Here is a 115343-nt window from a genome sequence, read left to right as displayed (position 1 = left end):
GCGTTCGGTGACGGCCTTGTCGGGCAGGGGCCTGCCCTGTTCCGCCCGGTCGAGGTAGGTGCGGATCAGGGCGGTCTCGGCGCCGGGGTAGATGAACGGCTCGTCGCGCACCGCCGCCCGGCACGCCTCCACCAGGTCCCGGTCGGCCACGGACTTCAGGACGTAACCGCTCGCCCCGGCCTTGAGCGCCTCGAAGAAGTACTGCTCGTTGTCGTACATCGTGAGGATCAGGATCCTCAGCTCCGGCTGGAGGCGGCTGAGTTCGCGGGCCGCCTGGAGCCCCGTCCGGCGGGGCATGGAGATGTCGAGGACGGCCAGGTCGACCCGCTCGGAGCGGGCCAGGGCGACGGCCTCCGCCCCGTCCGCGGCCTCGGCGACGACCGTGAGGTCCGGCTCGGCGTCGAGGATCAGCCGCACCCCGTTGCGCACCAGGGCGTGGTCGTCCGCGAGCAGGATGCGGGTGGGGCGTTCCCCGGTCATGACGCCTTCTTTCCCGGGCGGGCGGCCGTGGCGGTTCTCGTCCTCGGGCCGGTGGTCGTGGCGGCCTCTTCTCCCGGGCCGCCGGTCATGCCGTCCCCCTTCGCAGTACCGCCGGTCACGACGTCCCCTCCTCCGTGCCGTCGGCCGTGCCGCTCTCCGTGTCGTCGTCACCGGCCCCCGTACCGCCGACCGTGTCCAGGCGGACCTCCGTCCCCCCGTCCCGGCCGTCCCGCACCGTCAGTTCCGCGCCGATCAGCAGGGCCCGCTCGCGCATGCCCCGCAGCCCGGCGCCCTCGGCCGCGTTCACGATGCCCCGCCCGTCGTCCCGCACGAGCAGCCCCACCCCGCCCCGGGGAAGGAGCCGCAGTCGCAGGTCGACGTGGCTCGCGCCCGAGTGGCGGGCCGTGTTGGTCAGACCCTCCTGCGCCACCCGGTAGAGCACGAGCTCCGTCTCGTGGTCGAGCTTCGGCAGACCCGCGTCGATGTGGGGTCGCACCGTCAGACCGCGCGTGGAGAACTCCGACGCCAGCGACCTGAGCGCGCTGTGCAGCCCCAGCTCCTCCAGGACGCCCGGCCGCAGCCGGCGCGCTATGCGCCGGATCTCGTCGAGGCTGCCCCGGGTGGTCTCCTGCGCCTGGAGCAGCTCGGCCCGCAGGCCGGCGGGGGCGTGGTCGGCGGAGTGCTTCAGCTGGAGCAGTACGGCGGTGAGGGTCTGCCCCACCTCGTCGTGCAGCTCCTGCGCGATCCGCCGCCGCTCGGCCTCCTGGGCGGACAGCACCCGGGCGCTGCTCGCGGCCCGTTCGGCCTCCAGCCGGTCGAGCATCGTGTTGAACGTACGGGTCAGGTCGGCGATCTCGCCGCGCCCCGCCACCTCCGCGCGCCGGCCGGGCCTCAGCAGGTCCGCCGTCCGCATCACCCGGGTGAGGCGCTGGAGCGGCGCGAGGCCGACCCGCAGCAGGAAGGCGTTGGCGACGAGCATCGCCACCAGGCCGGCCACGAGGACGAACGCCTCGCCGACGAGGACCGGGGTGGAGACCGTGACGGGGCCGAAGAGCAGCAGCACGGCGGCGACCAGGATCACGGCGTTCAGCAGGAAGAGGCGCCAGTACAGCGACACCGTCCCGCCTCTCCCCGGGCCCGACGTGTCGCCCGGCCGCTCGATGCCCACCGCGTGTTCGATGCCCGCCGCACATCGGTTACGCACCGTGCATCGGATATGTACCGCGCATCCGCCGCGTACCGCCGGGTGACGCGCGCCGCGCGCCCTCCGGCCCGCGGCGGGACCCGTGTCCCGCCTCATCCTGACCGGTTTGTCGGTGTTCTGTCCATCCGTGCTGACACCCATGTTCCGCGTCTCCACACGGATGGCACCATGACGGGGCCGCGGGGCGTGGGACGACGCCGTTCCCCCCGTGGCGCATCCCTTTCCACGAAAGGCCGGAACCGGCCCCGACCGGCTGCGGCCGGTCACGACGACAGGAGGCGACGGGCCAGTGCCTGCCCCGCGGACCAGAACGACACCCCTGCCCGGAATCGGAGTCCAGTACGACTTCACGACGCGCGAGCACCAGCACCTCTCGGTCATCGCGCACCGCGACGGAACGCGGACGGTGAACGTCTACCGGGCCGACGACCCCGACGCCTGCGCCCAGTCCCTCCACCTCACCGAGGGGGAGACGGCCTCCCTGATCGACGCGCTGATGCCCGCGCACCACAGCCCCAACGTCCTGCACACCACGGACCTGGGACTCGTCGCCGAGCGGATCGAGCTGTCCGCGCACGCGTACTGGAACGGGCGCGTGCTCGGCGACACCCGGATGCGCACCGAGGCGGGCGCCTCCGTCGTCGCCGTCCTGCGCCGCTCCGGAGCGATTCCGTCCCCGACGCCGGACTTCCGGCTCGCGGGCGGCGACACGCTCATCGTGATCGGCACCCGCGAGGGCGTCGACGCCGCGGCCGCGATTCTCGGACGGGAGTGAGGGGAGGGTGCATTCCGCTGTCTTTCTGATCGAGTTCGGCGCCATCATCCTCGGCCTGGGCCTGCTCGGCCGCTTCGCGGCCCGGTTCAGCTTCTCCCCGATCCCGCTCTACCTCCTCGCGGGCCTCGCCTTCGGCAACGGCGGTCTGCTGCCGCTCGGCGCCAGTGAGGAGTTCGTCGCCATCGGCGCCGAGATCGGTGTCATCCTCCTGCTCCTGATGCTCGGCCTGGAGTACACGGCGAGCGACCTCGTCTCCAACCTGAAGACCCAGTACCCGGCCGGACTCGTCGACTTCACCCTCAACGCCCTGCCCGGCGCCGTCGCCGCGCTGCTGCTCGGCTGGGGGCCGGTCGCCGCCGTCGTCCTGGCGGGCGTCACCTGGATCTCCTCGTCCGGGGTCATCGCCAAGGTCCTCGGCGACCTCGGCCGCCTGGGCAACCGCGAGACCCCGGTGATCCTCAGCATCCTGGTCCTCGAAGACCTGGCGATGGCCGTCTACCTGCCCATCATCACGGCCCTGCTCGCCGGCGTCGGCCTGGCCGCCGGCAGCGTGACGCTCGCGATCGCCCTGGGCGTGGCCGGACTCGTGCTCTTCCTCGCCCTCCGGTACGGGCGCCTGATCTCGCGGTTCGTCTCCAGCGACGACCCGGAGAAGCTGCTCCTGGTCGTCCTCGGCCTGACCCTGCTCGTCGCCGGTGTCGCCCAGCAGCTCCAGGTCTCCGCCGCCGTCGGCGCGTTCCTCGTCGGCATCGCCCTCTCCGGCGAGGTCGCGGAGGGCGCCCACACCCTGCTGAGCCCGCTGCGCGACCTGTTCGCCGCGGTGTTCTTCGTCTTCTTCGGCCTGCACACCGACCCCGCCAGCATCCCGCCGGTGATCCTGCCGGCGCTCGCGCTGGCGATCGTCACCGCGCTGACCAAGATAGCCACCGGCTACTGGGCCGCGCGCCGGGCCGGGATCGGGGTCAAGGGCCGCTGGCGGGCGGGCGGCGCGCTGGTCGCGCGCGGCGAGTTCTCCATCGTCATCGCCGGACTCGCCGTCAGCGCCGGCGTCCAGCCGCAGATGGGGCCCTTCGCCACCGCCTACGTCCTGGTCCTCGTCGTGATCGGGCCGCTCACCGCCCGCTTCACCGAGCCGATCGCCGCCCACGTCGCCCGTCGCCGGGGCACGCCGACGACTCCGGCCGCGGGAGACGGGGCGCTGCTCGGGGGGTCCACCCCGGACCTCTCGAAGGCCGACGGCGGTGACGTGGAGGCGGGAAGCGGGGCTTCCGGCCGCGTCTGACGCCGCGTCGTACGGACGAGAAGGCCCGGGGGCACGCCCCCGGGCCTTTTCTTCTTCCCTGGACCTCGGTCCCGGGCCTCTTCGCCGTCCTTGGGCCTCGGCCCGGGCCTTTTCGCCGCCCGCTCAGTACGATGGCCTGCCGACCGGGCGGGCGGCGGACGGCGCCGCCGGGCGCGGCAGGAGCGGAAGGGCGGCGGCATGGTGGACCGGAGCGAGGACGGGGCGGAGGGCCCCGCCCGCAGGCGCGGGCAGGGCGAGCTGGAGGCCCAGGTGCTCGCCGTCCTGCGCGAGGCGTCCGAGCCGGTGCCCGTGGCGTGGGTGCGGGAGCGGCTCGGCGGCGGCCTCGCCTACACCACCGTGATCACCATCCTGACCCGTCTGCGCGCGAAGGGCGCCGTCGAACGCGAGCGCGCCGGCCGGTCCTTCCGGTGGACGGCGGTCGCGGACGAGGCGGGGCTCGCCGCGCTGCGGATGCGGAAGGTCCTGGACGCCGAGGCGGACCGGCAGGCGGTCCTGGCCAGCTTCGTGACCGCCCTCTCGCCGAACGACGAGCGACTCCTCCGTGAACTCCTCGCCCCGGAGGCCGGGGAGGAGGAAGGCTGACCGCCATGGGAGTCTTCGTCTTCCTTCCCCTGGTCCTTCCGCTCACCGCGTGGCCGGTCGCCCGCCTCGCCGAACAGCGGCTCCACCCCCGCACCGCGACCCGGCTGCTCGCCGCCGTCGCCGGTGTCTCCGCCGTGTGCAGCACGCTCTGCCTCGGGCTGCTCATGATCGTGGGCACCGCGCAACTGCCCGGCAACCCGCTCCCCGACAGCTGGTCGGACCCCGACGTGCGCGCGGCCGTCCCGTACGACGAGATCGCGGGCCGGGCGGCCATCCCCGCGCTGCTCGCCGTCCTGGTCTCCTGCGCCGTCGCCGCGTGGCGGCAGGCGCGGGTGCGCCGCCGGACGGCGGGCGCGCTCGCCGGGCTGCCGCCGACGTCCGTCGCGGTGCTGCCGGACCGCACGCCGTACGCGTACGCGCTCCCCGGCGGTCGCGGCCGCGGGCACGGCCGCGGGCGGGTCGTGGTCAGCACCGGCATGCTCGCCGGGCTCGGGTCCGCCGAGCGCCGGGCCCTCTTCGCCCACGAGCGGGCCCATCTGAACGGGCGTCACCACCGGCACCTGCTCACGGTCCACCTGGCGGCCCGGGCCAACCCGTTCCTGCGCCCGCTGCGCACCGCCGTCGCGTACACCGCCGAGCGCTGGGCCGACGAGGAGGCGGCGGCCGAGGTCGGCAGCCGCCGCACCGTGGCGCGGGCGATCGGCAAGGCCGCGCTGCTCGCCCCCCGCGCCCCCGCCGCCACGCTCCCCGCCCTGGCGGCGGTGGGCCCGGTGCCCCGGCGGGTCGCCGCCCTGATGCGCCCGGCCCCGATGGGCCGCGCCTGGCCGCCGGTGTGCACGGCGGCCGGACTGGCCGCCTGGGGCGCCGCCTTCGGCACGACGGTCTCGGCCCTGTCCTCGGCGAACTCGGCCGTCACGCTGTACTTCGTGCTGCACGCGGCCACGACGTCGGTGTAGCCGGTACGGCGAGCGGTCGGTACGCCGGGCCCTCGCCTCCCGGCGTGCCGGCCGTACCGAAACCGCCGGACGCGCCCTAGAGATCGAACTCGTGGGGCGGCAGCTCCAGGGTGAAGCAGGCCTCGCGGACCACGGCCTGTTCCGTCTTGTCGAAGTCGCCGTCGGCGCCGCCGATGACGATGCCGATCTGGACGACGGCGCGGGCCTCGGCCGGCTTCTTCTTCGCCTTGGCGATCTCCTGGAGGACGCCGACCTTGCCGAAGTCGAAGTCGGCGGTGAGCTTGTCCAGGTTGGCGTCGAAGCGGCGCTGGAGGTCGAGCGCGTCGAAGTTCTGCAACACCTCGTTGGTCGCGATGAGCTGGGCGACCCGGCGGCGCTCCGAGGGGTCGATCGTGCCGTCGGCGGCGGCGACGAGGGCGCACATGGCCATGCTCGCGTCCCGGAACGCGCCGCTCTTCAGGTCGTTCTTCTTCGCCACCAGCTGGGTCTGCATCGTCGATGCGGATTCCTTGATGCGGTCCCACAGAGCCATGAGCACTCCAGACGTCGATCGCTTATTTCTACTTACGTGTAGAACTTAGCAGTACCGCCGGGAGTTCCCGGGCCCGCGGATCCCGGTCACCCGCCCAGGACCAGGAGCGAGAGCCACAGGGCCGCCGTCGAGGCGACGAGGGCCGCGGGGACGGTGAGCAGGCCGAGGCGGGTGAACTCCCCGAGGTCGACCGGATGGCGGTGGTGGTGGGCGATGCGGCGCCAGAGGAGGGTGGCGAGCGAGCCCGCGTACGTGAGGTTGGGGCCGATGTTCACGCCGATCAGGACGGCGAGCACCGCGCCGGGCCCGGACCCGGCCGCCAGCGGGACCAGGGCCAGGGTCGCGGGCAGGTTGTTGATGAGGTTGGCGAGGACGGCGGCGAGCGCGGCGGCGCCCAGCAGGGCCGGCAGCGAGGTGCCGTCCGGCAGGAGGTGGGCCAGGACGGTCCCGAGGCCGTTGTCGACGACGGCGCGGACGACGACGCCCAGGGCCAGGACGAACGCGAGGAAGGGCAGCGAGGCCGAGCGGACGAGCGCGCGCGGGGTGGTGCGGCGGCGCGCCAGGGCCCGTACGGCGAGGACGGCGGCGCCCGCCGCGGCCGCCCACGCCGGGTCCACGCCGACGGCCGAGGCGACGGCGAAGCCGACGAGGGTCGCGGCCACGGTGACCAGGGCGAAGAGCGGGAGTTCGACGGGCTCCGGCGGCTCGGTGGCGTCGGCCGGTGCGGCGAGGTCGCGGGCGAAGAAGCGGCGGAAGACCGCGTACTCGACCGCGACGGCGGTGAGCCAGGGAAGCAGCATCAGGAGCGCGAACCGGGTGAAGCCGAGGCCGGTGGCCGTGAAGGCGAGCAGGTTGGTCAGGTTCGAGACGGGCAGGAGCAGCGAGGCCGTGTTCGACAGGTGGGCGCTCGCGTAGACGTGGGGTTTGGGGCGGGCCCCCATCCGGGCGGCCGTCGCGAAGACCACCGGGGTCAGCAGGACGACCGTCGCGTCCAGGCTCAGCGCGGCGGTGATCAGCGAGGCGAGGCCGAAGACGGCGCCGAGCAGCCGCTGGGGCCGACGGCGCGACCAGCGGGCCATCCAGGCGCCGCAGGCGTGGAAGAGGCCCTCGTCGTCGCAGAGCTTGGCCAGGACGAGGACGGCCGCGAGGAAGCCGATCACCGGCCCGAGCCGTTCGGCCTCCTCACGCACGGCGTCGGGCGTGACCGCCCCCACCGCGAGGACGGCGCCGGCGGCGGGCAGCGCGAAGACCGCCTCGGGGAGGCGGAAGGGGCGGGCCACGGCGCAGAAGAGCACCACGGCCAGGGCGAGCACGGACACGGACGAGACGAGCATGCGTCCGATCATCCGGGGTGGCGGAGGGCGGGACGGCTCCGGGTGCCGGTGAGTCCTGGCTGGCCCGCTCCCGCCGTGCTTTTTCGGCCGGGTTCCCACCCACCCCTTGTCAGTGCAATTTCACATTACTATTGTACCGATCGTGCCGCAGCCGTGAGCGAGGTCGACTCGGCGCGCGTACGAGCGAGATGACCGTGAGACACCCCGCACCGCCCCGCCCGTCCCCGAGAGAATGCGACACACCGCCGCCGTGTCCAAGAGCCAGAGCCCGGACGCCGTGATCATCGGCGCGGGCGTCGTCGGAGCCGCCTGCGCGTACTTCGCCGGCCGCGCGGGACTCTCCGTCGCGGTCGTCGACCGGGGCCCGGTCGCGGGCGGCACCACCGGCGCCGGCGAGGGCAACCTCCTCGTCTCCGACAAGGAGCCCGGACCCGAACTCGACCTCGCCCTGCTCTCCGCGCGCCTCTGGCGCGACCTCTCCGCCCTGCTCCCGCCCGACATCGAGTACGAGGCCAAGGGCGGCCTCGTCGTGGCGCCCGACCCGACCGCCCTCAAGGCCCTGCGCGCCTTCGCGGAAGGGCAGCGGGCGGCCGGCGTCGAGACCGCCGAGGTCCCCGGCGACGGGCTGCGCGCCCTCGAACCCCACCTCGCCGACGGCCTCGCGGGCGGCTTCCACTACCCGCAGGACTCCCAGGTCCAGCCCGCCCGCGCGGCGGCCCGCCTCCTCGCCGCCTCCGGCGCCGCCGTCCACCTCGGAGAGGAGGTCACCGGCATCCTCCGCACCCCCTCCGGGGCCGTGCGCGGAGTCCGCACCGCCCGCCGCGAACTCGCCGCCCCCGCCGTCGTCAACGCGGCCGGGACCTGGGGCGGCGCGGTCGCCGCCCTCGCCGGTACGGAGCTTCCGGTACGGCCCCGGCGCGGCTTCGTGCTCGTGACCGAACCCCTGCCCAGGGTCGTGCGCCACAAGGTGTACGCCGCCGACTACATCGCGGACGTGGCCAGCGGTTCGGCCGCGCTCCAGTCCTCGGCCGTCGTCGAGGGCACCCCCGCCGGGCCCGTCCTCATCGGGGCCACCCGCGAACGCGTCGGCTTCGACCGCTCCCTGTCCACCGAGGCCCTGCGCCGGCTCGCCGTCCGGGCCGCCGCGCTCTTCCCGGTCCTCGCCGACGTGCGGGTGCTGCGCGCCTACCACGGCTTCCGCCCCTATCTGCCGGACCACCTCCCGGCGATCGGACCCGACCCGCGCGTCCCGGGGCTGCTGCACGCCTGCGGCCACGAGGGCGCGGGCATCGGCCTCGCCCCGGCCACGGGACTCCTGATCGCCGCCGCGCTCACGGGCGGCGCGGGGGAGGGGGCGGAGGGCGTGGACCCGGCGCCCTTCCGGCCCGAACGGTTCGACCACACCTCCGGCCCCGGACGACGGGAGAGCACCCGATGAGACGACGCCGTACCCCGCGCGACCTGGTCGGCGGCCGGGCCGGGGCCGCCTTCACCGTCACGTTCGACGGGCGCCCGCTCACCGCGCTCGACGGCCAGTCCGTCGCCGCCGTCCTGTGGGGCGCGGGCATCCTGACCTGGCGCACCACGCGGAACGCCGGGGCGCCGCGCGGGGTCTTCTGCGGCATGGGCAGCTGCTTCGACTGCCTCGTCACGGTCAACGGACGCCCCAACCAGCGCGCCTGCCTCACCCCGGCCCGCCCGGGCGACGCCGTCACGACACAGGAGGGGACGGGCCGTGCGGAACTCACCGTCTGAGCCGCCGAGACTGTCCACGCCCGGACCACCCGAGCCGTCTGAGCCCTCGAACGGGCCCTCGGAGAAGGGACCAGGAGCGTCGTACGACTCCGACCTCGCCGTCGTCGGCGCCGGTCCCGCCGGGCTCGCCGCCGCCGTGGAGGCGGCCCGGCGCGGGCTCCGGGTGGTCCTCGTCGACGCGGGGGACCGGCCCGGGGGCCAGTACCACCGGCATCCCGCGCCCGGCCTCGGCGCGCTGCGGCCCGGGGCGCTCCACCACGACTGGCGGGAGTTCACCCGGCGGACGGCGGCCCTGGACGGCTTCGTCCGGGCGGGCCGGGTCGTCCACCTGCCCGGCCACCACGTCTGGGCGGTGGTGGCCGAAGGTGCGGACCGGACGCTGCACGCCGTGGCCGAGGGCGACGGGAGCGCCGCGACCGTCCGGGCCCGCGCGGTGCTCCTGGCCACCGGCTCCCACGAGCGCCAACTGCCCTTCCCCGGCTGGACACTGCCGGGCGTGGTGGGCGCCGGGGGCGCGCAGGCGATGCTCAAGGGCGGGCTCGTCCTGCCCGGCCGCCGGGTCGTCGTGGCCGGCAGCGGACCCCTGCTCCTGGCGGTCGCCGACTCGCTGGCGGCGGCGGGCGCCCGCGTCCCCGCCGTCGTCGAGGCCGGTGCGTACCTGGGCTACTCCGGCTTCGTCCCGACGCTCCTCCGCAACCCCGCCAAGCTCGCCGAAGGAGCCCTGCACGGGGGCGCGTTGCTGCGGTACGGCACCAGGCTCCTCGCCCGTCACGCGGTCGTCGAGGCCCACGGCTCCGCGCGCGTCGAGGCGGTGACCGTGGCGCGGCTCGGCCCCGACTGGCGGCCCCTGCCGGGGACCGGCCGCCGGATCCCCTGCGACGCGCTCGCCGTCGGCCACGGCCTCGTACCGCAGCTCGAACTCGCCACGGCGCTCGGCTGCGCGACCCGCACGGCCGCCGACGGGACGGCCGCCCTCGTCCTCGACGCCGCGCAGGCGACCTCGGTCCCCGGCGTCTGGGCCGCCGGGGAAGCGGGCGGTATCGGCGGCGCCCGGCTCGCGGTCGTCGAAGGGACGCTGGCGGCCCTCTCCGTCGCCCGCGCCCTCCTCGGCGGCCGGGCGTCGGAGCCCCGCGAGGCCGGGCTCCGGCGCCGCCGCGACCGGCTGCGCGCCTTCGCGGAGGCGATGGGCGCCGTGCACCGGCCCGGGCCCGGCTGGACCGGGTGGCTGCGGCCGGACACCGAGGTCTGCCGCTGCGAGGAGGTGCCGGCGGCCCGCGTGGCGGAGGCCGTCGACCTCCTGGGCGCGCGGGACGCCCGTACGGTCAAGCTCTTCACCCGGGCCGGCATGGGCTGGTGCCAGGGCCGCGTGTGCGGCCCCGCCGTGGCCGCCCTCGCCGGAACGGCCTCCGGGGACGGGGCGGCCCCGGACCGGCGCCCGCTCTCCTGCCCCGTACCGCTCCGGCACCTGGCGGAGCTCCCGGAGCAGGGCCGTACCGATAGCTGATTGATCGTCAGAACCGAACGCGTGCGGGCCTCTTGTGGTCCGTCCGAGCTTCAGTAAAATGTCACACACCACACAAGGGAGCCTTTCATGGTCCACGAGCAAGCACCCGTGCACCGCGACCGACCCTGGCGCGGGATCATGGTCGCCACCGCCCTCCCCCTGCGCGACGACGGCTCCGTCGACCACGACGCCTACGCGCGCCACGTGGCCCGGCTGATCGCCGAGGGCTGCGACGGAGTCGTCCCGAACGGCTCCCTCGGCGAGTACCAGACGCTCACCGACGACGAGCGCGCCCGCGTCGTGCGGACCGCCGTCGAAGCCGCCGGGGACGGCGCCCGCGTCATGCCGGGCGTCTCCGCGTACGGCGGCGCCGAGGCCCGCCGCTGGGCCGAGCAGGCCGCCGAGGCCGGCGCCGGCTCCGTCCTGCTGCTGCCGCCCAACGCCTACCGGGCCGACGAGGCCGCCGTGCGCGACCACTTCGCCTCCGTCGCCGCCGTCGGCCTGCCCGTCGTCGCCTACAACAACCCCCTCGACACCAAGGTCGACCTCACCCCCGGCCTCCTCGCCCGGCTGTACGCCGACGGCAGCGTCGTCGCCGTCAAGGAGTTCAGCGGGGACGTCCGCCGCGCCTACGAGATCGCCGAACTCGCCCCCGGCCTCGACCTGCTGGCCGGCGCCGACGACGTCCTCCTCGAACTCGTCCTCGCCGGCGCGGTCGGCTGGGTCGCCGGCTACCCCAACGCCCTCCCGCGCACCTGCGCGACCCTCTACCGGGCCGCCGTCGCCGGGGACCTCGACACCGCCCTCCCGCTCTACCGGTCCCTCCACCCGCTCTTCCGCTGGGACTCGAAGACCGAGTTCGTCCAGGCGATCAAGCTCTCCATGGACCTCGCCGGACGCCACGGCGGCGCCTCCCGGCCGCCCCGGCTCCCGCTCGCCCCCGAGCAGGAGGCCGCCGTGCGGGCCGCCACGGAGAAGGTCCTCGCGGAGGGCCACGCGTAACCCCGTACACCCCCGGCCCCGAGGCCGCTTCCCACGACAGAAGGGGACCCATGCGCACCCGCCACGTCTACCACGCGGTGGACTCCCACACCGAAGGCATGCCCACCCGGGTGATCACCGGCGGCCTCGGGGTGATCCCCGGCGCCACGATGGCCGAGCGGCGGCTGCACTTCGCCGAGCACCTCGACCACGTCCGCACCCTCCTCATGTACGAGCCGCGCGGCCACGCGGCGATGAGCGGCGCGATCCTCCAGCCGCCCACCCGCCCCGACGCCGACTACGGCGTCCTCTACATCGAGGTCTCCGGCCTCCTCCCGATGTGCGGCCACGGCACCCTCGGGGTCGCCACCGTCCTCGTCGAGACGGGCATGGTGCCGGTCGTCGAACCGGTCACCACCGTCCGCCTCGACACCCCGGCGGGGCTCGTGAGCGTCGACGTGCGGGTGGAGGACGGCGCGGCGAAGGCGGTCACACTCACCAACGTGCCCTCCTACTGCGTCGGCCTCGACCTCAAGGCGGACGTGCCCGGGTACGGCACCGTCACCTACGACCTCGCCTACGGCGGCAACTTCTACGCCTTCGTGGACCTCGACTCCCTGGGGCTGCCCTTCGACCGCGCCCGCAAGGACGAACTCCTCGCCGCCGGACTCGCCGTCATGGCCGCGATCGAGGCCGGGCCCGACCGGCCCGTCCACCCGGAGAACCCCGCCATCGCCGGGGTCAAGCACGTCTACCTGGCCGCGCCCGGCTCCGACGCGACCCGCTCGCGCCACGCCATGGCCATCCACCCCGGCTGGTTCGACCGCTCCCCGTGCGGCACCGGCACCAGCGCCCGCATGGCCCAGCTGCACGCCCGGGGGCTGCTCGCCCCGGGCGCCGACTTCGTCAACGAGTCCTTCATCGGGACCGAGTTCACCGGCCGGATCGTCGGCGAGACCACCGTGGGCGGACTGCCCGCCGTCGTCCCGACCGTCACCGGCCGGGCCTGGATCACCGGCACGGCGCAGTACTTCCTCGACCCCGACGACCCGTTCCCGGCCGGCTTCCTCCTCTGAGACCGCCGGTTTCCCGCGCCGGGCCCGTGGGAGGCGGGCGGTCCGGCCGGACGGCGAAACGTGACATTGTACGATGCTCCTCCGTGACTTCTCGGAGGACGCACGATGGGTGACCTGAAGCAGTACGGCCTCGTCAGAGCGCAGGAGAGGCTCCGCGACCAGGTCGCGCACGCCCTCCGCGCGGCCCTGATCGCCGGGGAACTGCGCCCCGGCCAGGTCTACTCGGCCCCCGGCCTCGCGGCCGACCTCGGCGTCTCCGCGACCCCGGTCCGCGAGGCCATGCTCGACCTGGCCCGGGAGGGCCTGGTCGAGCCCGTCCGCAACAAGGGCTTCCGCATCACCGAGGTCAGCGAGCGCGACCTCGACCAGTACACCGAACTGCGCACCCTCATCGAGGTCCCCACCGTCGGCCGGGTCACCAGGTCGGCCACGCGGGAGCAGCTGGAGGAACTCCGCCCGGTCGCCGAGGAGATCGTCGCCCGCGCCCGCGAGCACGACCTCATCGGCTACCTGGAGGCGGACCGCCGCTTCCACCTCGCCCTGCTCGGCCTCTCCGGCAACGAGCGGCTCGTCGAGACCGTCGGGGAGCTGCGCAAGCGCTCCCGCCTCTACGGCCTGACGGGCCTGGACGAGGCCGGTCTGCTCGTCTCCTCCGCCGAGGAGCACGTCGAACTCCTCGACCTCATGATCGCCGGGGACGCGCGCGGCGCCGAGGCCTGCATGCGCCGCCACCTCGGCCACGTCCGCTCCCTGTGGGCCGAGGGCCGCGACGAGCCGGCGGGACGCCGGTAGGAAGACCTCCCCGGGGAGGTCTTCCGCGAGGGCTCCCGAGCCCTCCGGAGACGGCCCCGAAGCGCGCCAACTCGGCTTTCTCCGGCGGGAATCCCACGACCTGGACACCCTCCGGGGCATCTATATGCTGACACCATGCTTTCCGCCGCCACGCCCGCGCACGCCGATTCCGCCGCCTCCACCCCCTCCGCGCCCGTCCCGGCCGTCGCCTCCCGGCTGGCCGGCGTCGGCTCGTCGCCGGTACGGGACATCCTGGCGCTCACGGCGCGCCCCGAGATGATCTCCTTCGCGGGCGGGCTGCCCGCACCCGAGCTGTTCGACGTGGCCGGGATCCGGGCCGCGTACGACGGGGTCCTCACGGACCTCCCGCGGCAGGCGCTCCAGTACTCGACGACCGAGGGCGACCCGGAGCTGCGGGCCGCCGTCGCCGGCCGGCTCACCGCGCGCGGACTGCCCACGGACGCCGACGACCTGCTCGTCACCACCGGCTCGCAGCAGGCCCTCACGCTCCTCGCCACCGCCCTCCTCGAACCGGGCGGCGTGGTCCTCGTCGAGGACCCCTGCTACCTGGCCGCCCTCCAGACCTTCGCCTTCGCCGGGGCCCGCGTCGTCCCCGTGCCCACCGACGACCAGGGCATCGTCCCGGAGGCCCTTGAGGAGATCGCGGCCCGCGAGAACCCGACCCTCCTCTACGTCGTCCCCACCTTCCAGAACCCCACGGGCCGCACCCTCCCCGCCGGGCGCCGCACCGCCGTCGCCGAGGCCGCGGCCCGCCACGGCTTCTGGATCGTCGAGGACGACCCGTACGGCGAACTGCGCTACGACGGCGAGCCCGTCCCCTGGATCGCCGCCGACCCCGCGGCGGCCGACCGCACCGTCCTGCTCGGCTCCTTCTCCAAGGTGATGGCCCCCGGCCTGCGGCTCGGGCACCTGCGCGCCCCCGCCGGGCTCCGCCGCTCCTGCGTCATCGCCAAGCAGGCCGCCGACCTGCACACCTCGACCGTCGACCAGGCCGCGGCCGCGCGCTACCTGCGCGACAGCGACCTCGACGCGCACGTCGCGGTGATGCGCGCCGCCTACCGGGAGCGCAGGGACGCCATGCTCGACGGACTGCCGGCCGCGCTGCCCGGGGGCAGCCGGTGGAACAGGCCGGAGGGCGGCATGTTCGTCTGGGCGACCCTGCCCGAGGGGTACGACGCCACCGCGCTCCTGAGGACCGCCGTCGGACACGAGGTGGCGTACGTGCCGGGGGCTCCGTTCTTCTGCGGAGAACCGGACCCGGGCGCCATGCGTCTGTCGTTCACGACGCACTCGGCCGAGGAGATCGGCGAAGGCCTCCGCAGGCTCGCCAAGAGCTTCGTCTGACATGCGGGGCGAGGTACGGGGAACGGGAGCGGGTGACAGCGGCCCGGCACCGGGACGGAATGGGCCGACCGGGTGACCTTCCGGTCCGTCCGCCCGCCACGCCGTCATCACGTCGTGTCGTTGTTGGGCCGAACGGGTGAGGAGCGGGAGGATGGACCCATGAGTAGGTACGAGAGGTACGACGTCACCGACGAGCAGTGGGAGGGCCTCGCGCAGGTCGTGCCCCTGCGCGGCCGTGACGAATGGCCGTCCAGGGTCGACCACCGCACGGTCCCCGAGCAGTACGAATCCGCCGAGCAGCGCCGCATGGTCGTGCTCCGCGTGCAGGTCTTCGCCGACGCCCGCGAGGTCGCCGAGTACCTCGTCGCCCAGATCCCGGTGCTCCTCGATCTGACCGGCGCCGACACCGAAGTCGCCAAGCGGATCCTCGACTTCAGCAGCGGCGTCGTCTTCGGGCTCGGCAGCGGGATGCACCGCGTCGACCGCAACGTCTTCCTCCTCGCCCCGGCGGGCACGGAGGTCGAGGGAGCGGAGGGCGCGGACGAGGAGGAGGCCGTGGGCGGCCGGGCCGCCGGCGTCCCCCGATCGTAGGAAGGTCCGCCCGACGTAACGGTTCGCCGGGGAAAGGCCTGCGTACGGTCCGGACATGGACCTCACCGGCGGCCCCGCGCTCGCCCGCACGTCGAAGAACCACCCCTCCGACCCCGCTTCCGCTCCCGTTCCTGATCCCGCTTCCGCTTCCGCTTCCGTCCCGGGCTCCGCCTCCGTACCCGGCGCCGCTTCCCCCTCCGACGCCGCTCCCCCTGCCGGACCGCGCGTCCCGGAGGCCCGCTACCCCGCCGCGTCCGCCCCCGCCCGCAGGACGGGCGTCCCCTCCCGGACGGCCGCCCCCGCCGGTGCGGGCACCTCCCCTCCGCGCGCCTCCCGGCCCCGTGCCTCCGTCCCCGAGGCGCGGGGCCCGGTCGCGCCGGAGGCGCGGGAGGAGCGGCCCGACGCCCGGCCCACCGTCACCGAGCTGCGCCTCTCCGCGTTCGCCGGCCACCGCTCCGCCGCGCACGCGCTCGGCCCCGTGACCCTCTTCACCGGGCCCAGCGGCAGCGGCAAGACCACCACCCTGCGGGCGTACGAGGCGCTGGCCCGGCTCTGCGCGGGCGACCCGCTCGACGAGGTGTTCCCGGACGCCGCCGACCTCGTCCCCGAGCGCGCCCGGCCCGACGCCCAGGGCAGGCGCGGATTCCGCATCGGCTGCACCGTCGACGGGCCGTGCGGCCCCGTCCTCCTGGACCTCGCCGTGCAGGCCGAGCCCCGGCTCCGGATCGTCGGCGAACGGCTCACCGCCCGGGGCCGCACCCTGCTCGCCACCGCCCTCCGCGATCCCGGCCGCAGCACCGTCCAGGCCGAGTGGCACACGGCGGGCACCACCCCCGTGACCAGGGCCCCGTTCCCCGACGACCTCCTCGGCACGGCCCTGCTGCCGCTGCGGGTCGCCGGCCGGACCCCCGGACAGCTGGAGGTCCTGGCCGCCGCCGAACAGGTGGTCGTCGGACTGCGGTCCGCCTTCGCCTGCGACCCCCGGCCCGAGCGGATGCGGGCCCCCGTGCCGCCCGGCGAGGGACGGCTGCGGCGCGACTGCGCCAACCTCGCCGAGGTCCTGCACCGCACCCACAACGACTGCCCGCGCCGCCACCACCGCCTCGCGACGGTGGCGGGAGCCGGCTGCGCGGGGACCGTCACGGGGCTCGGGGTGCGGGAACTCCGGGAGGGCACCGTCCGGGCGGTGCTCGAACGGGGCGGGCGGCCCGAGACCCCGCTCGGCCGCCTCGGCGACGGGGAACTGCGCTACCTGGCGCTCGCGCTCACCCTGCTCACGGGCCCGGGGGTCCTGGAGATGGACCGCATCGCCGAGGTGCCCGACGCCATGCAGAGCCTGACGCTGCTCGCCGACGGCCTCGACCGGGGCCTCGACCGGCGCCAGTCGGGCGAACTGCTCCGCCTCGCCGTGGAGATCGCCGGGGACGGGCACATCCGGCTGGCGGGCGCGGTGGGCGACCGGACGGCGGCGGAGGCGCGCCGGACGCCCGGGGTGACGGTGGTAGACCTGAGCGCGTGACGTACGAAGACGCGACGGACGACAGCGTGGTGGGGCTCCGGCGCAGGCTGGTCGAGTTCGCGGCAGCCCGCGACTGGCAGCCCTACCACACGCCCAAGAACCTGGCGGCGGCCCTCAGCGTGGAGGCGGCCGAACTCCTGGAGATCTTCCAGTGGTTGACCCCCGAGCAGGCCGAGCGGGTGATGGAGGACCCGGAGTCGGCCCACCGGGTCGCCGACGAGGTGGCGGACGTGCTCGCCTACCTCCTCCAGTTCTGCGAGGCGCTCGGGATCGATCCGCTGGCGGCGCTCGCGGCCAAGATCGACCGCAACGAGCTCCGGTTCCCCGCCAAGCGGCGGGGCGGGGAGGACGAGAGGCGGGACCGAGAGGGGGAGAGGGAGGACGGAGAGGACGAGAGGCGCGGCGAAGAGGGCGAGAGGGAGGAGACGGGTGGGGAGCGGGGTGAGGAAGCGATGAGAGAGGGCCCGTGAGCGAAGATCGTCACTCTTCGGAGTGATCGACTTCTCCCCGTCAGGCCTCCTGTCCACAGATTTCCGAATTCCCCTGGTGTTTGGGCTCAGGCCGCCTCACTCTGGGTAATGACTGAGTGGGTGGCAAGTAGCGGGAACGGGGGCGGTGTTGATGGAAGCGGAGCGATTGATCGCGCTCGGCCGGCACGCGCTGGCGGAGAGCGGGACGGCGCAGGACATCGTGGCGGAGGCCTGGCAGGCCCAGGCCCTCGCCCAGGCGATGGGGAGCAGGCTCGCGCTCTGCGGGCCGCAGGAGTTGCGCGGTGAGGCGCGGGGTCTGGGCGAGACCGGGGAGTATCCGGCGGTGTGGGGCGCCGGAGGGCCGCGCGCGGCCCGGCTGACCGAGGTCGCGGACCCCCACCGGGCGCTGACCGCGCTTGGGGAGCTGCTCGGCGAGGTGGGGATCGCGCTGGTGGGCGTGGCCTGCGCCACCGACGAGGAGGGGCTCTACTGGCAGTGCATCGAGGCGATCGACGCCACCGACGAGTCGGGCGACCGGGTGCGCGGGATGTTACGGCGCCTCGCCGTCCGCGACGGCGAGCGCGCCCGCCCGCCCGACCCCGCCCGGGGCCGTGCTACCCCACGACGGGAGCCCTCGTGCTGACGCCTCTGGTCCGACCGGCCTTCCCGGCTCGAACGGGCTCGCCGGGTTGCCGGGCGCGGGTCCGGCGGGTGCGGTCGGGGCGGGCGGCCCGGGTCCGGCGGATGCGGTCGGGGCGGGCGGTCCGGGTGCCGGCCGGGAGGTTGACGCGCGGCCGACGGTGCAGGATGGAGGCATGGATCTCCGCATCTTCACCGAACCCCAGCAGGGGGCCGACTACGACACCCTCCTCACCGTGGCCCGCGCCACCGAGGAGCTCGGTTTCGACGCCTTCTTCCGCTCCGACCACTACCTCAGCATGGGGTCCGCCGACGGTCTGCCCGGCCCGACGGACGCCTGGATCACCCTGGCCGGACTGGCCCGGGAGACGAAGAGGATCCGGCTCGGCACGCTGATGACGGCCGGCACCTTCCGGCTCCCCGGCGTCCTCGCCATCCAGGTCGCCCAGGTCGACCGGATGTCCGGCGGCCGGGTCGAACTGGGCCTGGGAGCGGGCTGGTTCGAGGAGGAGCACAAGGCCTACGGCATTCCCTTCCCGAAGGAGAAGTTCGGCCGCCTCGAAGAGCAGCTCGCGATCGTCACCGGTCTGTGGGAGACCGAGGTCGGCAAGACGTTCACCCACGAGGGGGAGTTCTACCGGCTCACCGACTCCCCGGCGCTGCCCAAGCCCCTCCAGGAGAAGATCCCGGTCCTGATCGGCGGGCACGGCGCGACCCGCACCCCGCGGCTCGCCGCCCGTTACGCGGACGAGTTCAACATCCCCTTCGCCTCCCTGGAGGACAGCGAGAAGCAGTTCGGCCGGGTGCGGGCCGCCGCCGAGGCGGCCGGCCGTCCGGCCGACGACCTGGTGTACTCCAACGCGCTGGTCGTCTGCGTCGGCCGGGACGACGCCGAGGTGGCCCGCCGGGCCGCCGCCATCGGGCGGGACGTGGACGAGCTCAGGGCGAACGGCCTGGCCGGCTCGCCCGCCGAGGTCGTCGACAAGCTCGGCCGGTACGCGGCCATCGGCTCCTCCCGGGTCTACCTCCAGGTCCTGGACCTGGACGACCTGGACCACCTGGAGCTGATCTCCGCCCAGGTCCAGTCGCAGCTGGGCTGAGCGGGAGGAGCGCCCCGATGCGACCGGCCCGTACGCTCGCCGAAGCCCTCCGGGCGGAGGTCCTCGTCCTCGACGGCGGACTCTCCGACCAGTTGGAGACGCAGGGCTGCGACCTCTCGGACGCGCTCTGGTCCGCGCGGCTCCTCGCCGACGGACCCGAGCGGATCGAAGAGGCGCACACGGCGTACGTACGGGCCGGGGCACGGGTCCTCATCACCTCCGGGTACCAGGCCACCTTCGAGGGCTTCGCCCGGCGGGGCCTGGGCCGGGAGGAGGCGGCGCGGCTGCTCGCCCGGAGCGTGGAGCTCGCGCGGTCGGCGGCGGACGCCGGGGAGCGGGAGGTCTGGGTCGCCGCGTCCGTCGGACCGTACGGCGCGATGCTGGCGGACGGCAGCGAGTACCGGGGCCGGTACGGGCTCTCCGTACGGGACCTTGAGGCGTTCCACCGGCCCAGGATCGAGGTGTTCGCGGCGGCCGGGCCCGACGTCCTCGCCCTGGAGACGGTGCCGGACGCGGAGGAGGCGGAGGCGCTGCTGCGGGCGGCCGAGGGGTGCGGGGTGCCCGTCTGGCTGTCGTACACGGTCGAGGGCGGGCGGACCCGGGCCGGGCAGGACCTGGCGGAGGCGTTCGCGGTCGCCGCGGGGAACGACCGGGTGGTGGCGGTCGGGGTCAACTGCTGCGACCCGGCCGACGCGGGCCCCGCCGTGGAGACGGCCGTCGCCGTGACCGGGAAGCCGGCCGTGGTCTACCCCAACAGCGGGGAGCGCTGGGACGCCCGGGCGCGCGACTGGCGCGGCGGCTCCGCCTTCGATCCGGGGCGGGCCGCCGCCTGGGTGCGCTCCGGGGCCCGGCTCGTCGGCGGCTGCTGCCGGGTCGGCCCGTCCGGGATCGCCGCCCTCGCCGGGGCCCTGGCCGCCGACGGCACCGACGTCGCCGACGGCACCGGCTGAGCCGGGAGCCTCCCGCGCGACCGGCCCGCACGTCCGGGCCGCGCGGAAAATGCCTGGTGGGGCAGGGGAGGACCGCACCATACTCGAAGACGTGTTCCTGACGATCAGTACGACCGGCAACCCGGAGCGACCCGCGACCGACCTCGGCTTCCTGCTGCACAAGCATCCCGAGCGGGCGCAGTCGTTCTCGACCTCCCACGGCACCGCGCACGTCTTCTACCCCGAGGCGGGCGCCGAGCGGTGCACGGCGGCGCTCCTCCTGGAGGTGGACCCCGTGGCGCTCGTGCGCCGCGGCAAGGGCAAGGGCCGGGGCGGCGCCCCGGACTCCGCGCTCGCGCAGTACGTGAACGACCGGCCCTACGCCGCGTCCTCACTGCTCGCCGTCGCGCTCGCCAAGGTCTTCAAGACCGCGCTGCACGGCGACTGCAAGGCGATGCCCGAGCGGGCCGCCGCGCCGCTGCCGCTGCGGATCGAGGTCCCCGCGGTGCCCGCCCGGGGCGGCGCCGGGCTGGTGAGCGCGCTGTTCGGCCCGCTGGGCTGGTCCGTCGTGGAGGCCGAACCGGTCGCTCTGGACGCCGAGTTCCCCGAGTGGGGCGACTCGCGGTACGTGCGGCTCGTCCTGGAGGGCGAGCTGCGGCTCGCGGACGCCCTCAACCACCTGTACGTCCTGCTGCCCGTCCTCGACGACGCCAAGCACTACTGGGTCGCGCCCGACGAGGTCGACAAGCTGCTGCGCGCCGGTGACGGCTGGCTCGCCGGACACCCCGAGCGGAAGCTGATCACGGAGCGCTACCTCTCCCGCCGCCGGGGCCTGGCCCGGGAGGCGACGGAGCGGCTCGAACTGGTCCGGCTCGCCGAGGCCGAGGGCCTGGACGTCGAGGACGTCGACAACGCCGTCGACGAGACCACCGACACCGAGGAGCGGCCGGTGCCGCTCGCCCAGCGGCGGCGGGACGCGATCCTGTCCGCGCTGGACGCGGCCGGGGCGGCGCGCGTGCTCGACCTGGGCTGCGGACAGGGCCAGCTGGTGCAGGCCCTGCTCAAGAACCCGCGCTTCACCGAGGTCGTCGGCGTCGACGTGTCCGTCCGCGCCCTGACGGTCGCCGCGCGCCGACTGCGGCTCGACCGCATGGGGGAGCGGCAGGCCGCCCGCGTGAAACTGGTGCAGGGCTCCCTCGCGTACACCGACAAGCGCCTGTCCGGCTACGACGCGGCCGTGCTCAGCGAGGTGATCGAGCACCTGGACCTGCCGAGGCTGCCGGCCCTGGAGTACGCGGTGTTCGGCTCGGCCCGGCCCCGTACGGTCCTCGTGACCACGCCGAACGTCGAGTACAACGTGCGCTGGGAGACCCTGCCCGCCGGGCGGGTCCGGCACAGCGACCACCGCTTCGAGTGGACCCGCGAGGAGTTCCGGAGCTGGGCGTCCGGAGTGGCGGGGGAGTACGGGTACGAGGTCGGGTTCACCCCCGTCGGCCCGGACGACCCCGAGGTCGGACCGCCGACGCAGATGGCCGTCTTCACCCGTACCACCACCGGGAACGACGAGAAGAACGAGAAGAACGAGAAGGAGGGGCAGGCGTGACCGCCGTCACCGACACCACCGGGCTCACCACCGCACGCCGGGTCCTGCCCGTCACCGACCTCTCCCTCGTCGTGCTCGTCGGCGCCACCGGCTCCGGCAAGTCCACCTTCGCCCGGCGCCACTTCAAGCCGACCGAGGTGCTCTCCTCCGACTTCTGCCGGGGGCTCGTCGCCGACGACGAGAACGACCAGTCCGCCAGCCGCGACGCCTTCGACGTCCTCCACCACATCGCCGGCAAGCGCCTGGCCGCCGGGCGGCTCACCGTCGTCGACGCCACCAACGTGCAGCAGGACGCCCGGCGGCAGCTCGTGCAGCTCGCCAGGACGCACGACGTGTTGCCGATCGCGATCGTCCTCGACCTGCCCGAGCAGGTGTGCCGCGAACGGAACGCGGCCCGCCCCGACCGGGCCGACATGCCCGCGCACGTCATCCAGCGCCACCGCCGCGAACTGCGGCGCTCGCTGCGCGGCCTGGAGCGCGAGGGCTTCCGCAAGGTCCACGTGCTGCGCTCCGTCGAGGAGGTCGAGGCCGCCGAGGTCGTCCTGGAGCGCCGCTTCAACGACCTGCGCCACCTCACCGGCCCCTTCGACGTCGTCGGCGACGTGCACGGCTGCAGCTCCGAGCTGGAGACCCTGCTCGGCAGGCTCGGCTACGTCGACGGGCACCACCCCGAGGGGCGCACGGCCGTCTTCGTCGGCGACCTCGTCGACCGGGGCCCCGACTCCCCGGGCGTCCTGCGCCGCGTGATGTCCATGGTGGCCTCCGGCGACGCCCTGTGCGTCCCCGGCAACCACGAGAACAAGCTCGGCCGCTGGCTGAAGGGCCGCAAGGTCCAGCGGACCCACGGCCTCGCCGAGACCATCGAGCAGCTGGAGGGCGAGAGCGAGGAGTTCCGGGCCGAGGTCGAGAGGTTCATCGACGGACTCGTCAGCCACTACGTCCTCGACGGCGGCGACCTCGTCGTCTGCCACGCCGGGCTGCCGGAGAAGTACCACGGCCGCACCTCCGGCCGGGTGCGCTCGCACGCGCTGTACGGGGACACCACCGGTGAGACCGACGAGTTCGGGCTGCCCGTGCGCTACCCGTGGGCGGAGGAGTACCGGGGGCGGGCCACCGTCGTCTACGGGCACACCCCCGTGCCGAACACCTCCTGGATCAACAACACCCTCTGCCTCGACACCGGGGCCGTCTTCGGCGGGAGGATGACCGCGCTGCGCTGGCCGGAGCGCGAACTCGTCGACGTACCGGCCGAGCGGGTCTGGTACGAGCCGGCCCGGCCGCTCGCGACCGCCGCGCCCGGCGGGCACCAGGGGCGCCCCCTGGACCTGGCCGACGTGCACGGGCGGCGGACCGTCGAGACCCGGCAGCACGGCAACGTCGCCGTGCGCGAGGAGAACGCGGCGGCGGCCCTGGAGGTCATGAGCCGCTTCGCGGTCGACCCGAGCCTGCTCGCGTACCTGCCGCCGACGATGGCGCCGACCGCCACCTCGAAGGAGGAGGGCTACCTGGAGCACCCGGCCGAGGCCTTCGCGCAGTACCGGGCCGACGGCGTCGAGCGGGTCGTGTGCGAGGAGAAGCACATGGGCTCCCGGGCCGTGGCCCTGGTCTGCCGGGACGCCGACGCGGCCCGCGAGCGCTTCGGCGCCGACGGGGTGACGGGCGCCCTGCACACCCGTACCGGACGCCCCTTCTTCGACGACCCCGCCGTCACCGAGGAGGTCCTCGGGCGGCTGCGGACCGCGATCGGCGCCGCCGGGCTCTGGGAGGAACTGGCTGCATCGAACAGCGCCTCCGGCGCGGGCGACTGGCTGCTGCTCGACGGCGAGCTGATGCCGTGGTCGCTCAAGTCGGCCGGTCTGCTCCGCGCCCAGTACGCGGCCGTCGGCGCCGCCTCGGGCGCCGTGCTGCCCGGTGCGACCGGCGCCCTGCGGCGGGCGGTGGAGCGCGGGGTCGAGGGGCTCGACGGGCTGCTCGGCCGGCAGCGGGAGCGGGCGGTGGACGCGGAGGCCTTCACCGCCGCCTACCGCAGGTACTGCTGGCCGACCGAGGGCCTGGAGGGCGTGCGGTTCGCGCCCTTCCAGCTCCTGGCGGCGCGCGGGCGCTCGCTCGCGGCCGTGCCGCACGACGAGCAGCTCGCGTGGCTCGACCGGCTCGTGGAGCACGACCCCACCGGGCTGCTCCAGGTCACCCGCCGGCTCGTCGTCGACACGGGCGACGAGGCCTCGGTCCGCGCGGGCACCGACTGGTGGCTGGAGCTGACCGGCGCGGGCGGCGAGGGCATGGTCGTCAAGCCGCTTGCCGCGCTCGTCCGCGACGCGAAGGGCCGGCTGGTGCAGCCGGGCGTGAAGGTCCGCGGCCGGGAGTACCTGCGGATCATCTACGGCCCCGAGTACACCCGTCCGGAGAACCTGGAGCGGCTGCGGCAGCGCTTCCTCGGCCACAAGCGGTCCCTCGCGCTGCGCGAGTACGCGCTCGGCCTGGAGGCGCTCGACCGGCTCGCGGACGGCGAACCGCTCTGGCGCGTCCACGAGGCCGTCTTCGCGGTCCTCGCCCTGGAGTCGGAGCCGGTGGACCCGAGGCTCTGAGCCGGCGGACCCGAGGCTCTGAGCCGGTCGGCCCGACGCTTCGAGCCGGAACCCCACGGGTGCGCGGGGAGCACGGCCCCGCGCACCCGCCCTGTGCCGAAACACGCGCCGGGGCGGCCCCCCTCCGTCAGGATGGACCCATGGGATTCCATGTCGATTCCGAGACCGGGCGGCTGCGCCGCGTCATCCTCCACCGCCCCGATCTGGAGCTGAAGCGGCTCACCCCGACCAACAAGGACGCCCTCCTCTTCGACGACGTGCTCTGGGTGCGGCGGGCCCGGCAGGAGCACGACGGCTTCGCCGACGTGCTGCGGGACCGGGGGGTGGAGGTGCACCTCTTCGCGGACCTCCTGAGCGAGTCGCTCAAGGTGCCGGCCGCCCGCGCGCTCGTCCTGGACCGGGTCTTCGACGAGAAGGAGTACGGTCCGCTCGCCGCCGACCACCTCCGGGCGGCCTTCGACTCGCTCGACGCCGTCGCGCTCGGCGAGGTGCTCGTCGGCGGGATGACGAAGCGGGAGTTCCTGGCGGCGCACCGGGAGCCGACCTCGGTCCGCTTCCACGCCCTCGACCTGGACGACTTCGTCCTCGGCCCGCTGCCCAACCACCTCTTCACCCGGGACACCTCGGCCTGGATCTACGACGGCGTCTCCATCAACGCCATGCGCTGGCCGGCCCGGCAGCGCGAGACGGTCCACTTCGAGGCGATCTACAAGCACCACCCGCTCTTCACCGGGCCCGAGGCGGGCCCCTTCCACCACTGGTCGGAGGGGCAGGCGGACTACCCGTCGACGATCGAGGGCGGGGACGTCCTGGTCATCGGCAACGGCGCCGTGCTCATCGGGATGAGCGAGCGCACCACCCCGCAGGCGGTGGAGATGCTGGCCCGGGGCATGTTCGCGGCCGGTTCGGCGCGCACGATCGTCGCGCTCGACATGCCGAAGCGGCGCGCGTTCATGCACCTGGACACGGTGATGACGATGGTGGACCAGGACACGTTCACCCAGTACGCGGGGCTCGGCATGCTCCGCTCGTACACGATCGAGCCGGGGGACGCGGGGCAGCCCCTGCGGGTGACCGACCACCCGCCGGAGCGGATGCACGGCGCGATCGCGGCGGCCCTGGGGCTCCCGGAGGTCAGGGTCCTGACCGCCACCCAGGACGTGCACGCGGCCGAGCGCGAGCAGTGGGACGACGGGTGCAACGTGCTCGCCGTGGAGCCGGGGGTGGTCGTCGCGTACGAGCGGAACGTCACCACCAACACGCACCTGCGCAAGCAGGGCATCGAGGTGATCGAGATCCCCGGCAGCGAGCTGGGCCGGGGGAGGGGCGGCCCGCGCTGCATGAGCTGTCCGGTGGAGCGGGACGCCGTCTGAGACCTCGGTGGGGCACTGGGGAGGGCGCCGGGAGGGCACCGGGTCGGCGGCGAGGAGGGTGCCGGGAGGGGGCTGTATATAAATGTTGAAGTACGTATAGACTTCCATGGTCCCCGATCGCCGTCCCCCGACCGTACCCACAGGAGCGCGACCCATGGCCACAGACCTCATCGGCCGCCACTTCCTCAAGGAGCTGGACTTCACCGCCGAGGAGTTCCGCGGGCTGGTCGCGCTCGCCGCCGAGCTCAAGGCCGCCAAGAAGGCGGGCGCCGAGGTGCGGCGGCTGCACGGCCGGAACATCGCCCTGATCTTCGAGAAGACCTCGACCCGCACCCGCTGCGCCTTCGAGGTCGCCGCCTCCGACCAGGGCGCCTCCACGACCTACCTGGACCCCGCGAGCTCCCAGATGGGCCACAAGGAGTCGGTCAAGGACACGGCCCGCGTGCTCGGCCGGATGTTCGACGGCATCGAGTACCGGGGGGACAGCCAGGCCGCGGTCGAGGAGCTCGCCGCCTTCGCGGGCGTGCCCGTCTTCAACGGCCTCACCGACGACTGGCACCCCACCCAGATGCTCGCCGACGTGCTCACCGTGACCGAGCACACGGACAAGCCGCTGGACGAGGTCGCCTTCGCCTACCTCGGCGACGCCCGCTTCAACATGGGCAACTCCTACCTGGTCACCGGCGCCCTGCTCGGCATGGACGTCCGGATCGTCGCCCCGAAGACGTACTGGCCGGCCGAGGAGGTCGTCGACCGGGCCCGCGAGCTCGCCGAGAAGAGCGGCGCCACCGTCACCCTCACCGAGGACGTGGCGGAGGGGGTCCGGGGCGCCGACTTCGTCGCCACCGACGTCTGGGTCTCCATGGGCGAGCCCAAGGAGGTCTGGGACGAGCGGATCGTCGCCCTCGCCCCGTACTCCGTGACCATGGACGTGCTGCGCGCCACCGGGAACCCGGACGTCCGGTTCCTGCACTGCCTGCCGGCCTTCCACGACCTGGGCACCGCCGTCGGCCGCGACATCCACGCCCGACACGGCCTGACCGAGCTGGAGGTCTCCGACGAGGTCTTCGAGTCGGCGCACTCGGTCGTCTTCGACCAGGCCGAGAACCGGATGCACACCATCAAGGCGGTCCTGGTTGCCACGATGGCGGGGACCGGGGCGGGGGCCGGGGCCGACGTCGGGACCGGGGCCGGGGCATAGCGTTGCGCCCGATTGGGTGAACATGCGCGGTGCGGTTTACGATCGCACGGTTCAGGGGGGTTCGGGCAGGTAAGCCCGAACCCCCCTCTCGCGTGCCCGCACCAGAAACGAGAACCCCCGCATGCCCCCGTCCGCCGCGCGGATCAAGACGCCGCAGCAGCTCATCGCCGAGTCCGGCGCCGACCTCGAAGGCCACGGCCTCAAGCGCACCATGGGCCTCTTCCAGCTCGTCTGCTTCGGCGTCGGCGCGATCGTGGGCACCGGCATCTTCGTCGGCCTCTCCGACAGCGTCGCGGAGGCCGGCCCCGCGGTCGTGGTCTCCTTCGTGCTCGCCGGGATCACCTGCGTCTTCACCGCCTTCTCCTTCGCGGAGCTGGGCAGCGCGATCCCGGTCTCCGGCTCCTCGTACTCCTTCGCCTACGCGAGCCTCGGCGAGCGGGCCGCCTTCCTCGTCGGCTGGTGCCTGCTCCTGGAGTACGGCGTGTCCGTCTCCGCCGTCGCGGTGGGCTGGAGCCAGTACCTCAACGAACTCCTGGACAGCCTGGTCGGCCTGCGGCTGCCCGCCGCGCTCTCCGCCGGGCCGGGCGAGGGCGGCGTGGTCAACCTGCCCGCCGTGATCGTGATCCTGCTCGCCGCGACCCTGCTCGTGCGCGGGGTCCGCGAGAGCGCCCGGGCGACCGCCGCCATGGCGGTCCTCAAGATCGGCATCCTGATCGTCTTCTGCGCCATCGGCTTCTCCGCCTTCCAGGACGGGCACCTCTCGCCGTTCACGGGCAGCGGCGCCGCCGGCATCACCGCGGGCGCCTCCGTGGCCTTCTTCTCGTACATCGGCTTCGACGCGATCACCACGGCCGGCGAGGAGGTGAAGAACCCGCGCCGCAACATCCCGATCGCCATCCTCGTCTGCATCGGGCTCGTCACCCTGCTCTACTGCGCGGTCGCGCTCTCCGCGATCGGGGCGATCGGCGCCGACGCCGTCGCGAACAGCCCGGCCGCGCTCTCGGTCGTCGTGGACGAGGTCACCGGCTCGTCGGTCGGCGGCGGGATCGTCGCCTTCGGCGCGGTCGTCGCCATCGCCTCCGTCGTCCTCGCGGTGATGTACGGCCAGACCCGCATCCTGATGTCGATGTCCCGCGACGGGCTCGTCCCCCGGGTCTTCGAGCGGGTCTCCCCGAAGACCTCGACCCCCGTCGCCAACACCTGGATCGTCGCCGCGGTCTTCGCCGTGCCGGCCGCCTTCGCCCCGCTCGACGTGGTCGTCGACCTGACCACCATCGGCACCCTGGCCGTCATGGCGGTCGTCAACCTCGCGGTGATGGTGCTGCGCCGCCGTGCCCCCGAGCTGCCGCGCTCCTTCCGGGTGCCGCTCTTCCCGCTGAGCCCGGTCCTCGGCATCGGCTTCTGCCTGTACCTGATCTGGGGCACGGGCTGGACGACCTGGCTCCAGTTCGCGGTCTTCCTGGTCGCGGGCGGGCTGCTGTACGCGGTCTACGGGCGCCGCAACTCGCGGCTCGCCGCGCGGTAGGACGTGTCCGGCGGATCGGGGGCGCGGCCCCGGCCGTGATCCGCCGGACACGCCCCGGGGGAAGCCGCGGGACGACCACCCTCCTATCGCGTACTCGTGACGACAGTCACAGGACGGTGATACGCTCCGATACGGAGGAAGGAGGCCGTTCCGGATGAGCCCCTTTACCGGCTCCGCGCCCCGCACCGCACGCTGGCGACACCTGCGCCTGGACGTCGACGAGGGCGTCGCCACCGTCACCCTCGCCCGGCCCGCGAAGCTCAACGCCCTCACCTTCGGCGCCTACGCCGACCTGCGCGACCTCCTCGCCGAGCTCTCCCGCGAGCGGACCGTCCGCGCCCTCGTCCTCGGCGGCGAGGGCCGCGGCTTCTGCTCCGGCGGCGACGTGGACGAGATCATCGGCGCCACCCTCGCCCTCGACACCGCCCGGCTCCTCGACTTCAACCGGATGACCGGCCAGGTCGTCCGCGCCCTGCGCGAATGCCCCTTTCCCGTCGTCGCGGCCCTCCACGGCGTCGCCGCGGGCGCCGGGGCGGTCCTCGCGCTCGCCGCCGACTTCCGGATCGCCGACCCCACCACCCGCTTCGCCTTCCTCTTCACCCGGGTCGGCCTCTCCGGCGGCGACATGGGCGCGGCCTACCTGCTGCCCCGGGTCGTCGGCCTCGGCCACGCCACCCGGCTCCTCATGCTCGGCGAGCCCGTCCACGCCGCCGAGGCCGAGCGCATCGGCCTCCTGAGCGAACTCACCGAGGAGGGCGCCGCCGACGCCCGCTCCGCCGCCCTCGCCCGGCGCCTCGCGGACGGCCCCGCGCTCGCCCTCGCCCAGACCAAGGCCCTGCTCACCGCCGAACTCGACATGCCCCTCGCCGCCTCGGTCGAACTGGACGCGGCCACCCAGGCCCTCCTGATGCACGGCGAGGACTACGCCGAGTTCCACGCGTCCTTCACCGAGAAGAGGCCCCCGAAATGGCGGGGCCGCTGACCGCGCCGGGCGCCCCGGACCCCCGCGGGCCCCGGGCCGCGCCCCCGTCCCCGTACCGCGTCGCGGTCGTCGGCGGCGGCCCCGGCGGGCTCTACGCCGCCGCCCTGCTCAAGCGGCGGGACCCCCGGCGCGAGGTCACCGTCTGGGAGCGGAACGCGCCCACCGACACCTTCGGCTTCGGCGTCGTCCTCTCCGACGAGACCCTCGGCGGCATCCGGGAGGCCGACCCCGTCGCGTACGCGGCGCTCGACCGCGAACTCGTCCGCTGGGACGACATCGACGTCGTCCACCGGGGCCGGCGCACCACCTCCACCGGCCACGCCTTCGCCGCCCTCGGCCGCCGCCGGCTCCTGGAACTCCTGCACGCCCGCTGCGCCGACCTCGGCGTACGGCTCCGCTTCCGCGCCGAGGCCCCGCCCGCCGCCGAACTCGCCGCGGGACACGACCTGGTCGTCGCCGCCGACGGCGTCCACAGCCGCACCCGCGAGACGTACGCCGCGCACTTCCGCCCCCGGATCACCACCCACCGCTGCCGCTACATCTGGCTCGCCGCCGACTTCGCCCTCGACGCCTTCCGCTTCGAGACCGCCGAGACCGAGCACGGCGTGATGCAGCTCCACGCCTACCCCTACGGGCCCGGCTCCTCCACCGTCATCGTCGAGGCCCGCGAGGAGGTCTGGCGCGCCGCCGGACTCCACGCCCTGGACGAGGCCGGATCCACCGCCCGCTGCGCCGAGATCTTCGCCGGAGCGCTCGGCGGCCGGAGGCTGCGCGCCAACAACTCCGCCTGGACCGCCTTCCGCACGGTCGTCAACGACCGCTGGTCGCACGGCAACACGGTCCTCATCGGCGACGCCGCCCACACCGCGCACTTCTCCATCGGCTCCGGCACCAAACTGGCCGTCGAGGACGCCCTCGCCCTCGCCGACGGCCTCGACGCGCACGGCAGCACGGAGGAGGCCCTGGCCGCCTACGAGGCCGGGCGCCGCCCCGCCGTCGCCTCCACCCAGCGCGCCGCCGCCGCCAGCCTGCACTGGTTCGAGGAGCTCGCGGACCGCGTCGACCGCCCGCCCCGCCGCTTCGCCTTCGACCTCCTCACCCGCAGCCGCCGCGTCACCCACGCCAACCTGCGCCTGCGCGACCCGGCCCTCACCGCCGCCGTCGAGGACGACTTCGGCTGCCCGCCCGGCACCCCGCCCATGTTCACCCCCTTCCGGCTGCGCGGACTGACCCTGCGCAACCGGATCGTGGTCTCCCCCATGGACCTGTACGTCGCGGAGGACGGCGTCCCCGGCGACTTCCACCTCGTCCACCTGGGCTCCCGGGCCCTCGGCGGCGCCGGACTCGTCATGACCGAGATGGTCTGCGTCAGCCCCGCCGGCCGCATCACCCCCGGCTGCACCGGCCTCTGGACCGACGAACAGGCTACCGCCTGGAGCCGGATCACCGACTTCGTCCACACGGGCGCCCCCGGCACAGCGATCGGCGTCCAGCTCGGCCACTCCGGCCGCAAGGGCTCCACCCGGCGCATGTGGCAGGGGATCGACCGGCCCCTGCCCGAGGGCAACTGGCCCCTCGTCGCCGCCTCGCCCCTCCCGTACCGGCCCGGCGTCAACCAGACCCCGGCCGCCCTCGACCGCGCCGGACTCACCGCCGTGCGCGAGGAGTTCACGGCCGCCGCCCGGCGCGCCGCCCGCAGCGGCTTCGACCTCCTCGAACTCCACGCCGCCCACGGCTACCTGCTCTCCGGCTTCCTCTCCCCGCTCACCAACCACCGCACCGACGCCTACGGCGGCGACCTCGAAGGACGCCTCCGCTTCCCGCTCGAAGTCCTCGACGCGGTACGGGAGGCGTGGCCCGACGACCGGCCCCTGACCGTCCGGATCTCGGCCACCGACTGGGCCGAGGGCGGCACGAGCGCCGAGGACGCCGTCGCGACCGCCCGCGCCCTCGCCGCGCACGGCGCCGACGCGATCGACGTCTCCACCGGCCAGGTCGTCCCCCACGAGACCCCCGCGTACGGCCGCTCCTACCAGGCCCCGTACGCCGACCGCATCCGCAACGAGACCGGGATCCCCGTGATCGCGGTCGGCGCGATCTCCTCCTGGGACGACGTCAACTCCCTCCTCCTGGCGGGCCGCGCCGACCTCTGCGCCCTCGCCCGCCCCCACCTCTACGACCCCCACTGGACCCTCCACGCCGCGGCCGAACAGGGCTACGAGGGCCCGGCGGCCCCCTGGCCGGACCCGTACCGCGCGGGCAGCCGCCGCCCGCCCACCGGCCGCGGCGACCGGGAATCCCCCTGAGTCCGGACCGCCTGCCGTCGCCTTCTGCCGTTCGGTAGCATCAACAAGGCTTTTCGCAGGCCGAGTTGACATCTGCTTCGAGTTGAAGGAAGTGCGGCCCTTGAGTGAACGACAGCCCTTCTGCACGGTGGAAGTGCCCACGGGGGACGGCGACGACGTCGTCCGGGTCCAGGTGAGCGACGCCGACGAGAGCCTCGTGCGCGTGGGCCGCGGCGGCCGCGCGGTGGCGCGCGCCGAGCAGTCCCTCGACCAGGTCCTCGGCGTGGTCCGCCCGGTGGCGGACGCATTCGTCGGGCAGTGCCGGGGGATGGCGACACCACCGGACGAGGCCACCCTGGAGTTCGGCATGTCGCTGTCGGCCGACGCCAAGGTCCTCATCGCCGGCTCCTCCGCGGCGGCGAACTTCTCCGTCAGCCTGACCTGGCACGCGCGGAGCGACGACGGCCGGGGCCAGGGCCTGTCCGAACCCGATCCGTCGAACACCCCTTGAGGCGGGGACTCGATCCAGCACAGGCCCGCTGCCGACCGGAAGGTGCCCATGACCGAGGAGAGGCCCGCCGGTGCCGGGGGACCGGAGTCGGTGATCGCGTCGGCGGTGGTCCGGATCAGAGGGCGGGACGGCACGATCGCCGGGGCGGGCTTCCTGGTGACCGGCGAATGGGTCCTCACCTGCGCGCACGTGGTGTCCGACGCGCTCGACCTGCCCCGGGACACCGCCGTCGGCCCGGGCGCCCGGGTCGAGGTCGACCTGCCCCTCGCCGACGGCGTCCCCGCCGCGCCCGCCGAGGTCCTGCACTGGGTCGCGACCAGGGACGACCAGAGCGGTGACGTCGCGGTGCTGCGGCTCGCCGGTCCGCTGCCCGGAGCGTTCCCGCTGCCGATGGCCGACGCGCGCGACGTCTGGGACCACGAGACCCGTACCGTCGGCTTCCCCGACGAGCACCCGGACGGCATCTGGCACGGGGGACGCTTCCGCGGCTCCACCGGGCGCGGCTGGGCGCAGTTGTCGCGGACGGACGGCCAGGCGGTCCACGTCCGGCCCGGCTTCAGCGGCAGCCCCGTCTGGGACGACCGCCTGGGCGCGGCGGTCGGCCTGGTCGTGGCGGCCCAGCCGGTGCGCGAGGCCCAGCAGGCGTTCGTGCTGCGCACCGGCGCACTGGCCCGCGAGGTGCCCGCACTCGCCGCCGTCCTGCTCCCGAAGTCGCCGTTCCGCGGCCTCGCCGCCTTCCGGGAGGCCGACGCCGGGATGTTCTTCGGCCGGGAGGACGACGTCGACCGGGTGGTCACGGCGCTGCGCGGGGACCGCCCGGCCGTCACCCTGTACGGACCCTCCGGCTGCGGCAAGTCCTCGCTCGCCTTCGCGGGAGTGGTGCCCCGGATGCGCGGGGCCGGACATGACGTGCTGACCGTCGACTCCGGACGCGTCGGGAACCTGCGCGCGGCGCTCGCGACGGAACTCTCCGGACCGGCCGGAGCGTCCTCCACCGGCTCCGTACGGACCGAACCGGCCTCCGCCGACCTCCCACGGACCGAACCGGCCGAACCTGCCTCCCCACCGACCGTCGACGCCGACCGGGTGGAGGCGTGGCTGGGCAGGCTGGGGCTCGCCGACGCGTTCCACCGCGCCACGGGCCGCCCGGCCGCGCGCCTGCTCGTCGTGCTCGACCAGGCGGAGGCGCTCCTCGACCTCCCCGACGCCGACCTCGCCGACGCCCTCGACCTGCTCTTTCCGCCGCGTCCGCCCACCGGACTGCGGGTCCTCCTGACGCTGCGCGCCGACTGCGTGGACGCGGCCCTGAACCATCCCCGCCTGGGCCCGGCGCTGCGGCGGTCCGCGACGCTGCCGCTGACGCCCATGACCCGGGACCAGCTCCACGCGGTGATCACCCGACCGCTCCGGGACGTTCCCGCGGTGGACTACGACCCCGGCCTCGACCGGCGCATCCTGGACGACGCGGGCGGCGAACCGGGCGTCCTGCCGCTCCTCGGCTTCGTCCTGGAGCGGCTGTGGGAGCGGCGCGACGCGGGCCGGCTGCGGGCGTCGGCGTATGAGGAGACCGGCGGGGTCACCGGCGCCCTGCGGCACCACGCGGAGGAGGCCTGGCGGGAGTGCGTCCGGCCGGAGGACGAGCCGGAGGCGCGACGGCTCCTCGCGGGCCTGGTCCGCGTGCTGCCGGGCGGCGACGTCACCCTGCGGCGGGCCCTCGCCCGCCAGGAGGCCGGGGAGGAGCGCTGGGCCCTGGCACGGGCCCTGGCCGAGCGCCGTCTGCTGGTGCTGTCGGGCGGCGACGGACACCCGGAGAGCGCCGAACTGGCACACGAGGCGCTGATCACGGTCTGGCCGGCACTGGCGGACGTGGTCCGCGTCGACGCCGGCTTCCTCGCGGCACGGGCGGAGACGCAGCATGACCTGGAGCGGTGGACCGACGCCGGCCGCCCGGCCTCCCTGCTGCCCCGGTCCCCGCACCTGGCGGCGCTGGAGAAGCGCCTGCACGGACGCGAGGAGGAACTGACCGCGCCGCAACGCGCGTTCCTCGCACTGGCACGGCGCCGGCAGCGCACGCGGACCCGGTGGACCCGGGCGCAGTGGGGAGCGGCGGCCCTGGCGCTCGCCCTGATCGCGGGCCTCGGCACCTTCCTCGCGCAGCAGTCGCGGGTCAGCGCGCAGCGCGAGGCCGAGGGACGGTCGCGCAGCCTGGCGGTGCAGTCGGACGGACTGACCGACTCCAACCCGGGACAGGCCGCCCTGGCCGCGCTCGCGGCGTACGAGATCGCACCGACCCAGGAGGCCCGCAACGCGCTGCTGCGCCGCTACACCGAGGTCAAGGACGTCACCTGGATCCTGTCGGGCGCGGAGGGGATGATCAACGGATCGCTCCTCGGCGGGGGCGGCGCGGACATGAGCGGGGACGGAGCGGTGACCCTGGTGGCGTCCGACGTCGGACGCGCGACCCTGTTCCTGCGCGCCGAGGGCGGCGGGGTGCGCCAGGAGAGCTTCCGCCTCGGCACCAACGCCACGTCCCCCGTCGTCAGCCACGACGGACGGCGCGTCGCCTACGTGCGCGACGGGGACGGCGTGGTCGTCTGGCACGACGTCACCCCCGGGGGGAAGAGCCTGCTGGGGCCGGCGCATCCGCTGGAGGACCCGCCGGGCAAGGCGGACGGGAACGGGGCCCGCCCGCACAAGCTCGTCGACTTCTCGCGCGACGCCCGCTTCCTCGTCGAGGCGGAGGAGGGCTCCCCGACCTCCCCCGCACGCGTCTGGGACCTGGAGACGGAGCGACCGCGCGACCTGGCGAACAGGATCACCGGGATCCGGTCCGTGAGGTTCGGCCCCGACGGCGACACGCTGCTGGTGAACGGCGCCGGGACCGGCACCGAGCTGCTGCTGGCGTTCGACGTCCGGGCCGACGGGGCGCGGCAACTGGACGAGGGCATGGACGCCGACGGCTCGACCGTGTCGAGCGACGGGACCACGGCGGTCACCTGCCACCCGGGCGAGACGGACGCCACGTCCCCCAGCAAGGCCCTCTACCGGGCGATACGCGTGGCGGACGGGCGGGTCCTGCGCACCCACCGCTCCGGCGAGACCCTGTGCGCACCCGTCATCCTCGACGCCGCGGGCGACCGGTTCACCGTGTGCGAGTACAACACCTGGTACGTCGTGGACACCCACGGCACCGCCCGGCCGCGGGAGTTCCTCGCCCCCTCGGGCATGAGCCGCTTCGACATCGACGGAGGGCTCCCCCTGCTCGGCTCCGGGAAGGAGCCCGTCGTGGTCGCCGTGAACGAGAACTCGATCACCGGACGGCGTCTGGCGTCCGCCGGGGGGAAGACCGCCCACGGAGTGCCGAGGCTGCTCGGGGACGGGAGCACGATGCTGGTCCGGCTCGGGAAGAAGGGCGAGTCCCTGGGCGTCGTGGAGACCGAGGGCGACAACCGCGTCCTGGCCGAGGCGGCCGTCGGGGCCGGAAAACCGCCGGCCGAGGACCAGCTCATCGCCGTCGACGGTGCGGAGACCCTGATGGCGGACGTGTCGGACGGGAACCGGGTGACGGTCCGCCGACTGCCCTCCCTGGAACGCCTGACGGAGTTCACCACGGCCGCACCGCCCGTGGACGACGAGGGGAAGCCGGGCCCCGTCCACCTCGTCCTCCTGCCCGGTGACCGCCTCGTCACGGTCGCCGGTCCGCACGTCGAGCAGTGGGACGCCCGCACGGGACGCCGCCTCGCCCCTCCGATCGACCTGGACGACCTCCGGCTGACCACCCGCGACCGGCCGTCCTACTTCGTGGGCCCCCACCACGAACCGGAGTCGCTGCTGGTCAGCGTGTACGAGGAGTCCGACCTGCACGTCGTCGACCTGCGCACGGGCCGGGAGCGGAAGGAGCTCCGCATCCGGTTCGCCGAGGACTTCCTCACCGCCTACTTCCTCAAGGACACGCGCCACCTGGCCGTACTGACCACGGGGCGCATGCTGGAACTGTGGTCCGTCGAGCCGGGCCGGCCACCGCGCCGGGTGACGGGCTCGTTCGGGCCGCTGCGCCCGCAGAACTGGGCGACCGGAAATCCCGGAGGGGCGGAGTACTTCCTCGCCGCCGGCAACTCCGTGACCTTCATGAGGGCGGACGACCCGTCGCGGCGGGACACCTACGAGTTCGCCGAGAACCAGCGCGTCCTCGCCGCGAGCCGGGACGGCAAGGCCCTGCTCGGCTCGCCGGAGCGGGGCGGCTCCCTCTCCTCCGCGTTCGGCGGGCAGCCCCTCCTCCTGACCCGCCTCGACCCCGCCCTGTGGAAACGGCACCTCTGCGACGTGCTCGGCCGGGACCTCACCGACGCCGAACGCATCGGCCTGCCCGGCCGGTTGCCGGACAGGACGTGCCCCGCCCGCTGAGCGCGACGCCGGCGGCTCAGTGCTCGCAGAGGGAGAACTCGCGTTCGTAGACCTGCTCGTTGTGCTCGTCCACGAAGAACTTGCGCTCCCGCATGAGCTCCTCGCGGTACTCCTCGGCCTGCGCGCGCGTCATGGTCGAGGTGTCGGACCACGGCTGCTGCGGGGGTACGTCGGACGTCGAGACGATCCGCTCCCACGGGTCGACCAGGAAGAACGCGAGGATCTTGCGGTGTCCCGGGCGGGCGGGGTCCGCGAGGCGGAACGGGGCGACGCGGTGCTGGAGGGTGTTCGGGAACGCCAGGCAGCGGCCCGCCGGGGTCGCCACCGATCCCAGCACCTGGTTCAGCGCGTCCTCGTCCTCCAGGCCGTAGACCTCGCGCAGGCCGTTGTCGTCGTTCTGCGCGTAGTGGGGGTCGTCGAGCGCCGCCCGGAAGCCCAGCCGGCTCTCGGTGATGTTCTCGCTGTCCCAGTAGTAGAGGCCGGTCGAGACGATCCGCTCGTTCAGCATCCCCTCGACGTGCCAGGAACCGCCGGCGTACTCGGGCTTCTCCGGGGTGAGGTGGAGGGTGGCGAGCTTGACGATCACCTGGAGGCGACGGCCGCGCAGGTCGACCCGGGCGGATGCGTCGGGCAGTGCGGGCGGGGTGAAGTCGGGGGCGTCCGGGACGACCGGGCGGCGGTTCTCCCACCACTCCTCGTGGGCCTGTCCCCACGCGTCGAGCGCGTCGCGGTAGGCCCTTTCATCGGTGAAGGAGGCCTTGTGCGGGTACTCCGGCTCCGAGTCGTACCACCCGTAGGGGTCGGCCTCGATCCGCGGGGGCCGGGGGTGGCGCAGATCGGTGAGCACGTTCTCCAGGAGCGGGCGGAAGCGTGCGAACAGCTCCGGCAGGACGGCGGCCAGCTCGCGATGGTCCTCGGGGTGGACGTTGTTGACGTACGAACGGAAGGCGACGGCGCCGTCCTCGTCGACCTCGACGTCCGTGGGCAGCCACTGGAACCGCTCCGAGAACTCGTGCTTCGAGTAGCTGTCCGTCGGGTTCCGCCAGGCTTCCTCGGGAGCCCCGCTCACCTCCCTCACCAGGCAGAACAGCGAGGGGTGGACCAGGTCGAGGACCTGGCCGTCCGATCCGGGATGCCAGTCCCTCTCCGCCTCGGGCACCTCCTCCAGGACCCGGACCGCCTCGCGCAGCCGGGACCGGAGCCCGTCGTCGACCAGCGCGTCCGACTGCCACACGCCGTCGACGCCGGACACCTCGGCGCCGGTCCGCCCGTCCCGCAGGGCGGCGTAGTGGGCGAGTTCGGCGAGGACGTGACGGACCTGTGCCTCGGTGAGCCCCTGCGCGACCGCCTCCCGCGTCCACCTGCCGACGATCTCGGGGTCGTGCATCTTCTCGGACCAGTCCGGCTTCTCCCGGATGTGCGCGCTGCACTCGATCATCTGGAGTTCCCGCAGCGTCCTGGGCGTCGCGGACGCTATGGAGCGGGAGGACTGGAAGGGCAAGGGGAAAGCGGACAGGGCGGACAATGCTCTCGTTCCTCACGGTCGGTGTGCGATGGCGGGAACGATACTGCGGAGGACCGACACCGCGGCTGCGGCCCGGCGGGGCCTCAGCGCACCACGCGGTGGCGGAGGTAGACGACCTTCGAACCGAAGGTGCGGCTCTCGACGAGTTCGAGGTCCACCCGGCGCTCGTCCCGGGGGAAGAACGGGATGCCGCCGCCGACCAGCACCGGATGGACCATGGTCCGGTACTCGTCGATCAGCCCCGCCGCGGCCGCTTCGGCGGCCAGGGTCGCGCCCCCGATCGCGATCTCGCCCCCTCCCGGCTCGGTCCGCAGCCGCCCGATCTCCTCCGCCACGCTCCCGGAGGCCAGCCGGGCGTTGCCCCGCACCTCCGTCAGGGTGGTGGAGAACACCACCTTCGGGAGCGGATTCCAGAGCGAGATCCACTCGCGCGTCGGGGCGTCGAGCGACGGGTCCCGGTCGGCGGTCTCCCAGTACAGCATCGTCTCGTACAGCCGCCGCCCCATCAGGTGGACGTCCACCCCCCGGATGTCGTCGATCCAGAAGCGGAAGACCTCCTCGTCGGGCCCCGACCAGTCGAAGCCGCCGTCCGGCCCGACGATGTAGCCGTCGAGCGAGACGCCCATCGAATAGGTCACTCTGCGCATCGGAAGTCCTCCTCGGTGACGGGGTATCCGACAGTACGGCCGCCGGACGCCGGGGGACCCGTCACGACGCGCGGGAGCCCGCCCGGGTCCGGACGACCGGTCGAACGCCCCTGCGCACCATCCCCGTCGGGGACGAAGCGCCGTCGCCGCCCTGGTCCCGGAAGCGGGGGCGCGCGGCGCCCTACTCCCCGTACCCGGCCAGGAAGGGCCGTACGAACTCCGCCCCCCGGTCCCGCAGCAGCTCGTGCAGGGACGCGAAGACCTCCGCCGAGCGGCGGCCCGGCCAGTCGTCGGGGAGGAGCTCCGCCGGGAGGACCGGGTCCGCGTAGGGGAGGCGGCGCCAGGAGTCGAGGGCGAGCAGGTAGTCGCGGTAGGCGTCCCCGGGATCGCCCGGGGACGTCCGCCACGTGCGCAGGACCGGCTCGTGGGCCGTCAGGAACTCCTCGTGCAGGGCCGCGATGGCGGGCAGGTCCCACCAGCGGGCCGCCGCCTCCGCCGTCGCCGCGTACCCCAGGTGGTCGCCCCGGAAGAGGTCCACGTACGGGGAGAGGCCGAGCCGCTCCAGGGTGTTGCGGGTCTCCTCGTACAGACGCGCGGGCGCGATCCAGACGCCCGGCGCCGCCGTCCCGAAGCCGAGGCGGGCGAGCCGGGAGCGCAGCAGGTGCCGCTTGTGCCGCTCGGCCTCGGGCACCGAGAAGACGGCCAGGACCCAGCCCTCGGACAGTTTCGGCTCGCCCCGGGCGTAGATCCGGCGGTCGCCGTCGTCCAGGAGCCGGCGGGCGTCCTCCGAGAGGGCGTACCCGGCGGCCCCGTCCGCCGTCCGGCGCGGCAGCAGCAGGCCGCGCCGCTTGAGGCGCGACACCGAGGAGCGCACCGAGGGCGCGTCCACGCCGAGGACGGCGAGCAGCCGGACGAGCGCGGCCACCGGCGTCGGCGAACCGTCGGACGTGCGCCCGTACGCGCCGTAGAGGGAGACGATCAGGGATCGGGGGGTGTGCTGCTCGGCCACGTGATCACTTTAGGCGGTGGGTGCGTGGGATGTGCACACGTCAGACGAGGTCGCACCGGGTGCGGGTGCGGGCCACGGGTGCGGGTGCCGCCGGGCCCGGTCACACCGGCTCCCGCAGCCGGAAGCGCTGGAGCTTGCCCGTCGCCGTGCGCGGCAGCGCGTCCAGGAAGACGATCTCGCGGGGCGACTTGTACGGGGCGAGGCGGGCCCGCACGAAGGCGCGCAGCGCGGCGGCCGTGCTCGCGTCGCGCGGCACCCCGTCCCGTACCACCGCGTACGCCACGACGACCTGGCCGCGCAGCTCGTCCGGGCGGCCCACCACGGCCGTCTCCACCACGTCGGGGTGGTCGAGGAGGACCTCCTCGACCTGGGGCCCGGCGATGTTGTACCCGGCCGAGATGATCATGTCGTCGGCCCGGGAGACGTACCGGAACCAGCCGTCGGGCTCGCGGACGTACGTGTCGCCTGTGACGTTCCAGCCGTCCCGCACGTACTCGGTCTGGCGGGGGTCGTCCAGATAGCGGCAGCCGACCGGGCCGCGCACCGCGAGCAGCCCCTCCTCGCCGTCCGGGACCTCCCGGCCCTCCCGGTCGACGACCCTGGCGTGCCAGCCGGGGACCGGGCGGCCGGTGGTGCCGGGGCGGATGTCGCCGTCGGCGGCCGACAGGAAGATGTGGAGCAGCTCGGTCGCGCCGATGCCGTTGATCAGGCGCAGGCCCGTACGGGCGTACCAGGACCGCCAGGTCGCCTCCGGCAGGTTCTCCCCGGCGGAGACGCAGCGGCGCAGCGAGCCGGTGTCGGGGGCGACGCCCTGCGCCAGTTCGCCGAGCATCACCCGGTAGGCGGTCGGTGCGGTGAAGAGCACCGAGATCCGGTGCCGCTCGATCGCGGCGAGGAGCTGCTTCGGGCCGGCCTGTTCGAGGAGGACCGCGCTCGCGCCGGCCCGCAGGGGGAAGACGAGGAGCCCGCCGAGGCCGAAGGTGAAGGCGAGCGGCGGCGAACCGGCGAAGACGTCGTCGGGCAGCGGGCGCAGGACGTGCGCGGAGAAGGTGTCGGCGACGGCCAGGACGTCCCGGTGGAAGTGGACGCAGCCCTTGGGGCGGCCGGTGGTGCCGGAGGTGAAGGCGATGAGGGCCACGTCGTCGGCGGCGGTCGGCACGGCCTCGTACGGGCCGGGGCGGCGGGCGGCGAGGGCGAGCAGGTCGTCCGGCCCGTCCCCGCCGAACGGGGTGATCCGGAGCCCGGGGATCCGGGCCGAGAGGAGTTCGTCGAGGGAGTGGACGTCGCAGAGCGCGTGGGTGCAGCGGGCCGCGTCCGCCATGACGGCCAGTTCGGGGGCGCGCTGCTGGGCCAGAACGGTGACGGCGACCCCGCCGGCCTTCATCACGGCGAGCCAGCAGGCGGCCAGCCAGGGGGTGGTCGGCCCGCGCAGGAGGACCCGGTTGCCGGGCACGAGCCCCAGGTCGGAGGTGAGGACGTGGGCGATCCGGTCGACCCGGTCCCGCAGCTCCCCGTAGCTCCAGACCACCCCGTCGCCGTCGTGGAAGGCGGGCCGGTCGGCGCCGAACCGTTCCATCGTGCGGTCGAGGAGTTCCGTCCCGCAGTTGAGCCGGTCGGGGTACGTCAGCTCCGGAAGGCCGAAGAGGAGCCGGGGCCACCGCTCCGGCGCCGGCAGCCGGTCGCGGGCGAAGGTGTCGAGGTGCGCCGAGGGTGTCAGCTCCATGAGTCCGTCCCCCTGTCGTGGTGGGGTCGCCCGTCGCTCCACGAGCGTATCGTGTCGGTGACGACAGTCAACGGTCCGCGACAAGGGTGCCGGGAGGCGCCGAGACGAGGGCGCCCAAGGGCGCCGGAGAGGGCCCACATGCCCGCATTCTCGCTCGAACCGGAACAGACCACCTGGTGTGCGGAGCTCCGCGCCCTCGCCGCCGAACGCCTGAAGCCCCTCGCCGAGCGGGGCGAACCCGGCCGGGTCAACCGCCCCCTCGTCGCCGCCCTGGGCGACCTCGGCCTCCTCTCCCGCCTCTTCGGGGCCGGCGCCCTCGACCTCTGCCTCCTGCGCGAGTCCCTCGCCCGGGTCTGCACCGAGGCCGAGACCGCCCTCGCCCTCCAGGGCCTCGGCACCCACCCCGTCGCCGCCTTCGGCACCCCCGCCCAGCGCGCCCGCTGGCTCCCCGAGGCCACCGCCGGCCGTGCCGTCGCCGCCTTCGCGCTCTCCGAGCCGGACGCCGGCTCCGACGCCGCCGCGCTCGCCCTCGACGCCGTCCCCGACGGACGCGGCGGCTGGCACCTGCACGGCGAGAAGCGCTGGATCTCCAACGCCCCCGAGGCCGACTTCGCCACCGTCTTCGCCCGCACCACCCGGGGCGCCGGAGCCCGGGGCGTCACCGCCTTCCTCGTCCCCGCCGACCGCCCCGGCCTCGGCGGCGAACCGCTCGACATGCTCGCCCCGCACGCGCTCGGCACCCTCACCTTCGACGGGGTCCCCGTCGGCCCCGACGATCTCCTCGGCGCCCCGGACCAGGGCTTCCGGGTCGCCATGGGCACCCTGAACCTCTTCCGGCCCAGTGTCGGCGCCTTCGCCGTCGGCATGGCGCAGGCCGCCCTCGACGCGGCCCTCGCCCACACCGCCGCCCGCCCCGCCTTCGGCGGCGTCCTCGCCGACCTCCAGGCCGTCTCCCACCGGATCGCCGAGATGGCCACCCGTACCGAGGCCGCCCGCCTCCTCGTCCACGCTGCGGCGAGCGCGTACGACCGGGGCGACCCGGACGTGCCCCGGCGCTCCGCCATGGCCAAGCTCCTCGCCACCGAGACCGCCCAGTACGTCGTCGACTCCGCCGTCCAGCTCCACGGCGCCGCCGCCCTCCAGCGCGGCCACCTCCTGGAACACCTCTACCGCGAGGTCCGCGCGCCCCGGATCTACGAGGGGGCCACCGAGGTCCAGCGCACGATCATCGCCAAGGACCTGTACGCCCGTCGCGACGAGGAGGCCCCTCACGGCGAGGAGGCCCCGCAAGAGAAGGAACTCCGTCACCGCGAGGAACTCCGTCACCATGGGGAAAAGGGACACCATGGGCAACAGGGACACGCCTTCCCCAGGAAGGAGCCGGCCCCATGAGCCTGCACCGCCACAACCCCGCCGACCTCGCCCCGCCCACCGGCTTCAGCCACGCCGTCACCGCCACCGGCACCCGCTTCGTCTTCCTCGCCGGGCAGACCGCGCTCGACTCCGGCGGCACGGTCGTGGGGGAGACCCTCCCCGAGCAGTTCACCACCGCCCTCGCCAACCTCCTCACCGCCCTGCGCCACGCCGGCGGCACCCCCGCCGACCTCGCCCGGGTCACCGTCTACGCCACCGACGTCGAGGACTACCGCGCCCACGCCCGTGAACTGGGCGGCATCTGGCGGAGGCTGGCGGGCCGTGACTACCCCGCGATGGCCGTGATCGGAGTCGTACGCCTCTGGGACGAACAGGCCCTGGTGGAGCTGGACGGCTTCGCCGTCCTGGACGAGCCCGTGCACGCTTGATCAACTGGTCGCCCTCACGGACCGGGCTTAGGGTCGAAAAAGTGGGCCGACCGGCCCACGGCTCCCTCCCGTGAGGGCGTTACGCGCCATGACCGCTCATGTCTAGCACCCCGAAGCCGACGACTCCCGCGCCGACCGCGCACCGCGGGAGCGGCGGAGACGGCAAGGGCATCGCCCTGTTCGTGATCGCCTCCTGCCAGCTGATGGTCGTCCTCGACATCACGATCGTGAACATCGCGCTCCCGCACATCCAGAGCGCCCTCGACTTCTCGACCACCAGCCTGGCCTGGGTCGTCAACGCCTACACGCTCACCTTCGGCGGGCTCCTGCTCCTCGGCGGGCGTTGCGGCGACATCCTGGGCCGCCGCCGGGTCTTCATGTTCGGCGTGCTGCTCTTCGGACTGGCCTCGCTCTTCTGCGGGTTGGCGCAGAGCGAGTGGCAACTCCTCGCCGCCCGCGCCCTCCAGGGCGTCGGCGGCGCCATCGCCTCGCCGACCGCGCTCTCCCTCATCACCACGACCTTCGACGAGGGCCCCGAACGCAACCGCGCCTTCGGGGTGTTCGCCGCCGTCTCGGCCGGCGGCAGTGCGATCGGCCTGGTGGCCGGCGGCATGCTCGTCCAGTGGCTCGACTGGCGCTGGATCTTCTTCGTCAACGTGCCCATCGCCCTGGTGATCGCCTTCCTGACGCCCCGGCACGTCAAGGAGTCGGAGCCGAGCCCCGGCCACTTCGACCTCACCGGCGCGCTCACCTCGACGATCGGCATGGTGGCCCTGGTGTACGGGTTCATCCGCGCCGCGGACAAGGGCTGGCGCGATCCGTACACGATCGGCTCGTTCGTCGCGGCGGTCGTCTTCCTGGCCGCGTTCATCCTGGTCGAACGCCGCTCCCAGCAGCCCATCACCCCGCTGCGCATGTTCGCCGACCGCAACCGCTCGGGCACCTACGCCATCATGCTGTGCCTGGCGGCGGCGATCTTCGGCATGTTCTTCTTCCTCACGCTCTTCGTGCAGCAGGTGCTCGGCTTCAGCCCGCTGAAGGCCGGTCTGGCGTTCCTGCCGGTCAGCGCGATCATCGCGGTCGGCGCCGGGCTCACGTCGAACCTGCTGCCCCGGTACGGCACGAAGCCCTTCATGGTGACGGGCTCGGTCCTGGCCGCCGCGGGCCTCGCCTGGCTGACCCTGACGAACGTGGACTCCACGTACGCGGGGAGCATCCTCGGCCCGATCCTGGTCTTCGGCCTGGGCATGGGCCTGATGTTCGTCTCGCTGACCATCATGGCGCTCTCGAACGTCGAACCGCGCGACTCGGGCGCCGCGTCCGGCCTGCTCAACGCCATGCAGCAGGTCGGCGGCTCGCTCGGCCTGTCGATCCTGGTCACGGTCTTCGGCACGGCCAGCCGCAACGAGGCGGAGAAGCAGGTCCCCGCCTTCCTCTCCCAGGCGGGCCCCCTGGAGAAGGCCCGGTTCGCCGAGACCGGCCAGCTCCCGCCGCCCTGGGGCGACCAGGTGCTGACCTCCGGTGTCTCGGCGGGCTTCGTCACGGCGGCGATCTTCGCCGCGGTGGCCGCCCTGATCGCCCTCGTCGTCATCCAGGTCCGCGCCTCGGACATCGAACGCCTCAAGGGGGGCGGGGGCATGATGCCGGGCGGCTAGGAGGCCGGCGGTGCCTGAGTGGCCGGTGGCGGCGGCTAGGACGTCGGCTCGGGCCGCAGCCGGGCGTACGGCTCCGCGGGACAGGCGGCGTCCGGCGGGGCGAGCTTGAGGTAGGCGGTCGCGTACTGCGGGTTCTCGATCTCCTGGCCGGACGCGGGCTCCTGGAAGCAGACCCGCCAGGCGCTCGGGTCGGCGGGCAGGGTGACGTCGGTGTAGACGCTCTCCGGCCGCACCTTCCTCACCCCGACCGCCTCCAGCATCTCCTCGGCCTTGAAGAGGTCCGTCCCGGCGACCCCCGGCATCGACGGCCAGGAGACCTTCTCGCCGTCCGTGGCGGGACAGGGCAAGTCGACGCGCACCACCCCGAGGTCCAGCACGGGCCGCCCCCCACCCCGCTGCCCGCCCGCCACCTGGAAGCACACCTTCCACCCGTCCGCGTCCCACTGCCCGTCGTCCCGCTCGGACGCGTCATGCGTCACGACGTCGTACCCGGCCCCGTCCGCGACCTCTTGTGCCTCCTTGAGCACCTTGCCCACGAGCTGTGGGGGCCCGGTGGGCGTCGGACTCGCCGAAGGGGCGCCGGTGGTCGAGACCGAGGAGGGGGAGGCGGAGACCTCCGGCCGATCCCCCCTCTTCGCGTCCCCGACGCCCGCTCCCGGCTCCCCGGACGGGTCGCCGAACAACAGGAGCCCGCCCGCGAACACCACCAGCACCCCCATGACGACGAACCCCGGCCGCCGCCACCAGGGACGCGCGACGGGGGGAGGGGACGGGGGCGACGGGGGCACGGGCGCATAGGGGTCCACGCCGGGATCGTAGGCCCGCGCCCCGGGCCGCTGCCGACTTATGCCCGGATCAGCGACCGCACCGGCCGCGCCGACTGCGGGCGTTGGCCTCCGAGACGAGGGCGCTCAGCAGCTCCGCGCCGGTGAGGGGGTGGAGGTCCGCCGGGGCGACGTCCCACTGGACGCCGCCGGCGAGCGGACGGAGCCAGAGGCGCGGGCCGTCCGCCCCCGTGACACGGCCCACGAGGTTGCGGGTGGTGTCGAGGACGACCGCGCCGACGCGGGGGAGGCCGTGGTCCTCGCCCGTCACCGTGCGAGCCCGTTCAGGATCACCTCGGCGAGCGCGTGGGCGACGGGTGCAGAGCAGACGCCGAGGTGGACGAGGGCGTAGGAGGCCTCCCCCTCGCGCTCGTCCGGCCAGGGGCTGCGGATGTCCATGGCGGGGAGCTGGACCCCGGCCTGGGAGAGGGCGGCGGCGAGGGCGTCCCGTGCGTCCAGGGCCTCCTGGATCTTGGGCGTGGTCTTCGGTTCGCGCGGGGTGGGCGTCATGGGTTCACTCCTCGTGGGTCGGTTCCGTCGTTTCACGGACCCGTTGACGTGCGCTGGATTACGCTGCGTAGTCCAGGTGTGACGAGGATGTGCCCGGACGCGGGTGGGCCGGGTGTGGACGCGGGAGTACTTCCGCGGCGTACGACGCCGGTTCCACATCTTCCACGCCGCCCATCGGTACGAGCCGTTCGGAGGGGAGCCCCATGCCGCAGCGACGAGTGGTCAGCGGCCGGAGCCAGGAGCCGCGCCAGCGGTTCGCGGAGGAGCTGCACAGACTCCGGACGGCTCGGAAGCTGAGCCTGCGGCAGCTCGGCGAACGGGTGGGCTGGGACTGGTCCCTGTTCGGGAAGATGGAGAAGGGCGAGACGCTGGGCAGTCCGGACGTCGTCCAGGGCCTGGACACGTTCTACGAGACGCCGGGGTTGTTGCTGGCACTGTGGGAGCTGGCGGCGGGGGACAAGTCGCAGTTCAAGGAGCGGTACCGGCGGTACATGACGCTGGAGTCCGAGGCGGTGAGCCTGTGGCACTTCGGGGTGAGCGTGGTGCCGGGACTGTTGCAGACGCCGGAGTACGCGCGGGAACTGCTGGCCGCAGGCGGTTACAAGGGCAAGGAGCTGGGGCAGCAGGTCGAGGCGAGAATGAGCAGGAAGGCGCTGCTGGAGGGGGAGGACGCGCCGCCGTTCCGCACAATCCTGGCGGAGGCGGCCTTGCGTACACCGGTGCAGTACGTGCAGGAATGGCGCGCGCAGTTGGAGTACCTGCTGGAGATGTCCGAGCAGCAGAACGTCACTGTGCACGTCCTGCCGCAGAGCGCGGGAGTGCACGGACTGGTCGGCACGGAGGCGTGGTTCCTGCGTCTCGCGAACGGTCGCCCGGTGGCTTACACGGAGAATGCCCACAGCGGCGAGCTCATCGAAGAAAGCACGATGATCGAGCGCATGCAGCGTGCCTACGATGTGGTGCGCGACATGGCCTTGTCCCCCGCTGAGTCGCGGAAGTTCATCCTGCACATGTTGGAGGCAGTACCGTGCGACCCATCGATCTGAGCAACGTGGCTTGGCGCAAGAGCAGCTACAGCAACCCGGACGGCGGTGCGTGCGTCGAGGTCTCCGACGACTTCGCCCCCCTCGTCGTCCCCGTCCGCGACAGCAAGACCCCGCACGGCCCCGCCCTCGTGTTCCCGGCGGGCGGCTGGGACGCCTTCGTCGCGGCGGTCAAGGGCGGGCGGCTGGACGGCTGAGCGCACACGCACACCGGCCCCCGCGAACCTTCGGGTTCGCGGGGGCCGGTGCTCGTTTCGAGACCTGGTCTGTCGATTTCAAGCCGAAAGGAAAGTCGTTCTTTACATCTGCGATCGGCGGCGATCGATAATGAAGCGGACAGGTAACGTCCGATTCATTCGGTGCTGCTGAGCGTGCCGCTCACGTTGACGACCTCGTGGCACTCCCGCGCCTGCCGCCCCGTCGCGGGCGTACCGGGTTTCGCGCAGGTCACGTCGATGGTCACGGTGTCCTTCGCGCCGATCCTGATGGGGGTCACCCAGTGGTAGTCCTGGTTGCGGAAGGTCTCCAGCGCGATCGTGGTGATCTTCCGGTCGCCGAAGGTGATGGTCATCACCCCTTCGTCGCCCTGGAAGTTCGCCACCACAATGTCCGTGATCCCGAAGACGGTCTTCTCGGGCACGGTGTACGTCCCGGTCTTGCTCTGCCCGCTTCCCGTCTTCAGGTCGATCGTGGCCGAACTCTGCTGGCCTGCCCCGGTCCCCGTGCCGCCGGTCGAGCCTCCGCCGCCGGTCGAACCGCCGTCCGCGCCGCCCGGTCCGGCCCCCGTGCCCGGCTTCTGGCTGCTGCCGCCGGACGGCCGGCCGGTCTCGCCGGTGCCGGAGGTCGACCCGTCCGCAGCGCCCTCCGACGGGACGGGACGGGGCTGGACCGCCGCGGTGGCCGCCTCCTTGGCGGCGCTGCGCACGGTCGGCCGGACCAGGGTGAACCAGGCGATCAGCAGCGCGAGCAGCGCGGCGAGCAGGATGAGCAGCCACTTCGGGAAGATCGGTATCTGGACGAACTCCGCGTCCAGCGAGGGCCCGGCGAAGGGCTCCTCGGGGCGGTCCTCCGCCTCCGCCCGTTCGCCGGTCTCCCGGACGTCCACGGTGAACGGCCACACCGCGGGGTCGCCGAACCACACCGGGCTGGAGGTGCGGACCCGCAGCCGGAGCTCCTTCGACTCCCCGGGCTCCAGAGCCAGTTCCGCCGGTGTGAAGGTGAACCCGAGCTCCTCGCCGGCCTGTCCGGGCGTGAAGCCGACCCGTACCGGGGTGTTGCCCTGGTTGCGGACAGCCAGCAGATAGCGGCCGCGGAGCCAGCCGCGCCGGCGGCGCGGCGACAGCTCGGTCCGCAGCTCGTGGAACTCCCCGATCAGCACGACGGTTTCGAGGACCTTGACCGACTCGGGGTGCTCGTTCGGCAGCACCCGTACGCCGAGCGGCATCTCGCCCGCGCGGATCTCCGGCGAGCGCGGCGGCGCCAGACGGAGCGTCACCGTCTCGGAGGTGCCGGGATAGAGGGAGAGCCGCTCGGGCTCCACGGTGGTCCATTCGGCACCGTCACCGACGACCTTCAGGTCGTACGCCTCGACGATGTCGCTGTCGTTGCGGACGGTCAGGGTGGTGGTGGCGATGTCACCCGGCGTCACGGAGACGGCCGGTATGTCGAGACCGGGCGCACCGGGACCGGAGGAGGCTGCGGAAGGCGTCACCCGTCCCACCGTAGGAGCCGCGAAGGGCCCGCACGAGGCACACGAGGGCAATGTCCGGGCAGTGACGCTGCCCGGCAAGCACAAGTCAACTCTCCGGTAACAATAGATTCCTAGTCTGGAGAGCCGCCTTCCGCGTGCTGCCGGCCCATGGTCGTCTCGCGCTGTGCCTACCCCCCACCGACTCACGAAAACAGGTGTTCCCATGCTCCGTACGGAGGAGAAAGGCCCGGTCACGGCCGACAGCACGCCACGCGACGCCGTCCGGGGCCACCCGGTCCACCGCGCCTCCGGTTCCGGCCGTCCGCCCCGGGTGACCGTGGCCGTCTACGCCGCCGACCCGGTGCTGCGGGTGGGCGTCGTCCAGCAACTGCGCCAGCGCCCCGAGGCCGAACTGGTCGACGACGCGGACGCGGAGAGCGCCCAGGTCTCCCTGGTCGTCGTGGACGGCCTGGACGACGACGTGGCCGCCCTGCTGAACCGGCTGCGGTACAACGGCGCCACCCGCGCGGGGCTCGTGATCGGCACCCTCGGCGTCGGCGGGCTGGAGCGCGTCATCGAGTGCGGAGTGTCGGCGGTGCTGCGCCGCTCCGAGGCCGACCAGGACCAGCTCGTCCACCTGATCCTCGCGGTGGCCAACGGCGAGGGAGTGCTCCCCGGCGACCTGCTCGGCGAATTACTCGGTCACGTCGCCGGCCTCCGCCGCTCGGCCCTCGACCCCGGGGCCCTGTCCCTCTCCACCCTCACCACCCGCGAGGCGGAGATGCTGCGCCTGGTCTCGGAGGGCCTGGACACCGCGGAGATCGCCCGCAAGACCTCGTACTCCGAGCGGACCGTGAAGAACGTCCTGCACGAGATCACCACACGCCTCCAACTGCGCAACCGGGCGCACGCGGTGGGCTACGCGCTGCGCAACGGGCTCATATGACCCTCCCGTTCGACACGCCTGCCGTCCGGCACGCCCCGGGGCGTGCCGGCGCGGCGGCGGGGGAAGGCGGCGCTGCCCCAAAGCGCACCCCGCGCTTCCCCCGGGTGCGGCCCCCGGGCCCTGCCCCCGCGCGCGCCGTCGGTGGAGGGTGGCGGGGGCGCCTTCCGGTGCCGCACCACACTGCGAAGGGGACCGTGATGGAAACCGCTGGCCCCGGCGGACGGTACCGCCTGGGGAGACTCGCCTCGTCGCTCCTGCTGCTCGTCCCCCTGCTCGGGGCGACGGGCGCGGCCGGACCGGGTGGCTCCGGGACCGGCTCCGGGGCGGCGGACGCCGCGGACACCACGCGCATCGCCTACGCCGGCACCGGCCACCGCAGTCTCGGCGAGCCCGAGTCCACCACCTCCAGCACCCCGCTGTTCGGTCCCGGCCCCGCTCACTACGACACCGACCCGTCCGCCCTCGGCGACCGGCTGGTCTTCGCCAGCCGCCGCGACGAGAAGCACCCGCAGATCTACCTGCGGAACGCCGACGGGTCGGTCCTGCGGCTCACCGGCGGCATGGACGCGGCCCACCCCAGGCTCACCCCGGACGGCGGGTCGGTCCTCTTCGACGCGGCCGATCCGGTCGGCGGCCCCCGGCGGGACCTGTGGCTGGTGCGCACCGACGGCACCGGCCTGACCCGGCTGACCGACACGCCCGACGCCAGCGAGGAGGACCCGGCGGTCTCCCCCGACGGGGCCCGGATCGCCTACAGCAGCGACGCCGACCCCCTCGCCGGGCGGCAGATCTACGTCCGGGACCTCACGGGCGGCGCCGCCACCCGCCTCACCGATCCCGCGAAGGGCACCGCCTCCGAGCCCGCCTGGAACCCCGTCGACGACGACGTCAACCGCCGGTGGATCGCGTACACGTCGACCACGACCGAGGACGGGCGGCCCACGCGGCGGCTGCGGATCACCGACGGGGCCGTCGACGAGCCGCTGTTCGCCGGCGCCTACGCGAACTGGCGGGGCCACGGGGCGGCATGGCTGCCCGACGGGGACGGCCTGCTCTTCCTCAGCCCCGAGACCACCTGCTCCTGCAAGGGCGACTACGACCACGTCTTCAGGTCGGTCGTCCACTCCGGCCAGGAACCCTCCGTGGTGCTCGACGAGGAGCGCGACGTCCTCTCGCCCACCTGGATCGGCACCGCCGACGGCGGCCACGCGGTCGTGGAACGCGCCTCGGCGGCGACCTCGCACACGGTGACCCTCCAGGACATCCGCTCGGACGGCTCCGATCCGCGCGACCTGGTCCGGAAGATCCTCCGCGAGGACCCGGCGGCCGACACGAACACCGACCCCGCCAAGGACCCGCTCTTCCGGCCCGCGGCCCCGTACGACCCGTGGACCGAGCGGCAGAACTACACCCCCGACGGGCGCCGCATCGTCCTCACCCGCTTCGAGGGGCCCGACGAGGCGCGGATCGAGCGGATCTGGACGGCCGACGCCGACGGCACGAACGAGGCCCCGATGCCGCTCGCCGGGCGGGGCGAGCGGGACTGGGACACCGACCCGACGTTCTCCCCGGACGGCACGCACCTCGCCTTCACCCGCACCTCGCCCGGCGGGGTCGGCGAGGCCGCCGGGGCCAGCCGCATCCTCGTCGCGGAGGTCGCCACCGGCCGGATCACCGGCGAGGTCGTGCCGCCGGCCGGTCAGCTCCAGGGGCAGGACGCCCAGCCGACCTGGTCCTCCGACGGCACCACCCTCGCCTTCACCCGCAACGCGGTGATCGACGGGGGCGGCGGCAACAAGCACGTGTGGACCGCGTCCGTCACCGACCTGACCCGACAGCGCGACCTGAGCGCCGCGAACTGCCCCGGGACCTGCGCGGTCATCGACGACAGCCCGGCCTTCTCGCCCGACGGGCGCACCATCGCCTTCAACCGCAAGAACGGCGGCGGCCGGATCGACGAACAGAACGGTCTCCTCCTCACGTCCGTGTCCGGCGACGCCTGCCGGGTCCTGCTGCCCGTCACCGCCCGCGACCAGGCCGGCGCCTGCGGCCGGGACCTGCCGGACACCACGGTCACCGGACCGCACCAGCCGCGCGACGCCGCCTGGACCGGCGACGGCAGGCGCCTGGTGTTCAGCTCCCGGGCCGGGGCCGCGGTCAACAGCCCCGAGAAGCTGAACGTCCTGGAGGTCGGCTCCGGCGCCGTCACCCCGCTCACCGCCGGACTCGCCGGCCGCCAGAAGGAACCCGCCGTCCAGCAGTCCGTGGACCTCGCCCTCCGCGTGCCCGGCACCACACCGGAGGTCACCGTCGGCGACTCCGCCACGGTCACGGTCGACGTGGTCAACAACGGTCCCGCCGCCTCGCCCGGCACCCGGCTGACCGTCGTCCCTCCCGCCGGCGTGCGGATCACCGGGATCACCCGGCCCGGCGGCACCTGCGACGCCGCCTCCCTCCAGTGCGACCTCGGAGTCGTCGAACCCGGCGCCACCGTCCCCGTGGACGTCACGCTCACCGGCGTCACCGTCGGCGACGCGCCCCTCGACTGGTCGGTCACCGGCACGGTCCTCGACCCGCGGCCCGGCGACAACGCGGGCCGGACCGTGATCCCCGTACGCGAGGCACCCCCGACGCCGACCCCGACACCCACCCCGACGCCCACCCCGACCCCGACGCCCACGCCCATCCCGACGCCCACGCCACCTCCCACTCCCACCCCGACCCCGACCCCGATCCCCACCGTGACCCCCACCCCGACGGTGCCCCCGGAGCCCCCCGAGCCGAAGGCCGGACCCGGCGTGCGGATCACCGTCCAGCCCGAACCGGGCTACGTCGGCGGGCGCGTCGTCGTCACGTACACCGTCCGCAACGGACGCAACGCGCTGGCCACCGGACTGCGGCTGACGATCGGGCTGCCCGCGGGCGTGCCCGACGGCGGGCTCCCGGCGGGCTGCGACCGGAACCGGGTGTGCGCGCTGCCCGACCTCACGCCGGGCACGAGCACCGTCGTACGGGTCGTGCTCAGCCCCGGGAAGGCGATGACCGGCCGGGTCACCGCCGTGCTCACCACCACCGGGACGGACGCCGACCGGAGCGACAACACCGCCCGGGAACGACTGCGCGTCCTCCAGCCGCGCATCGTCGCGATGCCCCCGATCGGCAAGCCCGGGTTCGTCACCTCCGTACGCGGCCTGGACTTCCCGCCGGGCGCCCCGGTCCGCTTCAGCTGGAACCCGGGGATCACCGCCGCCGCCGCGCCGACCTTCCCGAAGGCCGACGGCACGTTCATCGGACAGCTCCTCATCCTCGCCAAGGACCAGACCGGGCCGCGCACCATCACGGCCACCGGCCCCGGATTCTCCCCGGTGAAGACCGACTTCCTGGTCGTCAGCGGCACCGTGCAGCCGCCGGACGGGGTGACCCGCCGGTGATCCACGAGGTCGACGAGGGCCTCGGGCGGCTGCTCTCCGCGAGCGGCCTGGAGGCATCGGGGATCGAGGTCGTCTTCGACGCCCCCACCCGGGACTGGGCGGCGCGGCGCAGCGCCCCCACCGTCTGCGTGTTCCTGTACGACATCCGCGAGGACGCCCTGCGGCGCGGCTCGGGAACGGGCGAGGTCTACGACGGGGACGGCCACCTCGTCGCACGCCGCTCCCCGCCGCGCTGGTTCCAGCTCACCTACCTGGTGACGGCGTGGGCCAACCGGCCCCAGGACGAGCACCGGCTGCTGTCCCAGGTGCTCGCCGCCCTCGTCGCCCAGGACGCGCTCCCCGCGCCGCTGCTCACCGGCTCGCTGGCCGAACTCGGCCTGACCGTCGGTCTGGAGACCGCCGGGGCGGGCATGGACGCGCCGGCCGCGGCCGACGTCTGGTCGGCCCTCGGCGGGGAGATGAAGGCCTCCCTCGGACTGCGGGTCCGGGCCCCGCTCGCCGGAGTGACCGAGGCCACCGCGCCGCCCGTCACCGAAGGGCTCGTCGTCCGCTCGGCCGCCGCCCGCGACGGCGCCGCCGAGGAGGGGGACCCGGGCCGCAGGCTGCGCTACACCGAGGTCACCGACCCCGGCCGCGACGGCTTCACCGGACCCCGCGAGCGCCCGCCCGCCCCGGCCCGGCGCCGCCGCAGGGGGGACCGCCAGCCGTGACGTACACCGTGGAACCCCTGACCGACGGCGGTGCCGGCACGGGACGGCACCGCGATCCGGACGCCCTGTGGACGCGGCTCGGCGCCGTCGAGGCGCGCGTGCGGGAGGCCGTGGCGGCGCGCCGCGCCCTCGACCCCGACCCCGACGACCCCTACCGGGGCCAGTACCTCACCCCGGAGGCCGCCGAGCGGATCCTGGAGCAGCCGGGCGGCCTCGGCCCGCTGGGACCGGAGCGGGAGCCGGAGCCCTGGCGCCCTCCCGCCGGATCGCTCCTCGACGGTCTCGCACGGCGGTTCGGGCTGACCCCGCTCGACCTGGACCTGCTCCTCGTCGCCGTCGCACCGGACCTGGACGCCCGGTTCGAGCGCCTCTACGGCTACCTCAACGACGACCTGACGCGCCGTCGGCCCACCCTCGGACTCGCCCTGGAGCTGTGCGGACTCGCCGGCGCCTCGCCCGCCCGGTTCCGGCTCGCCCCCGGCGCGCCGCTGGTCGACCACGGCCTGGTGGAGGTCACCGAACCGGAACGGCCGCCACTGTCCCGCGTCCTGGCCGTGCCCGACCGGATCACCGCCCACCTCCTGGGCGACGACCGGCCCGACGCCCGGCTCGCCGGGGTGCTCGGCGAGGTCCGCGAGGACCCGACCGCCGACACGGCGGACGTCCGCCGCACCGCCTCGGCGGCCACGACCGGCGTCGGACTCGTCCACCTGCGCGGCCGGGGCGGCGACGCCGAGGGGCTGGCCGCCGCCGCCCTCACGGCGGCCGGGCTCGGCACGCTGGCCCCGGACGCGGCGGCGCTCGCCCGGCGCCCCGCCGACGTGCCCGCGCTCGCCCGGGTGCTCGCCCGTGAGGCCCGGCTGACCGGCTCCGGCGTGGTCCTCGGCCCGCTGGGCGAGCTGCCCGGCGAACCCGCCGAACGGGCCCGCGTCCTCGCGTCGCTGTGCGCCGCGCTGCGCGGGCTCCCGCTCCTCACCCACGGCACCGTCGGCTGGGACCCGGCCTGGGCGGCCGACACCCCCGTCGTCCTGGACGTCGGGGCGCCCACCCCCGAGCGCCAGGCCGCCCGCTGGCGCCACGCCCTCGACCGCGCCGCCGGAGACGGGGGACCGGCGACCGGCGACGTCGCGGCGCTCGCTCGGGCCGTCGCCGCGCACCGCCTCGACTCCGGTCAGCTCCGCCGGGCCGCCGACGCGGCCGTGCGGACGGCCGCCCTGGACGGCCGGGCGGTGGAGCCCGACGACCTGCGGGCCGCCGTACGGGCGCAGAACGGCGCGGGACTCGACCGGCTCGCCCGCCGGGTGGAGCCGGGCGTCGGCTGGGACGACCTGGTGCTGCCGCCGACCACCCACCGGCGGCTGCGCGAATTCGCCCTGCGCGCACGCCATCGCGAGCGGGTGCTCGGACAGTGGGGCATGCGGCCCGGCGGCGGCCGGGGCCGCGGGGTCGTCGCGCTGTTCGCGGGCGAGTCCGGCACCGGCAAGACCATGTCGGCCGAGGTCGTCGCCGCCGACCTGGGCATGGACCTGTACGTGGTGGACCTGTCCACGGTCGTCGACAAGTACATCGGGGAGACCGAGAAGAACCTGGAGCGGATCTTCACCGGGGCGTCGGCGGTCAACGCCGTCCTGCTCTTCGACGAGGCCGACGCCATCTTCGGCAAGCGCTCCGAGGTCAAGGACGCCCACGACCGGCACGCCAACATCGAGTCGGCGTACCTGCTCCAGCGCATGGAGTCGTTCGACGGGATCGCGGTGCTGACCACCAACCTGCGGGCCAACCTCGACGAGGCGTTCACCCGCCGTCTGGACGTGGTGGCGGACTTCCCCGTGCCGAACGCGGAACAGCGCCTGGCGCTGTGGGACCGGTGCCTGGGCACCCGGCTGCCCCGGGGCGACGACCTGGACCTCGCCTTCTGTGCCGACCGCTTCGAACTGGCCGGCGGTTCGATCCGGGCCTGTGCGGTCACCGCGGCCTACCTCGCCGCCGAGTCCGGCGCGCCGCTCACCATGGGGCAGGTGGTCACCGCGGTCGCGCAGGAGTACCGCAAGCTCGGACGGCTGGTCCTGGAGGGCGAGTTCGGGCCGTACCTGGCGCAGGCCGTGGGGGCCTGAGCGGGGTCCGGCCGCGCGTCCAGGGGCGAACGGGCAGCGCGGGGGCAGTCCCGGGTGACGTCCGGACGGTCACCGCGGACCGTCCGCGAGGCAGCGGCGCTGCCCCCGGGCAGGTCCGCGGGTCCCTGCCGTTCCGGCGGCGGGCCGCGCAGACTCGACCTGGACACAGGTCGCCGCAAGGCGCTGGACGCAGGTCACCGCACGACCGCAAGGACGCTAAGGAGCGAGCATGCCGACGTACCTCACCCCGGGCGTGTACGTGGAGGAGGTGCAGTCCGGTGCCAGGCCGATCGAAGGGGTCGGCACGGCCGTCGCCGCGTTCGTCGGCTTCGCCGAGAAGGGCCCGTTCCACACCCCGACGCTGGTGACCAGCTGGGACCAATACTCCCAGGCGTTCGGCGGCTTCACCGAGGGCACGTACCTCGCCCACGCGCTCTACGGCTACTTCTCCAACGGCGGCGGCGCCGCGTACGTCGTGCGCATCGGCGGCACGGCCGAGGCCGGAGCCCGGTCCGCCGACGCCGACCGGCGCGACCGGGAGAGCCCCGCCGTACGGCCGGTGGAGCTCGGCGGCTTCCTGATCGCGGCCAGGCCGGGCGTGACCGGGGTGTCGGTCGAGGTCGCCGACGCCGAGGGCGAGAACCCGCCGGAGGACCGCTTCCGGCTCCTCGTCCGCCGGGGCGACCAGGTCGGCGAGACGTACGAGGCCTCCGCCCGCAAGAACGTCAAGGGCTACCTGGTCACCCAGGCCCGCGCCTCCGAGCTGATCGAGGTCACCGAGCAGCGCGGCGCACCCCAGACCCGGCCCGCCTCCCAGACCGTCGCGGTTCCCGACGCGCCCGGTGCCCCCGCCGTCCCGGCCTCCGCCGAAGCGGCCCGCATCGACCCCGCCGAGTACGTCGGCGACGCGGCGGCCCGCACCGGGTTCGGCGGTCTGGAGACCATCGACGAGATCACCATGGTCGCGGTGCCCGACCTGATGGGCGCCTACCAGCGCGGCGACATCGACGCCGAGGGCGTGCGCACCGTGCAGCTCGCCGTCATCTCGCACTGCGAGCAGATGGGCGACCGCGTCGCCGTCCTCGACACCCCGCCCGGGCTCAACGCCCAGCAGGTGCGCACCTGGCGCATGGACGAGGCCGGGTACGACTCCCGTTACGCCACCCTCTACTACCCCTGGGTGCGGGTCTTCGACCCGGCCCTCGGACGCAACACGACCGTCCCGCCGAGCGGTCACATCGCCGGCGTGTGGGCGCGCAGCGACGCCGAGCGCGGGGTGCACAAGGCCCCCGCCAACGAGGTGATCCGCGGCGCGGTCGACCTGGACATCCGTCTCAGCAAGGGCGAGCAGGACCTGCTCAACCCGATTGGCGTGAACTGCGTCCGGGCCTTCCCCGGCCGCGGCATCCGGATCTGGGGCGCCCGCACGCTCTCCTCCGACCCGGCCTGGCGCTACCTGAACGTGCGCCGCCTGTTCAACTACCTGGAGGAGTCGATCCTCCTGGGCACGCAGTGGGTCGTGTTCGAGCCGAACGACGACCGGCTGTGGTCCAGCATCCGGCGCAACGTCACCGCGTTCCTCACCGAGGAGTGGCGCCGGGGCGCGCTGTTCGGCCGGACCGCCGACGAGGCGTTCTACGTGAAGTGCGACCGCGAGAACAACCCGCAGGAGTCCATCGACCAGGGCCGCGTGGTCTGCGAGATCGGCGTCTCGCCGGTCAAGCCCGCCGAGTTCGTGGTCTTCCGGCTGGCCCAGTTCTCCGACACCACCAGCCTCATCGACGAGTGACCCACGGGTCCCGGTCGGATACGCAAGGAAAGGTTGACAGACAGTCATGGCAACGGGCGATGCTCTTTCCACCCACGTCTTCGGCGTGCAGCTCGGCGGATACCTCGTGGAGTCCATCCAGGAGATCAGCGGCTTCACCGTCGAGGAGGACGTCGTAGAGGTCAAGCAGGTCACCGCCGAGGGCAAGCAGATCATCCGCAAGCAGCCGGGCGCCCGGCAGGCCGGCGAGATCACGATCACCCGGGGGCTCGACCAGAGCAGCGAGTTCACCAAGTGGATCAAGGAGACCCTGAACAACGGGGCCGTGAACTCCGCTCGGCAGAACCTGACCATCGAGATCAAGGACACCGAGGGCACCACGGTCCGCCGCATCCAGCTCATGCAGGGCTGGGCGTCCAAGTGGGAGGGCCCCTCGCTGAAGGCGGGCGAGTCCTCCCCGGCCACCGAGTCCGTCACGATCGTGTTCGAGGAGATCGTCGTCGAATGAGGCGCCGAACCGTGACGGCGGGCAACCTCGACGAGATCCTCCAGCTCACGGCGCCCGCCCAGGCGCCGGAGCAGCAGGCCGCGCCCCCGGCCGCCGCCCCGCCGCCTCCGCGGCACCGGGAGGACGGCGGGCTGCGCACGGAGTTCGAGTTCGAGCTGCCGCGCGGCTACGTGGACGAGGCGGGCACCGTGCACCGGCACGGTTCCATGCGCCTGGCCACCGCCCGCGACGAGCTGCGGCCCCAGATCGACCTGCGGGTCAAGGAGAACCCGGCCTACCTGAGCGTCGTCCTGCTGAGCCAGGTGATCACCCGGCTCGGCAACATCACCGACGTGCACGCCGGGATCGTCGAGCGGATGTACGCCACCGACGTGGCGTTCCTCCAGGACTTCTACCGCCGTGTCAACAGCGAGGGGCACACCCGGGCGGCGGTGACCTGCCCGCACTGCGAGGGCGGCTTCGAGGTCGACCTCTCGGGTGGGCGCCTGGGGGAATCGTGACGTACGCCCTTCCCCGCCTCCGGGAGGAGATCGCGTACGTCGCCTACCACTTCCACTGGCGGCGCGAGGAGATCCTCGATCTCACCCACGGCGAACGGCAGCAGTGGGTGGCTGAGATCGCTCGTATCAACACCCGCATGAACGAAGGCGGTTGAGCACATGGCATGGCGGGACAGACTGCGCCGCCGCGCCGGGGCGTCCGGTCGGACGGGCGCGGGCGCGAACGCGGCCGGCAGCTCCGCGAGGCCGGACGCGTCCGACGGCTCCGCCGGGCCGGGCCCGTCCGGTGGTTCCGCCGTGCCCGGTGACTGGGACGGCGGCTGGCGCCGCGCCGCACCGCAGCCCCTCACCCTCTCCCGCGCGCCCCTGGGCGTGAGCGACGGCCTCGCCTTCCGCGCGGGCCTCGCCGCCTGGCAGAACCCGTCCTTCGACGGCGGCATGGGCCACGCCCTGCTGCCCACGGCACCCACCGGCCTGGTCCACGGGATGGCCCGCCCGGCCGCGCCCCACGCCACCGGCTCCGGCGGGGGGCCGCTGCTGCTGCGGGCGGTGCGCGCGGAGGGATCCGGGGCGGAGGTGGACGCCCCGGGCCCCGAGACGCGGCTTCCGTCGGCTCCCAGGGGGCCGGAGACTTCCAGGGCTCCGAAGACACCGAAGACCCCGAAGGTCTCCAAGGCGGCTTCGAAGGCTCCGAACGCCCTGAAAGAACCGAAGGCTCAGGAGGCGCCGAAGACTTCGGAGAGCCCGAAGAGCCCGAAGGGCCCGGGGACCCCGGAGAGTTCGGAGAAGCCGGGGCCCCCGAAGGCCCCGGCCGTCCAGCCGTCCGCCTCGGTGGTCCGTCCGTCGCCCGGTGGCGCGAGCGGCACCGCCGGCTCCTCGGAGCGTCGGAGCCCGGACGGCCGCCCGCCGAGCCGTGACCTCTCCACCGCGACGTCCCCGGCGGTCCTCTCCACGCCGACGCCCGCCGTCCAACGGGCCGTCGCCCCCTCCGACGCCGCCCGGCCGCCGGCCGCGGCGCCGATCCCGCTCGTCCGGCGGGTCGCGGTGGTCCCCGTGACCCCGGGCGCGCGGGACACGTCCGTGCGCGGATCCGCGACGGGTGCGGCGGGAAGGGCCGTGACGGAGAAGGGCGCGCCCCGGGAGGACGGGGCCGAGAAGGGTGCCGTGGCGAGCGGGGCACGGGTCGTACCGGGCGGTGGCCGCCCGGAGCCTTCCCCCCGTCCCGTCGTCCGGCCCCGTCCGGTCGGGCCCCGTCTGACGGTCGCCCGCCGCGTGCCGGGGGACGCCCGCCGGGTGCCCGCGCTCCGACCCGCCGCGCCGGTGGCCCCCCGCCGGGACGGTGCGGCGGCGGTTACCGACGGCCCCGAGGCCGCGGGGCCGCTCCGTGCCTCCACCACCGGGGCCGAGAGCCCCGACCGGTCCGCTCCCGTCCCCGCCGTCCAGCGCGCCGCCACCCGGACGGTCCTGGGCCCTCCGCCGGCCGAACTTCCTTCGTCGGCGGTCCCGTCGGCCGGGAACGCTCCCGCCGGCCCGGGGCTCCCCTTCGTCCAGCGGCAGGCCGAGGACACTCCCCGGGGCGCGGCCGGCGTTCCCGCTCCGAGCCCGGACCCGGTGTCCCCCCGCCGTTCCGGAGCGCGGGCGCGTGGCGGCCTGGGCGCACCCCTGTCCGCGATGCCGCCCAGCGCGGGACCGCCCGCCGGTTCCCCGGTGCCCGGCGCCCGGCCCGGCCGTCCGGCGCCCGGTCCCGCCGTCCAGCGCGCTCCGGTTCCGCCCCCGCTCACCGGGGGACGGCCCGCACCCTCCGCCCCCGGTCCGGGGGCCGCCGAGCCCCACGCTCCCCTCCTGGGGACCACCGACGTCCAGCGCCGGATCACGGATCCCCCGGTGTCCCGGGGCGACGGCTCCACGGACCGCTCCTCGGGCGGGGCCCCCGCCGTGCGCACTCCGGGTCCCGCCGTGCCGTCGGTGACACCGTCCCCGTCCGCGCCCCCCGCGTCACGGGCCCCCGCCGGTCGTGACGCCGTACGGCCCGACAGGGCTCCCGCCGGTCCCGTCCCGGTCGTCGTGGCCCGCGCGGTGCCCGGGCCGGGTGCGGGCGCCCCGGGCGCGACCTCCGTCGGCGACCGGCGGGGAACGCCCGGACCGGCCGGAACCACCGCACCGAAGGCGACCACCGCACCGCCGGGAACCGTCCGGGACTCCGTCGCGCCCGGGTCCGGCCCGCGCCCCGCCGCCCCCGCGTCCGGGGCGTCCTCCGCCACCCGCCCCGCGACGGCCGCGTCCGGCGAGGCCTCCCGCGCCTCCACCGCGCGTGCCCGGCGCCCCGGGGCCGCGTCCGTGCCGGTGGCCCGCCGTACCCTCGCCCTGCTCCCCGCCCGCCCCCTCACCCTCAGCACCCGGGCCCCGGAGGGCCAGGCGTCGTCCGCCGTGCCCCGCCCCGCGAGCGGCCCTCCCGTGGTGGCGGCGCGCTGGAGCACGGCGCAGGACGTTCCGGGCGGCGCCTCCGACCGGCCCGCCCGCATGTCGCCCCCGGGCGGCGGAGGCGCGCAGGCACCCGTGCGACGAGCCGCGTCACACCCCGTACAGCCGACCGCGTCGTCGTCCGCCGCACCGCCCCGGGGCACACCGGCACCCGGCGCGTCCGGATCCGCCGTACCCTCACCGTCCGCACCGCGGTACACGGCCGCGCCCGTCCGGCGGGACGCGCCGGAGGCCGTCGCGGCGCCGTCCGTCCAGCGGGCCGCCACGGCGTACGGGGCGCCGCACGGCGACGGGGGAGCGGGGACCGGCGCCCCGACCGCCGTACGGCGGGTCCCGGTCGTCAAGCCCGTACCGCCGGGCGGCGGTACGTCCGCCACGGCGACGGGTTCACCGGCCCGGCCCCTTCCGGTCGCGCCCCCGCAGGCGCCCCCCGTGGCGGGCGGCCCGCCGGCGCCGGCGTCGCCCGCGCACGGCGCGGCCGTTCCCGTGGTGCGGCCCCGGGCCGCGGCACCGGGCGTCCGGCCGGAACCCGGCGCGGCGCCCCGGATCCAGCGCGCCGTACCGGACACGGGCAAAGGCCCGTCCGGCACACCGGCCGTACCGGTCAAAGAGGTCCCCGCGCGCGGCAAGCAGGCGTCGGCCGGCACGGGAGGGAGCACCGGGCGCGGCACCGGCCGGAGCGCCGACCCGGCGCAGGACTCCGGCCTCGACCTGGACGACCTCGCGCGGCGGCTGCTCGACCCGATGGCCCGCCTGCTCCGCACCGAGCTGCGGCGCGGCCGGGAGCGCACGGGTCGCCCCTACGACGGACGCCGCTGAACGCACGGCGCGGAACGGATGACGGACCGATGACGGACAACATCTTCGCGAGCAGCGTGTTCTTCCGGCTCGCGATCGGCGGCAACGACCTGGGCGCCTTCAACACCTGCTCCGGCATGGGCGCCGAAGTCGAGATGGAGAGCTACGCGGAGGGCGGCAACAACGGCTTCACCTGGCAGCTTCCCGGCCGGGTGACCTGGTCGAACATCACGCTGACCCGGCCGGTCACCGCCGACACGGCGAAGATCGCCCGCTGGCTCGACGAGACGCTCAAGCGCGTGGAGCCCAAGGACGGCGAGATCGTGGCCCTCAGACCGGATCTGAGCCGGATCATCAGCTGGCAGGTGTTCGGGATCGTCCCGGTGCGCTGGCAGGGCCCGTCCTTCGACCCCAGCAGCTCGCAGGCGGCGGTGGAGACCCTGGAGATCGCCCACGAGGGACTCCGGCCCTCCTGACGCGTCCCGCCCCCGCCCCCGCTCCCCCCGTCACCCGTCAGTTCCCCGGAAAGGAACCCCCGTCATGTCCCCAGCGTCCCGAGCCGGCCGGGCCAGGGCCCAGCTCACGCTGAAGGAGCCCCCGGCCTCCGTCGGCGCCAAGCCCGGCGGGACGCTGGCACGGCTCGACCTCCAGTTCAACCCCTCCACCCTCGAACTGCGCAAGACCACCGAGTGGCGGCGCTCTCCGTCCCGGATGGCGGAGGAGTCCTCCCTGCCCGAGTTCGTCGGCAGCGGCCCGCGCGAGCTGAGCCTCGAAGTGTTCCTGGACGCCACCGCCACCCACGACAACTCCGTGGAGCAGGCGGTGGAGAAACTGATGAAGGCGTGCGTGCCGACCAAGGCCAGCCTGGGCCGCAAGAAGCCCGCCAGCCCCTGGGTGCGGTTCGAGTGGGGCAGCGCGCGGACCACGTCGTTCGACGGCGTGCTCTCCAACCTGTCCGTGTCGTACACGCTGTTCGACGTGGACGGCAAGCCGCTGCGGGCCACCTGCCGGCTCTCCATCGAGGAGGCGAGCGTCGGCCCCGCCGGACAGAACCCCACGTCCGGCGCGCGCACCGGCCGCAGCACGCACGTCGTGGTGGCCGGCGACAGCCTGGCCCTGCTGGCCTGGCGGGAGTACGGCGACGCGACGGCCTGGCGGGTCATCGCGGAGGCCAACGGCATCGACGACCCGATGGCACTCGTGCCCGGCACCGAACTGGTCGTGCCGGCGCTGAGCGACGCGGGCGCCGGGGAGGAGCGGTGACGGGCGGGGCGCGGGACGGCCGGTCGTTCGCGGCGGACCCGATCGTGGAGACGCCCGGCGAACTGCCCCCGGTCTGGGCCGCCCAGCTGGTGAGTTGCGTGATCGACGAGAACGTGGGGCTGCCGGACGCGGCCGTGCTCACCTTCCGCGACCCCGACCACGAGTTCCTGCGCAAGACCGGCATCACCATCGGCACCCCGCTCCGGGTCTCCGTGGTCACCGTGACCGGGCAGGCCCGCGAGCGGCTCTTCGACGGCGAGGTCACGGCCCTGGAGGCGGACCGGGACCGCACCGGTTCGTTCACCGTGGTGCGCGCCTACTCCAAGGCGCACCGGCTCCAGCGCGGCCGGAAGGTGGTGGCCTACCGGAACATGACGGCGGCGGCGATCGTTCGCAAGGTGGCCGCCGGAGCCGGTCTGGCCTGCGGCACCGTGGAGGCCGCGCCGGTCACCTACAAGCAGTTGTCCCAGGCGAACGTCTCCGACTGGGACTTCCTCCAGTTCCTGGCCGCCGAGAGCGGCGCGCAGGTGCGCGTCGACGACAAGGGACTCCTCCAGTTCACCAAGCCGAAGAAGGCGTCCGGGGCGCCCTCGCCGTCCACCTCGGCCGCCCGCGACCCGCTGGTCCTGGAGTACGGGCGCAACCTGCTGGCACTGCGGGCCTCCCTGTCGGCGGCGGACGGGGCGCAGCAGGTGGAGGTGCGCGGCTGGGACGTCACCACCAAGCGGCCCCTGGTGGCCCGCAAGCCCTCGGTCGACAGCGACACCGTCGTGCCGGGGCTGAGCCCGGCGTTCGCCGCCCGGTTCGGCACGTCGAAGCTCACCGTCACCGACACCCCGTACCGCACCCAGGCCGAGACCAAGGCGGTGGCGGACGCGGTCGCCGGACAGGTCAGCGCCGGGTTCGGCGAGCTGGAGGCGCTGGTCGAGGGCAATCCGATGCTGCGCGCGGGCAAGCCCGTGGCGCTCGGCAACGTCGGCGGGGCGTTCTCCGGCAAGTACACGGCGACGGCCGTGCAGCACGTCCTCGAACCGCATGGCGGCTACCGCACGACGGTGTGGGTGAGCGCCAGCCCCGACCGTTCCCTGACCGGCCTGGTCACCGGCGCCAACGCGCCGTCCCGCGGACCGCGCATGCCGGGCCTCGCGATCGGCGTGGTGACGGACGTGCGCGAGACGGGCGGCGCCGAGAGCGGCTCGGTGCGGCTGAGGTTCCCCTGGCTGGACGACACCTACGTCACCGACTGGGTGCGCACGGTCCAGTGGGGCGGCAAGGGGGGCGGCGGCGTGGTGAGCCCCGAGGTCAACGACGAGGTCCTCGTCGGCTTCGAACAGGGCCTCCTCGACAGCCCGTACGTCATCGGCGGGCTGTACAACGGCGTGGACAAGCCCTCGCCGCACGACGTGCCCCTGATCGACAAGACCACCGGCAGGGTCAACCGCCGCTCCCTCGTGTCCCGTTCGGGCCACCGGGTGGAGCTGCTCGACGCGCGGGCGCCGGGCCGCTCCGGTGTGCGGCTGATGTCCGCCGACGAGCGCCTCGAAGTCTTCCTCGACGACCGGCGGGACCGGATCGAGATGACGGTGTACGCGGGGAGGAGTCGGCAGGTGCTCAGCTCCTTCGTCATGGACAAGCGGGGCATCACCGTGGACGCGGGACGCGGGAACGTGAGCGTGTCGGGCCGCAACGTCGACATCAACGGCCGGGTCGGGGTGAAGATCGGCGGTCGCACGGTGGACGTCACCGGCGCCTCGGGCGTGACCGTCGACGGCGGCCTGCTCGCCACCCTCAAGGCCAAGCTCGTCCGGATCAACTGACCCACCCCCCAACGGAAAGCTCGTGAAAGGAGCTCCGCATGCCCGCCGCGGCCCGTACCGGCGACCCCACCGACCACGGAGGGGTCGTCGCCACCCCGCCGCCCGCCGCCGCGAGGACGGTGGCGACCGTGCTGATCGGCGGCCGTCCCGCCGCTGTCGTCGGCAGCCTGCACACGTGCGTGGTGCCACCGCACGCCGCCCTCGGACCCGCCAACGTGATCCTGCCCAACCCGGCCGGGCTCGTCGCCGGGCAGGTCCTCATCGGCGGACTCCCGGCCGCGCGCGCCCGCGACAGGACGGCGTGCGGCGCGACGATCCTCACCGGGGCGCTCAACGTGCTGATCGGGGGCGTGTGATGAACACCTCGACGGGAGGCGGGCGATGAGCGAGCGGTTCATCGGCCGGGGCTGGGGATTCCCCCTGCGCGTCGGACCGACCGGGGGGATCGCCCTCGTCGAACGGGAACGGGAGATCGAGGAGGCGATCCGCCTGGTGCTCGGCACCGCGCCCGGCGAGCGCCCCATGCGCCCCGAGTTCGGCTGCGGCATCCACGACTACGTCTTCGCCCCCGGCGACGGCGCCACCGCCGGCCGCGTCGCGCAGCAGGTGCGGGAGGCGCTGGAGCGGTGGGAGCCGCGGATCACCGTGGACGACGTGGTCGTGGCCTTCGACGCGGTCGAGGACGGCACCCTCTACATCGACGTGCACTACACCCTGCGTTCCACCAACGACCGGCGCAACCTGGTCTTCCCCTTCTACACGATCCCCTCCGAGGAGGGGACCGAGGAAACGGTCGCCGACTGATGGCCCTGCCCTCCCCGAACCTGGACGACCGCCGGTTCCAGCAACTCGTCGACGAGGCGAAGCGGTACGTGCAGCAGCGCGCCCCGGAGTGGACCGACCACAACGTCTCCGACCCGGGCGTCACCCTGATCGAGACGTTCGCCTACCTGGTCGACCAGTTGCTGTACCGGCTCAACCGGGTCCCGGACAAGAACTACCACGCCTTCCTCGACCTGCTCGGCATCCGGCTGTTCCCGCCGACCGCGGCCGCCGCCGACGTCGACTTCTGGCTGTCCGCCCCGCAGGCCGACACCGTCACGCTGCCGCCCGGCACCGAGGTGACCACCGCGGGCGGCGAGACCGACGACCCCGTGGTGTTCGCCACCACCGGCGAACTGCGCGTCCTGCCGAGCGAGCTGACGCGCCTGGTGACCGCGTCCCGGACCGGCGAGCAGCACGACAGGACCGGCATGCTCGCCGAGGGACTCGACGTCCCCTGCTTCCAGGCCACGCCGGAGCCCGGCGACGCGCTGCTGTTCGGGCTGCCCACGGCGGTGCCGCGCTGCATCGTCGCGGTACGCCTCGACAGCCGCGTCGAGGGCGTCGGCGTCGACCCGCGCCAGCCCCCGCTCGTGTGGGAGGCGTGGAACGGCGGCGGCTGGCAGGTCTGCGAGACCGGGGACGACACCACCGGCGGCCTCAACCGGCCCGGCGAGGTCGTCGTCCACGTGCCCGCCGGACACATGGCGTCCGTGATCGGCGGAACCAGGGCCGGATGGCTGCGCTGCCGGGTCACCGAGGCGGAACCGGGCCAGCCGTTCTACTCGGAGTCCCCGACGGTCCGCGAGGCGGAGGTCTTCACCGTCGGCGGCACCATGTCCGCCGAGCACGCCGAGACGGTCACCGACGTACCGCTCGGCGTCTCGGAGGGCATCGCGGGACAGACTTTCCGCCTCGACCGGCCGCCGGTCCTGCTCGACGCCGGGCCGCCCGTGGTGGAGGTGTCCTCCGAGGAGGGCTGGCAGCGCTGGGAGGTGGTCGAGCACTTCGGCCGCTCCCTCCCCGCCGACCGGCACGTCCGGGTGGATGCCACCACCGGCGAGTTCGCCTTCCCCCCGGCGCTGCGCGAACCGGACGGCACCCTGCGGCAGTGCGGCGCCGTACCGCCCAAGGGCGCGCGGATCCGGGTCGCCCGCCACCGCACCGGCGGCGGCCCCGCGGGCAACGTCGCCCGCGGCGCGATCTCCGTGCTGCTCAGCTCCGTTCCGTACGTCGCCCGGGTCACCAACCGGGAGGCGGCGCGCGGCGGCGTCGCGGGGGAGAGCGTGCACAACGCCCGGCTGCGCGCACCGGAGGCGCTGCGCATGCAGGACCGCGCGGTGACCGCCGAGGACTACGAGGTCATCAGCCGTCAGGCCGCGCCCTCGGTGCGCCGGGTGCGCTGCCTGCCGGCCGCGGACGCGCCGGGCGCGGTACGGGTCCTGGTGGTGCCGGACGCCGTCGCCGACGAGGGCGACGACCGGCTCCGCTTCGAGCAGCTGATCCCCGGCGAGCAGATGCTCTCGGCGATCACCGCGAGCCTCGACGAACGGCGCCTGATCGGCACCCGCCTCGTGGTGGAGCCGCCGGTCTACCAGGGCGTCACCGTGGTCGCCCGCCTCGCCGCCGCCCCCGGCGACGCCGACGCGGTCCGCAAGGCGGCCCTGCACGCACTGTTCCGCCATTTCAACCCGCTGACCGGTGGTCCGGACGGCACCGGGTGGCCGTTCGGACGGCCCGTCCAGTACGGCGAGGTCTTCGGCGTCCTGCAACGCGCGACGGGCGACGCGCTGGTCGAGGAGATCCGCCTCTTCCCGGCCGACCCGGTCACCGGCCGGCGCGGCGCCCCGACGGACCGCATCGACGTCGGCCCCGGCGCCCTGGTCTTCTCCTACCAGCACCAGGTGGTCGTGTCCGCCACCGGACCGGAGGGACGATGAGCCGCGCCGCGATACCCGGGCTGCCCAGCAGGCACCCCATCGGGGAGCGACTGCCCGCGCTCTACGCCGACGACAGCCTCGCGCAGCGCCTCACCGCCGGCCTCGACACGGTCCTCGCCCCGGTCTTCTCCACCCTCGACAACCTGCCCGCCTACCTCGACCCCCGCCTCGCGCCGTCGGACTTCCTGGTGTGGCTGGCGTCCTGGGTGGGCGCGGCGGACGATCCGCGCCGCCCCCTGGAGCTGCGCCGGGAGACGGTCGCGCGCGCGGTGGAACTGCACCGGTGGCGCGGCACGAGACGGGGGCTTACCGAGGCCCTGCGCCTCGCCCTGGACGTGCGTGCCGAGATCGTCGGCGACGGCGGAGCGGTCTGGTCGGACACCGCCGGCTCCGACCTCCCGCCGGAGCCCGACGGCGAGCTGCTCGTCCGGGTCGTCCCCGAAGGCGCGCGGGCCGGGCGGGTGGACGCGGACCGGGTCCACGAGATCGTCCGGGCGATGTGCCCGGTGCACGTCGCGTTCCGGGTGGAGGTCGTCACCGGCCCGCCCGTCGAGGAAGGGAGCTGACGCATGCGCGCGTGTCCCTCGTGCGGGGCGGCCAACGACCGCGCCGACGACTTCTGCGGCAACTGCGGCGCCTATCTGGGCTGGTCGGACGAGCCCGCCGGACCCGGGACGGCGAGCGGTACGCCGTCGTCCGGGGGAACTCCGGAGAGCACGGCCGCGCCGGCGGACGACACGGGCGGACAGGCCCGTACCCGTGGGCGGGGGAGCGGGGGCGGGGAGGCGGGCGCGACCGGCCCCGACGACACCCCGGCCCCGGACGCCCCGGAGGCCGACACCCCTGCCCCGGACGCCCCGGCCTCCGGCACCTCGACGCCTGACAGCCCGGTCCCCGGCACCCCGGTCCCCGGCACCTCGGCCTCCGGTACCCCGGCCTCCGGCACCTCGACGCCTGACAGCCGGGCCCCCGGCACCCCGGCCTCCGGCCCCCCGACGCCTGACACCCCGGCCCCGGACACGACGACGGGCCGGGCCCGGTTCACCCGGATCCGGGCCGCCCGGACCTCGAACGTCCCGCCGACCGGCACCGAGGACCCCGTACGTCCCGCCGACCCGGCGCCCGCGCCCGCGTCCGCGTCCACGCCCACGTCCGCCCCGGACCCGGTGCCCGGTCCGGGAACGGCCGCCCGTCCGCCGAGCGCCCCCACCGCCCCGCGCACTCCCGCCCCGCGCACCCCCGCCGCACCCGCGCCCGTCCGCGACCCGATCCTGCCGGTGCTCCCGGCGAAGGCCGTCGCGCCCCGTCCGGTCGTACGGCCCGCCGCGGTGGACGACGAGGGGAGCGGGCTGCCCTGTCCGGTGTGCGGGACGCCCAACCGGCCGGAGCGGAAGTTCTGCCGTCGCTGCGCCGCTGAGCTGCGGCCGACGCCGAAGGCCGCGCCGCTGCCGTGGTGGCGGACGGTGTTGCCATTCCGGCGCCGGGCGCGGGCGGGTTCGGGGCGGGGGGTGCGCTTCGCCGTGGTCCTCGCGGTCGTGCTCGCGCTGTGCGCCGCCGGGTTCCTCCTGCTGCCCGCGGGACGCGCCCTGGTGGAGGACGTCCGGGACAAACTGGGCAAGGCCGCGCCCGTCACCCCCGTACGGGTCGAGGCGAGCGGCGCGCTTCCCGGGCACCCCGCGACGAACACCACGGACGGTTTGAACAACAAGTACTGGGCGGCCCCCGGGGCGGGCGCCTCGGTGACGTACACCTTCCGCAAGCCGTTCCGGCTGGTCGCCCTGATCATCACCAACGGCGCGTCCACGTCCCCGGAGGCGTACGCCCGCCAGGCGCGCGCGCTCCAGGTGGACCTGGAGGTGACGACGGCGGACGGCACCCGCCACGTCAAGGAACTCCTCCTCAGCGACAAGCCGGTCCCGCACACGATCCAGACCGGGATCAGCGACGTCAGGACGGTCCGTCTGACGCTGCGTTCGCCCGTGGACCTGTCCGGGAAACGCCATCTGGCCCTGGCGGAGGTGGAGTTCTTCCAGAGGAGCCGAAGCGGATCCCCCGCCCCTGGATGACCGCCGGGAGTACGGGAGCTGAAGGGGTCGCGGAGCGGAGAAGGCGAATCGGCCGGGAAGCGCGGGACCGGCCGTTCCCCGCCCCGCCGGTGGCTACGTTGACCCCGTGCGGACACAGCGGCAGTCAGAGGACGGCAGGACCGGCACGCCCGAGCGGGCGGACCGGGAGCCCCGCACCGCGCCGCCGGACGCGCTCGCCGCCGGGACCGCGCACCCGCTGCTCTCCCTCCAGCGCACCGCGGGCAACGCGGTCGCCTCGCGCGCCGTGGGCAGGAACCGGAACCGGAGCGCCCGACCGTCGCTGCCGGACGTCGAGGAGCGCACCGAGACGGGTTTCGTCCTGCCGCCGTACCTGCTGCGGCTCCAGGCGGGCGGCCTGTCCTCGACGTACGACCCGACCGGCCACGAGTTCGTCCGGCACGCGGTGTCCGCGGCGGTCGGGCACGCCGACGGCACGGTCGCGGAGATCGCGGAGGAGCTGGCCGGGCGCCCGGAGAGCTTCTTCGGACAGGGACGGGCCTTCGCCGTGGAGGGCCGGACGGGCGCGGAGTCGTACGACGTCACCGTCCGGATCTCCCGGGCCCCCGCCGACCGGCCTCCCGTCTTCCAGCCGGAGGACCTGCTGTCCACCGCCTCGGCGGGGACCGACGACGCGCCGCAGGCCGCCCTCGACGACCCCGTGGGCAAGGACACCAAGCTCGACGTCCACCGCAACTCGGCCGCCACCGTAGGAAGTTCGAGCGGCGGCTCGTCGAGCAAGGGCGCCGGGGGCCTCGCCTTCGGACTCGCGCCCGTCGCGCCCGGACTGTGGCTCGGCGGCGCCGCCACCCTCAACGCCCAGCCCTGGCAGTCCTCCCGCGAGTCCCGGCGGCAGACGGCCGTGGCCGAACCGCGCGTGCTGCGCAGCGACAAGGGCACGGTCGAAGTGCGCCGCCAGGTCCGCTACGAGGTCCGCGTCCGGCGCCACGGCGACGACGACGCGCAGACCTTCCGGGACTCCGGAACGCTCATGCAGCGCGTGCCGACCGAACACCTGGTCCCGGTGGGCACCGAGGACCCCGCCCCGCCGGTGCCGGTGTCCGCGGACACCGCCCGGAGCGTCTCCCTGGCCGACTCGTTGGCACCGGTCGCGGTCGTCGACGGGGCGGCCCCCCACGACGCGGGACGCGGCCTGTTCGACGCCGTCGCCTCCGTGCTGCACCCCTCGCTCACCGAGCCCGGAGCGCCGGGCCGGGGCAGGCTGTACGAGGCGACCTCCACGACGGGCGTCCTGGAGGACCTGCCCCGGCTGCTGCGCGACGGCGTGACCGGCGAGGACCTGTACTCCAAGGACGGCAGGACGGCCGGCGGCTACCGGCTGCGCGCCGCGGTCACCGGCCTCTCCCCGGCCTGGGGCACCGGCAGGACCCAGCTGCGCACCCACCAGCACGGCCAGACCGCGGTGACCGACGCCGCGGGCAAGGGCCGGTCCGTGCAGGCGGGCCTGGGACCGGCGGTCGGCGTCGGCGCGGCGGCGAACGCGGCCGTCGTCCGGGCCACCGCCATGCCGGTCGCGGCGGCCCGCAAGGCACGCTTCACGGTGGCCGAGCAGAGCGTCGCGAGCCGTCAGGGCGCGGAGATCAGAGGGGAGAAGGTGCTCTACTCCGGGACCGTGACGTTCACCGCCGAGGGCACGGGACCCCGCTCGGTCCGGGCGATCCTGCACCCCGAGACCCGGGTCGCCGTCCACACCATGAACGTGTGGATCAGCCTCCGGGCCGACGAGGCCCGCTCGTTCGGGCTGCCGCTGCCGGCCGGCGTGACCGCCGAGGACTTCGCGAGCAAGCCGAAGCGCGTCGACGGGAACGGCGGGGAAGAGGAGCTGGAACGCCACCTCCCGTACGACGGGAAGGGGTCGAGCGTCGCCCTGAGCCGGGTCGACACCGGGCCGATGGTGCGCGCCGTGCTGCGGATGTTCGCCACCGACCCCCGTCTCGCGGGCTACCTGCCCGCCTTCGGCGCCACCGCGCCCGCCCTCGACACCAGCGACGAGGAGGCCGAGGCCCAGCGGCGCAACCACCGCGAGCTGACGGCCGCCCTCTCGGAGACCAACCTCCGGGTCAACAAGGACCAGCTGCTGTCCACCGGCATCCGGGTGCGGCTGCGCCGCAAGACCACGCTGCACTCCCACGACGTGCAGCTCCTCGTCCGGGGCAGTCTGAGCGACACCGCCTACGAGGGCGACGTCAAGGACTGGTCGGTCCGCGGCCACGCCACCATGGGCGCCGGCGCGCAGAGCGGACGCAGCAGCTCGCGCTCGATCGGCGGCCTGGTGCTCGGGCAGGCCCGGCTGATCCCCGGCATCCTGACCGCCGGAGCCCGCTACGAGCGGCACAGCTCCGGGTCCCACCGCAACCAGGCGGGCACCACCGGCCGCACGGACGTCGTGGTCAACGGGTCCGACACCGCCGCCGCCTTCCGCGCCGCCCTGCACCTCGACGTGGAGACCACCATGACCTCCCGGCCCCGCAAGCTCGCCCGCGGCCTCACGGTCGGCGCCCCGGGCCGGGACGTGCCGGAGGCCGAGACGCTGACGTACATGAACCTGGGGAGCCAGGACGTACGGCTCCTCACACCGGCCGAGTTCACCCTGGACCGGGAGGGCAAGGACCGGGCCGACGCGGCGCTCGCGGCCGGCACGGCACCGGCACCCGCCGCCGCCACCGTCGCCGCCGAGGGCATCGGCGACCTGGCCGGCCTCGACCCGGCCGCCGGAGCGGGACCGGTCCTGCGCGACTGGCAGCTGGTGGAGACCGTCGACGCACAGCCCGTACGGGAGCTGGCCTTCGCGCTGCTGTCCCGGGCCGCCGCCCGGAACCGGGGGCTGCGCGAGGACCCGGCCCTCGCCACCGAGGGACTCGCGCCGCGCCTCGCGATCGAGGAGAGGTTCGGCGAACGGGCCGTCCAGGCGTCCCTGCGGCAGGCCGCGTCCTCCGGCTGGGTCGTGAAGAACCTCCGATATCCGCGCCGCCTGGCCGCCCTCGACGGCGCGGTCGGCACCCGCCTCGCGCTCGCCAACCCGCGGTTCGTGCACACCGCCGAAGGCCCGGGCACCGAGACCTTCGTGCTCGGCGGCCACCAGTCGGCGGGACAGACCGGACAGGGCACCGGCAGCACCGTGCAGGTGGGCGCGACCGGATCGGAGACCGGTGCCGCGTGGCGGGCCGGGCAGGGCCTGTCGGCATTCCGCACGACGAGCCAGGGCGACACGGAGGCGTACGCCCTGTCCGGCACGGTCGAGCGCAACGCCCACACCCCGAAGAAGGGCCCGCTGCACCTGGTCCAGTGCGACCTGCTGGTCACCATGGTGGCCGAGGTCGAGGTGACCGGCGGCGGCCCCTACGTGGCCAAGGGCGCCCGGACGCTTCCCGCGGCGGCCGGGGTGTGGCTGACGGAGGAGCAGCTGCCCGAGGCGCTGCGACGCGCCCTGCGGCCCGGCGCACAGCCCTCCGCGGCGTCGTCCGCGCCGCAGGGGGAGGGCCCGGCGGAGAGCTCGCGGACCGCCGCCGAACGGACCGCCGGACCCGAAGGCTCCTCCCCGCCCGCCACCGGCCCCGGACTCCGCCGCGAACTCCCGCTCGGCTTCGGCACGGTCGAGGACCTCCCCGACTTCGTACCGCTGCTCGCGGGGCTGCGCGAACGGCTCGTCGCCGCCCGGAGCCAGGACCTCGCCGACGCCCTGCTGCCCCGTCGGCAGCTCGACGACCGCAACGACAACGTACGGCGGCTGCTGCGCGTCCTGGACCGGGACGGCTCGGCGGGGCTGCTGTCCGGTGCCATGGACGGCGGGGTCACCGTCGAGCTCCTCGACGGCCGCCGCACCCCGCACTGGGCGGTGTTCAAGGTCGACCGGGTGGGCGACGGCGCGTTCCTCGGGGACGCGGGGGACCGGCGGGACATGGAGTACATCACCTCCGCCGTCTCCCAGCGGGCGACCTCCCACGACGAGGGCACGACCACCGGCGTCGAGGGCGTCCTGGCGGGTTCCGGCAGGCCGGACGGCGGCGCGGGGCAGGTGAAGAGCACCGGCGGAGCGGCCGGCGCCGCCCTCGCGTCCGGCGCGTCACGGCGCCGTGGCGCCGTGAGCCGGGGGCAGCTCGGCATGAAGACGGTCGCGGACGCCGGTTCGGCGGCGGTGGCGAGGGTGCGGGTGCCGGTCCGGGCGAGCCTGGAGCTGTACCGGGGCGGCACCCGGGTGGCGCTCGCCCGGCTGGACGGCCTGACGCTCGTCCACCGCGTCCTGCGCGCCGACCTGGAGGCGCTGTCCCGGGCCGAACTCCCGGCGCGGGACGTGGCGGCGGTCGCCCGTGGCTCGCACGCCCCCGACCCGGGGGCTCCGGCCGACCCGGCCGCCTGGCGCGCGAGCGGCGCGGGTCTGCCGATGGAGGCCCAGGTCAACGGATTCCACGGCGTCACCCAGGTACGGCAGCTCCTGACGTCCGCGATCCGAGGGGCGGGCGGCGGGGCGCGCTTCCGCGACCGGGGTCAGGCCGCCGCGTACGCCCTGAACGAGGCGGTCTCCACGGAGTGGATGATCGCCGCCCTGCCCCTGCTCACCTCGTCCGGCGCCGACCTGCCCCCGGTGCACGCCTCCGGCGCGGAGGGCCAGGACCTGCGGGCGTCCCTGCACGCCCGGCTGCGCGACGGCCGGGTCCTCGGCGTGGGCGACAAGATGGCCTTCGAGACGATCGGCCAGAGCCACCTGGAGGGCATGCGCCCCACCCAGCGGGACGGCCAGAGCGCCGCCGACCACGGCAGGTCGGCCCGCGGCCTGGTGGGCGCCGGGCTCCTCAACGCCGACCAGTTCCGGCTCAACCAGCTCATGGCCAACACGGGCGGCTCGGGAGGCACCACCGACGCCACGGCCAACGCGTCCGGCTCGATGCCGGTCCACAAGCCGAAGAGCAGGTCGGTCCTGGTCCAGTTCACCCTGGACGTCAGGGCGGTCGCCCGGGTCACGGGCAGGATTCGCTCCGGCACCACCGCGACGGCGACCCGCGAGACGACCCTCGCCCGCCCCGTGGTCATCCGCATGCCGGAACACGCCGTCCGCCGGATGCTCACCGCCCGGCCCGCCCGCCTCCACGACCCGGACGGCCACCTGGCCCCGGGCTGACCACCACGGCGGCCCCGGGCGACGACGCCCGGGGCCGCCGTGTGCGGGTCCTGGTCCGGGGCGGGCGTACGGCCCCCTCCCCGGCGGTTCTCAGATGTCCCGGAAGATCTCGATCTGCGCCCCGATCGAGTTCAGCCGCTCCGCCAGGTCCTCGTACCCCCGGTTGATGACGTACACGTTCCGGAGGACCGACGTGCCCTCGGCGGCCATCATCGCGAGGAGGACGACCACGGCCGGGCGGAGGGCCGGCGGGCACATCATCTCGGCGGCGCGCCAGCGGGTCGGGCCCTCGACGAGGACGCGGTGGGGGTCGAGGAGCTGGAGGCGGCCGCCGAGGCGGTTGAGGTCCGTGAGGTAGATGGCCCGGTTGTCGTAGACCCAGTCGTGGATGAGGGTTTTGCCCTGCGCCGTGGCCGCGATGGCCGCGAAGAAGGGGACGTTGTCGATGTTCAGGCCCGGGAACGGCATCGGGTGGATCTTGTCGATCGGCGCCTCCAGCTTGGAGGGGCGGACCGTCAGGTCGACCAGCCGGGTGCGGCCGTTGTCCGCGTTGTACTCGGGCGAGCGGTCGTGGTCGAGGCCCATCTCCTCCAGGACCGCGAGCTCGATCTCCATGAACTCGATCGGCACCCGGCGGATCGTCAGCTCCGACTCGGTGACGACGGCGGCGGCCACCAGGCTCATCGCCTCGACCGGGTCCTCGGAGGGGGAGTAGTCGACGTCCACGTCGATCTGCGGCACGCCGTGCACGGTCAGGGTGGTGGTGCCGATGCCGTCGACCCGGACGCCGAGCGCTTCCAGGAAGAAGCAGAGGTCCTGGACCATGTAGTTGGAGGAGGCGTTGCGGATGACGGTCGTGCCGTCGTGCCGCGCGGCGGCCAGCAGCGCGTTCTCGGTGACCGTGTCGCCGCGCTCGGTCAGGACGATCGGGCGGCCGGGGGAGACCGAGCGCTCGACCTGCGCGTGGTAGATGCCCTCGGTGGCCGTGACCTCCAGGCCGAAGCGCCGCAGGGCGATCATGTGCGGCTCGATCGTGCGCGTGCCGAGGTCGCAGCCGCCGGCGTACGGCAGCCGGAAGCGGTCCATGCGGTGCAGCAGCGGGCCGAGGAACATGATGATCGAACGGGTGCGGATCGCGGCCTCGGAGTCGATGGACTCCATGTCCAGCTCGGCCGGCGGCACGATCTCCAGGTCCACGCCCTCATTGATCCAGCGGGTGCGCACGCCGATGGAGTTGAGGACCTCCAGGAGCCGGAAGACCTCCTCGATGCGGGCGACCCGGCGCAGGACCGTGCGGCCCTTGTTGAGGAGCGAGGCGCAGAGCAGCGCGACACAAGCGTTCTTGCTGGTCTTGACGTCGATGGCGCCGGAGAGCCGGCGGCGGCCGACGACCCGGAGGTGCATGGGGCCCGCGTATCCCAGCGACACGATCTCGCTGTCGAGGGCCTCGCCGATCCGGGCGATCATCTCAAGGCTGATGTTCTGGTTGCCGCGCTCGATCCGGTTGACGGCGCTCTGGCTCGTGGCCAGTGCTTCGGCGAGCTGCGTCTGGGTCCAGCCGCGGTGCTGCCGGGCGTCACGGATGAGCTTGCCGATGCGTACGAGGTAGTCGTCTGCCATGGCGTCACGTTATCTCAGATATGAGATGAAGATCGGACTCGGGGTGGGCCGTCAGGGTGAAAGGCCGTGGGCAGTCGGGTGACGCGGCTCGTACAGGGGGAGTTCGGTGCCGCTCGGCAGCCGGACGGCCGCGAGCAGTCCCCAGCCCCGGTCGCTGATGGCCCGTGAGATCTCCGCGCCCCGGTCCTCCAGGGCCGTCAGGGTGCGGGTGAGGTCGTCGCACATGAGGTACATCTCGTGCCTCGGCCCGTCCTCGGCGGGATGCATCGCGATCTCGGCGGGCGGCAGCTTGAAGACGAGCCAGCCGCCCCCCGCGTCCACGTGCTCGAACCCGAAGACGTCCTGGAGGAAGACGCGGTCCGCCTCGGCGTCCCGGCTGTAGAAGGTCACGTGCACGCCGCTGAACATGCTCCGATCCTCGGCCTCCCGCGCCGGGGCTGCCAGTCGTCCGCGTCCGTACGGGGCACGGCGGGACGGTCGTACGGGGCATGGCAGGACGGCCGGACGGAGCGCGCTCCGCGCCCCCGGCCTCGCCGCCCCCGGCGGTCTCGTACTCCGGCCGTGGCGCCCGTCCCGTCCCGGCGGGCGGGCGGCGGGGCGCCGCATGGGGGCGACATCACGCACCTCGCGGGCGCCCGGGCATGACCGAGCGACCGGGATGCACTAGAGTTATCTCGACATCGAGATAACTGCTTACGGCGCACCGTGGCCGCCCGGCCGGTAAGGGTTACCTAACTTAGCCCTACCTTAACGGATCCGCGAGGGGTCGTGGCGGCAGCATGACGGTAGTACGCGCACATTGATGAAGGAGACTGTCGTGTCGGCGAACAGCTTCGACGCCCGCAGCACGCTGCGCGTGGGCGACGAGTCGTACGAGATCTTCAAGCTGGACAAGGTCGAGGGCTCCGCGCGCCTCCCTTACAGCCTGAAGGTCCTCCTGGAGAACCTGCTCCGCACCGAGGACGGCGCGAACATCACCGCCGACCACATCCGGGCCCTCGGCAACTGGGACTCGCAGGCTCAGCCGAGCCAGGAGATCCAGTTCACGCCGGCCCGCGTGATCATGCAGGACTTCACCGGTGTGCCCTGCGTCGTCGACCTCGCCACCATGCGCGAGGCCGTCAAGGAGCTCGGCGGCGACCCGGCGAAGGTCAACCCGCTCTCCCCGGCCGAGCTGGTCATCGACCACTCGGTCATCGCCGACAAGTTCGGCACCAAGGAGGCCTTCGGCCAGAACGTCGAGCTGGAGTACGGCCGCAACAAGGAGCGCTACCAGTTCCTGCGTTGGGGCCAGACCGCCTTCGACGACTTCAAGGTCGTCCCGCCCGGCACCGGCATCGTCCACCAGGTGAACATCGAGCACCTGGCCCGCACCGTCATGGTCCGGGGCGGCCAGGCGTACCCCGACACCCTCGTCGGCACCGACTCGCACACCACCATGGTCAACGGCCTCGGCGTGCTCGGCTGGGGCGTCGGCGGCATCGAGGCCGAGGCCGCGATGCTCGGCCAGCCGGTCTCCATGCTCATCCCGCGCGTCGTCGGCTTCAAGCTGACCGGCGAGCTGCCGGCCGGCACCACCGCCACCGACCTCGTCCTCACGATCACCGAGATGCTGCGCAAGCACGGCGTCGTCGGCAAGTTCGTCGAGTTCTACGGCGAGGGCGTCGCCGCCACCTCCCTGGCGAACCGCGCCACCATCGGCAACATGTCGCCGGAGTTCGGCTCCACCGCCGCGATCTTCCCGATCGACGGCGAGACCCTGAACTACCTCAAGCTCACCGGCCGCTCCGAGCAGCAGGTCGCGCTCGTCGAGGCGTACGCCAAGGAGCAGGGCCTCTGGCTCGACCCGGCCGCCGAGCCCGACTTCTCCGAGAAGCTGGAGCTCGACCTCTCCACGGTCGTCCCCTCCATCGCCGGCCCGAAGCGCCCGCAGGACCGCATCGTCCTCGCGAACGCCGCCGAGCAGTTCAAGCAGGACGTCCGCAACTACGTGGACTGCGTCGACGAGGCGGGCCAGGAGTCCTTCCCGGCCTCCGACTCCCCGGCGATCGCGAGCTCGGCCCCGTCGAACCCGGTCCAGGTGACCGCCCCCGACGGCTCCACCTACACGCTCGACCACGGCGCCGTCACCGTCGCCGCGATCACCTCCTGCACCAACACCTCGAACCCGTACGTCATGGTCGCCGCCGCGCTCGTCGCGAAGAAGGCCGTGGAGAAGGGCCTGACCCGCAAGCCGTGGGTCAAGACCACCCTCGCCCCGGGCTCGAAGGTCGTCACCGACTACTTCGACAAGGCGGGCCTCACCCCGTACCTCGACAAGGTCGGCTTCAACCTCGTCGGCTACGGCTGCACCACCTGCATCGGCAACTCCGGCCCGCTGCCGGAGGAGGTCTCCAAGGCGGTCAACGACCACGACCTGGCCGTGACCTCGGTCCTCTCGGGCAACCGCAACTTCGAGGGCCGCATCAACCCCGACGTCAAGATGAACTACCTGGCCTCCCCGCCGCTGGTCGTCGCGTACGCCCTCGCGGGTTCCATGAAGGTGGACATCACCAAGGACGCCCTGGGCACCGACCAGGACGGCAAGCCGGTCTACCTGACGGACATCTGGCCGACCGAGGCCGAGGTCAACGACGTCGTCGCCAACGCCATCGGCGAGGACATGTTCAACAAGTCCTACCAGGACGTCTTCGCGGGCGACGCCCAGTGGCAGGCGCTGCCGATCCCGACCGGCAACACCTTCGAGTGGGACACCGAGTCCACCTACGTGCGCAAGCCCCCGTACTTCGAGGGCATGACGATGGAGACCACCCCGGTCTCCGACATCGCCGGCGCCCGCGTCCTGGCCAAGCTGGGCGACTCGGTCACCACCGACCACATCTCCCCGGCCGGTGCCATCAAGGCCGACACCCCGGCCGGCCAGTACCTCACCGAGCACGGTGTGGAGCGTCGTGACTTCAACTCCTACGGCTCGCGCCGTGGCAACCACGAGGTCATGATCCGCGGCACCTTCGCCAACATCCGCCTGCGCAACCAGCTCGCGCCGGGCACCGAGGGCGGCTACACCCGCGACTTCACCCAGGCGGACGGGCCGGTGTCGTTCATCTACGACGCCTCCCGCAACTACATCGAGCAGGGCACCCCGCTCGTCATCCTGGGCGGCAAGGAGTACGGCTCCGGCTCGTCCCGCGACTGGGCCGCCAAGGGCACCGCGCTCCTCGGCGTCAAGGTCGTCATCACCGAGTCGTACGAGCGCATCCACCGCTCGAACCTCATCGGCATGGGCGTCCTGCCGCTCCAGTTCCCGGAGGGCCAGTCGGCCGAGTCCCTCGGTCTGACCGGCGAGGAGACCTTCTCCTTCACCGGCATCGAGGAGCTCAACGAGGGCACCACGCCGCGCACGGTGAAGGTCACCACCGACACCGGCGTCGAGTTCGACGCGGTCGTCCGCATCGACACCCCCGGCGAGGCCGACTACTACCGCAACGGCGGCATCATGCAGTACGTGCTCCGGAACCTGATCCGCGGCTGACGCCGCAGGACCCGGTGACACCGGGCGGGCCCCGCTCCTCTTTCCGAGGAGCGGGGCCCGCTTCGCGTTTCCCTTCGATTCTCGAAGACGTGTCCGATTTGTCGTTCACGGGTTCGGGCGGCACCGCCCTCACGGGTCCCAGTACGGGTACACCGGGACCGGTGTCAAGGGTGTCGACGGACGGATGGTTGGACGAAACGCCGCAGATCCAGCGTGCTTATCCCGCAGGTCTCAACTCGGGAAAGATGGCTGTCGAAACCTGCTTTCGATCTTGCTCAGGCGAAGGGAAGTGGACTATACCTGTCGGCGTCCAGCCAGTCGGTTCCCACACACGACGGCCCGACGCCTGCACGACCCGGCTGCAAATGACCGCGGTGGCGGGGCCCTTCGCCTGTGGCGAGTTGAGAACGGGCGACCGGTACACCGCCTGAGTCCTGAATGAAGGCGAGGACTTGAGCATGGGATCCACCTCCGCACAGACCAATGGGGGCCTCGGCCGTCGCGATCTGATCAAGCGTTCCGCCGCTATCGGTCTGATCTCCGTACCGACCATGGGGTTCCTGTCCGCCTGTGCGAGCAGTGACAGCGGTGGCAACGGAAAGGTCGAGAAGGGGACGAAGTCCGACAAGAACCCGCTCGGCGTGAACGAGTCGGCGCCGCTCGACTTCGTCCTCTTCGACGGCGGATTCGGACAGCAGTACGCCAAGGACGCGATCAAGGTCTACGAGACCAATTACCCCAAGGCCAGCGTCAAGTTCACCCCGACCCAGAAGATCACCACCACGCTGCAGCCGCGCTTCAACGGCGGCACCCCGCCGGACCTCATCGACAACTCCGGCGCCGAGCAGATGGACATGGGCGTCCTCGTCGGCCAGAAGCAGCTGGCGGACCTCACCCCGCTGCTCGACGCGCCCTCGGTCGACGACCCGAGCAAGAAGGTCCGCGACACGCTGCGGCCCGGCATCGTCGAGATGGGCCAGTTCGACGGCGAGCAGTGCTGGATCCTCAACTACGCCTACACCGTCTACGGCGTCTGGTACTCGCAGAAGCTCCTCGACTCGCTCGACGCGAAGTACCCGGAGACCTGGGACGAGATGCTGGCCGTCTGCGAGAAGGCCAAGAAGAAGGGCATCGCCGCCTGGACGTACGCGGGCAAGCACCCGTACTACGTCCCCTTCTCGCTCTACCCGATGATCGGCAAGGTCGGCGGCCGCGAGGTCCTGGACGCCATCGACAACCTGGAGCCCAAGGCCTGGGAGCACCCCGCCGTCAAGGCGTGTTTCGAGGCGTACTACGAGCTGGTCCAGAAGGGCTACATCCTCAAGGGCACCCCCGGCCTCGACCACATCCAGTCGCAGACCGCCTGGACCGAGGGCAAGGCCCTGTTCATCCCGAACGGCTCCTGGGTGGAGAACGAGGCCGCGAAGACCATGCCGGCCGACTTCGGCCTGGCCGTCTCCGGCCCGACCGGCCTCGACGCCTCCGACAAGATGCCGTTCGGCACCATCTGGGCCGCCGGCGGCGAGCCCTTCGTCGTCCCGGCCAAGGCGAAGAACGCCGAGGGCGGCATGGAGCAGCTCCGCATCATGCTCAGCGAGGCCTCCTCCAAGAACTTCACGCAGTCCGTGAAGTCCCTGACCGCCCTCAACGGCGGCACCGACGGCATCGAGCTCTCCCCGGGCCTCAAGTCCGGCGTCGCCGCCCTGGAGAAGGCCGGCCAGAACGTCGTCAACCCGCGCCTCCAGGACTGGTACGTCGCCCTCCAGAAGGAGAAGATCGGCGTCGCCGGCATCGGCGAGATGATGGCCGGGCGCGCCACCCCGGCCGAGACGATCAAGAAGATCCAGAAGTTCGCCGACGAGGCGGCCAAGGACTCCTCGATCAAGCACTACAAGCACTGACGAGCGGTGCCGGGGCCCCTTCCCGCCGACCGGGAGCGGGCCCCGGCCCCTTGGCGCGCGGCACGAGCGGCGTGCCCGGCGCGGGAAAGATCGGGGTCGGTAGGACATGCAACACGGCAAGTACCGTTTCATCGTGGGGTTCCTGACGGCCCCCCTCGCGCTCTACGCGCTGTTCGTCATCTGGCCTTTCATCCAGTCCATCTACTACTCCCTCACGGACTGGACCGGACTGAGCCCCGAATTCGGAATGATCGGATTCGACAACTACAGCAGGATGCTGGACGACGAGATCTTCTGGAAATCGCTCCAGCACAGCCTGACCTTCGCGGTGGTGCTGCCGCTGGTGACCGTCGGCCTCGCGCTGTTCTTCGCCTTCATGCTCAATGTCGGCGGTCGGCGCCGCAAGGGCGCGGCCATCTCCGGTGTGCGCGGGTCCTCCTTCTACAAGATCGTGTATTTCTTCCCGCAGGTGCTGTCGATCGCGATCGTCGCGCTGCTCTTCCAGTTCGCGTACAACCCGAACAGCGGAGCCATCAACTCCGTGCTGAAGGGCGTCGGTCTCGGCAGCGTCCAGCCGGACTGGCTCGGAGACCCGGACCTCGCCCTCATCTGCGTGATGGTCGTCCTCGTCTGGTCCACCGTCGGATTCTTCGTCGTCCTCTTCTCGGCCGGCATGGCGTCCATTCCCAAGGACTTCTACGAAGCGGCCCTGCTCGACGGCGCGAACCGCTTCACCACCTTCTTCAAGATCACCCTGCCGCTGCTCTGGGACACCGTGCAGTCCGGCTGGATCTACATGGGCATCCTCGCCCTCGGGGCCGAGTCCTTCGCCGTCGTCCAGATCATGACCGTCGGCCCCAGCGGCGGCGGACCCGACTACTCGACCATCGTCCTGCCGCTGTACGTGTACCAGAAGGCGTTCCGGGACGGTCAGGCCGCCTACGCCACGACCATCGGCGTCGCCCTGCTCCTCGTGACGCTGGCCTTCGCGGCCGTCGTGATGAAGCTGGGCCGGCGCGAGCGCCTGGAGTTCTGATGAAGATCACCGACACGACCCCCGCCGGAGTGGACGGCTCCGGCTCCCCGGCGGAACCGGACCCCGTGGTCGCCAAGACGACCGCCCCCGCGCCCCGCAAGGAGCCGAAGGGCGAGGGCGCGACCCTCAACGTCTTCTCCCACGGCATCCTGATCCTCTGGGCGATCATGGTCGTCATGCCGCTGCTCTGGGCGGTCATGACCTCCTTCAAGACCGACCGGGCGATCTTCACCTCCCCGTGGGCGCTGCCCGACAGGCTGCACTTCGAGAACTGGTCGCGCGCCTGGACCGAGGCGCACATGAGCGACTACTTCCTGAACACCATCCTGGTGGTCGGCGGCTCGCTGATCGGCACGCTGCTCCTCGGCTCGATGGCGGCCTACGTCCTGGCCCGCTTCGAGTTCCCGGGCAACCGCTTCCTCTACTTCCTCTTCATCGGGGGAATGAGCTTCCCGATCATCCTGGCGCTCGTGCCGCTGTTCTACGTGATGCAGAACATGGCCCTGCTCAACACGCTGCACGGCCTGATCCTCGTCTACATCGCGTACTCGCTGCCGTTCACGGTCTTCTTCCTCACGGCCTTCTTCCGCACCCTGCCGACCTCGGTGGCGGAGGCGGCCTTCGTGGACGGGGCCTCGCACACCCGGACCTTCTTCCAGGTGATGCTGCCGATGGCCAAGCCGGGCCTCATCAGCGTCGGCATCTTCAACTTCCTGGGGCAGTGGAACCAGTACCTGCTGCCGACCGTGCTCAACACCGAGCCGGAGCGGAAGGTGCTCTCGCAGGGCCTCGTCCAGCTGGCGGTCAGCCAGGGCTACAAGGGCGACTGGTCGGGCCTCTTCGCCGGTCTGGTGATGGCCATGCTCCCGGTCCTCGTCGCGTACATCGTCTTCCAGCGGCAGGTGGTGGCCGGTCTGACCGCCGGCGCCGTGAAGTGATCCCCGGGGCCGCACCGGCCCCGCCACCGCTCCCGAAGGGCCCCCGGCGCACCGCGCGCCGGGGGCCCTTCGGGTCGTACGGGACGGGGCCCTTCCGGCGGTACCGGGCGGAGCCCTTCCGGCGGTACGGGACCGGGGGAGGGCGGCCCGGGAAACCCGGTGCGAACACCGTGTGACCCTCACCTCCGACACTCAAGGTCTTGACGGGGAGCAAGCCGAAAGCGTCCCCTTAGAGTTCACATGTTGGAGAAAACGGTGGGAGTGAGTGAGTCGATGGAGACTCCGGGGTCGCAGACTTCTCTGCACAGGGCCAATCTCGAACGGGTCGTCCGGGCGGTGCGCATGGCCGGCTCGCTCACCCAGGCGGAGATCGCCCGGGCGACGGGCCTCTCCGCCGCCACGGTCTCCAACATCGTGCGGGAGCTGAAGGACGGCGGCACCGTCGAGGTCACGCCCACCTCGGCCGGGGGCCGCCGGGCCCGCAGCGTCTCGCTCTCCGGCGACGCCGGCATCGTGATCGGGGTCGACTTCGGCCACACCCACCTGCGGGTCGCCGTCGGCAACCTCGCCCACCAGGTGCTCGCCGAGGAGGCCGAGCCGCTCGACGTCGACGCCTCCGCCGCCGAGGGCTTCGACCGGGCGGAACAGCTGGTCAAACGGCTGATCCTGGCCACCGGGATCGGCCCCGACAAGGTGATCGGCGTCGGCCTCGGCGTACCGGGCCCGATCGACGTCTCCTCCGGGACCCTCGGCTCGACGTCGATCCTGCCGGGGTGGAGCGGCATCAACCCCGCCGAGGAGCTTTCGGGCCGCCTCGGGGTCCCCGTGCACGTCGACAACGACGCCAACCTCGGCGCGCTCGGCGAGCTGGTCTGGGGCGGCGGCCGGGGCGTCAAGGACCTGGCGTACATCAAGGTGGCCAGCGGCGTCGGCGCCGGCCTGGTCATAGACGGACGGGTCTACCGGGGCCCCGGCGGCACCGCGGGGGAGATCGGGCACATCACCCTGGACGAGTCGGGGCCGGTCTGCCGCTGCGGCAACCGCGGCTGCCTGGAGACCTTCACGGCCGCCCGCTACGTCCTGCCGCTGCTCCAGCCCAGCCACGGGCCCGACCTGACCATGGAGCGGGTCGTCCAGCTCGCCCGGGAGGGCGACCCCGGCTGCCGCCGGGTGATCGCGGACGTCGGACGGCACATCGGCAGCGGCATCGCCAACCTCTGCAACCTCCTCAACCCCAGCCGGGTGGTGCTCGGCGGGGACCTCGCAGAGGCCGGTGAGCTGGTCCTGGCGCCCATCAGGGATTCCGTCTCGCGGTACGCGATCCCCAGTGCCGCCCGGCAGCTCTCACTGGCCCAGGGGGCCCTCGGCGGGCGCGCCGAGGTGCTGGGCGCGCTCGCCCTCGTGCTGAGCGAAATGGGCGATTCGACCCTGTTGGAGAGCGCCCTGCCCGCCGCCGCTCCGGCCTCTCGGCTTGCCTTCACTTAGATAACGAACACCACCGTTGTCATCTCGTTAAGAATTTACTTCTTGACGTCAACGTTGCGGCCGAGTTGACTTCGTGCCACCTCGGCCGCAACGTCGCGGCCTCGTCAGGGAGGCAACCCCAAATGAACGCAGTGACGCGTCGTGCCGTCATAGCCACGGCCGCGGTGTCGATGGCCCTCTCGCTCGCCGCCTGTGGCCAGGCCGGCGGCGACGACAGCGGCGACAAGGGCAGCTCGACCAAGATCGGTCTGCTCCTGCCCGAGAACAAGACCTCGCGCTACGAGGCCCTGGACAAGCCCCAGTTCGAGAAGGCCGTCAAGGCCGCGTGCGGCGACTGCGAGGTCGTCTACAACAACGCCGTCTCCGACGTCGTCAAGCAGAAGCAGCAGTTCGACCAGTTCATCGCCGACGGCATCAAGGTCATCGCCCTCGACCCGGTGGACGCCACCAAGGCCGAGAGCTGGGTCAAGGACGCCAAGGCCAAGGGCGTCAAGGTCGTCGCGTACGACCGTGCCGTCAAGGGCGCCGACGCCTACGTCAGCCACGACAACAACAAGGTCGGCGAGCTCCAGGGCCAGGCCCTGCTGACCGCGCTCGGCGACAAGGCCGCCGCCGCCAACGTCGTGATGATCAACGGCGACGAGAAGGACCCGAACGCCGCCCTGTTCAAGAAGGGCGCCCACACCGCGCTCGACGGCAAGGTCGGCAAGATCGCCTACGAGGCCTCCGGCGAGTGGGACCCGAAGATCGCCGGCGAGAAGATGTCCGCCGCGATCTCCTCGGTCGGCAAGGACAAGATCGGCGCCGTCTACTCCGCCAACGACGGCATGGCGGGCGGCATCGTCACCTCCCTGGAGAACGCCGGCATCAAGGGCATCCCGGTGGGCGGCCAGGACGCCGAGGTCGCGGGCATCCAGCGCATCATCGCCGGCACCCAGACCTTCACGATCTACAAGTCGCCGCTCCAGCTGGCCCCCGAGGCCGCCAAGTTCGCGGTGAACCTGCTCCAGGGCAAGGACCTCGGCGCCCAGGGCGACACCGACGGCGTGCCGTCCACGCTCTTCCCGCCGGTCGTGGTCGACAAGACCAACATCCAGGACACGGTCGTCAAGGACGGCATCTACAAGGCCGCCGACCTCTGCACCGCGGACCTCGCCGCCAAGTGCACCGAGCTGGGCGTCAAGTAACCCCCGCTCCACCCCGCCGGGCCCCCGAGGGCCCGGCACCACGGATCCCGGCCCGGCCCCGCCCGGCCCCCGGCCGTCTCCCGACCGAGACGGCGCCGGACGCGCGGCCCCGCCGCTCGCGTACAGAGGGTGAACACCCCGTACGACGACCGGCGACGGGCCGGGATCCCTCCCCCGAGCCCGTCCGGTCCCCGGCCGACCCAGACCCCGCTGTCGGTCCGGGGACCGGACGAAGCCCACCCCCCAGAACTTTGTTGGCGCTGCACCGGCGGCGCGACGTGCCGCCGTCCGCGGGCGGCGAAGGAGTTGGTTCACGTGTCCCAGACGCCCGTGCTGGCGTTGCGCGGGATCTTCAAGCGATTCGGAGCGGTCCAGGTCCTCTCCGGTGTCGATCTCGAAGTCCACGCAGGTGAGGTCGTCGCGCTCGTCGGCGACAACGGAGCGGGAAAGTCCACGCTGGTCAAGACGATCGCCGGCGTGCACCCTATCGACGAGGGCGTCATCGAGTGGGAGGGCGAGCGGGTCGAGATCTCCCGCCCGCAGGACTCCCAGAACCTCGGCGTCGCGACCGTCTACCAGGACCTCGCCCTCTGCGACAACCTCGACGTCGTCGCCAACCTGTTCCTCGGCCGCGAGATCAAGAAGGGCGGCGTCCTCGACGAGGTCGCCATGGAGAAGCGCGCGAAGGACCTGCTCTCCACCCTCTCCATCCGCATCCCCAGCGTCCGCATCCCCGTCGCCGCCCTCTCCGGCGGCCAGCGGCAGGTCGTGGCCATCGCCCGCGCCCTGGTCGGCGACCCGAAGATCGTGATCCTCGACGAGCCGACCGCCGCCCTCGGCGTCGAGCAGACCGCCCAGGTCCTCGACCTGGTCGAGCGGCTGCGCGAGCAGGGCCTCGGCGTCGTCCTCATCAGCCACAACATGGCCGACGTGAAGGCCGTCGCGGACACCGTGGCCGTCCTCCGCCTGGGCCGCAACAACGGCACCTTCCCGGTCGCCACCACCACGCACGAAGAGATCATCGCCGCGATCACCGGAGCCACGGACAACGCCGTGACCCGCCGCCAGGCCCGCAACGCGGAGGTAGCGAAGTGAGCAAGACCCCTCCCGCCGCGAGCGAAGAGGCCGCGGTGCCCGAGCCCCGCACCCCCGACGCCGACGCGCCGGCCACCGAGACCCCGGCCGCCGCCGCGATCCCCGCCGTCGACCCCCGCCTCCTCGTCCGCGAGCAGGGCTTCAAGGGCTACGTCGACGAGTTCAAGCGCAAGATCCGCTCCGGCGAGATCGGCTCGCTGCCCGTCGTCGTCGGCCTGATCGTCATCGGCGTGGTCTTCCAGGCCCTCACCGGCAACTTCATCACCTCGTACAACCTCGACCAGATCACGCTGTACGCGGTCGGCCCCGGCATCATGGCCGTCGGCATCGTCTTCGTGCTGCTGCTCGGCGAGATCGACCTCGCCGTCGGCTCCGTGGCCGGTCTGGCCGGCTCCGTCTGGGGCGTCCTCGGCACCGACATGCCCGACGGCCTCGCCATCCTCCTCGGCATCCTGTCCGGCACCCTGATCGGCGCCTTCCACGGCATCGTGTTCGCCAAGATCGGCGTGCCCGCCTTCGTCGTCACCCTCGCCGGCTTCCTCGGCTGGGCCGGCCTCCAGACCTGGGTGATGGGCGAGCGCTCCACCATCTCCACCCCGATCGGCAGCTTCGTCAACGACCTCACGAAGTACTACTTCTCCGACGTCGCCGCCGCCTACGGCCTGGCCGTCGCCGTGATCGCCGCCTTCTACCTGGCCCAGTTCCGCGACGCGCACCGCCGCAAGGCCGCCGACCTGCCGCACCGCCCGCAGAGCGAGATCATCCTGCGCACCGCCGTCCTGGCGGTCCTGGTCCTCGTCGCCGCGTACGGCTTCAACCAGGAGCAGGGCCTGCCGCTCTCCCTGGTGATCTTCCTGGTGATCCTGCTCGTCACCGACTTCGTGCTGCGCCGCACCACCTACGGCCGCCAGGTCTTCGCGGTCGGCGGCGGCATCGAGGCCGCCCGCCGCGCCGGCATCAACGTCTCGTGGATCCGGATCTCGGTCTTCATGATCTCCGGCACCATGGGCGCGATCGGCGGTCTGTTCCTCGCCTCCGCGACCGGCGGCGCCGACCGCTCCCTCGGCGGCGGCAACCAGCTCATGATGTGCATCGCCGCGGCGGTCATCGGCGGCACGTCCCTGTTCGGCGGACGCGGCAAGGTCTGGTCGGCGCTCCTGGGCATCCTGGTCATCCAGTCCATCGTCCAGGGCCTCAACCAGATGAACCTGTCCTCGAACGCGATCCAGTACATGATCACCGGAGCGGTCCTGCTCATCGCCGTGATCATCGACTCCGTCTCCCGCAAGACCCAGAAGACGGCCGGACGCGCCTAGCGCCCGGAAAAACGGCGGGGCGCGCCCGGAAAGGCCCCGCCACGCGCGCGTAACGCTCGCCACACCTGCCCGGCGCCGTGAAACCGGCGCCGGGCACCGGTGCGTCCGGACCAGTGCACACGCCCGCACGGAGCCGTACGGATCATCGGCCCGTAGACCGTCGGAGTGACGCCTCACTCCCCGGCCCGCTGCCCACGATCCAAGACGGAACATTAGACTCGACAAATCGGCAAGCTCGACCAGCTCAAACGCAAGGAGGAACGGGTGGCTCTGCTGACCCGTATCAGGGGACCGCGAGACCTGGACCGGCTCTCCCCGGAACAGCTGGACCAGCTGGCCGACGAGATCCGGACGTTCCTCGTGGACGCCGTCTCCAAGACCGGCGGGCACCTCGGGCCCAACCTGGGCGTGGTCGAGCTGACCATCGCCCTGCACCGGGTGTTCGACTCCCCGAAGGACAAGGTCCTCTGGGACACCGGCCACCAGAGCTACGTCCACAAGCTGCTCACCGGCCGCCAGGACTTCTCGAAGCTCAAGATGAAGGGCGGCCTCTCCGGCTACCCCTCGCAGGCCGAGTCCGAGCACGACGTCATCGAGAACTCGCACGCCTCCACGGTCCTCGGCTGGGCCGACGGCCTGGCCAAGGCGAACGAGGTCCTGAAGAAGGACGACCACGTCGTGGCCGTCATCGGCGACGGCGCCCTCACCGGCGGCATGGCCTGGGAGGCGCTGAACAACATCGCCGCCGCCAAGGACCGCCCGCTGGTCATCGTCGTCAACGACAACGAGCGCTCCTACGCGCCCACCATCGGCGGCCTCGCCACCCACCTGGCGACCCTGCGCACCACCGACGGCTACGAGCGCTTCCTCGCCCGCGGCAAGGACATCCTGGAGCGCACCCCGGTCGTCGGGAAGCCGCTCTACGAGACCCTGCACGGCGCCAAGAAGGGCCTCAAGGACTTCATCGCCCCCCAGGGCATGTTCGAGGACCTCGGCCTCAAGTACGTCGGCCCCATCGACGGCCACGACATCGAGGCCCTGGAGTCCGCCCTGACGCGCGCCAAGCGCTTCGGCGGCCCCGTCATCGTCCACTGCCTCACCGAGAAGGGCCGCGGCTACCAGCCCGCCCTCCAGGACGAGGCGGACCGCTTCCACGCCGTCGGCAAGATCCACCCCGACACCGGTCTGCCCCTCGCCACCTCCGGCGCCGACTGGACCGGCGTCTTCGCCGACGAGATGGTCGCCCTCGGCAAGGAGCGCGCGGACATCGTCGCCATCACCGCGGCCATGCTCCAGCCCGTCGGCCTCGACAAGTTCGCCAAGGCCTTCCCTGAGCGGGTCTTCGACGTCGGCATCGCCGAGCAGCACGGCGCGGTCTCCGCGGCCGGCCTCGCCACCGGCGGCCTCCACCCGGTCTTCGCGGTGTACGCCACCTTCCTCAACCGCGCCTTCGACCAGGTCCTGATGGACGTGGCCCTGCACAGGTGCGGCGTCACCTTCGTCCTCGACCGGGCCGGCGTCACCGGCACCGACGGCGCCTCCCACAACGGCATGTGGGACATGTCGATCCTCCAGGTCGTGCCCGGCCTGCGGCTCGCCGCCCCGCGCGACGCCGACCAGGTCCGCGCCCAGCTGCGCGAGGCCGTCGAGGTCACCGACGCCCCCACCGTGGTCCGCTTCTCCAAGGGCGCCGTCGGCCCCGCCGTACCGGCCCTGCGCCGCGTCGGCGGCATGGACGTGCTCCGCGAGCCCGGCACCGACAGGCCCGACGTCCTCCTGGTCTCCGTCGGCGCCCTGGCGCCGATGTGCCTGGAGATCGCCGACCTGCTCGACCGGCAGGGCATCTCCACCACCGTGGTCGACCCCCGCTGGGTCAAGCCGGTCGACGAGGCCCTCGCCCCGCTCGCCGCGCGCCACCGGGTCGTCGTCACCGTCGAGGACAACAGCCGCGTCGGCGGCGTCGGCTCGGCCGTCGCCCAGGCGCTCCGCGACGCCGGCGTGGACGTCCCGCTGCGCGACTTCGGCATCCCGCCGCGCTTCCTCGACCACGCCTCCCGCGCCGAGGTCCTCGCCGAGATCGGCCTGACCGCCCCGGACGTCGCCCGGCAGGTCACCGGCCTCGTCTCGCGCCTCGACGGCCGGTACGAGGAGAGCGCCGAGGAGAGCGGCGCCAAGACCGTGGAACCCGCCCGGGACTGACCCCGCACCACCTCCGCACCACCCTTTGGGCCGGTCGGTTCACCCTCCCGGGTGCCGACCGGCCCGTTCGCGTGCATTCTGGCTCTGTCCGGGCAGACGTCATCACAGCCTCCGACCCGCGGAGGCACCGAGACCGACGTCGGGCGGAGCGCGGAGGTACCACGGTGAGTACGGACCAGCAGCCACGGGCGAACTCCGGGATGTTCCGGACCAAATCGGTCGAGCAGTCGATCCGGGACACGGAGGAGCCGGAGCACGCCCTCCGGAAGTCCCTGTCCGCCTGGGACCTGACGGTCTTCGGCGTCGGCGTCATCATCGGCACCGGCATCTTCGTCCTCACCGGCAAGGTCGCCAAGGAGAACGCCGGCCCGGCGACGGCCCTCGCCTTCGTCGCCGCCGGCATCGTCTGCGCCCTCGCCGCCCTCTGCTACGCCGAGTTCGCCTCGACGGTGCCGGTGGCCGGATCGGCGTACACCTTCGCGTACGCCTCCATCGGCGAACTGCCCGCCTGGATCATCGGCTGGGACCTCGTCCTGGAGTTCGCGCTCGGGACGGCGGTGGTGGCCGTCGGCTGGTCCGGCTACGTCCGCTCGCTCATGGACAACATCGGCTGGCACCTGCCGGCCGCCCTGGAGGGCCCGGACGTCGCGGGCGGCACCTTCGACATCCTGGCGTTCCTGCTCGTCCTGGTCATCACCGTCGTCCTCGTCCTGGGCATGAAGCTCTCCGCCCGGATCACCGCGCTCGTCGTCGCGATCAAGGTGACCGTGGTGATGATCGTGATCGTCGCCGGCCTGTTCTTCATCGTCGGCGACAACTACAAGCCCTTCATCCCGCCCGCCGTCACCCCCGAGGGCGGCGGCTCCGGCTGGGACTCCCCGATGGTCCAGCTGATCTTCGGCTACGAGCCGACGAACTTCGGCGTCATGGGCATCTTCACCGCCGCCTCCGTGGTCTTCTTCGCCTTCATCGGCTTCGACGTGGTGGCCACCGCCGCCGAGGAGACCAAGCTGCCGCAGCGGGACATGCCCCGGGGCATCCTCGGCTCGCTCCTCATCTGCACCGTGCTCTACGTGGCCGTCTCCCTCGTCGTCACCGGCATGCAGAACTACAAGGAGCTGTCCGTCAGCGCCCCGCTCGCCGATGCCTTCAAAGCCGCCGGCCACCCCTTCTACGCGGGCGTGATCAGCTTCGGCGCCGCCGTCGGCCTCACCACGGTCTGTCTGATCCTGCTGCTCGGCCAGACCCGCGTCTTCTTCGCGATGAGCCGCGACGGCCTGCTGCCGCGCTTCTTCTCCGTCACCCACCCCCGGTTCAAAACCCCGTACCGGCCGACGATCCTGCTCGGCGTGATCATCGCGATCGTCGCCGGCTTCACCAGCATCAACGAGCTGGCGACCCTGGTGAACATCGGCACCCTCTTCGCCTTCGTGATGGTCGCGGCCGGCGTCATCGTGCTCCGCCGCACCCGCCCCGACCTGCCGCGCGCCTTCCGCACCCCCTGGGTGCCCGCGCTGCCGATCATCTCCATCGCGGCCTCGTTCTGGCTGATGCTCAACCTGCCGGGCGAGACCTGGTTCCGCTTCGCGGTCTGGATGGCGATCGGCGTCGTCGTGTACTTCCTGTACGGGCGGAGTCACAGCCGGTTGGGCCAGGAGGGCCGGGAAGCCCGGTACTGAGGGGCCGCCGGGAGCGGTGCCGAAGGCGCGGGAAGGGCGGGTCGGAAGGGGCCGCTACAGTCGGCTCGTACCCGACCCGCATCCTGATTGACCGGAGCGCTGCACTCCCATGGCGAATCGATCCGAGGCCCCCGCCACCCACCTCCACGGCTCTCCCGACACCCCGCAAGTGAGGGGTTCCTGGCTGGCCCGGGGGAAGGACGGCAGACTCAGCGCCTACCTGCCCCGGAACGGCGGGGCGGTGCGCTGGACCGAGGGCGCCGACGGCGGCTGGAGCGGGCCCGAGGCGATCGGCGGGGGCAGCGGCGGGCTGCTCCCCAGCCTCTCGGTGGGCCAGGGCGCCGACGGGTACGTCCACCTCGTCGGTCTGCGACCCGTGGCGGGCGGCGAGCCGGACCGCGTCGAGCTGGTGCACAGCACCCAGTACCAGACGGGCCGCCCGGCCCTGGAGTGGCGCTCGATCACCCACCCCAACGGCGCCGCCTTCCGGTGGACCGGGACCCCGAGCGTGACCGTGGACGGCATCGGGCGCGCGTACGTCTTCTGCCGGAACGGCGGCGGCGGCATCAGCGTGCGGGCGCAGAAGGACGCGGGCGGCTGGCACCCGTGGTGGGACCTGCTCGGCTCCAAGACCGACCCCCTGCCGGTGGCCGTCACCAACGGTTCGGGTTTCGTCGAGCTGTACTCCTCGCACGCCGCGGGGCTCGTCCGCTACGTGCAGCGCGAGTCCGGCGCGAAGCCGCTCCGCGAGGAGCTCCTGCCCGCCCCGGTCACCATGGGCACCATGGGCGCCGTGCGGGGGCCCTCCGGACACGTCACGGCCTTCTACCTGGACAGGGAGGGGAGGGTGTGCGCCTGGTCGCCCGAGCGGGGCCTGGCGCCCACGCCCCTCGTCGACGCGGCCGGCGAGGGCCCGCTGACCGTCGTCAGCCGTTCCGTCGACGGCGTCGACCACACGCTGATCGCCCAGCGCGACGCCTCGGGGCGGGTGGTGTTCGCCTCCTACCCGGCGGAGCGGGAGGGGTCGGAGCCGCGCTGGTCCGCGCCCGGTCCCGAGGTCCAGGGCCCCCCGGCCCTGCGGAGCGACGCCTCCGGCGGTCTCGTCGCCGCGGCGGTCGCGGCGGGCGGCGAGCCGATAGTGGCGCGCGGGCAGGACGGTCCGGACGCCGTCCCGGGGGCGTGGGCGCGCATCTGACCCCGGACGCACCGGTGCCCCGGACCCCCTTGAGGGGTCCGGGGCACCGTCCTGCCGGGGCGTTCGGTCAGCCGCCCGTGGCGGGGGACTTCTTCGCGGACTCGGGGATCTCGGCGTCCTCGCGGATCGCCTTCCAGAGCTGGGAGGCGTTCGGCTCGGCGGCCACGACGCGGTTCGGGTCCTTCTTGTCGTAGGCGACCGGCAGCATGATCGTCTCCATGTTCTGCGGGTCGACGCCGTTCAGGCTCCGGCCGAACTCGCTGAGCGAAGTCAGGGAGGCCAGCGCGGAGTCGGTGGTGAGCGCCTTGGTCGCCGAGCTGGCGATCTTGTAGCTCTTGGCGGGGCTGCCCAGCAGGTCCTGCTTCTTGACCTCGGAGAGGAGGGAGGTCAGGAACTGCTGCTGGAGGCTGATGCGGCCGAGGTCGCTGCCGTCGCCGACGCCGTGCCGGGTGCGGACGAAGGCGAGGGACTGGGTGCCGTCGAGCCGCTGCTCGCCGGCGGCGAGGTGGAGGCCGCTCTGCTTGTCGTCGATCGGCTCCTTCACGTCGACCGTGACCCCGCCGATGGTGTCGACCAGGTCCTTGAACCCGGCGAAGTCGATCTCCAGGAAGTGGTCGAGCCGGACCCCGGACATCGCCTCCACGGTCTTGACCACGCAGGCCGGGCCGAACTGGGCGTAGACGGAGTTGAACATGACCCGCTGGGCCGAGGGCGCGGCCGAGCCGTCGCGGCGGGAGCACTCGGGCCGGGTGACCAGGGTGTCGCGCGGGATGCTCACGGCGACGGCCTCGGTCCGCCCCTCGGGCACGTGCACGACGAGCGCGGTGTCCGAGCGGCTCCCGCCGACGTCGCCGCCGGCCAGGTCGCCGTTGGCGCCGGCCCGCGAGTCGGAGCCCAGGACCAGCAGGTTCTGGCCGCTGGTTGGCAGCTTCTCCGGGCGGTCGTCGCCGAGCGCCTTCTCGATGTCGACGCCCTTGATGTTGCCGTCGAGGCTGTTGTACATCCAGTACAGGCCACCGCCCGCGGCCAGGACCAGGACGAGGAGCGTCAGCAGGACGATGCGGCCGGTCCTGCGCCGCTTGCGGGCCGGACGCGAGGCGCGGGCGGAACGTCGGCCGCCGGTGTCGGGCGTGCGTGTGTCCTGGCTCATGGTGCGGTGATTCCTCGCATCTGCTGGCAGCGTCGGGCGATGGGGAACCCGGTTTCCCCCCGGGTCTCACAGGGGCCACGGGCGCCTGTGACCGTGCAGTATAGGCCGCTGTCGTAAATGTGTACGACCGGGACGGATTTTTCCGACCCCCGTGCGGCCGACTATCGTTCCCGGAAGGCGTCGGTCGAAAGGGCGATCGACGGAGTGGGGAACGGCAGTCGACGACAGGGGGCGGAGATGGCGCGCGGAACCGACCGGAGAGCACGCTCCGGGCGCCTCGTGGGCGACGCCCGGCCCGGCGGCGCGGGCCTGCTGCTCCTGGCGGTGGCCACGCCCGCCGACGCGATCGCGCCGCTCGGCGCGGAGCCGCCCGGCGTGCCCGTCGCCGTGGTCTGCCTCGGCCCGGGGGAGCCCGGCGAGACGGAGGCGCTCGCCTCCGCCCTGGCCGCCGCGCGGGAGCGCGGACACCGGATCGCCGGCAAGCCGTACGTCCTCGACCCCCGGGACGACGCCGAGGAGCGCCTGCTCGACCTCTTCCTCGACCTCGGCCCGACCCGGATCGGCACGCTCGACCCCGACCCGGAGAGCGTCGCCGTCGAGGGCGCGGAGCGGAAGTACGCGGTCCTCGAACCCCCCGGCCGCGGTGCCGCCGCCCGCGCCGCCCTGCACGCGGCGCGCGCCTGCCAGGAGCGCACCGGCCGGCCCGTCTACGTGGACTGCCGGCGCGCCGGCGTCGAGCCGTACGCCCCCGGGGAGGCCGCCTCCCGGTACCCCCGGCAGAGCCGCTGGCTCAACCGGGGCGCGGACGGGCGGCTCTCCGTCCACCTGCTGTCCGCCGCCGGCGTCCTGCGCTGGACGGAGACCGTGCCGGGGGGCCCGGACTGGGAGGGCCCCGAGTCGCTGGAGACGCCGCCGGAGCTGATGCCGGGCCTCACCGTGCTCCAGGGGCCCGACGGGTACGTCCGGCTCCTCGGCCTGCGCAGGGCCACGGACAAGGGGGCCCAGGCCCTGGAGGTCGTCACCGCCGTCCAGTACCAGAGCGGCCGGCCGCTCGCCCCCTGGCAGTCGATCGGCAACCCGAACGCGCGCGAGTGGGAGCGGGCCCGGCAGCTCGGCTTCCCCGTCGCCACGCTCGACGCCCAGGGCGCCCTGCACGTCTTCGTGCGCAACGTCGGACGCGGCATCAGCACCCGGCGCCAGGACCGGAACGGGCACTGGACCGGCTGGGAGCACCTGCGCGGCCTGCGGATCGCCGACGAGCTGGCCGCCCTTCCCGCCCCGGACGGCGGCGTCGACCTCGTGGCCCGGCGCCGCGACCACGCGCGGGCCGTGCACTGGCACTACGACCCGGCGGCCCGGAGCTGGACGGAGGACCGGACGGTCCCGGTGCGGATGGTCCCCGGCAGCCTCGCGGCCGCCCCCGAGGCCGGCGGCGTCCGGTTCCGGTACGCCGACACCAACGAGCTCTGTCTCTGGAGACCGGGCGCGCCCGCGCCGGAGGCCCTGGGCGGCGCCGACGGGAGCGGCGCCGCGACCGGGGCCGTCGGCGCGGCGGTCCAGGGCTGGTCCTGTACGGTGCTGGTCCGGCCGGGCGGCGACGGGACGTCCGTGATCGGGGTGCACGCCGACGGCCGCCCCGACACGGGAACCTGGTGGGCGCCCGGCGGTGAGCGCTCCCTGGTGGCGCCGGCGGTGGCCCTGGACGTCGCGGGACGCGCGGTGGTCGCCGTCCTCGGCACCGACGGGAGACCCAGGATCATGCGTCAGCGCGAAGGGGCGGAGGGGCTGGACTTCGAGCCCTGGCGCGTGCTTTGACGCAGATGGGACCCACCGGGCCCCTATGGTCAAACTTTCGAACACCGCTCTTTTTTGCTACTGTCGTGCCGTCTTTATGTGAACCACAAGTGGACCACATGTGTGGATCGCGTGGACGGCCCCTGGCTCGGGTGCTCCGCGCGGCAGGCCAATGGCTGCCCTGCCGCCCAGATGTCCGTGCGCCGATGACTGAGGGGCTCATGCAGAAGCTGTCACTCCGGGCTGTCCAGAAACTCACGTGCAAGAAGCGTGACGCCTGGTGGACCGTCCTCCTCGTCGACCCCGTCGCGACCCGGCTGGTCTGCCTGTTCGCCCGGTTCAACTGGATCACCCCGAACCGCGTCACGTGGGCCGCCCTCTTCGTCGGCCTCGGCTCGGCCTTCTTCTTCCTGGAGGGCGACTACACGTCCCTGGCGATCGGCGCCGGGCTGTACCACATCAGCTTCATCCTCGACTGCATCGACGGCAAGCTCGCCCGCCTCAAGGGCAACGGCTCCGTGTTCGGCGGCTGGCTGGACTACGTCTTCGACCGCATCCGGGTGCTGTTCTGCGCCCTGGCGCTGATGGGCGGACAGTTCCTCCGGACCGACGAGCCCGTCTTCCTGCTCGCCGCCCTCGTCGTCGTCTTCCTCGACATGCTCCGCTACGTCGACGCGCTCCAGATCTACAAGATGCGCATGTCCATGCGCGCCAAGATCGAGGCCGTCACCCTCGCCCGGCAGGCCGACGCCGGCGTGAGCGAGGAGGAGCAGAAGGTCGTCTTCATGGAGGACCTGCTCCGCGAGAACCCGCTCGCGGAGGGCGACACCCTCAAGGCGGCCGCGACCACCAAGCCCGGCCAGCCCGAGGTCATCGACCTCCACCAGCAGTTCCGCAAGAGGTTCCCCTGGTACGCCCGGTTCCGCCACGCCCTCCTGCGCAGCCGCATCCGGCCGCACCTGATCAGCGGCATCGAGTTCCAGATGTTCATCTTCATCGTCGGCCCCCTCGTCGGCCACGTCCTGGTGACGACCGCGGCCTCCGCGATCCTCCTGGGCGCCTTCGAGCTCGTGATCATGTTCAAGTTCTGGCTCTCCACCCGGGACTTCACGCGCACGATGGAACGCCTCGCGCCCGACAGCGTGCCCACCCGCGCGGGCTCCATCTCGCCCCATCTCCAGGCCGGCCGGCACCGCCGCCGCGAGGGCGAGCAGGACCTCCCGGACGCCGGGCCGGACGCGTGGACGGACCGGGACGCCCCGTACGCCCAGGACGGCCGGACGGAGCAGGACGGCTGGAACGAGCAGGTCATGTGGATGGACCAGCGCTTCCCCGCCCCCGAGCCCGACGACGACCCCGGCTTCCAGCCGTACCCGCACCCCTACCCCGACACCCGCGACGGGTACGACGCGCACGACACGTACGACGGCCACGACGGCCACGGCAGCCACAACGGCCACAGTGGATACAACGGCCACAACGGGCACGGCGGGCAGGACACCGCGTGGCTCCCGCGGGTCCCCGCGCAGCCCCACCCCGGCCAGTACCACGTGGACTCGGGGCAGAACTGGTCATGAGCGTTCCGCCGGACATCACGCACTACCGCGTGAGCATCGTGGTACCCGCCTACAACGCGAGTGCCACGCTCTCCCGCGCCCTCCAGTCGGCCCTCTCCCAGACCCACCGCAACGTCGAGGTCCTGGTCGTCGACGACTGCTCCGCCGACGGCACGCTGCTCACCGCCCGCCAGTTCGCCCAGGACGACCGGGTGCGGATCATCGAGCGGCCGGAGAACAGCGGCGGCTGCGGCGCGCCCCGGAACAACGGCATCGAGGCCGCCACCGGCGAGTACGTGATGTTCCTCGACGCCGACGACGAGCTGCCGCTCAAGGCCGTCGAGGAACTGCTCTCCTCCGCGCTCGCCACCGGCTCCGACGTCACCGCCGGCCGCGCCCTGCGCGTCAACCTGGGCACCGACGAGGTCACCGTCTGGCAGCCGCAGCTCTACGCCGGGGACCGGACCGTCGGGGGCCTCGGCGCCCTCCCCGAGCTCTTCAGCGACCCCATCGCGGCCGGCAAGCTCTACCGCCACGACTTCCTCGACGACTTCGGCATCCGCTTCCCCGAAGGCGTCTTCTTCGAGGACACCTACTTCTCGACGGTCGCGAACTTCCACGCCCGCTCCCTCACCCTCCTCGCCACCCCCGTCTACCGGTGGATGTGGGAGCGCGAGGGCGACCAGCCGTCCATCACCAACCGCCGCCACGAGCTCCGCAGCATCCGCGACCGGGTCCTCGTCCACCAGTACACCGACCGCTTCCTCGCCGACGTCGGCCGCCCGGACCTGCTCGCCCACAAGGGCGCCAAGTTCCTCACGCACGACCTGCGCCTCTACACCCCCGAGCTGCGCACCGGCGACGAGACCTACCGCCGCGGCTTCGTGCGGGCCGTCGCCCCGTACCTCCAGGGCCTGAACCCGCAGACCTACGACCTGTGCGGGCCCATGGAGCGGGTGCGCGCCTTCGGCCTCATGCACGGGCGGACCGACATCGCCGTGTCGGCGGCCGACTTCACCGGCCGCCGCAGCGTCGTCAGCTCCGACGTCGTCGAGCGCGACGGCCGCGTCTACTGGTCGGCCTCGATGCTCGGCATCGACGGCGCCGAGCGGTTCCTCGACGTCACCGACCTCGAACTGACCGGCACCAAGCTCGCCGACGCGCGGCTGTACAACGAGGCGTCCCGGGTCGAGATCGTCGGCGACCGGCTGCACATCGCCGGCGCCGTCAGGAACCAGTTCGGCCGCGTCGACCCCGAGGGCAAGATCTCCCTGGTGGCCGTGTTGCGCCGCCGCAGCACCAAGACGGACCACCACTTCCCCGCCACCGGCGTGGAGGTCGACGAGCACTGGATCCGCTACCACGCCACGATCGACCTGGCCGCCACCCTCGGCAAGGCCGGCCAGGGCGGCCACTGGAACTTCTTCGTCCAGCTCCGGTACGGCGGGGAACGCGCCTCCACCGCGCTCAACATCAGCGCCGTCGACACCCAGGACCTGCGGTACGCCGCCGACGCGGCGACCTACGAGGTCTACGAGACGGTCAGCGGCAACCTCGGCCTGCGCCCGCAGACCACCGAGACCCGGTCCAAGGTCCAGCCGCGCGGCACCCCGTGGCTCTGGTGGCAGGACGCCCCGCCGCCGGCCCCGGCCACCGCCCCCGGCCGGTACGCGGCGGCGGTCGTCGTCCACTGCCGCAACGACGAGTACAACCTCCCCGACTTCCTCGGCTCGCTCTCCGCCCAGGCGAACTTCCCCGACCTCGAAGTCGTGTTCGTCGACGACGGCTCCACCGACGCGACGCCGTACCTGCTCGCCGACTTCACCGCGTGGCACCCCAACGCCCGCGTGATCACGCAGTACAGCCTCGGCCTGCGCTCCTCCTTCGACCACGGGCTCCGGTACGTCAGCTCGGCCTACGTCATGTTCGCGCGGGCCCGCGACATCCTCGGCGAGGCCGCGGTCGCCCGGCTGCTGTCCGCCGCCCGCCGCGTCGACACCGGCGTCGATGTCGTCGTCGGCCGCGCCGACAACTTCCCCGGCCCGGAGCGCAACGGCGAGGAGCCCTGGCAGCGGTACTTCAAGGAGACCGACGCCGTCGACCGCCTCGACGACGCGCCGTACCTGGTCTTCTCCGCCTCCCTCGGCGCGAAGCTGTTCAAGACCTCCTACGTGCGCGCCCAGCGCCTCCGCTGCGGCCCGGGCCCCGGCTTCGAGGACGACTGGTTCACCGTCCCGGCGCTGCTGCGCTCCCGTCGCATCGCGATCGCCCGCGGCGCCCGCTTCTACGAGCGCGACGAGGAGCTGCGGGGCTCCCTCTTCGACCGGCCGTGGAACGACCCGGTGAAGAGCCAGGAACTCGTCCGGCTCGCCGCCCACGTGCTGAAGGCGGTCCAGGACCAGCCGGAGCGCACGGTGCGCCTCGCGCAGCGCTTCGTCGTGCGCTCGCTCCAGCCCTACGTGCGCAACATGCACCGGGTCATGAGCAAACCGGAGATCGCCGCCGCCCTGCCCTGGCTGCACGAGATCTACGCCGGGATACCCGCCGACCTGATCCTCCAGTACACCGTCCAGCCGCTGGCCCGGATCCAGCACCACGCGATCGTCACCAACGACCTGGACCTGTTCGCCGAACCGCGGACCACGCCGGACTACCTGCCGACCCTCTACCTCGACGACGAGGGCGTCTACCGCAGGCTCGCCGGCGACCCGATCGACACCGCGCTGCTGCGCGTCCCGCGGATCGGCGCCGTCCTGGAGACCTTCGACTGGACCAGCGGCGAGATCGAGTTCCAGGGCCTGCTGGTCCTGGCCGCCACGGACATCGACCGGCCCTTCACCAACCGCGTCGAACTGGTCCTCTCCGACGGCCGGCGCGAGCACGCCGTCCCGGTCGAGCAGATCTACCGGCGCGACCGCTGGCGCACCCGCAAGGACCAGGACCTGTACTCCGGGTGGCGGGCCCGCGTCCGTACCACCAGGCTGGCGTCCGCCCTCGCCAACGCCGAACTCACCCTCACGATCCGCGTCCACGAGGGCGGCCGGCACCACGACACCCCGCTGGCCGCCCGCCAGATGCTCCACCGCTTCAAGGGCGTGCACACCCGGGGCAAGGAGCGCTTCGTGCTCTCCGTCGAGGAGGACGAGACGCCCAGGGTCCGCTGGGTCCGGGGCTTCCTCGCCCGCCGGAGGGACAAGCGCCGCCGCTTCTTCCGGGAGCTGCGCGCCTCGCTGCCCGGCCGCCCCGGCTGGCGCACCCGCCTGATGTACTGGCTGACCCATCCGCTCCTGCACCGCAAGGGCATCTGGATCATCGGCGAGCGCGAGGACACCGCCCAGGACAACAGCTACCACCTGTTCAAGTGGATCCGGCAGAACCACCCCCGCCGCAAGGTCTACTACTCCATCAACCGCACCTCGGCCGACTGGGCCAAGCTCGCCCCGCACGGCCAGGTCATCGACCGCCTCTCCTGGAAGCACCGCGCGTACCTGCTGCACGCCGAGCGCCTGATCAACGCCTACGACCTGGAGGCGTACCTCGGCTTCCCCGGGCTGCCCAAGCGCGCCTTCCTGCGCGGCTACGGAGACCTGCTGCGCTACAAGCGGGTCTTCCTCCAGCACGGCGTCGTCTACAACGACGTGGTGGCCTCCATCCACGCCCAGGCCACCAACGTCGACATGGTGCTCACCACCGGCCGCAGCGAGCGCGCCTACTTCGCCGAGCACTGCGGCTACGGCTACGACCGCGTCGCCGCCACCGGGCTGCCGCGCTACGACGCGCTCGCCCCGGTGCCGGGCCTGCGCCGGATCCTGGTCATGCCGACCTGGCGGCGCGACATCGTCGCCCCCTCGTACAACAAGGCGGCGAAGCCCGAGGTCCCCTTCGCGGCCTCCCAGTACTACCGCTTCTTCTCCTCGCTGCTGCGGGACGAGCGCCTGCTGCGGGCCCTGGAGTACTACGGCGTCGAGCTGGAGTTCATGCCGCACTACGAGATCCGGCCGTACCTCAAGCACTTCACGATCGACCACCCGTCCATCACGGTGTCCACCACCGGCCGGGACGTCCAGCTCGCGATGCGCGAGTGCTCGATGCTGGTCACCGACTACTCGTCCGTGTTCTTCGACGTGGCCTACATGGGCAAGCCGATCGTCTACACGAACTTCGACGACGAGGAGTTCTACAGCAAGCACTACAAGCGCGGGTACTTCGACCTGGGGCGGGACGGCTTCGGTCCGGCGTGTGCGACGGTCGAGCACGCCGTGCACGAGATCATCGGCTCGATCGAGCGCGGCTTCCAGGTCGAACCCGAGTACCAGCGCCGCGCGGCCGAGTTCTTCGTGCTGCGCGACACGTCGAACTGCGAACGGGCGTACCGCGTCATCGAGACGCTGGACTCCTCGGTCGTGGCGGACCCCGACTCCGGCGACCACCGCGGGGTGCAGATTCCATGAAGTGGCAAGGCGAGCAGGGACGAACGGTCGGATGAAACGAATTTTCCTGGCGGGAGGCTCCTCGGTCTGCACCCGGCAGATCAGCATGGCCCCGATGGCCGGCTGGGGACAGGCCATGCACCTGTTCCTGCAGGGCGTCGAGGTCGTCAACTGCGCCCGGGCCGGCGCGAGCTCGCGCAGCTTCTACGAGCGCGGGCGGCTCGCGTGGATCCTGGAGAACATCGCCCCCGGCGACCTGCTGCTCGTCTCCTTCGGGCACAACGACATGCGCTCCGAGTCCGGCCGGTTCAGCGCGCCGTTCTCCGACTTCCAGTTCTACCTGCGCAAGTACGTCGACGGCGCGCGGTCCCGCGGCGCCCATCCGGTCCTGATCCCCGGCCAGGAGCGCCGGGTGTTCGACGCCCACGGCAACATGCGCCGCAGCCTCGGCGTCTACCCGCAGGCCATCCGCGAGCTGTCCCGGACCCTCTCCGTCCCGCTGATCGACCTGCACGAGTTCTCCTCCAACTGGTGGCAGCAACTGGGCGCCGAGGAGAGCAAGAAGCTCTTCGTCTACCTCCAGCCCGGGGAGAGCCCCAACTACCCGGACGGCGTCGAGGACAACACCCACCTCAGGCCGCAGGGCGTGATCGAGTGCGCCCGCTTCGTCTCCCGCGAGATGTACGGCCAGGGCCTGCTGCACCCGAACAGCTTCCGCAACCTCGACGCGCACGTGCCGGAGCAGGAGGTCGGCTGGCTGTCCGACGACGTCTTCGAGCACCTGACCAAGTCCCGCGTGAGCGAGGTAGTGCGATGAGCGACTGGTACCCCCTGGCCCGCTCCTGGGTCGGCCACCCGGAGACTCCGCAGTACGGCGGCCATCTGGAGCTCTTCTCCGATGTCGACCCGGGACGCCCGCTCGCCCCCGGGCAGAAGTTCCAGTTCGCGCTCTCCATCACGCCGCAGGACGCCCCCTACCGGGTCTACGGCTATCTGCTCGGCGACATCTTCGAAGGCGTGACGACGGTCCTCCGGCACAAGGGCCTCGGCAAGCTCGGCAACGGGCGCTACGCGACCTACTCCTCCGGCGCCGAGCCGCGCACCGCCACCATGACGGTCAAGATCGACGACGACGCGCCGGAGACCTCGTACCTCCTGCCGCGGATCGTCGTGGGCGTCAAGCGCACCGAGGGCGAGGGGCTGGTCTCCTCGATGTCCAACTCCCACCTCGGATTCCGGGTCCGCAGGCACTGGCTGGCGGGCCGGTCCATGGTCCTCAACCCCGGCGGGCGCTTCACCGTCCCGGCCGACTACCAGCCCGCCGACGGCCTGCGGTTCACCGGCAGCTCGTTCCCCGCCCACGGCACGCTCTTCCACGCGCCCGGCGGCGGCCTCACCTACCAGGCCGCCCCCGACTTCCTGGGCTACGACGGCTTCGCCTGCGTCTTCGAGGACGAGGGCGGGCACCGCGTCCGGCAGGAGATCACCATCCACGTCGGCGGCCTGGGCGATTCGCCCGGTGTGCTGCCCGCGGATGGCTAGGGGGTGTCTCGCCGGTCATGCCGGATCAGGGAGCGGTGTCCGGTGCCGTGCATCGCAAGGCGGAGGAGGGAGTCATGGCGAGTGACGACAACGCGGCGAGGTGCGGCACCGGACACCGCGAGCCCGGCATGATCGGCGAGACACCCCCCAGGTCTCCGGCCCGCCACCGGGTCACCGCGCTCGCCCTCGCCCTGCTGGCCGTGACCGGGGCGTGCACCCGGTCGGAGGAGAAGGACCCCGGCATCTCCGCGAAGCCGTCCGGTCCGGTCGCCGAGCGGCCGCTCGCCGCCGGCGTCGACTACCGGGAGTCCGTCCACCGGGGCCCGGCCGGACCGGTGCGGATCTCCGTCCTGCGGATCGCCCCGGACGCCGAGGCCCGGCTCGTCGGCGCGCACGGCGCGAGCATGGCCCTGCCGCAGACGGTGCGTCAGGCGGCGCGCCGGGCCGGGGCGCTCGCCGCCGTCAACGGCTCGTACTTCGACATCAAGGGCGGCAAGGCCTACAGCGGCTACCCGGGCGACCCCGTCGGCCTGTACGTCGAGAACGGCCGGGTCCTCAGCGAGGCCCGCGACGACGGGGCCGCCCTGCTCCTCGGCCACCGCGACGGGCACCTGTGGGCCCGGATCACCGAGGTCGCCACGCCCGGCCTGATCACCGCCGACGACGGGCAGACCCGGCGGCTGGACGGCGTCGACCGGGTCGCGGGCAGGCTCCGCCCCTGCCGCGGCACCGATCACGACCGGCTCGCGGCCGAGGGCCGCGTCTGGCGCCAGGACCCGGCCACCGGGCTGTGCGAGGACCCCGACGAGATCGTCGAGTTCACGCCCGACTGGGGCGTCGCGACCCCGAGCGGCGACGGCGTCGAGGCGGTGCTGAACGGCGACGGCACCGTGGGCCGGCTGCGCTCCCCGGCCGGCGGTCCCGTGCCGAAGGGCGGCCGGGTCCTGTACGGGATCGGCGAGGGCGCCGACTGGCTGCGGGAACACGCCCGGCCCGGCACCACGCCGGACGTCTCGATCCCGCTGACCGACTCCTCCGGCGAGGACCTCACCGACTTCGTCGACACCGCGGTGGGCGGCGGCAGGCGGCTCCTCTCCGGGGGCCGCGTCGTGCTGAGCGAGCGGGACCGCGCGGCGACCGACCGGCCGCCGCGGACCCTGGCCGGGGTCACCGCCGACGGCTCGGTCCTGCTGGTCACCGTCGACGGGCGCGACCCGGGCGCGAGCGAGGGCGCCACCCTCGCCGAGTCCGCCGGGCTGCTGAGCTCCCTCGGCGCCGTCGACGGGCTCAACCTCGACGGCGGCGGCTCCACGACGATGGTCGTGGGCGGAGAGCTGCGCAACCGCCCCCGGGAGGCCGTGGGCGACCCGGTGGGCGAACGGAAGGTGGCCACCGTCCTGGCCCTGCTGCCCCGCTGAGGGAGAGGCAGGACGGACCGAGCAGGAACGGGAGAAGGGGCCGGTGGCAGTGCCACCGGCCCCTCCTCATGGGTTCTCGCAGGCGTTACGCCGGGACGCTCGCCACGCCCTGCGCCAGGAAACGCTTCCCGTTGACGCGCTCGGAGACGCCCTCGCGGTCCAGGTACGGCGTGATGCCGCCCAGGTGGAAGGGCCAGCCCGCGCCCGTGATCAGGCAGAGGTCGATGTCCTGCGCCTCGGCGACGACACCCTCCTCCAGCATCAGGCCGATCTCCTGCGCCACCGCGTCCAGGACGCGGTCGCGGACCTGCTCCTCGGTCAGGACGGTGTCGCCCTGCTTGAGGAGGGCGGCGACCTCGGGGTCGAGCTCCGGCTTCCCGGAGTCGTACACGTAGAAGCCGCGCTTGCCGGCCTCGACGACCGCCTTCAGGTTGGCGGAGACCGTGAAGCGGTCCGGGAAGGAGCGGTTCAGGGTCTCGGACACGTGCAGACCGATCGCCGGGCCGACCAGCTCCAGGAGGACCAGCGGCGACATCGGCAGGCCGAGCGGCTCGATGGCCTTCTCCGCGGTCTCGACGGGGGTGCCCTCGTCGATGACGTTCTGGATCTCGCCCATGAAGCGGGTCAGGATGCGGTTCACGACGAACGCCGGGGCGTCCTTGGTGAGGACCGCGGTCTTCTTCAGCTTCTTCGCCACGCCGAAGGCGGTGGCGAGGGAGGCGTCGTCCGTCCGCTCGCCGCGCACGATCTCCAGGAGCGGGAGGATCGCGACCGGGTTGAAGAAGTGGAAGCCGACCACGCGCTCGGGGTGCTTGAGCTTGGAGGCCATCTCCGAGACGGACAGCGAGGAGGTGTTGGTGGCGAGGATCGCGTGCGCCGGGGCGACCGCCTCGACCTCCGCGAACACCTTCTGCTTGACGGACATCTCCTCGAACACGGCCTCGATGATGAAGTCCGCGTCCGCGAAGCCCTCGGCCTTGTCCAGGACGCCGGAGACCAGGCCCTTGAGGCGGTTGGCCTTGTCCTGGTTGACGCGGCCCTTGCCGAGCAGCTTCTCGATCTCGGCGTGGACGTAGCCGACGCCCTTGTCGACGCGCTCCTGGTCGATGTCGGTCAGGACGACCGGCACCTCCAGGCGGCGCAGGAAGAGCAGGGCGAGCTGGGAGGCCATCAGACCGGCGCCGACGACGCCGACCTTGGTGACCGGGCGGGCCAGCGACTTGTCCGGGGCACCGGCGGGGCGCTTGCCGCGCTTCTGCACCAGGTTGAAGGCGTAGATGCCGGAGCGCAGCTCGCCGCCCATGATCAGGTCCGCGAGGGCCTGGTCCTCGGCGTCGAAGCCCTTCTGCAGGTCCCCGTCCTTGGCGGCCTCGATGATGTCGAGGGCGCGGTAGGCGGCCGGGGCGGCGCCGTGCACCTTGGAGTCGGCGACGAAGCGGCCCTTGGCGACGGCCTGGTCCCAGGCCTCGCCGCGGTCGACCTCGGGGCGCTCGACGGTGGTGGTGCCGTTGAGGACGGAGGCCGTCCAGATCAGCGACTGCTCCAGGAAGTCCGCGCCCTCGAAGAGCGCGTCGGCGATGCCGAGCTCGAAGACCTGCTTGCCCTTGAGCTGACGGTTCTGGTTCAGCGAGTTCTCGATGATGACCGAGACGGCCTTCTCGGCGCCGATCAGGTTCGGCAGGATGGCGCAGCCGCCCCAGCCGGGCACCAGGCCGAGGAAGACCTCGGGCAGCGAGAAGGCCGGCAGGGCCTTCGAGACGGTGCGGTAGGTGCAGTGCAGACCGACCTCGACGCCGCCGCCCATGGCCGCGCCGTTGTAGTACGCGAAGGTCGGCACGGCGAGGGAGGACAGACGCTTGAAGACGTCGTGGCCGCCCTTGCCGATGGCGAGGGCCTCGTCGTGCTTCTTCAGCAGCTCGACGCCCTTGAGGTCGGCGCCGACGGCGAAGATGAACGGCTTGCCGGTGATGCCGACGCCGACGATCTCGCCGTTCGCGGCCTCCGCCTCGACCTGGTCGATCGCCGTGTTCAGGTTGGCGAGGGACTGCGGGCCGAAGGTGGTCGGCTTGGTGTGGTCGAAGCCGTTGTCCAGCGTGATCAGCGCGAACCGGCCCGCACCCGCGGGCAGTTCGAAGTGCCGTACGTGGGCGCTGGTGACGACCTCGTCCGGGAAGAGCTCGGCGGCGCCCTTCAGAAGCTCGGCGGTGGTGCTCACTTGCCCTCCCAGTGGGGGTTCTCCCAGATGACCGTCGCGCCCATGCCGAAGCCGACGCACATGGTGTTGAGGCCGTAACGGACCTGCGGGTTCTCCTCGAACTGGCGGGCCAGCTGCGTCATCAGACGGACGCCGGAGGAGGCGAGCGGGTGGCCGTAGGCGATGGCGCCGCCGTACTGGTTGACGCGGGCGTCGTCGTCGGCGATGCCGTAGTGCTCCAGGAAGGCGAGGACCTGGACCGCGAAGGCCTCGTTGATCTCGAAGAGGCCGATGTCCTCGATGGACAGACCGGCCTGCGCGAGGGCCTTCTCGGTGGCCGGGATCGGGCCGTAGCCCATGACCTCGGGCTCGACGCCGGCGAAGGAGTACGAGACCAGGCGCATCTTGACCGGGAGGTCGTTCTCCCGGGCGAAGTCCTCGGAGGCGATGATCGAGGCGGTGGCGCCGTCGTTCAGGCCGGCCGCGTTGCCCGCGGTCACGTTGCCGTGGACGCGGAACGGCGTCTTCAGGCCGGCCAGCGACTCCAGGGTGGTGCCCGGGCGCATCGGCTCGTCGGCGGTGACCAGGCCCCAGCCCGTCTCGCCGCCCTCGGGGGAGGTGCGGCGGACCGAGATCGGCACCAGGTCCTGCTGGATCTTGCCGTCGGCGTACGCCTTGGCGGCCTTCTCCTGCGAGCGCACGGCGTACTCGTCGGCGCGCCGCTTGGTGATGCTCGGGTAGCGGTCGTGCAGGTTCTCGGCGGTCATGCCCATGAAGAGGGCGGACTCGTCGACGAGCTTCTCCGACACGAAGCGCGGGTTCGGGTCGACGCCCTCGCCCATGGGGTGGCGGCCCATGTGCTCGACGCCACCGGCGATGACGGCGTCGTAGGCGCCGAAGGCGATCGAGCCGGCGACCGTGGTGACGGCGGTCAGCGCGCCGGCGCACATGCGGTCGATGGAGTAGCCCGGCACCGACTGCGGCAGGCCGGCGAGGATGCCCGCCGTCCGGCCGAGGGTCAGACCCTGGTCGCCGATCTGCGTGGTCGCGGCGATGGCGACCTCGTCGATCTTCGCGGGGTCGAGGCCCGGGTTGCGGCGCAGCAGCTCCCGGATGGCCTTCACGACGAGGTCGTCGGCGCGGGTCTCGTGGTAGATGCCCTTCGGGCCCGCCTTGCCGAACGGGGTGCGGACGCCGTCGACGAAGACGACGTCCCTGACGGTACGAGGCACGATGGCTCTCCTCCAGGGTGCGGGATGGCACTGCTGCGGCGCACGCCTAAGCGTGCGCTTGCTCCCCCATGCTACTTGCGGGTAACCATGCTGCCCACCCCCTGGGGGCCAAGCGGCGAAGGTCACACCGGTGACTGTCCTACTTCCGCCCCTCGTTGGTCCGCCCTCCACGCCACACTTCCTCGATTCTGGCGAAAACGTTCAACAACGTGGCGTCTCGGACCAGTGGACGGAGGAAGTCGACATCGGAGGGGAGCAACAGTCCGAGAGCTTCCAGGGGAAGGGTGCGTAGCAACGGCTCGGCGCATTCGAAGAGCCAGTCGGTCCGCCCCGTCTCCCTGGCCAGCCGCAACGCGCCGACGATCGCTTCGGGATCGCGGGCCGGTCCCGGAATCCGGTCCGCCGTCCGCTGTACTGCGTCGAGCAACTGCTCGACGGAACTCCACCCGGAGAGCGTCGCGTGCCACAGCCGCGTACTGCCGGACCCGCTCAGCGCGGCCTTCAACTCCGGCATCGCCGCGTCACCCCCGCGTCCCCGGCGGCCCGAGCCCTCGCGTGCCAGCAGCAGACCGAGGGACGCCGCGATCCGTTCCAGGTCTCCCGGCGGCACATCCGTGCGCCAGGACTGCTTCTCCACGCAGTGGAGCAGGGCTTGCCAGGTCCCTGCCGCCACGTCCGGCGTCGGGCGCCCCGGGACCGGCGTGGTCAGGGTCTTCAGTACCGTGAGGACGGTGGCGCCCGGTAGCCGGGACGCGTCAAGGGCGAGGTGGCGGGCGAGCAGGTCGGTCATCCGTGCGACGGTGTCGTCCGGCAACCGGTGCAGTGCCGACACCACCTCCTCGTACATGGTGGAGAGGGCGTCCGGATGCTCGTCGACTCGGCAGACCAGGTTCAGGAGTGCGTGGGCCGTGGACCGGGCCCCGCCACCTGGATCCACGTGACACGTCTCGAACGTCCCAGGGAACCGTTCGAGCAGGGGAAGAACCGCCTGCATCAGGTGCCCCGCGGGCACGTCGCCGAGGAACGCGATCCTCCGGGCGGTCTCGTCCGCGTTGAGACCGAGTCCGGTCCGTAAAGCCCGTGGCCCTCGCCTCCACGGCGACGGCGCGTGGTCCCGCTCGCCGTCCGGGTAGGTTCCGTCCCGCAAGGAGATGTGGAGATCGCGGGGGACGACCTCGCCGTCGGAGAACCGCTGTCGCAGGACGAAGGAGTGGGCGAGCGCGTTCCAGGAGGTTCCGCCGAGTTGTGAGCGCCACAGGTGGGCGCAGCGCCACCAGCGCTCCACTGGAGCGTCCGCCGACAGGAACGCGGATGCGGTGAGCCCTTCCCCGCCCGTGCAGAGCACGGCGAGCAGGAGCAGATTCGCGCCGTACACCGCATCACGCTCCAGCCGACTCGGCGGTAGCGGGCGGTAGGGAGGATCGGAGCGGGCCCCGGCACCGTTCAGCGTCCGCGCGAACAGCTCCCGCAGTGTTCCGATCAGAAGCCTGTCGTGCCCGTCGCTGTCCTGACGCAGTAACTCCGCCATGTCGCGCAGCACCTCGACGCGGTCCGTCAGCGGAACGGCGGAGAGCAGAACGCGCAGGCGGTCGTCGTTCGGAACCGCTCCGCCCTCGTTCTCCCCGTCACGGGAGGGCGCGACGACCCGGCCGAGTTCGCGACCGACCAGCCGTGCCACCAGGTACTCGCCGAAGGTGGCGTGCAGGAACTCGTACGAGCGAATCTCCTCCTCTGCCGCCACCGCCTGCGACTCGTGGACGAAGAAGAACCGGCCGAACAGCAAGGGCGAGTCGCGCTCGCCCAGCAGCGCGGCGAGATCGTGCTCGACGTCCTTCGCCATGATGCTCTGGCTCCGTCGGTTGAACATTCCCATCGCGACCGCTCCGAGCAGCAGTAGCTCCTTCTCGACTGCCTGCTCCTCCTCGGACGGTGGCATCGGGCCCCGCCGACGGACGACTTCACGCCGTACGAACTCGTGCAGCAGCCGTTCGTACAGCTCGACGCGTTTCATGCCCTCCCCATGCTCTTGGCGCACGGGGCCGCCCGTGGCGTCGTACAGCGCGAGCATCAGCAGGAGCAGCGGCTGCCTGGCCAGATCGCGGTGCGACGCCAGGGCATCAAGAGTGAGCGACCCGGCTCGGAGGGGACGGGCACGGTCGTTCAACCGCTCCCAGGTGGCCAGCCAGCGGTCGATCCGGGCGTCGTCGAACGGTTCGAGGCGCAGCACGGTTGTCGCCGCCGGGGTGTGGACGCGGTCGGCGACCACCGTACGGCTAGTGACGATCACGATCGTCGGACGTCCCCAGTCGGCCTCTCGCTCCTGGAAGAGCTCAATGTCCCGGAGGTAGCTCCACTGGCGGCGGGCGTCGAGGTGATGGGCTCCGGCCTGGAGCAGTTCGTCGAAGCCGTCGAGCAGGACGACTCGTGACAGTCCGGCCCCGGAGGCCACCGCGTCTGGCCAGGGAGTGCGCCGTCCGGTCGTGCGGAGCAGCTCCGCCTCGATCTGTTCCTGCACATCGGTGTCGGCGGGCACGTGCCGCAGTTCGACGCGGACGCAGAAGAACTCGTTCTCCGGGAGCCGGGCCGCGATCAACCGGGTGAGCAGGGACTTCCCGGAGCCGGGATGCCCAAGGACCAGCAGGGGGGACCGGACGGCCCGGGACGTGAGGAGATGGGTGGCGAGGAAGGTGCCGAGGTCGTCCAGGAGCGGTTGCCGTTCCCACCACTCGTCGCTCGCCAGATCACGGTCGACGGGATGCGGCGCGAGGCGGAAGGACGGATCCACGTACCCCTCGGCGAGGGTGGGGAGTACGGTTCCGGTCCCTTCCAGCGACGTGATGGGCCTGCGCAGCCACGTGGAGTGCCGGGCGGGAGCCTTCCCGCCGCCGGCGAACCCGGTGAGCAGCTCGTCCAGGCGCGCGAGGCCGGTGCCTTCGTGCGGTGCCTGGTCTTCCTCCGTTCCCGGGCTGGTCTCGGAGGTCAGCCGCAGCTCCGGGCAGGCCCAGGTGAGCGGGGCCAGTAAGCGGTCGTAGTTGCGTATCGCCTGTTGGGCCAGGCCCCCGGAGGTAGGGTCGGCGGCATCGCCGACCCTGTGCACGAGCTCGTCCGCCGCCCGGTAGGAGGCGGTGATCTCATTGCGTAATTCCCGCGGGTCCCGGAATCGGGCGGATCCGAGGTCGACTTGGCCCAGCTCGCCGAGTACCTCGGTGGTGAGGTCCGCGGCTCCCGTTCCCCATTCGGGTCCTGGGGCGATTCCGGAGGACCGGACCGCCTCGCAGAAGGCCGCGACGTGGACCACGACGTCCGCCGCCCGGAGCAATGCCGTCCGGGCTGTTCCGTGCGCGGCGCGAACCCGCTCGGGATAGCCCTCGAAGAGGTCACGCACGACCTCGGAGGCGGAGCCGCTGAGGGTGAGCGGCGCCAGCAGCCCTTCGATGAGCCTCGACTTGCCGGCACGGTCCGGGCGCAGGATGCCAACCGCGTCCGCGAAGCCGAGCCGTTCGTCCTCCAGCCAGACCGGCGGCTCGGTTGTGGCCGCCACGGGCGGGCTGGGGCGGGGTGTATCGGCGGCGTGTTCGAGCTCCGCGTACCGCGTACGCCACCAGTCGGGATCCAAGGAGACACCCGGTGGCCGGTTCTCCCCGGCGCGGCCCCGGCAGTACCGCACGATGTCCAGGACGAGGTCCAGTCGCGGCGGGGTGGTCCGTCGCCCCGAGAGCAGTTCCGAGACGGTCGACTCGGCGCGGTGCAGTGCCCGGGCGAGATCCGCCTGTGGGACGCCGCAGCCGTGGACGAGACGGCGCAGGGTTTCGCAGAAATCGGCAACGGCGTTCGGCGAATTCGTCCTCACAGCCCCCCCCGAAGTTCGTACGCCTTCGCCCCCGGCTTCTCAGGATATGCCGTGACCTGGGGAGACGTCTCCGTACTTCGGAATTCTTCAGTGCACGGCCGCCTCGGCGTTCCCACCCCGCAGAGTCGTTCCGTGTCGCGGCACGGGTCGTGGCACGACGAGAGGAGAGTTCATGTCCGGGTCTCCGTTCCTGCCGGTGGCTCTGCTGCTGGTACCTGTCCTCGTGGTCGTTGCCGGGGTGGTCCTCCCGGCCGTGTGGTCGGCGAGTCCCGCACGACGCCGGGCCGCGGTATCCGTCCTCGCACAGCTCCTCAAGGCGGTCCGCCGACACCGCTGACCGTACGGTTCCGGGACGCGGGATCACCGTGAGGAATCCTGGAAGGTACGACGGAGAGGCCCCGGCAGCCAATGCCGGGGCCTCTCCGCGGCGCCGGGAGACAGAATCCACCGACCGGCACGGCAGTACGGGTTACGCCGTCGCCGTCAGCGCCTTCACCAGGAGCGGGGTCACCAGCTCCACCTGCCAGGGGCGCGCGCCGTGGCCCGTCAGGGCGGCGGCGACGCGGTCGGCGTCGGCCGGGGACGGCGGCTCCCAGCAGATCCGGCGCACGGTGTCCGGGGTGATCAGGTTCTCCTGCGGCAGGTTCAGCTCCTCCGCGAGCGCCGAGACCGCCGCGCGGGCCGCCGACAGGCGGGCCGCCGCGACCGGGTCCTTGTCGGCCCAGGCGCGCGGCGGGGGCGGCCCCGCCGGCTGCTGGCCCGGCTGGGGCAGCTCGCTCTCCGGCAGCGCCCTGGCCCGGTCCACCGCCGCCTGCCACTGCTCCAGCTGGCGCCGGCCCATCCGATGGCCGAAACCGGTCAGCGCGGTCAGCGCGGCCAGGTTCACCGGCACCGCGAGCGCCGCCTCCACGATCGCCGCGTCGCCCAGCACCTTGCCCGGGGAGACGTCGCGCCGCTGGGCCACCCGGTCGCGGGCCGTCCACAGCTCCCGTACGACCGCCATCTGGCGCCGGCGGCGCACCTTGTGCATGCCGGAGGTCCGGCGCCACGGGTCCTTGCGCGGCGGGGCGGGCGGGGCGGCGGCGATCGCGTCGAACTCCTGGTGCGCCCACTCCAGCTTCCCCTGCCGGTCGAGCTCCTCCTCCAGGGCGTCCCGCAGGTCGACGAGGAGCTCGACATCGAGCGCCGCGTACCGCAGCCAGGGCTCGGGGAGCGGCCGGGTCGACCAGTCCACGGCGGAGTGGCCCTTCTCCAGGGCGTAGCCGAGGACGGACTCCACCATCGCGCCGAGGCCGACGCGCGGGAAGCCCGCGAGCCGCCCGGCCAGCTCGGTGTCGAAGAGCGAGGTCGGCCGCATGCCTATGTCGCGCAGACAGGGCAGGTCCTGGGTGGCGGCATGCAGGATCCATTCGGCTCCGGACAGCGCCTCGCCGAGCCCGGAGAGGTCGGGGCAGCCCACGGGGTCGATCAGGGCGGTGCCCGCGCCCTCGCGGCGGAGCTGGACGAGGTAGGCGCGCTGGCCGTAGCGGTAGCCGGAGGCGCGCTCGGCGTCCACGGCCACGGGGCCGGTTCCGGCGGCGAAGGCGGCGATCACCCCGGCGAGGGCGTCCTCGGTCTCGACGACGGGCGGCACCCCCTCGCGGGGCGCCAGCAACGGGGTCGGAAGCCCATTCGCAGGGACGTCGTCGTCCGGGGGGCCGCCCCCGGTGGTGCGCAGTGCCGTGTCTGCTGCGGTCTCTTGGGCGTCGGTCACCCGTCAAGGGTATCGGTGAACGGCGGGCACCTGTCGACGGAACGTTCCGTCGACAGGGGCTCCCCGACGGGCCACACCAACAACGTGGGAGGGACACCGAAGCAAAGCCAGAGCGACAATGGCGGCAGTGGGCGCGGG

Annotated in this window: 85 protein-coding genes and 1 pseudogene (1 of these 86 running past the window's edge); 66 read left to right on the top strand and 20 right to left on the bottom strand. The window is 73.3% G+C overall.

Translation table 11 applies throughout. From position 1 onward, the window contains the following. Both AB0398_RS27105 and AB0398_RS27100 read right to left on the bottom strand, forming a co-directional pair. Window positions 1-480 carry the 5' portion of a response regulator transcription factor gene (locus tag AB0398_RS27105; RefSeq protein ID WP_366378237.1) on the bottom strand. It extends 180 nt beyond the left edge of the window, so the window shows 480 of its 660 coding nt (coding positions 1-480); it begins with the start codon at window positions 478-480; the stop codon falls past the left edge of the window. A gap of 115 nt (window positions 481-595) precedes the next feature. Continuing rightward, the gene (locus tag AB0398_RS27100; protein ID WP_366378261.1) at window positions 596-1597 is read right to left on the bottom strand and encodes a sensor histidine kinase; all 1002 of its coding nucleotides are present in this window, start codon (window positions 1595-1597) and stop codon (window positions 596-598) included. A 376-nt stretch (window positions 1598-1973) separates the two neighbouring features. On the opposite strand from AB0398_RS27100, the gene AB0398_RS27095 reads away from it, so the two are divergent. The 4 genes from AB0398_RS27095 to AB0398_RS27080 all read left to right on the top strand — a co-directional run bounded on the left by AB0398_RS27095 (window position 1974) and on the right by AB0398_RS27080 (window position 5300). After that, window positions 1974-2459, top strand: coding sequence for a TrkA C-terminal domain-containing protein (locus AB0398_RS27095; RefSeq protein WP_366378236.1), 486 nt, complete (start codon window positions 1974-1976; stop codon window positions 2457-2459). A gap of 7 nt (window positions 2460-2466) precedes the next feature. Beyond that, the gene (locus tag AB0398_RS27090) at window positions 2467-3741 is read left to right on the top strand and encodes a cation:proton antiporter (RefSeq protein WP_366378235.1); all 1275 of its coding nucleotides are present in this window, start codon (window positions 2467-2469) and stop codon (window positions 3739-3741) included. Between the two features lie 198 nt (window positions 3742-3939). Further along, complete coding sequence (locus tag AB0398_RS27085; protein WP_366378234.1) at window positions 3940-4344, top strand: BlaI/MecI/CopY family transcriptional regulator; 405 nt, start codon at window positions 3940-3942, stop codon at window positions 4342-4344. Window positions 4345-4349: 5 nt separating this feature from the next. Continuing rightward, complete coding sequence (locus tag AB0398_RS27080) at window positions 4350-5300, top strand: M56 family metallopeptidase (RefSeq protein WP_366378233.1); 951 nt, start codon at window positions 4350-4352, stop codon at window positions 5298-5300. 76 nt (window positions 5301-5376) lie between these two features. Here the strand turns inward: AB0398_RS27080 and AB0398_RS27075 are convergent, their stop codons facing one another. After that, the gene (locus AB0398_RS27075) at window positions 5377-5832 is read right to left on the bottom strand and encodes a TerB family tellurite resistance protein (protein WP_366378232.1); all 456 of its coding nucleotides are present in this window, start codon (window positions 5830-5832) and stop codon (window positions 5377-5379) included. Window positions 5833-5918: 86 nt separating this feature from the next. After that, entirely contained in the window at window positions 5919-7166 is a 1248-nt protein-coding gene (locus AB0398_RS27070; protein WP_366378231.1) for an SLC13 family permease, read from the bottom strand. A gap of 250 nt (window positions 7167-7416) precedes the next feature. Between AB0398_RS27070 and AB0398_RS27065 the strand changes: the two genes are divergently transcribed. The 22 genes from AB0398_RS27065 to AB0398_RS26960 all read left to right on the top strand — a co-directional run bounded on the left by AB0398_RS27065 (window position 7417) and on the right by AB0398_RS26960 (window position 36356). Then, window positions 7417-8604: an FAD-dependent oxidoreductase gene (locus tag AB0398_RS27065; RefSeq protein ID WP_366378230.1), complete on the top strand. Its 1188-nt coding sequence runs from the start codon at window positions 7417-7419 to the stop codon at window positions 8602-8604. Then, window positions 8601-8921, top strand: a complete 321-nt coding sequence (locus AB0398_RS27060) for a (2Fe-2S)-binding protein (RefSeq protein WP_366378229.1) — start codon at window positions 8601-8603, stop codon at window positions 8919-8921. Before AB0398_RS27065 ends, AB0398_RS27060 begins: the two co-directional genes overlap by 4 nt. Beyond that, window positions 8902-10425 (top strand): FAD/NAD(P)-binding oxidoreductase, encoded by a 1524-nt coding sequence (locus AB0398_RS27055; protein WP_366378228.1) that lies wholly within the window; start codon window positions 8902-8904, stop codon window positions 10423-10425. The genes AB0398_RS27060 and AB0398_RS27055 overlap by 20 nt, the downstream gene beginning before the upstream one ends. Before the next feature lie 87 nt (window positions 10426-10512). Continuing rightward, on the top strand, window positions 10513-11427 hold the full coding sequence (locus AB0398_RS27050) for a dihydrodipicolinate synthase family protein (protein ID WP_366378227.1): 915 nt from the start codon (window positions 10513-10515) through the stop codon (window positions 11425-11427). Between the two features lie 50 nt (window positions 11428-11477). Beyond that, window positions 11478-12482: a proline racemase family protein gene (locus AB0398_RS27045; RefSeq protein WP_366378226.1), complete on the top strand. Its 1005-nt coding sequence runs from the start codon at window positions 11478-11480 to the stop codon at window positions 12480-12482. Window positions 12483-12587: 105 nt separating this feature from the next. Continuing rightward, on the top strand, window positions 12588-13274 hold the full coding sequence (locus AB0398_RS27040) for a GntR family transcriptional regulator (RefSeq protein WP_366378225.1): 687 nt from the start codon (window positions 12588-12590) through the stop codon (window positions 13272-13274). Between the two features lie 135 nt (window positions 13275-13409). Continuing rightward, a complete protein-coding gene (locus AB0398_RS27035) occupies window positions 13410-14639 on the top strand; it encodes a PLP-dependent aminotransferase family protein (protein ID WP_366378224.1) in 1230 nt (409 codons plus the stop codon). Window positions 14640-14798: 159 nt separating this feature from the next. Then, window positions 14799-15230: a cell division protein SepF gene (locus AB0398_RS27030; RefSeq protein ID WP_366378223.1), complete on the top strand. Its 432-nt coding sequence runs from the start codon at window positions 14799-14801 to the stop codon at window positions 15228-15230. Window positions 15231-15285: 55 nt separating this feature from the next. Then, a complete protein-coding gene (locus tag AB0398_RS27025; RefSeq protein WP_366378222.1) occupies window positions 15286-16749 on the top strand; it encodes an ATP-binding protein in 1464 nt (487 codons plus the stop codon). Window positions 16750-16775: 26 nt separating this feature from the next. Then, the gene (locus tag AB0398_RS27020) at window positions 16776-17219 is read left to right on the top strand and encodes a nucleotide pyrophosphohydrolase (RefSeq protein ID WP_366378260.1); all 444 of its coding nucleotides are present in this window, start codon (window positions 16776-16778) and stop codon (window positions 17217-17219) included. 151 nt (window positions 17220-17370) lie between these two features. Next, a complete protein-coding gene (locus tag AB0398_RS27015) occupies window positions 17371-17862 on the top strand; it encodes a DUF6099 family protein (protein WP_366378221.1) in 492 nt (163 codons plus the stop codon). Between the two features lie 172 nt (window positions 17863-18034). Next, the gene (locus tag AB0398_RS27010; RefSeq protein ID WP_366378220.1) at window positions 18035-18958 is read left to right on the top strand and encodes an LLM class F420-dependent oxidoreductase; all 924 of its coding nucleotides are present in this window, start codon (window positions 18035-18037) and stop codon (window positions 18956-18958) included. Between the two features lie 17 nt (window positions 18959-18975). Then, a complete protein-coding gene (mmuM, locus tag AB0398_RS27005) occupies window positions 18976-19908 on the top strand; it encodes a homocysteine S-methyltransferase (protein ID WP_366378219.1) in 933 nt (310 codons plus the stop codon). 91 nt (window positions 19909-19999) lie between these two features. Then, the gene (locus tag AB0398_RS27000) at window positions 20000-21490 is read left to right on the top strand and encodes a 3' terminal RNA ribose 2'-O-methyltransferase Hen1 (RefSeq protein ID WP_366378218.1); all 1491 of its coding nucleotides are present in this window, start codon (window positions 20000-20002) and stop codon (window positions 21488-21490) included. Next, complete coding sequence (locus tag AB0398_RS26995) at window positions 21487-24075, top strand: polynucleotide kinase-phosphatase (RefSeq protein WP_366378217.1); 2589 nt, start codon at window positions 21487-21489, stop codon at window positions 24073-24075. The genes AB0398_RS27000 and AB0398_RS26995 overlap by 4 nt, the downstream gene beginning before the upstream one ends. Before the next feature lie 140 nt (window positions 24076-24215). Then, a complete protein-coding gene (locus tag AB0398_RS26990) occupies window positions 24216-25448 on the top strand; it encodes an arginine deiminase (RefSeq protein WP_366378216.1) in 1233 nt (410 codons plus the stop codon). A 154-nt stretch (window positions 25449-25602) separates the two neighbouring features. Continuing rightward, complete coding sequence (gene argF, locus AB0398_RS26985; RefSeq protein WP_366378215.1) at window positions 25603-26649, top strand: ornithine carbamoyltransferase; 1047 nt, start codon at window positions 25603-25605, stop codon at window positions 26647-26649. A gap of 121 nt (window positions 26650-26770) precedes the next feature. Continuing rightward, window positions 26771-28174, top strand: coding sequence for an amino acid permease (locus AB0398_RS26980; RefSeq protein ID WP_366378214.1), 1404 nt, complete (start codon window positions 26771-26773; stop codon window positions 28172-28174). A 154-nt stretch (window positions 28175-28328) separates the two neighbouring features. Further along, a complete protein-coding gene (locus tag AB0398_RS26975; RefSeq protein ID WP_366378213.1) occupies window positions 28329-29156 on the top strand; it encodes an enoyl-CoA hydratase family protein in 828 nt (275 codons plus the stop codon). Then, the gene (locus tag AB0398_RS26970; RefSeq protein ID WP_366378212.1) at window positions 29141-31462 is read left to right on the top strand and encodes a bifunctional salicylyl-CoA 5-hydroxylase/oxidoreductase; all 2322 of its coding nucleotides are present in this window, start codon (window positions 29141-29143) and stop codon (window positions 31460-31462) included. Before AB0398_RS26975 ends, AB0398_RS26970 begins: the two co-directional genes overlap by 16 nt. A 100-nt stretch (window positions 31463-31562) precedes the next feature. Further along, entirely contained in the window at window positions 31563-31952 is a 390-nt protein-coding gene (locus tag AB0398_RS26965) for a CU044_2847 family protein (protein WP_366378211.1), read from the top strand. A gap of 48 nt (window positions 31953-32000) precedes the next feature. Continuing rightward, a complete protein-coding gene (locus tag AB0398_RS26960; RefSeq protein WP_366378210.1) occupies window positions 32001-36356 on the top strand; it encodes a serine protease in 4356 nt (1451 codons plus the stop codon). 16 nt (window positions 36357-36372) lie between these two features. Here the strand turns inward: AB0398_RS26960 and AB0398_RS26955 are convergent, their stop codons facing one another. From AB0398_RS26955 to AB0398_RS26940, 4 genes are all read right to left on the bottom strand, one after another. Continuing rightward, window positions 36373-37881, bottom strand: a complete 1509-nt coding sequence (locus tag AB0398_RS26955) for a DUF4246 domain-containing protein (protein WP_366378209.1) — start codon at window positions 37879-37881, stop codon at window positions 36373-36375. A gap of 83 nt (window positions 37882-37964) precedes the next feature. Continuing rightward, on the bottom strand, window positions 37965-38528 hold the full coding sequence (locus AB0398_RS26950) for a dihydrofolate reductase family protein (protein WP_366378208.1): 564 nt from the start codon (window positions 38526-38528) through the stop codon (window positions 37965-37967). Between the two features lie 181 nt (window positions 38529-38709). Then, entirely contained in the window at window positions 38710-39537 is an 828-nt protein-coding gene (locus tag AB0398_RS26945) for a PaaX family transcriptional regulator C-terminal domain-containing protein (RefSeq protein ID WP_366378207.1), read from the bottom strand. Window positions 39538-39637: 100 nt separating this feature from the next. Next, the gene (locus AB0398_RS26940; RefSeq protein WP_366378206.1) at window positions 39638-41260 is read right to left on the bottom strand and encodes an AMP-binding protein; all 1623 of its coding nucleotides are present in this window, start codon (window positions 41258-41260) and stop codon (window positions 39638-39640) included. A gap of 138 nt (window positions 41261-41398) precedes the next feature. On the opposite strand from AB0398_RS26940, the gene AB0398_RS26935 reads away from it, so the two are divergent. The 3 genes from AB0398_RS26935 to AB0398_RS26925 all read left to right on the top strand — a co-directional run bounded on the left by AB0398_RS26935 (window position 41399) and on the right by AB0398_RS26925 (window position 44717). Then, window positions 41399-42652, top strand: a complete 1254-nt coding sequence (locus AB0398_RS26935; RefSeq protein WP_366378205.1) for an acyl-CoA dehydrogenase family protein — start codon at window positions 41399-41401, stop codon at window positions 42650-42652. Then, the gene (locus tag AB0398_RS26930) at window positions 42649-43062 is read left to right on the top strand and encodes a RidA family protein (RefSeq protein ID WP_366378204.1); all 414 of its coding nucleotides are present in this window, start codon (window positions 42649-42651) and stop codon (window positions 43060-43062) included. The genes AB0398_RS26935 and AB0398_RS26930 overlap by 4 nt, the downstream gene beginning before the upstream one ends. Window positions 43063-43160: 98 nt before the next feature. Continuing rightward, entirely contained in the window at window positions 43161-44717 is a 1557-nt protein-coding gene (locus AB0398_RS26925) for an MFS transporter (protein ID WP_366378203.1), read from the top strand. Between the two features lie 35 nt (window positions 44718-44752). Here the strand turns inward: AB0398_RS26925 and AB0398_RS26920 are convergent, their stop codons facing one another. The 3 genes from AB0398_RS26920 to AB0398_RS26910 are packed head-to-tail and all read right to left on the bottom strand — an operon-like array spanning window position 44753 to window position 46051. Then, complete coding sequence (locus AB0398_RS26920) at window positions 44753-45523, bottom strand: hypothetical protein (protein ID WP_366378202.1); 771 nt, start codon at window positions 45521-45523, stop codon at window positions 44753-44755. Window positions 45524-45572: 49 nt separating this feature from the next. Then, window positions 45573-45812 (bottom strand): hypothetical protein, encoded by a 240-nt coding sequence (locus AB0398_RS26915; RefSeq protein WP_366378201.1) that lies wholly within the window; start codon window positions 45810-45812, stop codon window positions 45573-45575. Then, window positions 45809-46051, bottom strand: coding sequence for a hypothetical protein (locus AB0398_RS26910; protein WP_365541758.1), 243 nt, complete (start codon window positions 46049-46051; stop codon window positions 45809-45811). The genes AB0398_RS26915 and AB0398_RS26910 overlap by 4 nt, the downstream gene beginning before the upstream one ends. 203 nt (window positions 46052-46254) lie before the next feature. On the opposite strand from AB0398_RS26910, the gene AB0398_RS26905 reads away from it, so the two are divergent. Together AB0398_RS26905 and AB0398_RS26900 are read left to right on the top strand one after the other, a co-directional pair. Next, window positions 46255-47097 carry a helix-turn-helix transcriptional regulator gene (locus AB0398_RS26905; protein WP_366378200.1) on the top strand — a complete coding sequence of 281 codons (843 nt, stop codon included), beginning with the start codon at window positions 46255-46257 and terminating at the stop codon, window positions 47095-47097. After that, the gene (locus AB0398_RS26900; protein ID WP_366378199.1) at window positions 47079-47291 is read left to right on the top strand and encodes a DUF397 domain-containing protein; all 213 of its coding nucleotides are present in this window, start codon (window positions 47079-47081) and stop codon (window positions 47289-47291) included. Before AB0398_RS26905 ends, AB0398_RS26900 begins: the two co-directional genes overlap by 19 nt. Before the next feature lie 155 nt (window positions 47292-47446). On the opposite strand, the gene AB0398_RS26895 is transcribed toward AB0398_RS26900, so the two are convergent. Then, entirely contained in the window at window positions 47447-48805 is a 1359-nt protein-coding gene (locus AB0398_RS26895; RefSeq protein ID WP_366378198.1) for a hydrolytic protein, read from the bottom strand. Window positions 48806-49007: 202 nt separating this feature from the next. Here AB0398_RS26895 and AB0398_RS26890 point away from each other — a divergent pair, with 202 nt between their 5' ends. The 18 genes from AB0398_RS26890 (at window position 49008) to AB0398_RS26805 (ending at window position 75103) form a co-directional block, all read left to right on the top strand. Next, the gene (locus tag AB0398_RS26890) at window positions 49008-49730 is read left to right on the top strand and encodes a LuxR C-terminal-related transcriptional regulator (protein WP_366378197.1); all 723 of its coding nucleotides are present in this window, start codon (window positions 49008-49010) and stop codon (window positions 49728-49730) included. A gap of 197 nt (window positions 49731-49927) precedes the next feature. Continuing rightward, window positions 49928-53161: a hypothetical protein gene (locus AB0398_RS26885; protein ID WP_366378196.1), complete on the top strand. Its 3234-nt coding sequence runs from the start codon at window positions 49928-49930 to the stop codon at window positions 53159-53161. Further along, window positions 53158-53871, top strand: a complete 714-nt coding sequence (locus tag AB0398_RS26880) for a DUF4255 domain-containing protein (RefSeq protein ID WP_366378195.1) — start codon at window positions 53158-53160, stop codon at window positions 53869-53871. The genes AB0398_RS26885 and AB0398_RS26880 overlap by 4 nt, the downstream gene beginning before the upstream one ends. Window positions 53872-53879: 8 nt before the next feature. After that, a complete protein-coding gene (locus AB0398_RS26875) occupies window positions 53880-55985 on the top strand; it encodes an ATP-binding protein (protein ID WP_366378259.1) in 2106 nt (701 codons plus the stop codon). A gap of 229 nt (window positions 55986-56214) precedes the next feature. Then, window positions 56215-57774 (top strand): phage tail sheath family protein, encoded by a 1560-nt coding sequence (locus tag AB0398_RS26870; protein WP_366378194.1) that lies wholly within the window; start codon window positions 56215-56217, stop codon window positions 57772-57774. Window positions 57775-57820: 46 nt separating this feature from the next. Then, a complete protein-coding gene (locus tag AB0398_RS26865) occupies window positions 57821-58261 on the top strand; it encodes a phage tail protein (protein WP_053640843.1) in 441 nt (146 codons plus the stop codon). Further along, on the top strand, window positions 58258-58761 hold the full coding sequence (locus AB0398_RS26860) for a hypothetical protein (protein ID WP_366378193.1): 504 nt from the start codon (window positions 58258-58260) through the stop codon (window positions 58759-58761). Before AB0398_RS26865 ends, AB0398_RS26860 begins: the two co-directional genes overlap by 4 nt. Continuing rightward, window positions 58758-58916, top strand: a complete 159-nt coding sequence (locus AB0398_RS26855; RefSeq protein WP_366378192.1) for a DUF6760 family protein — start codon at window positions 58758-58760, stop codon at window positions 58914-58916. Before AB0398_RS26860 ends, AB0398_RS26855 begins: the two co-directional genes overlap by 4 nt. Window positions 58917-58920: 4 nt before the next feature. Next, entirely contained in the window at window positions 58921-62061 is a 3141-nt protein-coding gene (locus AB0398_RS26850) for a hypothetical protein (protein ID WP_366378191.1), read from the top strand. A gap of 29 nt (window positions 62062-62090) precedes the next feature. Beyond that, on the top strand, window positions 62091-62516 hold the full coding sequence (locus tag AB0398_RS26845) for a phage tail protein (RefSeq protein ID WP_053640846.1): 426 nt from the start codon (window positions 62091-62093) through the stop codon (window positions 62514-62516). A gap of 64 nt (window positions 62517-62580) precedes the next feature. Further along, the gene (locus tag AB0398_RS26840) at window positions 62581-63303 is read left to right on the top strand and encodes a LysM peptidoglycan-binding domain-containing protein (RefSeq protein ID WP_366378190.1); all 723 of its coding nucleotides are present in this window, start codon (window positions 62581-62583) and stop codon (window positions 63301-63303) included. Next, the gene (locus tag AB0398_RS26835; RefSeq protein WP_366378189.1) at window positions 63300-65120 is read left to right on the top strand and encodes a VgrG-related protein; all 1821 of its coding nucleotides are present in this window, start codon (window positions 63300-63302) and stop codon (window positions 65118-65120) included. Before AB0398_RS26840 ends, AB0398_RS26835 begins: the two co-directional genes overlap by 4 nt. 38 nt (window positions 65121-65158) lie before the next feature. Further along, on the top strand, window positions 65159-65476 hold the full coding sequence (locus AB0398_RS26830) for a PAAR domain-containing protein (RefSeq protein WP_366378188.1): 318 nt from the start codon (window positions 65159-65161) through the stop codon (window positions 65474-65476). Window positions 65477-65501: 25 nt separating this feature from the next. Next, complete coding sequence (locus AB0398_RS26825) at window positions 65502-65924, top strand: GPW/gp25 family protein (RefSeq protein ID WP_366378187.1); 423 nt, start codon at window positions 65502-65504, stop codon at window positions 65922-65924. Continuing rightward, complete coding sequence (locus AB0398_RS26820) at window positions 65924-67882, top strand: putative baseplate assembly protein (RefSeq protein ID WP_366378186.1); 1959 nt, start codon at window positions 65924-65926, stop codon at window positions 67880-67882. The genes AB0398_RS26825 and AB0398_RS26820 overlap by 1 nt, the downstream gene beginning before the upstream one ends. Next, the gene (locus AB0398_RS26815) at window positions 67879-68448 is read left to right on the top strand and encodes a phage tail protein (RefSeq protein ID WP_366378185.1); all 570 of its coding nucleotides are present in this window, start codon (window positions 67879-67881) and stop codon (window positions 68446-68448) included. Before AB0398_RS26820 ends, AB0398_RS26815 begins: the two co-directional genes overlap by 4 nt. A 3-nt stretch (window positions 68449-68451) precedes the next feature. Then, the gene (locus AB0398_RS26810; protein WP_366378184.1) at window positions 68452-69948 is read left to right on the top strand and encodes a zinc ribbon domain-containing protein; all 1497 of its coding nucleotides are present in this window, start codon (window positions 68452-68454) and stop codon (window positions 69946-69948) included. 106 nt (window positions 69949-70054) lie between these two features. Further along, window positions 70055-75103 carry a hypothetical protein gene (locus AB0398_RS26805; RefSeq protein WP_366378183.1) on the top strand — a complete coding sequence of 1683 codons (5049 nt, stop codon included), beginning with the start codon at window positions 70055-70057 and terminating at the stop codon, window positions 75101-75103. Between the two features lie 90 nt (window positions 75104-75193). On the opposite strand, the gene AB0398_RS26800 is transcribed toward AB0398_RS26805, so the two are convergent. Together AB0398_RS26800 and AB0398_RS26795 are read right to left on the bottom strand one after the other, a co-directional pair. Beyond that, window positions 75194-76723 carry a UDP-N-acetylglucosamine 1-carboxyvinyltransferase gene (locus tag AB0398_RS26800; RefSeq protein ID WP_353796556.1) on the bottom strand — a complete coding sequence of 510 codons (1530 nt, stop codon included), beginning with the start codon at window positions 76721-76723 and terminating at the stop codon, window positions 75194-75196. A gap of 51 nt (window positions 76724-76774) precedes the next feature. Beyond that, window positions 76775-77131, bottom strand: a complete 357-nt coding sequence (locus AB0398_RS26795; protein ID WP_366378182.1) for a VOC family protein — start codon at window positions 77129-77131, stop codon at window positions 76775-76777. Between the two features lie 409 nt (window positions 77132-77540). On the opposite strand from AB0398_RS26795, the gene acnA reads away from it, so the two are divergent. The 11 genes from acnA (at window position 77541) to AB0398_RS26740 (ending at window position 94286) form a co-directional block, all read left to right on the top strand. Continuing rightward, window positions 77541-80255: an aconitate hydratase AcnA gene (gene acnA, locus AB0398_RS26790; protein ID WP_366378181.1), complete on the top strand. Its 2715-nt coding sequence runs from the start codon at window positions 77541-77543 to the stop codon at window positions 80253-80255. A gap of 458 nt (window positions 80256-80713) precedes the next feature. Next, a complete protein-coding gene (gene ngcE / locus AB0398_RS26785; protein WP_366378180.1) occupies window positions 80714-82156 on the top strand; it encodes an N-acetylglucosamine/diacetylchitobiose ABC transporter substrate-binding protein in 1443 nt (480 codons plus the stop codon). Between the two features lie 106 nt (window positions 82157-82262). Beyond that, entirely contained in the window at window positions 82263-83192 is a 930-nt protein-coding gene (locus AB0398_RS26780) for a sugar ABC transporter permease (protein ID WP_366378179.1), read from the top strand. Then, window positions 83192-84130 carry a carbohydrate ABC transporter permease gene (locus tag AB0398_RS26775; protein ID WP_366378178.1) on the top strand — a complete coding sequence of 313 codons (939 nt, stop codon included), beginning with the start codon at window positions 83192-83194 and terminating at the stop codon, window positions 84128-84130. The genes AB0398_RS26780 and AB0398_RS26775 overlap by 1 nt, the downstream gene beginning before the upstream one ends. 273 nt (window positions 84131-84403) lie before the next feature. After that, the gene (locus AB0398_RS26770; protein WP_366378258.1) at window positions 84404-85615 is read left to right on the top strand and encodes an ROK family transcriptional regulator; all 1212 of its coding nucleotides are present in this window, start codon (window positions 84404-84406) and stop codon (window positions 85613-85615) included. A 122-nt stretch (window positions 85616-85737) separates the two neighbouring features. Further along, the gene (locus AB0398_RS26765) at window positions 85738-86802 is read left to right on the top strand and encodes a substrate-binding domain-containing protein (protein WP_366378177.1); all 1065 of its coding nucleotides are present in this window, start codon (window positions 85738-85740) and stop codon (window positions 86800-86802) included. Between the two features lie 315 nt (window positions 86803-87117). Next, window positions 87118-87897, top strand: a complete 780-nt coding sequence (locus AB0398_RS26760; RefSeq protein WP_366378176.1) for an ATP-binding cassette domain-containing protein — start codon at window positions 87118-87120, stop codon at window positions 87895-87897. 35 nt (window positions 87898-87932) lie between these two features. After that, entirely contained in the window at window positions 87933-89213 is a 1281-nt protein-coding gene (locus AB0398_RS26755; RefSeq protein WP_366378257.1) for a sugar ABC transporter permease, read from the top strand. A gap of 264 nt (window positions 89214-89477) precedes the next feature. Then, window positions 89478-91412: a 1-deoxy-D-xylulose-5-phosphate synthase gene (dxs, locus tag AB0398_RS26750; RefSeq protein ID WP_366378175.1), complete on the top strand. Its 1935-nt coding sequence runs from the start codon at window positions 89478-89480 to the stop codon at window positions 91410-91412. 200 nt (window positions 91413-91612) lie between these two features. After that, complete coding sequence (locus AB0398_RS26745; protein WP_366378256.1) at window positions 91613-93091, top strand: amino acid permease; 1479 nt, start codon at window positions 91613-91615, stop codon at window positions 93089-93091. A 109-nt stretch (window positions 93092-93200) separates the two neighbouring features. Continuing rightward, window positions 93201-94286 carry a hypothetical protein gene (locus tag AB0398_RS26740; RefSeq protein WP_366378174.1) on the top strand — a complete coding sequence of 362 codons (1086 nt, stop codon included), beginning with the start codon at window positions 93201-93203 and terminating at the stop codon, window positions 94284-94286. Window positions 94287-94353: 67 nt separating this feature from the next. Here the strand turns inward: AB0398_RS26740 and AB0398_RS26735 are convergent, their stop codons facing one another. Beyond that, on the bottom strand, window positions 94354-95436 hold the full coding sequence (locus AB0398_RS26735; protein WP_366378173.1) for an LCP family protein: 1083 nt from the start codon (window positions 95434-95436) through the stop codon (window positions 94354-94356). Window positions 95437-95673: 237 nt separating this feature from the next. Between AB0398_RS26735 and AB0398_RS26730 the strand changes: the two genes are divergently transcribed. The 6 genes from AB0398_RS26730 (at window position 95674) to AB0398_RS26705 (ending at window position 106176) form a co-directional block, all read left to right on the top strand. Continuing rightward, window positions 95674-97251 (top strand): hypothetical protein, encoded by a 1578-nt coding sequence (locus AB0398_RS26730; RefSeq protein ID WP_366378172.1) that lies wholly within the window; start codon window positions 95674-95676, stop codon window positions 97249-97251. Between the two features lie 185 nt (window positions 97252-97436). Next, a complete protein-coding gene (locus AB0398_RS26725; protein WP_366378171.1) occupies window positions 97437-98807 on the top strand; it encodes a CDP-alcohol phosphatidyltransferase family protein in 1371 nt (456 codons plus the stop codon). A gap of 29 nt (window positions 98808-98836) precedes the next feature. Further along, a complete protein-coding gene (locus tag AB0398_RS26720) occupies window positions 98837-103237 on the top strand; it encodes a glycosyltransferase (protein ID WP_366378170.1) in 4401 nt (1466 codons plus the stop codon). A 31-nt stretch (window positions 103238-103268) separates the two neighbouring features. Then, window positions 103269-104033: a rhamnogalacturonan acetylesterase gene (locus tag AB0398_RS26715; RefSeq protein WP_366378169.1), complete on the top strand. Its 765-nt coding sequence runs from the start codon at window positions 103269-103271 to the stop codon at window positions 104031-104033. After that, a complete protein-coding gene (locus tag AB0398_RS26710; RefSeq protein ID WP_366378168.1) occupies window positions 104030-104758 on the top strand; it encodes a hypothetical protein in 729 nt (242 codons plus the stop codon). The genes AB0398_RS26715 and AB0398_RS26710 overlap by 4 nt, the downstream gene beginning before the upstream one ends. A gap of 74 nt (window positions 104759-104832) precedes the next feature. Continuing rightward, the gene (locus AB0398_RS26705) at window positions 104833-106176 is read left to right on the top strand and encodes a phosphodiester glycosidase family protein (protein WP_366378167.1); all 1344 of its coding nucleotides are present in this window, start codon (window positions 104833-104835) and stop codon (window positions 106174-106176) included. 85 nt (window positions 106177-106261) lie between these two features. Here the strand turns inward: AB0398_RS26705 and AB0398_RS26700 are convergent, their stop codons facing one another. From AB0398_RS26700 to AB0398_RS26680, 5 genes and pseudogenes are all read right to left on the bottom strand, one after another. After that, a complete protein-coding gene (locus AB0398_RS26700) occupies window positions 106262-108391 on the bottom strand; it encodes a 3-hydroxyacyl-CoA dehydrogenase NAD-binding domain-containing protein (RefSeq protein ID WP_366378166.1) in 2130 nt (709 codons plus the stop codon). Next, window positions 108388-109602: an acetyl-CoA C-acyltransferase gene (locus tag AB0398_RS26695; protein WP_366378165.1), complete on the bottom strand. Its 1215-nt coding sequence runs from the start codon at window positions 109600-109602 to the stop codon at window positions 108388-108390. The genes AB0398_RS26700 and AB0398_RS26695 overlap by 4 nt, the downstream gene beginning before the upstream one ends. Window positions 109603-109741: 139 nt before the next feature. Beyond that, complete coding sequence (locus AB0398_RS26690; protein WP_366378262.1) at window positions 109742-113143, bottom strand: hypothetical protein; 3402 nt, start codon at window positions 113141-113143, stop codon at window positions 109742-109744. Between the two features lie 123 nt (window positions 113144-113266). Next, a pseudogene (locus tag AB0398_RS26685) lies at window positions 113267-113452 on the bottom strand (helix-turn-helix transcriptional regulator); the annotation flags it as partial. A 469-nt stretch (window positions 113453-113921) separates the two neighbouring features. Then, the gene (locus AB0398_RS26680; protein ID WP_366378164.1) at window positions 113922-115205 is read right to left on the bottom strand and encodes a ribonuclease D; all 1284 of its coding nucleotides are present in this window, start codon (window positions 115203-115205) and stop codon (window positions 113922-113924) included. Window positions 115206-115343 lie beyond the last annotated feature (138 nt).

The sequence above is a fragment of the Streptomyces sp. NPDC086147 genome (assembly GCF_040702165.1).
Classification (GTDB): Bacteria; Actinomycetota; Actinomycetes; order Streptomycetales; family Streptomycetaceae; genus Streptomyces.
This window is presented reverse-complemented; position numbering and strand designations above follow the sequence as displayed.

Excerpts from the sequence above, each read along its gene's own strand:
- AB0398_RS27085 (WP_366378234.1), top strand. The coding sequence starts at position 3,940 with ATGGTGGACCGGAGCGAGGACGGGGCGGAGGGCCCCGCCCGCAGGCGC.
- AB0398_RS27080 (WP_366378233.1), top strand. The coding sequence starts at position 4,350 with ATGGGAGTCTTCGTCTTCCTTCCCCTGGTCCTTCCGCTCACCGCGTGG.
- AB0398_RS27075 (WP_366378232.1), bottom strand. The coding sequence starts at position 5,832 with ATGGCTCTGTGGGACCGCATCAAGGAATCCGCATCGACGATGCAGACC.
- AB0398_RS27070 (WP_366378231.1), bottom strand. The coding sequence starts at position 7,166 with ATGCTCGTCTCGTCCGTGTCCGTGCTCGCCCTGGCCGTGGTGCTCTTC.
- AB0398_RS27060 (WP_366378229.1), top strand. The coding sequence starts at position 8,601 with ATGAGACGACGCCGTACCCCGCGCGACCTGGTCGGCGGCCGGGCCGGG.
- AB0398_RS27050 (WP_366378227.1), top strand. The coding sequence starts at position 10,513 with ATGGTCCACGAGCAAGCACCCGTGCACCGCGACCGACCCTGGCGCGGG.
- AB0398_RS27045 (WP_366378226.1), top strand. The coding sequence starts at position 11,478 with ATGCGCACCCGCCACGTCTACCACGCGGTGGACTCCCACACCGAAGGC.
- AB0398_RS27040 (WP_366378225.1), top strand. The coding sequence starts at position 12,588 with ATGGGTGACCTGAAGCAGTACGGCCTCGTCAGAGCGCAGGAGAGGCTC.
- AB0398_RS27035 (WP_366378224.1), top strand. The coding sequence starts at position 13,410 with ATGCTTTCCGCCGCCACGCCCGCGCACGCCGATTCCGCCGCCTCCACC.
- AB0398_RS27030 (WP_366378223.1), top strand. The coding sequence starts at position 14,799 with ATGAGTAGGTACGAGAGGTACGACGTCACCGACGAGCAGTGGGAGGGC.
- AB0398_RS27025 (WP_366378222.1), top strand. The coding sequence starts at position 15,286 with ATGGACCTCACCGGCGGCCCCGCGCTCGCCCGCACGTCGAAGAACCAC.
- AB0398_RS27015 (WP_366378221.1), top strand. The coding sequence starts at position 17,371 with ATGGAAGCGGAGCGATTGATCGCGCTCGGCCGGCACGCGCTGGCGGAG.
- AB0398_RS27010 (WP_366378220.1), top strand. The coding sequence starts at position 18,035 with ATGGATCTCCGCATCTTCACCGAACCCCAGCAGGGGGCCGACTACGAC.
- mmuM (WP_366378219.1), top strand. The coding sequence starts at position 18,976 with ATGCGACCGGCCCGTACGCTCGCCGAAGCCCTCCGGGCGGAGGTCCTC.
- AB0398_RS26990 (WP_366378216.1), top strand. The coding sequence starts at position 24,216 with ATGGGATTCCATGTCGATTCCGAGACCGGGCGGCTGCGCCGCGTCATC.
- argF (WP_366378215.1), top strand. The coding sequence starts at position 25,603 with ATGGCCACAGACCTCATCGGCCGCCACTTCCTCAAGGAGCTGGACTTC.
- AB0398_RS26980 (WP_366378214.1), top strand. The coding sequence starts at position 26,771 with ATGCCCCCGTCCGCCGCGCGGATCAAGACGCCGCAGCAGCTCATCGCC.
- AB0398_RS26975 (WP_366378213.1), top strand. The coding sequence starts at position 28,329 with ATGAGCCCCTTTACCGGCTCCGCGCCCCGCACCGCACGCTGGCGACAC.
- AB0398_RS26970 (WP_366378212.1), top strand. The coding sequence starts at position 29,141 with ATGGCGGGGCCGCTGACCGCGCCGGGCGCCCCGGACCCCCGCGGGCCC.
- AB0398_RS26960 (WP_366378210.1), top strand. The coding sequence starts at position 32,001 with ATGACCGAGGAGAGGCCCGCCGGTGCCGGGGGACCGGAGTCGGTGATC.
- AB0398_RS26950 (WP_366378208.1), bottom strand. The coding sequence starts at position 38,528 with ATGCGCAGAGTGACCTATTCGATGGGCGTCTCGCTCGACGGCTACATC.
- AB0398_RS26940 (WP_366378206.1), bottom strand. The coding sequence starts at position 41,260 with ATGGAGCTGACACCCTCGGCGCACCTCGACACCTTCGCCCGCGACCGG.
- AB0398_RS26935 (WP_366378205.1), top strand. The coding sequence starts at position 41,399 with ATGCCCGCATTCTCGCTCGAACCGGAACAGACCACCTGGTGTGCGGAG.
- AB0398_RS26930 (WP_366378204.1), top strand. The coding sequence starts at position 42,649 with ATGAGCCTGCACCGCCACAACCCCGCCGACCTCGCCCCGCCCACCGGC.
- AB0398_RS26925 (WP_366378203.1), top strand. The coding sequence starts at position 43,161 with ATGTCTAGCACCCCGAAGCCGACGACTCCCGCGCCGACCGCGCACCGC.
- AB0398_RS26910 (WP_365541758.1), bottom strand. The coding sequence starts at position 46,051 with ATGACGCCCACCCCGCGCGAACCGAAGACCACGCCCAAGATCCAGGAG.
- AB0398_RS26905 (WP_366378200.1), top strand. The coding sequence starts at position 46,255 with ATGCCGCAGCGACGAGTGGTCAGCGGCCGGAGCCAGGAGCCGCGCCAG.
- AB0398_RS26890 (WP_366378197.1), top strand. The coding sequence starts at position 49,008 with ATGCTCCGTACGGAGGAGAAAGGCCCGGTCACGGCCGACAGCACGCCA.
- AB0398_RS26885 (WP_366378196.1), top strand. The coding sequence starts at position 49,928 with ATGGAAACCGCTGGCCCCGGCGGACGGTACCGCCTGGGGAGACTCGCC.
- AB0398_RS26870 (WP_366378194.1), top strand. The coding sequence starts at position 56,215 with ATGCCGACGTACCTCACCCCGGGCGTGTACGTGGAGGAGGTGCAGTCC.
- AB0398_RS26865 (WP_053640843.1), top strand. The coding sequence starts at position 57,821 with ATGGCAACGGGCGATGCTCTTTCCACCCACGTCTTCGGCGTGCAGCTC.
- AB0398_RS26860 (WP_366378193.1), top strand. The coding sequence starts at position 58,258 with ATGAGGCGCCGAACCGTGACGGCGGGCAACCTCGACGAGATCCTCCAG.
- AB0398_RS26850 (WP_366378191.1), top strand. The coding sequence starts at position 58,921 with ATGGCATGGCGGGACAGACTGCGCCGCCGCGCCGGGGCGTCCGGTCGG.
- AB0398_RS26845 (WP_053640846.1), top strand. The coding sequence starts at position 62,091 with ATGACGGACAACATCTTCGCGAGCAGCGTGTTCTTCCGGCTCGCGATC.
- AB0398_RS26840 (WP_366378190.1), top strand. The coding sequence starts at position 62,581 with ATGTCCCCAGCGTCCCGAGCCGGCCGGGCCAGGGCCCAGCTCACGCTG.
- AB0398_RS26830 (WP_366378188.1), top strand. The coding sequence starts at position 65,159 with ATGCCCGCCGCGGCCCGTACCGGCGACCCCACCGACCACGGAGGGGTC.
- AB0398_RS26825 (WP_366378187.1), top strand. The coding sequence starts at position 65,502 with ATGAGCGAGCGGTTCATCGGCCGGGGCTGGGGATTCCCCCTGCGCGTC.
- AB0398_RS26820 (WP_366378186.1), top strand. The coding sequence starts at position 65,924 with ATGGCCCTGCCCTCCCCGAACCTGGACGACCGCCGGTTCCAGCAACTC.
- AB0398_RS26815 (WP_366378185.1), top strand. The coding sequence starts at position 67,879 with ATGAGCCGCGCCGCGATACCCGGGCTGCCCAGCAGGCACCCCATCGGG.
- AB0398_RS26810 (WP_366378184.1), top strand. The coding sequence starts at position 68,452 with ATGCGCGCGTGTCCCTCGTGCGGGGCGGCCAACGACCGCGCCGACGAC.
- AB0398_RS26800 (WP_353796556.1), bottom strand. The coding sequence starts at position 76,723 with ATGGCAGACGACTACCTCGTACGCATCGGCAAGCTCATCCGTGACGCC.
- AB0398_RS26795 (WP_366378182.1), bottom strand. The coding sequence starts at position 77,131 with ATGTTCAGCGGCGTGCACGTGACCTTCTACAGCCGGGACGCCGAGGCG.
- ngcE (WP_366378180.1), top strand. The coding sequence starts at position 80,714 with ATGGGATCCACCTCCGCACAGACCAATGGGGGCCTCGGCCGTCGCGAT.
- AB0398_RS26780 (WP_366378179.1), top strand. The coding sequence starts at position 82,263 with ATGCAACACGGCAAGTACCGTTTCATCGTGGGGTTCCTGACGGCCCCC.
- AB0398_RS26775 (WP_366378178.1), top strand. The coding sequence starts at position 83,192 with ATGAAGATCACCGACACGACCCCCGCCGGAGTGGACGGCTCCGGCTCC.
- AB0398_RS26770 (WP_366378258.1), top strand. The coding sequence starts at position 84,404 with ATGGAGACTCCGGGGTCGCAGACTTCTCTGCACAGGGCCAATCTCGAA.
- AB0398_RS26765 (WP_366378177.1), top strand. The coding sequence starts at position 85,738 with ATGAACGCAGTGACGCGTCGTGCCGTCATAGCCACGGCCGCGGTGTCG.
- AB0398_RS26745 (WP_366378256.1), top strand. The coding sequence starts at position 91,613 with ATGTTCCGGACCAAATCGGTCGAGCAGTCGATCCGGGACACGGAGGAG.
- AB0398_RS26740 (WP_366378174.1), top strand. The coding sequence starts at position 93,201 with ATGGCGAATCGATCCGAGGCCCCCGCCACCCACCTCCACGGCTCTCCC.
- AB0398_RS26735 (WP_366378173.1), bottom strand. The coding sequence starts at position 95,436 with ATGAGCCAGGACACACGCACGCCCGACACCGGCGGCCGACGTTCCGCC.
- AB0398_RS26730 (WP_366378172.1), top strand. The coding sequence starts at position 95,674 with ATGGCGCGCGGAACCGACCGGAGAGCACGCTCCGGGCGCCTCGTGGGC.
- AB0398_RS26725 (WP_366378171.1), top strand. The coding sequence starts at position 97,437 with ATGACTGAGGGGCTCATGCAGAAGCTGTCACTCCGGGCTGTCCAGAAA.
- AB0398_RS26715 (WP_366378169.1), top strand. The coding sequence starts at position 103,269 with ATGAAACGAATTTTCCTGGCGGGAGGCTCCTCGGTCTGCACCCGGCAG.
- AB0398_RS26710 (WP_366378168.1), top strand. The coding sequence starts at position 104,030 with ATGAGCGACTGGTACCCCCTGGCCCGCTCCTGGGTCGGCCACCCGGAG.
- AB0398_RS26705 (WP_366378167.1), top strand. The coding sequence starts at position 104,833 with ATGGCGAGTGACGACAACGCGGCGAGGTGCGGCACCGGACACCGCGAG.